The following is a 114153-nucleotide window of genomic DNA, read 5'->3' as shown; positions in this document are numbered from 1 at the left end:
CCGGGTGATGATCCTGCAGCAGTCGGGGGGCCTCACCGAGGACCCCACGAGCGAAACGACCGCTGAGCCGAACGGCGGCATCGACTTCAACCGCACGTTCTTCGCGACGGTGCTGCGGGCCCTCATTGCGTCAGACATCATCAACACCATGGCACAACGCATCCGGCCCTACGAAATCACGCCGGGCGCCACCGACGAGGTGCTCTCCAACGCGCGCGAGATGCTCGCCGACAGCTTCTCGCGCGGGAACTCCGTCTGGCTGACGCTCCGGCGCATCCGGAAGCCTTTCGAGAGCATCGAAGTCGATTACACCCGCTTGAAGCCGAAGGTGCGCATCACGGGAGAGTTCTGGGCGCAGACGACCGAGGGCGACGGGTCCTACAAGCTGCAGAGCTGGCTCGAGTCCGAAGGCGCGGAAGTCCTTACTGAACCGATCGGGACATGGATCGACTACATCCTGTACGGCGCAATTTCCCGTCAGAAGGAGCGCCTGGGGATTGTCAGCGGCGCACGCAAGCGGCTCGTGACACTCTGGCTGGGGTTGCGCCTCTACAAGAGCTTCTACACCTTCTACCGGTCGGCCTTCGGCTTCCGCACGGCCCCGCTGGTATCGCAGAAGGCGCTGGCCGAGGCCGCCGGTGACTACTACGACACCCGCATCGGGGGCGGCGAAGGGCACATGGAAGTGGGGAAGCACATCCTCACCTTCAAGAAGCGCGAGGCCCACATGGTGACCTCGATCAAGCCGTTCGGTTGCATGCCCAGCACCCAATCCGACGGCGTCCAGTCCAAGGTCATTTCCGACCTCAAGGAAAGCATCTTCCTGCCGATCGAGACCTCCGGCGACGGAGAGGTCAACGTCAAGAGTCGCGTCCAGATGAAGCTCTACGAGGCGAAGGTGCGCGCGCGCGAAGAACTCGGCGAGGCGCTGGAGCGGCATGGGGTCACCGTTGAGGAGGTTCGCTCCTTCGCGGCTGAACACCCGAAGCTCCTCCGCCCGACCCAGCGACTGCCCGACCGGTATGTCAGCAACGCGGCGAACTTCGTGGAGAAAGTGGCGCGCCAAATGCCGCGCCACCGCGTCCGAAAGGATGCGGCCGAACGGTCTGTCTCGTGACGGATCGCAGGCCGCCGACGGCAGTCATCCTCAGCGCCTGACCAACACGCGCCAACCGGTCCGCCGTTCACCGTTTTCCGCCCCCAGGCGGCAGGACGGTGAACGGTTGGCAAACAACCTGTAAAACGGCCGGATCCGAGCCCTTTCACGCGACCAATTTCGAGACGCACGAGCGATGTGAGTGTCGAATGCTAAACGCGTGAAGGAGCAGGAATGAACCGCATTTCCTCACTCATCTCCGCCGGGCTGGTCACGGGACTCACGGCTGCCGCTGGCGGCCTGACGGTCTCGCAGGGCCTGTTCTTCGGCACGGGCTCATCGGAGCCCGCCGCATGGTCCGACACAGCGGCCTCCCTCGCGAACGAGACCGCCCCGGTTACGAGCGATCCGCAGACGACCCCGGCGCCGCCAGCCGAGCCAGAAGTCGAGTACGTCTACCGCAACGGAGAACCGATCGTGGTGACGCGGCAAGTGCCCTACGCCGCCGGCGGGTCGTCCGGCGCCGGGGCGGCGGCCTCTTCGCCCGCGCCGGCGACCCAGCAAGCAACCCCGCCGCCACCGGCGAGCAGCACGCCTGCCGCCCCGGTGGCCAAAGCAACCACTCCGCCGCAACCGCCGGTCCAACCCCCCGCCATACCCACGCAGGCGTCGCCAACCTCGGCGCCGGCCATACCGTCAGCTGCCGCCGCCACCCCTTCCCAGGTGCCCACCGCGGCGGCGAGTGGCCCAGCACCGTCTCCGGCTTCGCCAGGCCAGCACGAAGACGACGAAGACGACGAAGACCACGAGGAGGAACACGAAGACGAAGACCACGAGGAGGAAGACGAGCACGAAGACGATCGTGACGAGGACGAGGAGGACGACGACTAATGGCCGCGAAAGGAAAAGCTGGACGAGTCAGATTCCTCGGCACGCGGGTGGCGGTCGGCGCCGGGGCGATTGCGATGTTCCTCGGCTTTTGGGGAGCCGTCGCGGCGACCGAGGATGAGGGAAAAGGCGCTGCGGCGGAACCGGAAAAGTGGGTCGAAGCGCCGGCAGTAGAGGAGGAGATCATCCAGGACGGCTGGCGCTGGGATAAAGCGACCGGCCAGTGGGTAGCAATCGAGCCCGCGGCGGCACAGGCGACAGCGGAAGCCGTGCCCGCCCGCCAGGTGGTGGTCATCGAGCAGCGGCCCGTCTACTACGTAACCCAGTACTTCCCGGTCCCAGCGAATTCAGGCGGCACAGGCGCTACCCCGGTGAGCGGGCAGACCCCGCGGAGCGACCCAACTGCCGTCCCGGGAAGCGCCACACCTGGTACTGCCGGGCAACCGGCCCCCGGGGCGCCTCTTCCGGGAGACACCATCGGGCCGTACACACCGCCGGACCCGGCTCCCAGCTCACCTCAGCCGGCCCCATCTGCGCCCCCGGCATCTGCGCCGCCCGCGGCGGTACCGGCTGCCGCACCGGTAGTACCCGCACCGGCGCCCGCAGCACCACCACCGCCGCCCGCCCCGGCGCCACCGCCTCCACCGCCCCCGCCAGCGGCGACGACCGCACCGAAGACTTCGAAGGGGTCATGATGAAACCGGCAATTCTGCTCACCGTGGTTGGCGCTGTGGCCGGCGCTTCGGCGATGAGGTACTGGTCGGACCTCGCGGCGCTGCTGGATTCGTGGATGGGTCCGCATGGGGCGTGGTACGCCTCGCGCGCGGCCGGTGTCGCGGCTTACCTCTTCCTCTGGGCGGGGCTCGCGGGGGGGCTGCTCATGTCCTCCGCCTGGTTCGACGGAATCATCGGCCGGGCGCGACTCCTGGCGATCCACCAGTCAGCTTCAATCACTGGGATTATCCTGGGGTTGGGTCACGCGCTGGTATTGATCCCCGACGGGTGGACTCATTTTGGCCTTGTCGACGTCCTTCTCCCGTTCGGGTCGTATTACGAAAGGACAGCGGTGGGCATCGGAAGCCTGAGTCTGTACCTCGGGGCGGCCGTCTCATTCTCATTCTGGTTCCGGGGCGTGATCGGCACGAGAGCCTGGCGCTGGTTGCATCGAGCGTCGTTCGTCAGTTTCGCCGGCGCTCTCTGGCACGGGCTGAAGGTCGGCACGGACAGTTCGGAGCCCTGGCTCATGGCGATCTACGTCGTCACCAGTCTCAGCGTCGTGTTCTGGCTCGTGGTCCGGTTGACGTACATCCGTCCGCAGCGCCGGCGCGCCGCCGTGGAGGTGGCGGTTGGCTGATAGCCGCCACGCCGCTGAGCTCCTGAACGAGCTGATCGAGGGGCGCATGGCCGCTTCCCCCTACGCGGGGGATGCAGCGGCGCTCGCTGTACTGGCGCGTCGGTGCCGCCAGGTTCAGCTGCCCGGCCCTTCACCGGCCCAGCATTCGCGGATGCGCTCCCGCTTCTGGTCTTCGGTTGAACGGGGCGACGCCTGGTTCGGGCTGCTCCGGGGATTCGGGCAGCGCCTGAATCCCCGGCTTGCGGCGGGCGTCCTGGCAGTCTCCCTGTTCGGCGGAGGAGCCAGTTACGCAACCGGATACACCCCGGCATCGGCTTTTGAAGACACCGCCACCGTCGTGCGGACTCTCGCGCGCAACCTGGCACCCCACCGGCCCGGCGGACCGCCATTCCTGCAGGTGTCCCCGGAAGTTGCACTCGAGGCCGCGCAACCTGGCGAGCCTCCGGAAGACGCAGAGGGAGCCCGCCGCAGCGATCCTTCGGAGCCCGGCGGATCGCCGGCGCCTTCCGAGCCTTCGTCCCCCGCGGGCGCCGCTGCGGCCCCAACCGGAACCTCTGAATCGTCGGCCACTCCGACGCCCAGTGCCACGACGAGCACTCCGACACCCAGCTCTACCGCCACCAAGAATCCGGAGCCGCCGCTGCCCGCCGGCGGGTCGGCCGCGACGCCAACGCCGAGCCCGACTCAGTCCGCGGGATCTGGCGGACAGCCTCCAGTGCCTGGAACACCCCCACCCGGCTCCCCGACGCCAACGCCAACGGCAACGACAACGCCAACGCCCTCCCCTGCGCCGTCTCCCTCGCCTGCTCCTTCAGCGGGCGACGACGAGCACGAGCACGAGGACGACGAGGAAGGCGAAGAAGACGACGAGGAGGACGAGGGCAAGAAGGAAGACGACGGCGAGCACGGCGACGAAGAGGAGATGCAGGCCACTCCCTTAGGAGGTGGCGAATGAGCGCGGCCGTACTCCGATGGCACAACCCGGGTTGGGCGGCCGCCATGCCGTCGCGACAACCCGGCCACCGCATCTGGCCGACCGCGGTTCGCGGCACGGAGTACAACGCCCTCCGGGACAGAGATCACGAGAGCTGGAATGTCCTTTTCGACCAGGAAGCGCCAGCCATCTACCGGTACGCGCTCTCCCGCCTCGGCGATGCCGGGCTTGCAGAGGAAGCGACGAGTGACGTCTTCGAGGCGGCGTGGAAGGGCGCCGAGTCATACACCGACCGCGGCCTGCCAGCTCGGGCGTGGCTATTCGGCATCGCCCGGCACGTGGTCGCCAGCCAGCAGCGCAGGTGGAGGAGACGAGCGCCGCAGATCAGCATCGACGCCTACGTCGAGAGCGGCCAGTCGGAGTCGCACGACGACCGGCTGGACCTTGTCCGCGCAATCGCAGCGCTCACGGCGGCACACGCCGAGGTCATCAATCTCCGGTTCCTGCAAGGGTTGTCTCTTGCCGAGACGGCGCAGGTCCTGAATGTCACCACCGACGCGGTCAAGGGCCGCCAGCTACGCGCGCTGGAGGCACTTCGGCGTGAATTGGGCGAACCGTAGGGTCACAGGGCCGGGGCGAGTCCCCGATCCACCGCCGCTTCTACCCCTCCGCCGGGATCGGAGATGCGAAGCGGATGCCAAAACCGTCCGGGTCGGTGACGATGAAGTCGCGGAGGCCGTAGTCGCGGTCACCGATGGGGACGAAGACCGGTGCGCGAAGTTCACCCGCAAGACGCCAGCACGCATCGACATCGGGGACCATGACCCGGATGTTCGCCGCGGGGTGAAGCGGCGGGTCGACGAGACGGCGGCTCAGCTGGAGGAACAGCCCGCAACCTTCCCAGCGAAGGACCGCGAAGTCGTCCTCCTCGCGTTCGACTTCGAAGCCGAGCCGCGTGTAGAACGCAAGCGAAGCGGCGAAGTCGCGCACGAAGAGTTCGAGGACAAGCTGTTCCTGTGGTGGGACGAATGCCATGCGGGCGCAGTCTACGCGCCGGGGCCAGGGCCGGATGAACCGGAATCGCTCTACCTGCGCAGGCGCACGATCGGTCCTTCGCTGAAGACGCCGGGAATGGATACGCCGAGGCGCTCATGGACGCTCCGCGGGATCCCGATGTCGGCGAGGAAGAGTTCGCCGGTATGCTGCCGGGCTCCAGGTTCCAGGACGCCGCGTTTCGGCAGGTCCAGCATGAGCGTCGTGCAAGCCCGGATGGCCGGCGTGCTGACCTCGCCGGTCGTTGCGTTGACGCCGGTGGGGACATCGAGTGCGAGGGTGGGCCTGGCTGCCTGGAGCGAGAGCTGGGTAACCGCGCTGGCGATTCCCTGGGGCGCCCCTTCGAGGCCATAGCCGATAAGCGCGTCGATGACGAGGTCGGCATCGGCAAGCTGGTCCTCGACCGTGATTTCGCTGGATTCGAGGTCGGCCGGTTCGAGGATGCCGGCGTAGCGCAGCGTCTGGAGCTGGCGCCGGACCATGAAAGCCGCTTCTTCTTCGACCCCGCAGATGATGGGGTCGATCCGGAAGCCCCAGTTCGAGAGGTGCCGCGCGGCGGTCAGGCCGGCGGCTCCCTTGTTGCCGCCGCCGCAGAGGATGACGATCCGCTGCCCCCGCCCACGGCCACCGAGCATCGCCAGGGCAAGCAGGCTCGCCGCGCGCCCGGCGTTTTCGGTGATCTGGAGGATGTCGACGCCGAACTCTTCCTGGGCGACACGCTGCACGTCGCGCATCTGCACGGCGCTGACGCCCCGCACTTCCGTGACCTTGCGCTGGGGGAACCCGCTCGGGTCCGGTTTCACCGACATTCGACACCTCGTGGACGAGCCACGATCGAGTTTACGCCTGCTTCGTGAAAGGCGTAACGATCAGGCTTCCTCGCCCGGATAGGTGGCGGTGATGCGGGCGGAGATGCCGCCGCGCGTGTTGAACTCACCCGTGACGGCAAGGAAGCGCGGCGAGATCGCGGCGACGATGTCGTCGAGGATGGTGTTGACGACGTTCTCGTAGAAGATGCCGCGGTTTCGGAACGACTGGAGATAGAACTTGAAGCTGCGAAGCTCGATGCAGCGGCGGTCGGGAGTGTAGCTGATGACAATGGTGCCGAAATCGGGCTGGCCGGTCATGGGACAGACGCTGGTGAATTCGGCCGCGGTGAACTCGATATCGTAGTCGCGTTCCGGGAACTGGTTCTCGAACGAGTCGATCGTTCCGTCGGTGCGGAATGTGTTTTCGGACATGGATCGAGGGTGCGGCGCGGCCGGCTGGGGTGCAAGCCCGTCAGGAGACCGGGTGATCGACGGCGTCAGTCTCGCGGCAAACCCAGGCCGCGGGTGGCGACGATGTTGCGGTTCACTTCGCTGGTGCCGCCGGCGATGGTGTAGCTCGGCGCCGCCATCGCCCAGCGCTCGACCTGGCCTCGCAGCGGGGCGTACTTCGAGCCAGGCTCCAGGGTGCCCGGGAGGCCGATGACGCGCAGGCCGGTGATGCCCATCTGGCGCTGCAGCTCGGTGCCGAAGATTTTCGAGACCGAGGCCTCCGAGTTCGGGACCTTGCCCTCGCTCTGCATCTGGGCGACGCGGTAGCAGAGCCAACGGCCAATTTCAAACTCGAGGTAGCGTTCGGCGAGTTCGTGACGGAGCTCCGCACGGGCTTTCAGGGCAGGGACACCCTTCACGTAGTCGATGAGGGCGCCGAGGGTGCTGCGGGTCATGACCACGCGGTTGATGGAGCTGCGCTCCTGGTCGAGCGTGGTGGTCGCGATATACCAACCGCGGTTCTCCTCGCCGATAAGGCAATCGCGCGGGATGCGCACATCCTCCAGGAAGACTTCCGTGAAGTGGTGGCTGCCCATCATGTTCACGAGTGGACGAACGGTGACGCCGGGGGTCTTCAAGTCGAGCATGAAGTAGCTGATCCCGCGGTGCTTTGGCGCATCTGGTTCGGTGCGAGCGAGAAGGATGCCCCAGTCGGCATCCAGCGCCCCGCTGGTCCAGATCTTCTGGCCGTTGAGCACGTATTCATCACCGTCGCGGACGGCCCGGGTCTGGAGAGAGGCAAGGTCGGAACCGGCGCCGGGTTCGGAGAAGAGCTGGCACCAGTGGACGTCGGCAGTCCGCATCGAGGGTAGCCAGCGATCCCGCTGTTCGGGCGTGCCGTGCATCATGAGGGCGGGCCCGGCGAGCCAGACACCCTGGTCGTAGGCGCCGGGGGCCCCGGCCGAACTCATCTCTTCCATGTAGACGGTCTGGGTCATGTAACTGGCGCCGGCTCCGCCGAAGTCCCTGGGCCAGCCCATGGTGAGCCAGCCGCGAGCGGCCAGCTTCTTGCGGAACTCTTCGGTGAAACGCGCGTGTTCCGGGCTGACATGATCCCGGTCGTTACGCATATCCCAATCCCCGGCGGGAAGCTCGGCAGCCAGGAACTCACGAAGCTCGGTGCGAAACGCGGCGTGTTCGGGCGAGTCGAGAAACAGCATTGGTCCACCAGCGCGAAGGTAGGCCGGAGTATACCCGGCGACCCCGCCCACAAGGTGGAGCCGGACCGGAAGAAATCTTCACAGAAGGCCCCGAACGGCCCCGAACGGAATCTGGAGCTCGCCGTAATCGTTGGAGATAAACGCAAGGGGGAAGGGAAACATCACAGCAGGGGTTGTGTGCCGCGAGGCGTCGTTGGCTATCATCCCGGTCTGCCCGACGGGCGAAGGTGTTGTTGGTAGCCCCCGCCGCCAGCCGTTTCGTGCCGCCGAAGCAGCGATGGCCCTTCCAAAGGAAGGGTGCTGTCCCCTGGAATAGGCGGGTGATTGCTTGAAGCAGCGTGCCGGGCTGCGAGCAAAGGGTGACGCTTGGCGTCTTCGCGCAACGCTGGCGGTCGTCGCAGTAGTGGTTGCTGCCTTCGCGGCGGGCCACCAGGCGGAAGACGCCCGGGCCGTCGGCGAGGGCATCTTCCAGCTGGATAAGACCGCCTATGCGACCCCAGAGGGGACGGCAGTCCTCGTAACGATCCAGCGCACCGATGGCGGTGTCCTCACGAACGACGTGAAGGTCATCCTCCAGGTCGACGGGGTCACGGAATTCGACATCCCAACGGCGGAAGCGACAAAGCTCGTGACGTTCCCAAAGGGGACGAACCTCGCGTCGCAATCGACCTTCATCCAGACCCTCAATAAAGAACAGTTCAAGGACCGCACCATCCAGGTCACCATCCTGAGCATCGATCAGGGGGGCCTGATCGGCCCGCGTTCGACGGCGCCGATAACGTTGCTCGGTTCGGGGACGCCGCGAGTCTTCGATGTCTCGCCCGACAGCGGCGGCAGCTACGCCGGCGAGGGGACCATCCTGACGGTCACCGGCGAGAACTTCATCGTCGCTGGAGCGACGGTGAATTCCTCGGTGGAATCGGTGCAGTTCTGGCAGCCGTTCGCACCGGCCGCCGAACAGACAGTTACGATGGTCTCGAACAACATCGAAGTGCTTTCGCCAACCGTCCTCAGAGTGCGGGTGCCCGCGCTGCTCGCCGACTTCGGCGCGCCCCCGTACAACCAGAGCACCTCGACTTACGACGTGCGCATCGAAGTGACGCCCGTCCCCGCTCAGATCCCACCCACCTACCTCAGCCCGATAACACCGGGCGACAAGTACGTCTACACCACGGGGCCGACCGTCACGAGCCTTTCCGTCCGACAGGGGCCGCCGACCGGCGGGACCCAGGTCACGGTGAACGGGACGAACTTCCCCCCGGCCGGGGCGCCGGGAACGCCGTGTGCGTTCGCTCCGCTGACCTCGGTAACGTTCGGTGGGGCGAACGTCACCAGCTGCAAGTACGGCGCGCCAAACCAGTTGATCGTCACGACACCGGCGCACATCTCGGGGCCGGTGTTCGCCGTGGTCACCGATGCGGGAGTGCGTTCGCCGGAAGTCCCGGATGCCGCCTACAACTACCAGGGGCTGCCGGTCATTACCGGGATGAACCCGAATTTCGGGCCGCAAACGGGCGGTAGCCCAACAACCATCGCCGGCTCCAACTTCTTCGTCGGGGGACAGCCACCGACATCGGTGCTGTTCGGAGGGAACCCGGCGCAATTCACCCTCATCAACGACAACCAGATCATCGCGACGGTGCCGCCCGGTTCCGGCGTCCAGCAGGTGAAGATCATCCACCCGGTCTCGGGGACGAGCGAGTACCGGACCGAGGCGAACTACACCTACAGCACCGGCCCGCTGATAAACCAGATCTCACCCGCGAACGGGCCGTCCGTCGGCGGCACGATCGTCACGATCGCCGGCAGTGGCTTCCTCGCCGGGGCGGTCGTGAAGTTCGGCGATGTGCAGGCGTTCTCGGTCGTGGATAGCAGCACGAAGATCACGGCGACGGCCCCACCGGGTGTCTCGACCGTCCAGGTGAGCGTCAACGTGAACGGGACGCTCAGCGTGCCCGGCCCACAGGCGGCCTATTCGTACGACGGGCCAACGGTGACCGGCATTAGCCCGATAGCCGGGCCCCCGGCGGGCGGGACGACGATCGCGATCAAGGGGACGAATTTCACAACTGCCTCAGTCGTCCACATCGGCCAGGCCATCGCACCTTCGGTGTTCGTCGACCCGACGACCCTTACGGCCGTCACGCCACCGGTCCCCACGGGTGCTGCCGCGCACGTCCGCGTGACGACCGGTTCCGGGCAGAGTCCGGAGGGACCGGAGGACGTGTTCACCTACACGAGCGGGCCGATTGTCGACGCGGTGAACCCTGACAACGGGCCCACAACCGGGGCATCGATCGTGGTCATCACGGGGAAGAACTTCACGGCACCGCTCTCGCTAACGTTCGGGGGCATCGCGGCGACCTCGTTCAACATCAACAGCGCTACCCAGATCACCGTGCTTTCTCCACCGAACAGCACTCCCGGGGCAGTCGACGTCCGGGTGACGAAAGGCGCCGATGTAAGCCCGGCCGGGCCGAAGACCAAGTTCACCTATGTGTCCGCCGTCCCGAAGATCGTCGCCATCACGCCGAACTCGGGTTCGACCTTCGGCGGGACCGAGATCACGCTCACGGGGACGGGGTTCACCGGTGCGGTTTGCCCGGGGGCGGTGAAATTCGGCGCGTTCAACGCACCCTCGTGCACGGTGATCAACGACACGACGATCTCGACGGTCGCGCCTCCGAACGTGGCGGGGCCGATCGTTGTCGTCATCCAAACGGCCAACGGGACGAGCGATATCGTGCCGAACTACACCTACATTAGCCCGAGCGGCCCCGGCGGGGGCACCGCTCCCCCTGCGCCATCGGCAGGCGGGGTGAACACCTACACCCTTACCTCGCGTTGGACGCTACTAACGTGGACGGGCATGCCGGCCACCGCGGTCTCGGAAGCGATCAGGGGGACGGGTGTAACCGGAGCTTCGGACCTGACGACGCGCATTTCCGCAATCTATCTGTGGGACCCGGCGACGAGCAGCTACAAGGCGTATTTCACCGGTTCGGAAGGTATCCCGGGAGCGAACGACTTCACCACGTTCACGCAGGGCGCGGTGTACTGGGTGGCAATCCTGGGTACGGGCCAGGTCCCGTGGCTAGTGAAGTCGCCCTAGGTGCCGATCTTCACCCTGAGGCCCCGGGTTAACCCCGCCGCCGCGCACCGCCAGGGAATGGCCGGGCGGAGGACGCCCGGCTATCCTGTGATTCAGTGGCGGATCAGCCGCAAGCCAGAAGGGACCGCCCGTTGAAGTTCGGGACCCTCCAGGTGTATCCGCGCCAGGGCCTGCTCGTTGAGCACGGTCTGGACCTTCCGTCTGCCCTGATTGGGCGGGGCGAAGGCTCCAACATCCACATCGACGACTTCTCGATTTCGCGGCGCCATGCCCGCCTGACGGTCGATTCCGGGCGGCTCCTGGTCGAGGACCTGGGAAGCGTCGGGGGGACCTTCGTCAACGGTGAACGTCTCGAGCCGGGCGTACGCCACCTCGTCGAAGACAGCGCTGTCCTGCGGTTCGGCGAAATCGAAGCGCGCTACCTGCCTCCCGAGACGGTCGATGCGACGCTGGTCGCGCTCGATGCGAACACCGAGGTCGTCTCGGCCGGCGGCCTGAGCATCGCCCTGGTCTCGCCGGAGACGCCGGTCGAAGCCGGCCGCACCACGACCGCCACGTTGGTGGTTACAAACCGCGGCCGCATCGTCGACAACGTGCGGGTCGAGGTCCCCGACTTGCCGGCCGACTGGTACTCGGTCGATACGCCGGCCTTCCCAATCCTTCCCGGCGGCCGCGCCGATGTGAAGGTCAGCATCCACCCACCGCGCAGGCACGATTCGCTTGCCGGCGGCTACACGTTCACGGTCGCGGTCCGCTCGCAAGAGTACGATGAGCACCCGGAGACGCAGGGGAACTTCCACGTCCTGCCGTTCGAGTCGGCGACGATCTCGCTCGAGGCAATCCGCAGTAAGCGCGACTTCCGCCTGTTGGCCGAGAACCGCGGCAACGACGTCGCCCGCTACGAGCTTTTCGGCAGCGACGACGAGCAGGCATTCCAGTACGGCTTCGAGTCGCCGGCAATCGAGCTCCAGCCGGGCGAAAAGCGCATCATCAACCTGTCGGTGCGCCGGCCGCGGCAACTTTTCGGGGCTGCCCAGCAACCGCCGTTCACGATTGTCGGCAAGTCGGCTTCGGGCGCCGAGATCTCGGCAAACGGGCAGCTCGCGGTGCGGCCGCCGCTGCAGAAGTTCCGGATGCCGGTGCTCTTTTCGCTCGCGGCACTCGTCCTGGCCGTGACCGCTATGGCGGTCCTGATCGTCACCGACGGCGACGGCACGAACACGGCGAACGCCGAAGACCCCTACGCCGGCGTTCACCTTTGCACCGACGACAAGGCCAAGGACGACCAGGCGAAGAAGAACGCCGCGGCCGCCAACGACAAACCACTGACCGGCGCGACCGTCGTCGGTCCCTACGACGGCGGTCGGCCAGTCTTCGGCGAAGTGGACAAGAACGGCGCGCCCTTCTTCGCCCAGAGCGACGCCCGCTGGGCCACGCAGGAGTACGCCCGCTCCACCGAGCTGCCGAACGGGAAGGACTGGTGCGGCACCACGATCGAGCAGTGCGGCTGCGCGATGACCTCGGTCTCGGTGATGCTCGCCCTCTACGACATCCTGCAGATGCCCGGAGGCGAGCCGCTCAGTCCGAAGGCTTTGAACGACTGGTTCAACGGCGCGGCACGGCAGACCGACCGCGGATGGGTCAGCCGCGGATACATCTACGGCGACGTGATCTGGTCGGCGGCGAATGAGCTCTCAGCCGAGATCGCCCGGGTGAAGCCCGGGTCTCGCACCGTCCGCTTCGTTCGCACAGGCAGCGGTTCCGAAGATGACATCCGGGCGGAACTGAACGCGGGCAGGCCGGTCATCCTCGAAGTACCGGGCCACTGGATCGCCGCAGTCGGGCTCGACAACGATGGGGCGATCCTCATCAACGACCCGTTCTATCGCGACCGGAAGACGCTCGATGTCTACAAGGGGAAGGTCCGCAGTTCGGTCCACTACGAACCGAGCAGCGACCTGAGTTCGGTGGTGATTACTGCGCCCGCGGATGTGAAGTTCAAGATCACCGACAAGCAGGGGCGGGTGGTGAACACCGGCACGGGCACGCTCGACGCGCCGGCCGAGAGCCTGAACCAGATCCCCGGCGCCTCCGTGGCGGCACGGCATGCATGGCGGGACCCCACCTGCATCGAGAGCGCACCACCGACTGACGCGGGCACGAACCAGGTGGTCCTGCCGGGCTCGCGTGACGACTACACCATCGAAATCATCAGCGCGGGCGACCAGGGTGGGGCGCTGGCCATCCACACGTACGGGCGGGACGGCGCCTCGTCGATCGCCACGATCGAAGGCGGCGAGGGCACGAAAGCCGAGATCGCCTTCGACCCGAACGCCGACAAGCCCGTCATCAACGTTTCGACCAACGGGACGCCCCAGGCCACTTCCACCCCGCAGCCGGGCGACGGCGGCGCAGGCGGCGACACCGAGACGCCGACGCCCCGGCCCGCGCCATCGGCCTCGCCGGCGCCGACGAGCACACCGTTCGTGGAACAGCGGACGGCGATGACACTCTCAGCCGAGCCGGGGCAGACCCGCGTCGAGGTGGCGACGAACTCGGGGTTCGAACTGGGCGACCCGATACGGTTCGCACCCGGCTTACCGAACGAAGAAGACAACATCATCGTCGGGTTCGGCTCGTTCATCCTGGCGACGCCGTTGAAGTTCGCACACGGCCCGGGCGAGCCGATCGCCCGGTTGCAACGCCCGCCGGGCCAGGGCCCGGGGCTTCCACCGGGTATCACGCCGCCCCCGAGCACGGGCCCGCTCGAGCCTCCCAAAGAGGTGACGATGGCGTGCAGCACGCTCTACCAACCCTCGCCAAAGCAGGCGACGCTGATCTGCGACCTGACCGTGAACGGCACCTTCACCACAACGCGCTGGACGCTCAACGGAAAGGTGGTGTCCGAGTTTTCGGGGTCGCCGTCCCTGATCATGACCTTCCCCGGCGACACCCCGGCGAGCGTCTCGGCGACGGTCTGCAATGTGACGCTCTGCCGTTCGACATCGCGGAACGAGCAGGTTCTATTCCCCGCGACCGGAACGGGCGGCAGCGGCACCGGCGGGACAGGGACCGGGGGAACAGGCACAGCCGTCGTGCCCACACCGCCCGCCGGCACGGTAACGGTCACCTGCGGCACTGCGTTCGACCAGGCGAAGACCCCGGCGGTTGCGAACATCACCTGCCAGGCGAACTTCTCCGGGGAGTTCACGAGCATCTCCTGGTCCGCACCGGGAGGGAAGCCCGCGAACGCGAGCGGGGCGAAGAAGACGTTTGAAACGCAGTTGGTAAACGACCTGGGGGCCCCGACGACCGTCAAGATCACGGCGACGGTCTGCAATTTCGGGACCTGCCGCACATCTCAGCCACTGACGGTCGGGATCGGCCAGACAAAGACGATCGTCGATGCGGATCCGGCGGGCGGCGTGCCGCAGCGGCACAGCGTGACGCTCTTCGCGATCGTCACCGGCCTCAACGGGATCGTGCCGCAGGGCGGTAGCGTCCAGTTCATCGCCGACGACATCCCGATTAACCCGAGTGCCGCGCTGATCACCGTGGGCAGCCTCTCGGTCGCCCAGGTCTCGGTCCAGACCGGCGGCACCTCCGGCCTGTCGACCGTCGGCACACACACCGTCAAGGCGGTCTACAGCGGCGGGCTGAACGCGTTCGGAAGCGAGAGCCTCGTGCGGGACTTCGAGGTGTTGCCGCCGATCCCCGATGGCTGCGATTCGGTAGATGAAGACGCGAATGGCGACACGGATGAGACATGTAGCTTCGCGCTACCGAAGAACCTCGGCGGCGGGACCGTGGTGAACTCGGTAAGCATCAGCGGCGGCCTGACCGATGGTGCACCGAACGCCGTCGTCGCGTCGCCCGGCCAGCCGCTGACCATCACAGGCACGGTCGGGCGGACCGACTACTGTCCGGGGTGCCTCCGCCAGCTCTACATCGGGATTGGCCCAAACACGACCACGGGCACGCCGGGCGTCGGCCCCCAGTGCAACTACAGCGGCGGCATGCTCCAGATCCCTGCTGCCCTGGCGTTCGCACCAACTTCGTTTACGGCGCCAACCGTGCCAGGCGTCTATTACCTCCGAGCGACCACCACACTGGACTACTTCTGCGTCGGACCCGGTGTGGGGCCGCCTGACAAATCGATCGGCCGGATCGTTGTCAGGGACTCGATCAAACCGGTCGTGGACGCCTTCGCCAACACCGCCGACGCACTGCCGACCAGCCCGTGGGACAACGTGCTCTCAGCGCCGACCACGAAGGCCGCTGCGGGTGAGCAGCTGCTTATCCGCGCGAGAGTCCCCGCCGGGGCGACAGGTGCTATCGACATCCGCGGGTTCAAGAACGCGGCCGGTAACGATGTCGCCGTGGTAGCGCTGGTATGCCCGCCGGGGGGCGTCGTCCCATCGGGGACGTTCAGGGGTTCGGCGTGCACTCCGGGCGAGGCGCGCGTGCTCTCGCCTGCCCTCCTGGACGACTACCCGGTCCTGAGTATCACGGCGGAGTACCGAAACGATGCTCCGTTGCGCCTGCTCGATCCCGCATTTGGGTTTACGGCGCCGACGACCGTGGTCAACTACCCCGTCTACCTGGCCAGTTCACCTTCGGACCCCTACGGCCTGAGTGTGCTGGTGGCGGCAACGGTCTCGATTTCGGCGGCGCCGAATCCCGTGCGGATGGGCGACCAGTTCACGTTGACGGCGACGGTTACCTCGGCGAACGCTTCGCTAAACCTGTTCGGGACAGGCGGTTCGGTGCAGTTCATGGCCGGGACGAACCTGATCGGGGCCGCCCAAACCGTCACGAATACGGACGGGACTGTCTCGATCAACTGGACACCGCGGAACTGCGATAACTACGACACCAACCCGGCGAACAATTGCTCGACGGCGAACGAAGGGTTCCCCTTCGATACGCGCGACGACAACGACCGTGGGTATTACGACAACGTGCATGCCGTGTTCACGACTGGCACCTCGGACCTGAAGGGCGCCACCTCGGTCGACATCAATGTCGATATCAACCCGGCCACTTCGACTACGACGATGACCGTCTCGCCGACGACCGTCGCGGTCGGCGGGACGGTCAGTCTCGAGGCAGTGGTGAGCGCTTCCGGTGGGTTCACACCTTCGGGCGGGAGCGTGCAGTTCAAATTCCGAAAGGCAAGCGAGTCGGCTTCATCGGCAGCGAACCTGGGGCCGCTTGTGCCGCTAGCGTTGGACAGTGGGACCTGGAAGGCCTCCATCCCCAGCCTCTCCACGGGCGCGGACGGCGACGCGATCCACGAGGCGGCGAATTACATCATCACTGCGGAGTTCCAGGGGACCAGCCAGGTGGGCATAAGCGCCTCCGGCGACACGCCACTCACCGTGACAAAGGCCGCGCCGGCACTGACGGTGACATTGCCCGGGAGTGGCACCGTGACCGTTGGCGACACCGGGAACATCCGCGCGGTCGTCTCGGGGAGCCCGTCGAACCGGCTCGATGACAGCCCCGCCCGGCTGAAGTTCTTCGACGGCGCGACCGAACTGGCCAGCCTCACGGTTTCGAACCTGGGGAGCGGCGTGCTGGGAGCCGACTTCAGCGTCTCGTCGTTGAACGCCGGGGCGTACAGCATCACGGTGGAATACGTCGCGAACGCGTACTTCACGGGGACGACATCCAGCGCACAGACGCTGACGGTGAACAAGTACTCACCGTCGATCGCGGTGAACACCATCACCGCCGTCCAGGTCGGTAGCGACCTGACCATCTCTTCCACGCTGCAATGCGGCGGAGGAGCCTGCTCCGGAGTGCGCGACCATGCCGGCGGGTCCGTCTCGTTCTACAAGGACAGCGTGTCCGCAACGAACCTCCTCGCGACGGACACGTCGATTTCGGTGGGCGGGACAGCGAGTATCACCGTTTCGACGGGAGACGCACTGCTGCTCCCGGCGGCCGGTACGGCGTACTCCATAGTCGCGGCATTCAACGGAGACGCCACAAACGGGAACTTGAACGCGGTGACGAGCGCAGCAGCGACCGTGACGCTGACGAAACGGACGCCCGCTGTGACCGTACCCGAACCAGAGCCAGCCGATCGGCACCACGATCACACTCACCGCAACCGTCACCTCAGGTTCGGCGAGCGTGAGCCCTGACTGCTCGGCCTGCGTCCAGTTCAAGGTGGGGGCTCTCCAAAGCAGTGCCGTGGCCATCGGCACGCCGCAAAACGTCGCGAGCGGGACAGCGAACCTCACGGGAGTCACGACCGGCGGCGGCACAGGGACGTTCGGCTCCAGTGGCGGTTACGTGATCTGGGCCGAGTACACGGCGAACACGAATCTCAACGCCGCCTCCGACAGCGGGAACCTGACCCTCGCGCAGCCGGTAGACCTGACGGTCTCGGCGCCTGCCATCGTCCAGGTGAACACGGCGGCAACGCTGAGCGCGACGGTCTCTCCGGCTTCGGCCCCGGGTACGGTGCAGTTCAAGGTCAATGGCACGAACCACGGTTCGCCCCAGACGCTCTCAAGCGGAGCCGCCTCGATCTCATGGACGCCGACGGCTTCGGGGAGTTACAGCATCACGGCCACCTACAACTCGTCGAGTACGACCTACCTGGACGACGACACCTCGAACACGGCGACGGTGGCGGTGCCGGCCGCAGTGACCATCACCATCTCGGCCGCGGCTGCAGTGACTGTCGGGGCCATCACTCAACGGGTTGGCGCCGGCAGCCCTGGCACCGTCAGGTTCTTCGGGTGTAAGTCTCGGGTAGTGGCGGTGTCGGCAGACACACGGCGAGTCGACTTTCTCTGGACGCCATCATCCTCGGGCGGCCGGCAACGCTCAGGCCACCCCACGTCCTCCGCGAACTACCGGGCCGAACTCCGCCGAGCGTGGCCACAGCCCGCACTCGCCGGGCACCACCCATGGGTAACGGGGCCGGCTCCGAACACTACCTGCTCGGCCTGCCTGCCCGGAATCCGGGACCGCCCACGGTGCGAGTCGCTCGACCATTGGGTCGTCCGACGGAACCGCCCGCTCGAGTTCGCGAGCGGGCTCGGCCGGCCACATCCAAACGCAGACGAGTGACCATCTCACAAGAGCCGGTCTCGCCGTCACCACATCCGGGACTGCGCCGGGAACCATCGCCGTGTACGGGGTGCGTGAGCCGTCACCGTGACGGGCGACGGTACGGTTACCGGAGGGCTCCCGACGCCAGTGTTAGGACACATCCGGTTCGAGGTCAACGGTTCCAACATTCGGGCGCGCCCCCCCGGCACCCCCCCGGGGGGGGTCCCCCCCCCCCTTCTCCGCCCCTGAGGCCGGGGGGGTGGTGGGGGGTTCCCGGTGTTGGTGTGTGGTGGGGCGTTGTTTTAGTCGGCGATGGGTTCGAGGCTTCGGCGCTGGGCATTGGACAGGGCGGCCCCCGGAAGCCCCCCCCCCGGGGGGCCGCGGGGGGGGGGCCCCCGGCTTTGCCGGGTTTGCGGACGGCTGGCGTACGGGATCGGCGCGGTACACCCTGCGCCCGTACCGCGAGACCATGCGCTAAGAAACCAGCGGGGACGGATGAGCGAAACGGTGGACATCACCGTCACGTGGAAATCGGGCCGCGGTGGCCCCGGACGCTCGGTCGCCACTCTTTGACCGGTAACTCCGCCTCCACCTTCCGCGCCCAAGACGCTCACGCTAGAGGACGAGTTCACCTGTCTCGTAGCGAATGCCGGCGGTGACCGAACCGACATCGCCTGGGACGGACCGACGTTGCCAGGATCCCGATCCGCGGTGCCGGTCGCCGTGAGACGGACCTGGTGCCGAGCACCGTCGGCTACTGCGGTCCGGCCGCGCACACCCCTCGCGATACCGCTTGCACCCTTGGCCCGGTACAGCTCCCGAGCCTAGCTACCGGCGCCTGCCCGCTTTCCAGCCCGGGTGAGACTGCGAACCTCCAGCTCCGTGCAGCACCTTGGGAGCCACCTTAACCCTTCTCGCGCCGGACTGCCGCCACCGCTATCCTCCGCACTACCGATTGCCGCGCGGGAGTTTCTCCGGGTGAAGTTTGGCTCGCTCCAGGTCCGTACGCCCGATGGGGAGGCTCGCGAGTTCCCGATCGATTTGCCGTCACTCGTCGTTGGACGGGCTGATGGCAACGGTATCGTCATCGACGATCTCTCGATTTCGCGGCGCCACGCGCGGATTGTCATCGAGTCCGGGCGGCTGCTGGTAGAAGACCTGGGGTCCGCCGCCGGGACGTTCGTTGGGGGCCACCGCATAGACCCCGGCGTCAGCAACCTCGTCGAAAACGACCAGGACATCCGCTTCGGCGACGTGCAGGCGCAGTTCCTCCCGCCACCCCCGACGACGGCCTCCGAGGCCGAGGCGGGCATCGCCGCGCTGGCCGAAGGGGCCGGTTATGAGGCAGTCGAAGAGGCGCCATCGCGTGCCATCAACGTCACCCTCACCTCGCCTGCCACCCCGGTCGAACCCGGAGGGGCCGTCTTCGCGACGGCGGTGATCCAGAACCGGGGCCGCGTCGTGGACCTTGTCACGCTCGGCGTGACGGGCATCCCAACGGCATGGGTGACGTTTAGCCAGGCCACGTTGGCGCTGGTGCCGGGGACGCGCGAGACCGTCACCCTCGTCATCCAGCCGCCCGTGTCTTCGGAATCGCTGGCGGGTGAGTACGACTTCGGCGTGGTGGTGACCTCCGGCGAACACGAACGGGAGGGCGTGGCTTTCGGAAAGCTCGTGGTCACCGCGTTCGAGGCTTCCGAACTCAGCCTGACGCCCATGCGCAGCAAGCGCGATTTCGCCGTCGTGGCGAAGAACAACGGCAACGCGCTCGTGACCTACGCGCTCTCGGGCATCGATGACGAGGGCCAGTTCATCTTCGACTTCGACGCGCCGAGCATCGAGCTGCAACCGGGGCACGAGCGGAAATTACCGCTCCGTGTGCGGAAGAAGAAGCGCCACCTCTTCGGGCGGATGTCTTACGTCCCGATCCGCATTGTGGCGACGCCGACTTCAGGCGCGGGAATCGCCGTCGAAGCGCCCGGCCAGCTGGTGGTGAAGCCGCCGCTGGAACGCTGGAAGACGCCGTCGCTGATGGCGGTACTGCTGGGCGTACTGGCACTGGCGGCGTGGCTTTCGTGGGTGAACCGGCAGGACATCCCCTCCTGGATCCCGTGGTCGACGAAGGGCGAGGCAACGACCGGACTCGGGACCAACCCGGAGGCGGCATACGCGGGCGTCCATATGTGCGAGAAGACGCCGGAGGAGCGGGAAAAGGCTCTCGCGAAGGTGAGCCAACCAGCGGCGGGGAGCAGCGGGGCGCCGCTCTTCGCGCAGACGAACCCGGCCTGGGGAAAAGACGAATACGCCAAAGCGGGCGACCCGGAATTTGGGCCCGACTGGTGCGGTGAGACGATCGAGCAGTGCGGCTGCGCGATGACCTCGGTCGCGACCATCATGGCGTTGTTCAACGTCCTGACGATGCCTGACGGCTCGGACCTGACGCCGCAGGCAGTGAACGAGTGGTTCAATGGCGAAGCGCGCAAGACGACGCGCGGCTGGGTCAGCCGTGGCTACATCTACGGCGACGTTATCTGGACGGCCGCCAACGAACTTTCGGGTCAGATCGCGAAACAACGCCCCGGGACTCCGACCCTCAGGTTCGCGGGCTTCGGCACGGGGAGCGAAGAGGAGATCAAGGCCGAGCTCCAGGCGGGGCGGCCCCTGGTCCTGGAAGTACCGGGCCACTTCATCGCCGCCGTCGGCGTGAGCACCGAGGGCAAGATCCTGATCAATGACCCCTACTACCGGGACCGGCTGACGCTCGATGCCTACAAGGGAAAGGTGAAGGGCTCGGTAAAGTTCGAACCCTCCAACGATCTCAGCGGCGTGGTGATCACGGTGCCGAAGGACTTGCGCATGCGAGTCCTGGACAAGCAGGGAAAGATCGTCGGCTCGCTGAATGCGCCCGAGGAAGGGAAGCCGGCGCCCGTGGGGATCACCGGGGCGTACCTGGCGAGCCGTTCGGCCTGGCGTGATCCGACGTGCGTCGAGAGCGCTCCCCCGGCCGACGCGGGCACGACGTCGATCTTCCTCCCCGGCAACCGCGAGGACTACCGCATCGAGGTGCAGAACCCAAGCAACGGCGGGACAAGCGTGGCGATCCATAGCTACGACCAGGACGGGAACGCTTCGGTGCAGACGCAGGATTCCACCGGGCCACTCGTTATCGGCATGACGTTCGACCCGACCCAGGCGACGCCCTCGCTGCAGGTCATCCAGGGCACGGCGCCGGGTTCGACCACCGGGACGCAGGCTGCGGGCACGCCGACGCTCCCTTCGGGAGGCGGCGGAAGCACCGGCGGCAGCGGCGTCATCACCATCCCGACGACAGCGCCGGCGACAACGCCAGGAGTCAGCCCCACGGCAACACGAACGCCGGTACCGACACCGACGCCGGTGCCGCCGAGCGCAGTATCGGTAACCTGCGACGTGGTCTACACGCCGGCGCCCGCGGCCGCGGGGGTGACCTGTACCGGGACGGTGACCGGGACGTACACGACGACGCGCTGGAGCGTGAACGGCCTGCCCGCGCCGGTGGCGCCGGGATCGACAGCGTTCTCGACCACGTTTAGCCAGGACGCGACCGTCTCCGTCGAGATGACGGCGTGCAACATCACCGTGTGCCGCACCGGCACCAAGTCCGTTGTTGTGAAGTTCACGACACCATCGCCGACCGCCGCGGCGACACCCGTCCCGGGGACGCCCACGCCGACGCCAACGACCCCGCCGGTGGGGCCGCCGCCTGTGGTGACGGTGCACTGTGACTGGTACGCGATCTCCGGCGGCACACAGATCGACTGTCTCACGGAGTTCAACGAGGCCTTCAACGCCGTCACGTGGACAACCACGGGCAGTGCCTCGCCGGCGTCACAGAGTTCGGGTGCCAAGCACTTCTCGACCGTCGGCCCCACGGCGGGAATCGTCACGGTGCAGGCTGTGGTCTGCTACAACGCCGTATGCACGACGTCGAACGTCGCGTCAGTCGTCATCGGCCAGGCCGTGACGATCATCAGCACGGACCTCTGCGGTGCGATGATCTCCTCCGCAGGCCACGTCGCAACGGCGAACGTAGACAACTGGACGAGCGACAGGCCGCTGCCGACAGGCGCGTTCAGCTGGATCGTGAATGGAAACATCGTTGGGGTGTCTGTCGTCGGCTTCGGGGGCACCTCGGCGTCGCTCAGCTTCGTGTTGGGGTACACGGGCTTCAGCATCCCTCTCGTGCTCGAGTACAGCGGCGACGCGAACTGGACCGCCTCGAGCATCAGTTGCAGCATCCTCGAGGCCGTCTGATGCGCACGGGTGAACGCGAAGGGCCAAACGGCCTCGCGGCCGCTGTGCAGGCCGCGGCGAACCTCCTCCGGGCAGAGGTCGAACGGATGCGGGCGCGGGGTGTGCCCGTGGGCGAAGACGACCTTCGCGGGCTGTATATCTCCGACCAGGAAGCCAGCCGCATCCTCGATGTCGCCGGGACAGGAAGCGAACCGGCGGCGTCCCAACCGCACCCGGCGGAGGAGCTCGTGGAAGCGCTCGGCGGACGGATGGCCCGTCTCGCCCAGGTCTGCCGGCTTTCTGAGGCGGAATGCGCGACGGTCGCGCTCTGCCTGGTGACCGAGACCGACCCAGAACTCGAACGCCTGGTGGCCTACGTCCAGGACGATGTCTCGAAGAAGCGGCCGCGGGTGGAACTGGTGCTGCGCCTGCTGTGGGAAGACGCGGTCGTTGGCCAACGCTCGTTCGATGCAGACGCGAGGCTGCGGGCGCTGCACCTCGTCCGGCTCCACGACGAGGCGGGACAGGCGGCGACTCCGCTCCTCGCCCGCCCAATGACGCTCGACCCGCGCATCGCCCGGTTCGCGCTCGGTGGAGACGCGATCGACGAAGTAATCGGTCCGTTCGCCACACTGAGCCCCGCGAATCCGGGCAACGAGGCAGCGCCGATCGACCCCGGCCACCTCTCGCCCCGCGTCCTTGGATTGCGTGGGACCGACCTCGCGAAGACCCGGCGCATCGCGGGCGCCCTCGCAAGGTCGCTGGGACTCGATGCCATCGTTGAACTCAACCTCACGCAGGTCCGTGAAATAACCCACCGGGAGGCATTCGAGCGAGCCGGGCGCGAGGCAGCGCTTTCGAACGCGGCGCTGCTGGTCCGCGGGTTCGACGAACTCGATGAACCAGTCCGCGAGGGGATCGCCACGGGGCTCGACGGCATCGCCCCACTGGTACTGATTCACAGCGTGGGCGAGCCAACCTGGCATGGGCCCTCGGTTGTGGTCGCCCGGCCGACCGTGGAAGAGCGCGTCATCGAATGGCAGTCAGCACTTCGCTCACTGGCCCAAGACCCCGGCGTGGACGCTGCGCTGCCTGCGCTGGCCGCCAAGTTCGAGCTGGATACGGGGGCAATCGCCGAGGCGGCGGCGACGGCGCTCGGCCTGGCCACCGCGCGCGAACCAGCGACGGCGTGTCTCACCGTCGAGGACCTGTACGCGGCGGCCCGTGCCCGGTCGGCGCCGATCCTGAGTTCGCTGGCAAGCAAAGTCGGGCACCACAAGTCCTGGGACGACCTGATCCTCGAACCCGACCCCCAGGCCCAGTTGCGCGAGCTTTGCTCGATGGTCGAGCACCGGCACAAGGTCTACGACGAGTGGGGGTTCGGAGAGAAGCTCTCCAGCGGCAAGGGCGTGGTTTCGCTCTTCGCCGGCCAATCCGGCACCGGCAAGACCATGGCGGCAGGCGTCATAGCCGGGGAGCTGGGGCTGGACCTCTACAAGATTGACCTTTCCGGCGTGGTCAGCAAGTACATCGGCGAAACAGAAAAGAACCTTGGCGCTATCTTCCGGGACGCTTCGCTTTCCAACGCCATCCTCTTCTTCGACGAGGCAGACGCCCTGTTCGGGAAGCGTTCGGAGGTGCGGGACGCCCACGACCGTTACGCGAACATCGAGACCGCCTACCTGCTCCAACAGATCGAGGACTACGCCGGCCCCGTGATCCTCTCGACGAACCTGAAGATGAACCTGGACGAGGCTTTTCTGCGCCGGATGCACTTCGTGATCGATTTCCCCATGCCGGAAGAGCCCTACCGCTACCGGATCTGGACGACGACGTTGCCGGCGGCGGTGCCGCTCGCGGACGACGTCGACTTCCACTTCCTCGCGCGCCAGTTCCGGATCAGCGGCGGAAATATTCGCAACATCGTCCTGGCAGCGGCGTTCCTGGCAGCGAAGGATGGCGGGAGCCTGGGCATGCGCCACCTGATACAGGGGACGCGCCGGGAATTCCAGAAGCTCGGGCGGATGGTGACTGAGGCAGACTTCGGCGAACACATGGCTCACCTCGAATAGCCCTGCCCAAATTCTTGCGCACAGGCCCGGCTAATGCCCGCTATGATGTGCGGCGGAGGAGTCCCCCATGGCCGAGTACCAGCCCGCCCAGCTCGAACAGGCTCGCAAGCCCGCCTCTCAACGCGAAACAACCGCCCGCGAATCCGCTCCGGCGGCGCCGCATCCCCTCGTGAGCCTCCAGGCCCGTGCCGGCAACCAGGCCATCGCCCGGCTGGTGCAGCGCACCGGCGAAGAGGAGGAACTCCAGATGAAGCGCGACCCGATTCAACGGGTCGAAGAGGAAGAGGAACTCCAGGCGAAGCACGACCCACTCCAACGGGTCGAAGAGGAAGAGGAGCTCCAGGCGAAGCACGACCCGCTCCAACGTGAAGGCGAAGAAGACGAACTCCAGATGAAACATGATGGCGCGCCGCAGGTTGGTCTCGAAGGTGGCCCGGTGGGCGCTGCGATCGAAGGCCAGGTCAACTCGATGCGCGGCCGCGGATCGGGCGTGCCCGACGGCATCCGAACGCAGATGGAAGCTGCGACCGGGACGGACCTGAGCGGCGTACGCGTGCATGAGGGAGACGACGCGGACCGGCTCAACCGCCAGTTGACGGCCAAGGCGTTCACCACCGGTTCCGATATTTTCTTGCGCTCGGATGTGAACACGGGGAACAGCGAGCTGATGGCACACGAACTCGCGCATGTCGTCCAGCAGAGCTCGGGCCGGACGGCATCGAGCGGCGGCGGCATGACTGCCGGGGCGGCGAACGACCCGCTGGAGGCGGAAGCGGACTCGCTCGCCCACGCGGTGCTTTCGGGAGCGGCTCCGCGCCACGCCGAAGAATCCCGGGCCTGAGCGTAACGGCCGCAAGTGTTCAACGATGCCGATGAGACCCTGAAGCAGTACCTCACTGCCGCGATCCCCATCGCCAACGGAGAGGTGGATATCTCGTTCGAGCGACCTTCACGCGAGTGGAGCGGGCGTTTATCGCGGCCGACGCTGAACTGTTTTCTCTACGATATTCGGGAACGATCCGGCTTTCGCGATGACACCGCGACCCGGATCGCAGATGGCAAGGGCGGCTTCCGTGCGCAACGTCCTCCACGGCGCATCGACCTGAGCTACATGGTCACGGCCTGGGCGCGCGAGGCGGAAGACGAGCATCGCATCCTGGCGCGGACCCTCGCTGCGATGTATCGGGCCGGCGAAATCGACAGGCGGTTCTTCCAGGGTCATCTCCTCGAATCGGAGTACCCGGTGCTGGCACGCATCGTTCCGCCGGACCACGTCGCCAAGCCAGCCGACCTGTGGGGCGTGCTGGACAACGAATTGCGGACATCGCTCGTGTGGGTGCTCACCGTGCCGCTGGATGCGTTCACCCCGGTGGAAGGCCCACTGGTAACCACACGCGAACTGCACGTCGGGGCCATCGGCGAGGATTGGCGCGAAACCTTCATCCAGGTGGCAGGCACCGCGCACAGGAAAGGCGCGCCCGGCGACACCGTGCCCGGGGTGCGCGTTTCCGTCGCCGGGACGGCCCTCAGGATGGTTACCGGCCCCGATGGACGGTTCAATTTTCCGGGGGTACCACCCGGAGACCACACCATCCGTTTCGAGACCGAAGACGGAGTTTCGGGCGAGCGTGCCATCTCCGTTCCGGGTTCGAGTTACGACATCGAACTGTAACCCGATCGTTATGGCACCCACCCTGCAATGAACCCGGATGGGGCGCTGCAAACGGTTGCGCGACCGCTCCGGCGCGATGCTAAGATACCGCCGCTCCGGTCTCCGTGCCGCACAAATCATAGGGAGCCCAAATGCCTACATACCTGACGCCAGGCGTGTATATCGAAGAAGTCGACAGAGGTACCAAGCCCATCGAGGGCGTGGGTACCGCCGTTGCCGCCTTCCTCGGTGTCGCCGAGAAAGGGCCTGTTGGAAAGGCCACAATGATCGCGAACTGGACACAGTTCACGAACGTATTCGGGGGTTTCATCCCCGGCGCGTACCTCGCCCACGCCGTCTACGGCTACTTTAACAACGGCGGGACTCTCGCCTACGTCGTCCGCATCGGCGGAGAATCCAGCGACGGCCCGTCGCAACCGGTCGCCGAAATCACGGCGAAAGGCGGGGCAGCGACGATCAAGGCGCTTCCCAAGCCCGGCGTTTCAGCTGAAGGCCTCAGCGTCCAGGTCGCCGCAGGTGATGATGACAGCTTCACCATCACCGTGAAGGGCGGCGGGGCCGAGGAGAAGTTCGAAGGACTGACCCTCGGGCGGGGCGCGAAGAACGCCTTCGATGTCGTCAACAAGCAGTCGACGCTCGTCCAACTGGAAGAGCTTAAGGTTGCCGGGCTCAGTGCCGCCGAGCGCGCTCCGGCGCCTGGCACCTATCCCCTCGCCCTTCCCTCGGCCACGACCACCGCACTGGTCCCGGTGACGCCATCCGATTATGAAGGCGACGTCACCGAGCGCGCCGGACTCGGCGGCCTCGAAGCCGTTGACGAGATCACGATGGTCCTCGCCCCCGATGCGATGGCGGCCTACAAGGCCGGCGTCCTCGATATGGACGGACTGAAGGCGGTCCAGCTGGCCATCATCGCCCACTGCGAACGCATGGGTGACCGGGTCGCCATCCTGGACACGCCCCCGGACCTGAACGCCCAGCAGGCCCAGGACTGGCGCATGAACGTCGCGGGCTACGATTCCAAGTACGCCTCGCTCTACTACCCGTGGATCAACGTGGCAGACCCGACGCCGAACGCCCCGGCGACGACTATCAGCATCCCGCCCGCCGGCCACATCGCCGGGGTTTGGGCGCGCAGCGACAACGAGCGCGGCGTCCACAAGGCGCCGGCCAACGAGGTCATCCGCGGGGTGATCTCCCTGCCGATCAACCTGACGAACTCCGAGCAGAGCGTCCTCAACCCGAACGGCGTGAACTGCCTGCGGGTGTTCGCCGGGCGCGGCATCCGCATCTGGGGTGCACGCACACTCAGCAGCGACCCGTCGTGGCGTTACCTCAACGTCCGCCGCCTGTTCAACTACGTCGAGAAGTCGATTGAGCGCGGGACCCAGTGGGCCGTGTTCGAACCGAACGACATGGACCTCTGGGCGAAGATGCGGCGCGACATCGGCGCCTTCTTGAAGACCGTCTGGCGGCAGGGGGCGCTCTTCGGAGCATCACCGGACCAGGCCTACTTCGTGAAGTGCGACGCCGAGAACAACCCGCAGGAGACCCGGGACCTCGGGCAGCTGATCATCGATATCGGCATCGCACCGGTGAAGCCCGCTGAGTTCGTCATCTTCCGCATCGGCCAATACGCGCCGGAGCAGTAGTCGGCCACGACGGCACCAGAACGCCAACGAAGGAGTAACGCATGGCAGCAATGGACGCGCTCACCGGCGACCCGCTGGTCGGCTTTAATTTTGAACTCGATGTCGCAGGCAAGGCGAAGGGGTACTTCACCGAGGTCTCCGGCATCAGTTCCGAAAACGAAGTGACGGAGCACAAGATCGTCGGCAAGGGCGACAAGGAAGCCGTCCGCAAGATCCCCGGCCGCTTGAAGTGGGGCGACATCACGTTCAAGCGCGGGATCACCGCGAACATGGATTTCTGGAAGTGGCGCAAGGAAGTCGAGACCGGCAAAGTGTCCGGCGCCCGCTCCAACTGCACCATCACGATGTACGACCAGGCCGGTTCCCCGGTGGCCAAGTGGAACCTGGAAGCGGCCTGGCCATCGAAGATCACGGGGCCCTCGCTTTCGACCGAGAGCAGCGCCGTCGGCGTCGAAGAGCTCACGGTCGTTTGCGAAGGCTTCGAACGGGAGATGTAACCCGCAGAGGGCACGAAGGACCAAACTGGCCGGGGCAGGGATACACCCTGCCCCGTTGCCGTGAATGAACTATGGCACTTCAGACCGAATTCGATTTCGTATTGCCGCAAGGTTATGTGGACCGCGAGGGCAACCTCCACCGCGAGGGGACGATGCGGCTCGCCACCGCCATGGATGAGATCGCGCCGTTGCGAGACCCCAGGGTCAGGGAGAACCAGGCGTACCTGGTGATCATCCTGCTCTCCAGGGTGATCACGCGGCTGGGCTCGCTCCAACAGGTCTCGACTTACGAAGTGGAGAACATGTTCAGCGGCGACCTCGCCTACCTGCAGCGCCTGTACCGCCAGGTGAACGAGCAGGGGACGACGCTGGTACCCGTGACCTGTCCGGAGTGCTCGACGCCGATCGACGTGGACATCTCCCGCCTGGGGGGGTCGTAGGCTACCCCCTCGAACGGATTCGGGAGGAGGTAGCCTACCTCGCGTATTACCTGCACTGGCAACACGAGGAGCTACTGAACATGGAACACGCTGACCGGCGAATGTGGGTCGGCCAGGTTGCCGATATTCATAGCAGGACCGCATCCGCGGCCGGAGCTTGACGATGCCCGACCCCAACGTCGCCTACCGGTTCGCCGTGGAAATCTCCGGCATCCAGGAGGCGCTCTTCACAGAGTGCAGCGGCTTCGAATCGAAGATCGATGTCGAGGAGTACAAAGAGGGCGGCGTCAATGATTATGTACACAAACTCCCCGGCCGGCAGAGCTTCGGCAACATCACGCTCAAGCGGGGGATGACCAACTCCCTCGAGCTTTGGGACTGGCTCAACCGCCTCACGAACACGACGACCAAGCGGGACGAGAAGAAGAACATCTCTGTGGTGCTTTACGACGGGAAGGGTGGCGAAGTGCTCCGCTGGAACCTCATTGGCGCGTACCCGGTGAAGTGGAATTCGCCGACGATGCAGACCGACCAGTCGGCGATCATGGTCGAATCGCTGGAACTGACCTTCCAGGAGTTCACGCTGCAGAAGCGGTAGCGCCATGGCCGAAGAAGTGACGCAACCCGAAGAAACCGAAGGCCCCGATTTCGGGACCTTCCTCGGACGCCGCCTGCGAGGCTACCAGGCGGGCGTGCTCGGGATTGGCTCGCTCAACGAGGTGCCGCTTTCGGCGGATGGCCCCGGCAGGGCGATCATCGGCCGCTCGGCCGAGTTCTCGAGCTCGCTTCAGAGTCTGCTTTCCTACCGGACCGTGCAGGCCGAACCACCCGCCGCACCGGCGTCTGCGCTTCCTCCGGCGCCCGTCTTATCGCGAGAATCAGAATCCAGCGCCGAACCATCCGCACCGGCTCCGCAAGCCGCTCAACCTGCAGGCCCGCCGGCGTTCGGTTCGCCTGAATGGTTCAGAGCAATGGAAGCGCGGCGGCAAACGATCGCCCGGCGGCAAGAGTCCGAAGCGATCACAACAGGCCCAACAGCTGCGCAGATCGAAGCCGCCCTGGGAATCGATCGGACAGCGCCGGCCGCGACACCGGGCGCGGGCAGCGCGGTGCGCAGGCGTTCAGTCGTACAGGAAATGTCCGGGAACGTGGAGATTTCGCCCGAGACGATCACGGCCTCCCGCAGGGCCGAGCAGCGCCAGCCAGGAGTCCCGCCGGAACCCCCGGCGGCCGCCACGGAGGCCGTCGCCCCCGGCCAACCGCCTGCAGCGACACCGCCGCGTGAACCGGCACCGGCAGCTTCCACAGTACCGCCCGCTTCAAATCCGGCGATTGCACAATCCCGCCCCCCAACGCCGAACGACGAACCCGCTCCGACAGCGAGCGAACCGGCCAGGGTCGCGGCGCCCATCGTTCAGCGCCGAACTCGGCAGGCGCCAGAGCCGCCACTCGGAACACCCGCTCCGGCAGTCTCGGCGGCGCGGCCCGCGGGACCATCCGCCACGGGTTCCGTTGCCGGCACACCGAGTCCGGCACCGAGCCCCCTCGGCGAACCTGATGTCGCCCGTGCCCAGGCGGCGGCGCCGCCAGCCGTGAACTCGCCAGCGCCGATACGGCGGGTTGTGGCGGCCCCGGAACAGCATGAACCTGCCGCATCCCAGGCGACGCGCCCCGAGGCCCGCCGGGTGATCGCCACCGACGCCGCCCCCCGCGCGGCCGGTACACCTTCGACAACGGACCCGACCGAACCTGGTGCATCGCCCCCGGACCATCCAACGCCCCCGGACGACGAACCTCCTGGTGGCAGCGGGCAGGGCGCGATGCGGCCGCCGCCAGCATCCCCACCGCCCGGAGTGTTCGAGGCAGCCCGTTCCACGAACACTCCGGGAGCTTCGGGCGACGCGCCGGTCTCGCGAGTCGGCGAGGCTGCCCCGCCATCGTCCCCGGAACCGGGACCCGCAACCAGCCCCGCCGCTATCGCGGACCCGTCGCGTTCGAGAAGCGCCAGCTCTCCCGGCCCACGACCGCCGGTCGACGAGGGACGCGGAGTTGAACCCCTCGCCCAGAGGCTTTCCGCTGAGCCCCCGCCCACGACGACCGGCATGCCGGTTGACCTGCCGCTGGCGGACACAGGCAGCGCCCAACCCGCAGACAGCGACGCCGCGGCCCCCCTCGAACCGAGCGCCGGAGCGGTGCGGCCCGTCGCCGGAGAGCCCCTGAATGCGGCACAGGCGCGCCGCCCCGAGGCGCTGGCTTCGGCAGCCTCGACGGCAGGAGAGCTACAGCGACTCGCCGGCGAGGAAACGCGGGAGGTTCAAGACATGACGGCCGCCACGCCGGCGATGCCGGACGCGTCCGTTACCCCTGAGCAACCCGTACGACGCCTCGCCGTGGCCGCCGAGCCCGCGCCGGGCGCCGCACCGGAAGCAGTGCTCCTGCCACCCGCGGAGGCACCGCTGGCGCGCGAAACCGTTTCCGGAGTGGTCGCAGCACCCGCTCAGGCTCCGCCGCCTGCTACGACCGCGGAGGGTCTCGCCCCGGGCAGTCCCGGCGAGGCTCGGCAGTCGGCGGGCCCTGCACCCGTCGCTACTCCGGCGGGCGCCGCCGAACCTGCGGCCGGGCGAGCGACAGGGTCTCTTGTGCAGCGGCGCGCGGCGGAGTCACCGCCACCGGTAGCGGCGGCGCAGGCGGCCATGTCCGTCCCGGGAGAGACCCCGGGGGCGCCGCCGCCACCCGCAGAAGCGTTCACCTGGCAGGCCGGTGAGCCAACTCGAGCGGGCGCAGTGGCTGGACAGCCGAGGGAGTCGGTGACAGTGCCGTCCGCGCCGGGGACTGAGGCGACAGCGCCGACCCCGGTTTCCGGCGACGCCTCGCTCCCACCGGTTGATGCGCCGCTCCATCGCCGCGTCGCGCTCCCGGAGAACCCCCCGGCGCCCGCGGGTCCCGAACCGCTGACCCCGCAGGTGGACGTGCTCGGGAGGGGGCCGGAACCGGCAGGGTCGCCCGCCGATCCGGCACGAGCGACCACCTCCAGCATGCCCGCGAGCAACCCTGTGAACGCGGCGTCCAACCAGTCCTCCGGGACGCCGGCAGCGCCTTCACCGGGACACGCCGGAGCGGTCACGGGACCTGCTGCGAGCGAGGCTCCGGCGCCGGACGTGCTCCAGGTTGTCCCACCGCAGCAAGCATCGACCGGCGCACCAGCCGCACCAGCACCAGGATCGACCCCAGCGACGCCGGCGACCGGGATGGCCGAATTGCCTGCAAAAGGCGGCGGCGAGGCTCCCTCTACCGCGTCCACAGAAGCCATTGGTGCGCCGATGACACCGGCTGGGCCAGCTCCACTGCTTGTCTCGCGGCGAGTCGAGGCCGTCCCGCCGCCAGCTCCCGCCGAAAACGAAGACGTCGTGCCAGCCGCGCTTCCAGCGGATGATCCCACCGGAGCACCCGAGGCCGACCGAGCAACGGGAGCCGTTGGCCCTCGCCCGGATCGCCCGGCCGCTCTCTCCGGAGAAGGACCGGCCGTGACTCAACTTGCACCAGCAGCTGAACACCATGTTGCTTCGATCGCGGGCAACGTCGGGCCTTCCGCCTCGGCGCAGCGCGTCATCGCCGAGGCATCCGCACCAGCTCCCGTCACCGCGGTGACAACTGCCGCTGCGATCGTCACGAGCAGCCCAGAGCCGGTGCCAGAAGGCCTCCCGCCGGCCGCCAGGACTTCGGAGACAAGGCACGAACTCCGGCAAGCGGACGTGGCGGTGCCAGCGGCCGCTGGCCTTCCCGAAACCGCCGGGCCAGCCCTTGCGGGCGCCACACCGGTTCCACCGCCTGCCATGCGGATGGAGACCGCCGCGGGAAGCGGTACTTCGGGCGCGGCGCCTTCATCTCGGACCGATACCGGGCCTGCAGCCATCGTTCGCCGCTCGGCCGTCGCGGAGCCACCGGAGACCGGCCTGGCCGGGTTCGAAATGCCGGCTCCGCCCGCCACGCCTCCCGCGCGGGGGACCTCGGGAACACCCGAGCCGGTCGCGCGCGAACTGTCGCCGCTCCGCGCAGGCCGGGCGGCCCCCATACGCCGAACCGACCACCCGTCCGCAGCCGGCGCGACAGAGCCTCCATCGCCACCGCCGGTGGCGGCCTCTTCGCCGATCCAGCGGGTAGTCACCGCGGTCCCTCCACCAGTTGCGCTGGCCGCCCCGGCCCCGCTCGCTCCTCCTCCGATCCATCGGGAAGTGTCGACGGGCTCGGCGGAGGCGACCGGTGTCATCACCGGACTCGAACCGGCGACCGAGGCGGAAAAACCGCTGGACTTCGGCGAGGTGGCGGAGAAGGTGTGGCCGCATCTTCGACGGCGGCTCCGCCTTGAGCGCGAACGGGAGCGCGGGCTGCCCGGGTAACCCGGGCGACTGATTCTGGTATAAGGTGTGACACCCCATGGCACTCGTGAAAGCGACCATCCGCAACCTCGACACGCAGAAGCGCGTCACCTGCATGTTCAACCCGACCGACTACACCTTCTCGAAGTCGGTCTCCTGGTCGCAGTCCTCGGACCGTGGGGCGAATGTGCCGCAGCTGGAATTCACCGGCGGTGAGCCAGCCGCCCTCACGCTCAAGTTGTTCTTCGATACGACTGATAGCGGTGACGATGTCCGGACCAAGTACACGAACGACCTTTGGGACCTGGCGATGGTGAACACGGCCAAGATCGACCCGAAGACGAACAAGGGCCGTCCACCGACCTGCACGTTCGAGTGGGGCAACGCATGGTCGTTCGAGGCGGTCGTGACCTCCATAGACACGGCGTTCACGATGTTCCTCGGCGATGGCACTCCCGTCCGCGCAACGGTGAACCTGAGCCTGAAACAGGCGAAGGACCCCGGGCGTTTTCCGGCCCAGAACCCCACGTCCGGTGGCGCGGCGGGCCACAAGCGGCACGTGGTGTTGCAGAGGGAAACGCTCGATTCGATCGCGGCAAGGGAGTATGGGGAGGCCCGCCACTGGCGCCACATCGCCGAAGCCAACGGTATCGAAGATCCTATGCGCCTCCGCCCGGGCACCGTGCTCGCGCTGCCACCGCTGGCCGGGGGCTGAGGCGGATGCCGAATCTCTACGATTCCCAGTTCTACATCAAGCTGAACGGGTCCGACCTCGCCCTCGCCAAGATGAACTATCTCCACGAAGTTGAGGTGGACTGCGGTTTCTTCATGCCCGCGACGGCGACCCTGAAGTTCTACGACGAAAAGCTCGACTTCATCGACGACACGAGTTTCGCGCTGGGGACCGAAGTCGAGGTACTGGCTGGTGGCGGCGCCAACCCCGGCGGAGAAAACAGCACCACCAGCATCTTCAAGGGCATCATCACAAACATCGAGCCGGAGTTCACGGAGGAAGGTCCGTACTCCATGTTCGTCATCCGCGCCTACGACAAGTCGTTCAAGATGCACCGCGGCACAACTTCGAAGGCCTACGTGCAGGTGAAAGACTCGGACGTGGTGGGCCAGGTCGCGAGGGCCGCCGGGCTCCAGGCCGATGTGGACGACACGGCGGTCGTGCACAAGCACATCTTCCGCCACGACCAGTCCGACTTCGAGTTCGTGGCGGCGCTGGCGCGGCGAAACGGCTACATCTTCTACTTCGACGGTGCAAAGCTGCAGTTCAAGAAGCCCGCAAGTTTCACCGGAAACGAAGTGACGTGTGTCTTCGGAAAAGACCTGCTGGAGTTCCGCCCCCGCTTTGCCATCGGCGGGCAGGTGAACGAAGTTAAGGTGCACGGCTGGGACCCGAAGACGAAGCAAGCGGTCGTGGGCTTGGCAACCAACCCCGTTTTCGCGCCGAGTTCGACCACGTTGAGCCGGGGACCCGCGGCCGCCCAAACGGGTTTCTCCGGTGCAGCGAAGCTCCACATCACCAGCACGCCGGCCACCCAATCGGTAGCGGACAACGTGGCGAAATCGGTGATGGACCGGATCGCCGGGAGTGACATGACCGCCGAAGGCCGCGCGCTCGGAAACGTGAAGCTCAAGCCGGGCGGGCGGCTCGTGGTCGCCAACGTCGGCAAGTTCTCTGGAAAGTACTTCATCACCCGGGTGCGGCACATCCTCAGCCAGGCGACCTCGTTCACCACCGAAGTCTGGACGGGCGGGATGAACACGGGCACCTTCGCGAGCCTGCTCCAGGACGACCCTCGCTCGCCCAACCCTCCAGCGCGGCCGGCCTCGGGGTTGCTCACCGCGATCGTCACGAACAACACCGACGACGAGAAGATGGGTCGCGTGCGGATCAAGTTCCCGACGATCGCGGACGACCAGGAGGCCTTCTGGGCGCCGGTCGTCTCGGTGGGGGCCGGAGCCACGCGGGGGCTGATGGTGATCCCGGAGGTCAATGACGAAGTGCTCGTTGGATTCGTCAACGGCGATTTCGACCGGCCCTACGTCCTCGGTGGCCTCTGGAATGGAAGCGATGCGCCCCCGAATGCAACAGCCGTGGCCGATGGCAAGGTGGAGATCCGGGAGTGGACATCGCGAGTCGGCCACACCGTCCGGCTCACGGACAAGTCCGGCGAGGAGAAGATCGAAGTCATCGACAAGAGCGGGAAGAACCTGCTCAAGATCGACACCGCCAAGAACACGGTATCGATCCTCGCTGACCAGGACATCAAGCTCGAAGCAAAGGGGAACATCGAACTCAAAGCCGCCAACATCAAGCTCGAAGCGACGGCGAAGGTGAGCGTCGATGGATCGCAGGTTCAGGCAGAGGCGAAGTCGCAGATTGCGCTCAAGGGCGCGATGGCGGAACTTTCCGCCTCGGGCATCACGAAGATTTCGGGCAGCATGGTGAATATCAACTGACCATGAGTGACGACATACTGATCGGCCGCGGCTGGGGGTTCCCGGTGGGTGTAGACGCCACCGGCGGCATTCGCATGGCTGGCGGGCATGTCGAGATCGAGGAAGCGATCTCGATCATCATCGGGACGAGCCCCGGCGAGCGGATGATGCGGCCGGCTTTTGGTTGCCGGATCCACGAACTGGTGTTCGCACCGAACAATTCTGAGACGCTCGGGATCGCGCGCCGCCATGTCGAAGAAGCGCTGGGCATGTGGGAGCCCCGAATCGAAGTCGAATCCGTCCACGTGACTGCCGATACGCTTGAAGCCGACCGGGGCCGCTTGAACATCGAGGTCACCTACACGGTGCGCGGCACCAAAGACGCACGGTCGCTGGTCTACCCGTTCTATCTCATCGAACACGAGTAGCGCGCACGGATCGTCGTAGCGAGCGGGGTGCCTGAACTGGGCGCCTTGCCTCTACAATGGCGCACTCAGGAGCTCTGACCCATGCCGCTGCCAGATCCCCAACTCGATGACCGGCGTTTCCAGGACATCGTGAACGAAGCCAAAGGCCTCATTCCCCGCTACTGCCCGGAATGGACCGACCACAATGTCTCGGACCCCGGCGTCACGCTCATCGAGCTGTTCGCCTGGATGACGGACATGATCCTGTACCGGATGAACCGGGTGCCGGAGAAGAACTATCTCCGCTTCATGGACCTCATTGGGATGAGGTTGAAGGACGCCGTGCCGGCGCGCACACCTGTCACCCTGAAGCTTTCTGCGCCCCAGCCAGGCCCCGTCGTCATCCCGCGCGGCACCGAAGTCGCCACGGTTCGGACGGCCGAGGAGCAGGCGATTTCCTTCACGACGGACCACGAGTTGACGATCGTGCCGCCGACGCTGCGGCAATGCCTCTTCTCATCGGACGACGTGAACTACGCCGACTACACCAGCAAGTTGACGCTGGACGGGGAGTTCTTCGATGCCTTCCAGCGTGTCCCGCTCCCCGGCGACACGCTCCACTTTGGCTTTGTGGAGAACTTGAGCAACCACGTGATGAACCTCGAGATCGATGCATCGGTCGAGGGTATCGGCGTTGACCCCCGGGACCCGCCTCTGGCATGGGAGGCATGGTGCGGAGAAACGCGCGGTTGGGTGCGCTGCAGCGTGGAACGGGATGAGACGGGCGGCCTGAACACGGATGGCGCGGTCATCATCGACCTCCCCGGCGGCATGGAAGCGCGCATCCTTTCGCGCCTCCAACTGCACTGGCTGCGTTTGCGCGTTATCCAGCCGCGGCCGCGCCAGCCGACGTACTCCGCCTCGCCGCGAGTGAACACGATCGTGCCAAGCTCCATTGGCGGGACCGTGCCCGCAACACACTCCAGCCTCGTCATCAACGAGTTGCTCGGCCGGACCTCCGGGGTCCCCGGGGAATCGATCGCCTTCATCAACGCGCCGCTCCTCGCCCGCGACGACGACGAGTACCTCGAGGTATTCGAACCTGACGGAGCATGGGAGCGCTGGCAGGAGGTGCCGGATTTCCGCGACTCGCGCGAAGACGACGAGCACTATGTGATCGACGGCGTAAGCGGGCACCTCACCTTCGGGCCTGCCGTCAGGGAGCCGGACGGACTCGAGCACGTGTACGGGCGAACGCCGATCCGTGGCTCCGCCCTGCGGTTCGTCCGGTACCGCTTCGGCGGCGGGGTTATCGGCAACGTTGGGGCGAACACGCTCACCGTCCTGAAATCGAGCATCCCTTATGTAGCGACGGTGACGAACCGCCGGCCGGCAGCCGGCGGCCTGAACCCCGAGACGCTCGATGCGGCGCGCCTCCGTGCGCCGATGATGATCAAGACCCGGGACAGGGCGATCACGGCCGCCGACTTCGAGTTCCTCGCGAAAGAGGCTTCGCGGCGAGTAGCTCGCGCGCGTTGCATCCAGGTCCGCGCCGATGGCGCCGGCAGCTCGGTGCCGCCGGGCACCATCGAACTCCTGATCGTGCCGCTGGTGCCCCCGGACCATGCGCGGACAATCGAATCGTTGCAGCCGCCCCCGGAGCTGCTTGAGGAAGTGCACCAGTACCTGGATGAGCGGCGGCTGCTGGGCACCCAGCTCGTGGTAGACGGGCCGGCATACGTCGGCGTGAGCGTCGAAGCGAGCATCCTTGTGCAACGCCATCGCAACAGCGACCACGTCCGGGCCGAGGTTGCCACCCGGGTCCGGGAGTACCTGGACCCCCTGCTCGGCGGTCCGGACGGCCTGGGCTGGCCCTTCGGCCGGGACCTCTACCTCTCGGAGATGCAATCGGTGGTGCAGTCGGTGCCCGGCGTGGAGTACGCGCAGGACGTGACGCTCTACCAGGTCGACATCCAGACTGGCCAATCGCGCGCCGCGGGACAGAAGATCACGGTGGCCGACGATGTCCTCCTGTTGTCCTACGAGCATGTGGTCACGGTTTCGAACCGATGACCACGCCGACGGCCCCTGCGGTTATCCCTGGCCCTGGTGATGGCGAGGTACCACCCCGGGGGTCAACCTGGACTGTCAGCGGCTACGATGCTGCCCCCATGGGGGTCCCGGAAGGAGCAAGCTCTTACCTGGATTTCCTGCCTGGCATCTACCAGGACAGCGAGTTCCTAGGCCGCTTCCTCCTGATCTTCGAACACATTCTCTCGCCCCTGGACCGGACTGCTGGAAGCATCGCCGATTACTTCGATGCCTCGCTCACGCCGGAGGACTTCTTGCCGTGGCTTGGCTCCTGGCTGGGCATGGTGGTTGACGCGCGGATACCGCAAGAGAACAAGCGCGAGATGATCCGCTCGGCGCCGGACCTGTACCGATGGCGCGGGACGAAACGGGGCATGCGCGAGTTCCTGAGACTCGCCACAGGCATCGAACCGGAGGTCATTGAACCGACCCTGAGCGAGATCGCGGGGAACCGCAACCTGGCCTACCGGTTCACCGTGCGGTTCCGCCTGCCTGCCGGTGCCAGCCTCGCACGTTCGTACGTGGAGGCGCTGGTCGAAGCGGAGAAGCCGGCTTTCGCCGGCTGCACCATCGAGATAAACGGGGCCTGACGGTAGCTACTGAGGGACGATGAAGGGCAGGGAGCCGTCCGCGCTCTTTTCGGCCGCCCAGCCGAGGAGACCGCCGGCGCTCTGGATCTGCCACCAGGTGAAGCCGCCTTCCTGGGTTGGTCCGGCCTTCACCGTTACCTTCTCACCCGTGCAGAGGCGGCCAAGGATTTCGCCCCCTTCCCGCGATGCCGCGGAACGCACAGCCAGGCAGTTGGTGTTGTTCGGCACCGGGTCCGAATTCGCGATGACCGCCGCGCGGCCGACGAAGAGCCCGGCTGGGGTCGCAGTCGGCTGCGCCGCCTGGGTGGCGACGGTCGCTGGCGCTGTTGGGCTTTCGCTGGATGCCGGTTTCTCATCGTCGCCGCCGCCGAGAAGGGTCATCGCCGCAAGCGCCAGGCCGCCGAGCACGAGCAGTAGCAGGACGGCGATCATCGGCAGCTTATACGGCTGGAGCGGCGGGGCGATGATCAGCTGGCCCTCCGCCGTGGTGGGGGACTCCTTCGCGCCCTGGCGTGCTTCGACCCGGAACGGGCGGTTCAGCGTGGGCCCGAAAAGCTTGCCGCCCTTTGGCTTCACGGCGAGGGCGACTCGCTTTTGCTCGCCCGGCGCGAGCTCCACCTGTGCGGATTCGAAGGTGTAGCCGAATTCGCGTGCTTCATCGCTGGCCGAAAGGGCGACCTGGATGGTGACGTTGCCGCTGTTCGAGACAGAAACGTGGAAGTCGCGCTTCGCCCGGGTGGGGTCAAGGGTGACACGGAAGCCTTCGAAGGCCCGGACCGAGATCTTACCCAGCGCGCGGACCTCACGACCGTGCACTTTCGACGTAACCGCCACGGAGAACGGGTATTCGCCGGCGGCGGCGGTGGAATCCTTGGGCGGCTGGATGACCACCGTGATCTCGTCCCGCGCACCGGGCACGAGCGAGAGTGTCGGGCGGCTGACTTTGGCCCACCCCTCCGGCAGGTCGACGATGGCGATCGAGAGTTCGTCGACCACTGTGCCGCGGTTCTGGACGTTTACCGTCGCCGTCGTGGGCGAACCGGCCGCAACGGGCTGGCTGGGCGAGGTGAGGGTGACGCCGACTGTCTGCTCGGTCTCGTTGGCGCCCGCCGAGGGAGCCCCCGCGTCATGCGGCGCCAGGGCTTCGGCGAAGATGAAGCGCGCTTCGACATCGCCGAAACGCATCGACTGTCCGCTCTCCACGAGCGACGGCGCGTTGCCGGTCACTCGCTGGCTGCCGACAAACGTGCCGGTGCCGGAGCCGAGGTCCTCGATGGTGACGCGGCCCGACTCGATGACGAGTTGGGCGTGCCTCCGCGAGACGGAGACGTGGTCAATGACGACCTGGTTGCCATCAGCGCGCCCGATGACGACCGAAGGCGCCGTGATCGGGTATTCGCGAATCTGACCGTCGGGTGTCGCCACCCGCAGTGTGCCGTAATCCATGCGTAACTCTTCCGGAAGGCGGCGTCCCGGGCCGCACTGGGACGCAGCATACAAACGCGAGGTTCCAGCGACTAGGCGAGATGTCCCGGGAGGAGCGCCTCCAGGCCCCTGAGGGCTTCAGCGGGTGCGTACGCGGGGTTGGCGCGATAGAAGCGCTCCTCGCCGTAGAAGGTCTCCCGGAGGTCCTCGGGGATGCGTGCCATCATCCCGTTCTCGCCGAACTGACTGCGGTGCATCCCGGCTGCCCGGCGCTTGTGTTCGATGAAGTCGCGGACATCCACGATGTTGGAAAGCGGCGGATCCGGTTCGGCCATCGCCTTCTCGAACCGCTCCTGGCGGGCGGGATCCATGCCTTCGGGGAGGAGGCCGCGGCGCTGGAGTTCGAGGAAGATGCCGGCGAAGCGCTTCATCGTGGAGGCGCCCCAGAAGAGGTGCGCGGGACTCCAGGCGGGACCGGCCTCCGGATGCCGTCGCTCGTCGCCGGCGGCTTCGAACGCAGCGACGGTGTGCTTGTGGACGGCGATATGGTCCGGGTGACCGTAGCCTCCGGTTGGGTCCCACGTGAACACGGCGTGGGGGCGCGTATCGCGGATGACCTGGACCAGGTGCCCGGTAACCACTTCCGCAGGCTGCTGGTGGAGGCTGCGGGGGTCGTCGTTTTCGGGGGTCCCGGCCATCCCGCTATCGCGGAAGGGGAGCAGGCGGACGTCTCTCAGACCGATCTGGGCCATGGCTGCGCGGAGTTCGAGTTCGCGCACGTAGCCCAGCGTTTCCGGCGTGCCGAGGGCGGGATCGCTGATCTCACCGACCTCGCCGCGGGTGGCGCATACAAGGGTCACCTGGGCCCCCTGCGCGATGAAAGACGCGAGGGTGCCCGTGGCCTGCCCCTCGTCGTCCGGGTGGCCGTAAACGGCAAGAATGCGGACGTTGTTCATGGGGAATCATCGTACGCGAACCGGAGGTGCAGGGTGTTCTCCGAACGGCTAGTGTTGGCGGCCACGGAGGGTTCCCATGCACTACAACGACATCAGCTACTCCCTCGACCACGGGATCGCGCGGATCACGTTGAACAAACCCGAGAAGATGAACGCCCTCTCCTGGGGTTCGTGGGCAGAACTCGAAAACGCCATCGCCGCGGCCGATGCCGACGATAGCGTGAAGGTCGTGCTCCTCACCGGCGCCGGACGCGGGTTTTGCGCGGGGACGGACCTGACAACCGGGACGAGGGAGTCGGACTGGCCGGATCGGCCCCTCGGCGGGCGACCGGGCATGATGCGCTCCCGCTACCTCGGCACCGCCAACCTGTATCACTGCCGCAAGCCCACGATCGCGGCCGTGAACGGCGCGAGTGTCGGCGCGGGCTTCTCGCTGGCGATGGCCTGCGACATCCGCATCGCCTCGGAAGCGGCCCGCTTCAGCGCGATCTTCGTGAAGCGCGCCATTGTCGCGGACACGGGATGCACCTGGTTCCTCCCCCGGCTCGTCGGCGTGGAGAACGCCCTGAAGCTGATGTACACGGGCAGGATCATCGATGCGGCCGAGGCGCTAAGGATCGGCCTCGTGAGTGAAGTCGTCCCGGCCGAGGAACTGGCGAGTCGCGCCACTGCGCTCGCCCGCGAAATCGCGGACGGCCCTTCGCTCGCCATCGAGCTGATGAAACGGCTGACGCACGAAGGGCTCACTCGCGGGCTGGATGAACAGATCGAGATGGAACAGTTTCTGCAGGGCATCACGCAGAGTTCGGAGGATGCCAGGGAGGGGCGCCTTTCGTTCCTCGAAAAGCGGGAGCCGGTGTTCAAGGGCCGCTAGTCGCCGGCGAGCCTGCGGCGCGGGCGGCGGAAGGAACCGTTATGGACCACGAGGGCGAGGGCACATTCTTCGATACGCCGGCAGCGTTCCGGGTGTGGCTACTGGAGGAGCACGCCTCGGCCACCGAGATCTGGCTTGGATTCGCCAGGAAGGGCTCCGGGAAGACCGGGATGACCACTGCGGAGGCACTCGACCAGGCGCTCTGCTTCGGCTGGATCGATGGGATCCGCAAGTCGAACGGCGCCGCGAGCTACAAGACCCGCTACACGCCCCGGCGGCCACGGAGCATTTGGAGCCTGATCAACATCCGGAGGCTGGAGGAGCTGCGGGCGCTGGGACTGGTCGAACCGGCAGGGCTCGCGGCCTTCGCGGCGAGGACCGCGGAACGGTCCGGCATCTACTCTTCCGAACAGGCGGAAGTGACGTTCGAGCCCGCCGACGGGGCGGCCCTCGAAGCCAACGCGGCCGCCTGGGCCTACTGGCGGTCCGCTCCGGCGGGCTACCGCAAGACCGCGACCTGGTGGGTGGTCAGCGCGAAGCGGCCCGAGACTCGCGCGAAGCGTCTTGGGGACCTGATCGACTGCTGCAGCCGGGGCGTCCGGGTCCCGCCGTTGCGCCGGGCCGGGGACGCTTCCTGAGCACGGTTATACGGGTGAGCCGGGGTTGGCCAGGGGTCGCCGCTAGTGCCCCGCCGCTGGCTTCTCGGCCCCGCCGGTACTCTCGCCACCTTCTTCGAGGTGAAGATAGGCATCGGCAAAGGCTTCGTTCACGTGAAGTACCCCGTCGTTGAGCGTCGCGAAGGGGTAGGAGTCGGTGATTTCGGGGAGCGCGTCGGCCTGGGCCTGGGTGGTGATCACGCTTCCCGCGGGGATGTAGCGTTTTTCGGGCACGTTGACGCCAATGACCTTCGCCCCTGGCTCGATGACGACGTTCTTGCCGATGGTTGCCTTGAAGACGAGCGCCTGCATACCGACGAAGGTGTGGTCCCCGACCGCTGCGGGCCCGTGGACCTGCGACTGGTGGGCGAGGGAGACCTCCTTGCCGATGTAGACGGCGTACTTCTTGCCGCCGACCGTGACCTGGTTCTTCTCGACCGTTTTGCCGTCGGCCAGGGTCTCCAGGGCATGGAGGACGACCCCGTCCTGCACGTTGGAGCCATCGCCGATGACGATAGGCTGACCTTCGTCGCCGCGGATGCTGGCGAACGGTGCGACGAACACCTGCTTGCCGATGGTGACATTGCCGATGACCGAGGCGAGCTTGTCGATGTACGCGCCGGCGCCGACGACTGGCGACTCGATGTCCGGGTTGAAACTGGTGGAGACGTTAGGCCGCAGGTTCGCGGCAGCGTGCTCTTCCGAGGCTGGGACCGCGACTTCGGCGGCGGCGAACTTCTCCTGGTAAACGATCCAGGCGACAAGCGCGACGACGGCCACGATGAGGCCGCCGTTGATGAGCTGCTGATGAGACCAGCTCCCGACCTGCGCGAAACTCGGAAGTTTGGGGATATCGAACGAGAACTGGAGCGACAGGCCACCTTCCGCCTTGCGATTGAGCGAGAGCGCGGACTCCGCGGCCGAGCCGGCGGCGGTATCGAGGGTGTCGAGTGGTTCTGCGGCTTCAGCGGCTTCGGACATGGCTGGACGCCCCGAAAAGGAGTTACCGGGGATATCGTCCACCGGGACGGCGGGCCGTATCGGGGAAGGCACCTAAGGGCGGGTACAGGGCAGTGGGGTGCCGGTTGACACCCCCCGAGGCCAATCTATGATCCCTCACACGAGGCCCTTCGATGGAAGGGTGCACCGCTAGAGGCGGTGTCCCGGGATGGGGCGAGCGCCAGGCGGCAGGCGTCGAGCCCATTCCCTCGGCTCTCTGGCGTCCTGCGCCGGAAAACTAGAGGAGTGGGTTCTGTGACAACTCTCGAACGGCCGCGCACGGTCGGCGAACTGAAAGCTTCGGGCTATCAGATCCTGCCGGTCCGCGAAGAAATGCGAAAAAACCTGATCGCCAAGCTCCGCAGCGGCGACGAGATCTTCCCCGGCATCTACGGGTACGAAGAGACCGTGATCCCTCACATCGTCAACGCCATCCTCGCGGGCCAGGACATCATCTTCCTGGGCGAACGGGGCCAGGCCAAGTCGCGCATCATCCGCTCGCTTACGTCGCTGCTGGACGATGAAACGCCGGTGCTCGCGCACTGCGAGCTTGCCGAGAACCCCTTCGACCCGATCACGCGGCTGGGCAAGGACATCCTCGCAGAGAAAGGCGACGCCGCGGAGATCGCCTGGATCGGTCGCGATCAGCGCTACGGTGAAAAACTGGCGACGCCCGACATCACCATCGCCGACCTCATCGGCGAGGTGGACCCCATCAAGGTCGCCGAAGGCCGCTACCTGAGCGATGAACTGACGATTCACTACGGCCTGATCCCTCGCACCCACCGCGGGATCTTCTGCATCAACGAACTCCCGGACCTGGCGGAACGCATCCAGGTCGGCCTCCTGAACATCATGGAGGAGCGGGACGTCCAGATTCGGGGCTACCGCATCCGGCTACCCGTCGATGTCTTCGTCGTCGCGAGCGCGAACCCCGAGGACTACACGAACCGCGGGCGCATCATCACGCCGTTGAAGGACCGCTACGGCGCCCAGGTGCGGACGCACTATCCCCAGAAGATCGAACATGAGATCGGGATCATGGACGCCGAGCACCACCCCGTGCCGGCGGACTTCAAAGTCTCCGTCCCTGCCTTCATGAAAGAGATCATCGCCGAGATCAGCCGGCTCGCCCGCCGCAGCCCGGATGTGAATCAGCGCTCCGGCGTGAGCGTGCGCGCCAGCATCGCGAACTACGAGTCGATGCTCGCCAACGCACTCCGGCGCTCGATTGTGACCGGCGAAGACGAGGTGGTGCCGCGCGTCAGCGACCTGCCGTTCGTTATCCCGGCGCTCTCCGGAAAGGTCGAGTTCGAGACGGTAGAGGAAGGTCGCGAGGACCAGATCATCGACAAGCTGATCCAGGGCGCCGTCGTCGCCGTCTTCAATCGCTACTACAACCTCGGAGAACTGGAGCAGGTGGTGAACCGGTTCAAGGCGGGCGTCGCAGTCGAAGTCGGCGACATGACCCCGAGCGCGGAGTACGTGGCGCTCGTCGGCCAGGTGGAAGGCATGCCGGCGGCGGTGGAGAAGGCTGGAGCAGGGCGTTCTCCAGCGGAAGTAGCCGCAGCAGCGGAGTTCCTCCTCGAGGGTCTGCACTTGAACAAGCGGCTGAACAAGGACAAGGTCGGCGGCAGAGTGCAGTACCGCGGATAGCGGACGCATGGACTGGTCGATACTGAGCATTCCTGCGCATGGCCCCCTGTTCGAGGGGGCCATCGCCGTGTACGGCGAGGCATTCAGCCGGCCGCCCTACAGCGACCCGGATCGGGGCCGCGAGATCCGCCAGCGCATGCGCGAGACGCACGCGCTGCGCCCAGGTTTCCAGCTGCTGGTGGCTTGCACCGGCCCGGAGCGGGTGGTTGGGATGGCCTATGGCTACCGCGGCACCGCTGGCCAGTGGTGGCACGACACGGTAACGCGGGCGTTGAAGCCCCTCGAAGCCGCCGAGTGGCTGGGCGACTCGTACGAGCTTGTCGAGATCGCTGTGCATCCCGCTGTGCAGGGCCACGGCATCGGCGCCGGACTGATCCGCGAGTTGCTTGCCGACCGGCCCGCCGCAACCTGCGTCTTAAGTACCCGGACGGATAGCGACGCGCACAACCTCTACCGGCGGCTTGGCTTCGAGACCATCATCGAGATGCCATTCACGAACGGGGGTTACCCGTTCTACGTGATGGGAAAGAAGTTGTTGCAGATGCCGGGTAGGGCGTCTGAGGGCACAATGATGCGAGATGGCTGACGATTCGTTTCGCTGTGTGAAGTGCAAGCAGCACGTAGACACGCTCTCATTTGGGACCACCCAGCGAAACCATTGCCCGCAGTGCCTCTGGAGCCGTCACGTCGACAACTTCCCAGGGGATCGGAAGGCAGCGTGCGGCGGCCCGATGGAGCCGCTGGCTGTGTTCGTGGCGCAGGGCGGAGAGTGGATGCTGATCCATCGCTGCAAGAGCTGCGGGGTGCTGCACGAGAACCGGATCGCCGGAGACGACAGCGTGATGTTGCTGCTGGCGGTCGCGGCGAAGCCCCTCGCGAACCCGCCCGTACCGATGGAGTTCCTGAGCTAACTCCAACGGGGGCTCTTCCCACAGAGCGGAAGTCAGGAGCCGCCGAGAAGCTGGAGAGCCTTGCCGGCGGTGGATGGCGTTGTACCGAAAACTAGAAGGACCTCGTTTGCCGCCGGCGAGGTCACTGCCAGGCCGCGACCGTCGCGAAGCGAGTACAGGGGCTGGCCCGCGGCGCCCCGAACACCCCCGGCGGCATCGAGCCATTGGTCGATGGCAGCAACGAACTCCGCCGATTCGCCGGCGGACGAGAAGGCGACGCGGATGGCGGCGACCGACTCACTCCCCGACCGGTAGACATCGTAACGATCGCCCGCCCAGCCGGCGCAGGCGGTGACGGAGACGAGGCCCGGCAGGTGGAGTTGCAGGAGATTGCGCAGGTTGAACTCGCCGAACGAGCCTCCGGATTCGTGCTTCCACCCGGAACCGAGGCCGTGCGCCAGGTCTGGCAGGGCCACGTCCGCCCGCTTCCAGCCGGAGGCGAACAGCTCGGGGTGAAGGATCTCGGCCGTGGTGATCCGGCGTCCGCGCAGGACCGTGTCCACCGCTTGCTGGCCGCCGCTGGCGCGGACGACGCTGACCCACTCGGTCCCGGCTTCGTACGGGAAGCGCCATTCGCGCTCGACGGAGGGGGGAACCGCGGCCCGGGGCGCCTGGGCGCCAAGCCACGCCCGTCCAGCTCCCACCTGCTGCGCGTGGCCACGCGTCCAGAGGCCCTCATGCAAGACAGCGTCTCCCTCGATGACGGCAGTGAGCGCCAGCGTCCAATCCAGTTCGTCTCCCGCCGCTTCGAACAGCTTCGGGACGTCGAAGGCTGAATCCTGGAGCGCGTGGACGAATTCGTGGGCGACAATCGACCGCTGGAGCGCGCTGAGCGCGGCGAAGTCGATGCTCTCTCCATCGTCCACGACAAGGAACTCATCCGTTAGGGGCAGATACAGGCCAACGAGAGCGTCGGCGACGAAGTCAAGGTAGAGGTCCTCGTAGTCCTCGCCGGGGCCGAGGTGGCCCAGGAGCCGGTAGAGGGAAGTGAGGTGCGCAAACGCCTGGCGGTCCGAGTCGCTCAGGGCATCGCCGACGACGCTCCTGACATCGTCGCGGCGGACCAGGCCCGCTCGGATGTTGGTCGCGGCCGGGAGCCCACGCTGTTCGGAGAGACCGGCCATGACCGCCTGCAACTCCGGAGAGAGGGGGTAGGTAGCCGGTCCGGAATCACCCTCCCGGCAGGCCGGCAAGAGGATGACCAGGCACATCGCCACGATGAAGCTCGCCAGGCGGGTTCGCTCTTGCCCGGTTGGAGGGGGCGCGGCTATCCTGAACGGCACGGCGCATTCGTCTAGTGGCCCAGGACATCGCCCTCTCAAGGCGGAGATCAGGGGTTCGAATCCCCTATGCGCTACCAGCACAGCCGACTCGAGCAGGGCAGATGCCCTGCTCGTTTGCTTCGTCCGGGGTAGTCTGATCCCTAACATCTCCGGGGTTTCGCGACTCCTCCCGGGAGGGTGTCATGGCATTCGTCGATGAGGCAACCGCCGCGCTTTACCGCGAGGCATGGGAAGCCTGGTCGAAGCAGATCGAACACGTCCACCGCGTCTTCCTTGGAGATGAACGACCCAGGCCGGACCAGTTGAAAGGCCTCCTGAACCGGGAAGCACGAGCCAAGGACAATTACGATGCGGCCCGCCTCCGCCTGTTGGGTCTCGAAGAAGCGACTCCCTCCCTTGCGGACCCCGATGCGAACCCGTTCAGGTAAACGAACCTCACGTTCGTAAGCCGCTGACGGGGGTATGATCCGGCTCGGATGGCAACGCAACGCGTGTTCGGACGGTCGATCGGGTCCCGGTCGACCTTGTACGTCCTCTTCGCCGCACTCGTGCTCATCCCGGTGGTTGCCTTCGCGATCGGGCCGCTCGGCGGTTCGAGCCTGAGCCTGGAAGGTCCGGGCGGGCCGTTCCTCGCGTTCTCCGCAGGCGTGCTTTCGTTCGTATCGCCCTGCGTGCTCCCCATGGTGCCGATCTTCATCGCACAGGTCTCCGGTTCGAGCATTCAGAACGGGAACTTCACGGCCGACCGGCGCGTGACGTTCACGCACGCGGTCGCATTCGTAAGTGGGCTCTCACTCGTCTTTATCGCCCTCGGGGCGGCGGCCGGGCTCGTGGGCTCGTACTTCCTCGTCGACAACCAGCGGGAGCTCGGCGACTTCGCCGGGGCGGTGCTCGTGTTCATGGGCGTACTCGTTATCCCGCCCCGCGGCCGGGCCGACCCGCTGAAATCGGCGTTCCTGCTGGTAGGGCTCACCGGCGTCTACTTCTTCCTCGCCGAAGTCGCCGAATTGAAGGACGACCGGACGCGCCTGGTCCTCCTCGGCGCCGTCCTGCTGGCGGTCTGGCTGCGGTTCGCCGGCTACCTGCAACTCACGCTCTTCTCGCGCACGTTCGAAGTGCGCATCGCCACCAATCAGCCGATTGGCTACTTGCGCTCGGCGTTCGTCGGCGGTGCGTTCGGGCTCGGCTGGACGCCGTGTGTGGGTCCTATCCTCGGGAGCATCCTGACCCTGGCAGCCGATTCGGGCGGCGCGCTGCGGGGAACCCATCTGCTCGCCTGGTACGCGCTGGGGTTGAGCATCCCGTTCCTGATCACGGGGCTCGCGATATCGGACGTGAACCGTTTCCTTCGCCGGATCCAGCCGTATGGGCCGGTGATCGAGGTAGTCTCGGGGCTGATGTTGATCGGCGTCGGAGTGCTCTTGATCTCAGGCAGGCTGACGGGCCTCAACGAACTCTTCTCGTTCGCGGACTTCAACCAGGGGCTCTGAGGGTTCCGGCGTCCAGGTTAGCGACCGTGGATTGCAGGATCCTGCTCATTGCGTAGCCGGTGAAGGCCGCGACGATGGCCGCCATGGCCATACCGGAGATCGCCCAGGTGACGGCGATCTGAAGGCTCGATGCATCGGACGGGAGGATTGCCGGACCGATGAACGTCGGGGGGAGCGCGAGGAGCCAGCCAGCCGTGCTCCAAATAACCCACTTCCATGCCTTCGGCACGTAGCGCCGGAGGACCAGCCACTGGGCGCCGGGGAGGGACAGGAGGAGGACAGGCGCAAGCGAAACACCGAGGGCGATGCTCAGCCAGGTGGGAGACCCGAGGTCGTGGGCGGTCGAAGGAGTCATGCCGCAGGCCCAGGCGACGGATGCGCCGGCAGCGGAGGCGAGGATCCAGGTCCTTGAGAAGCCGGCATGCCACTCTCGCAGCGTGAGCCACTGGGCGATGCCGAGTGCCGCACCTTCCGCGGCGCCGGATAGGGCAACGATGGCGGCTGCCCCCGGAGGAGGGAGCACGGCCTTCCACACGGCAAACCAAGCGAGGCCGGGGACCACAAAACCGGCCGTTTCGCCAAGCAGGACGCGGAAGAACCACGAACGGCGGCGGAAGCCAACCATCCGTGTGGTGCCGGGCTGGAAGGGTTTCGCAGCCACCACCGTTGCCACGGGTTGAGCATCGTCCATTTCCGAATCGCCTTCGACGTCCGGAAGGGCCGAAAACCGGGCCCCAATGGAACTCGCTCGCATCGCGTTGGCGGGAAGCGAGGAGCGGGTGATACTCTGTGGCGCGCGGCGCGTTCGTCTAGAGGCCCAGGACGCCGCCCTTTCAAGGCGGAGATCAGGGGTTCGAATCCCCTACGCGCTACCACTCAGATCGGGCATGGAACGGCCGGTTTCGTCCCGGACCTGTTCCTGCGAAACCTGACGAATTGCCAGGCTCTGGATCGTGCCCGTTCGCGGCGGTCTTCACGGTCCATGCCATAGTGGATCCGCATTGGCCAGAAAAGGTCTCGATGGTGGGTCTCCACCTGCGGCCGGCCCGGCCGTTACGGCGATGTCCGTCCGCTACGGCCGAATCCGGCAGGTCACGTTATGGGCGCGGGCTGTTGATACGGGACTGTTGATATTGGATCCGGATTGTGCATACTGCACCCGCCGGAGGTCCTCCGAGAGTGCGACAGCCGTTCATGGCGCTCGGCCTTGTGTCGCTCGTGGCGGCGCTCGCGGTTGTGGCCGCGGGCCAGCCGTCTGCGCGGGGCGTGCCCAACGAACTCTCCTACCGCCTGATGGTGCCAGGCCTCGCGAAGGACCCCCCGGAAGTCGCGCCGACACAGAGTCCCACACCGTCGCCGACGCCGGACCCGGGCACGCCGGCGCCGACGCCCGACGCGCCCAATTCGTACGACCTGATCGACGAGGCGCTGGCGAAGTTGCAGATCACCGCCGAGGAGGCGGTGATCTACCGGGTGTACGCGAGCTACGCGGACCCGCGGCTCCCGGCTGCGTACCGGGCAGACGGAGAACTGCCGGACTCGGTCGACCTGTTTGCGGATTTCGACACGTTGTCGGCGTCAGCGAAAGCGCTTCTGGCACCGTTCCGGCTCCGTCCCGACCATCCCGACAGCTGGTGGTACGCGACCGACGCGGGGGCGCTAACCGCCTCCGCCGGTGAGGTTAGCGCCGCCGCGCGGCCTGCCGGGCCGTGGCTGAACGTGACGGGAGCGAAGGTGCGAGTCCACTATCCCGCCGGCTCGCCCGCCCTTGCGGGCACGGCTGCTTCGATCGTCAGCGAGGCCGAGAACGTCATCTGGCCCAAGCTGACCGGCTTGATGGGACGAGAGCCGCTGCCGGATTGCCTGCTCATCTGCGGGGACTTTGGCGGTAGCTCTCGTTACGACATCTACCTCGTGACGGTGGTCGGCGCCCGCGTCCGGGCCGAGTCGCCGAACGACTGCAGGGGTCCGTGGACCACCTTCATGGAACTCAACCCCGCCAAATCATTCGCCACCCTGGCGCACGAACTCATGCATTCGTTCGTTCGGGCATTTCCGCGAGCAGGGGGATGTGACGAGTACCGTTGGCTGAACGAGGCCACAGCCCAGTGGGCAGAAGACTACATCTACAAGAAGACCTACAACAGCACCGACGAGCACTTCGTCTTGGCAGATTTCCTCGATCACCCGCGGCAACCACTGGAATCCGTGCTGGAAAACCACGAGTATGGGGCCTACATCTTCCTGTTCTACCTTACGCGAGTTGCAGGCGTAGCGGAGTCCGTCGTCAAGGATATCTGGTCGGCCGCGACGAATAGTGACAGTCTTAAGGCAATAGATGGCGCACTTCCGGGCGGCTTCGCGAAGCACTGGCCTGAGTTCGTCAAGTACAACTGGAACCCGGACCCGGGTTGGGCGCCATTGGACCAGTACCGCACGCTCGACGACGTCACCTTCCGTGCCGCACGGCAGTCTGGGTTCTCCCCGAAAGCCGTGTCTGCCAGTCCTGACCAGCAGGTGCCGCTTACGAATCCCGAGCTGGTGCACCTGTCTTCGGCCTACTACGAATTCACGTTCGACGGCAGCGTCAGCACGCTCGCCTTCCTCAACGGCTTCACCTATGAACTGAAGATCGAGAACATCGACGGGGCGCAGGTGTTCACGTCTACGGAACTCGATGGCACCGAGCCGGTGAAGAAGTACGGGAAGGTGCATGCACTGATCAAGCGCCAGGGCAAGGACTGGGAGGTGGCGGACTGGAGCAAAACTCCATCGAGCATCATGTGCCTGGACGACCCGAACGACCGTGTCGAACGCCTCGTGATCATCCTCAGCAACAGCGACCATGACCGCGCCAACCTGCCGATCAAGCCCGTTGGTAGCCTGGGACCGCGGCTCTGGGCCTCGAACATTGGCTGCTGGAAGTGGCAGGGCACGGCCACGTGGGTCAACCCGACCAGCACGCAGAGCACGACCGCGAACGTCACATGGGAGCGCGTACCGAATGGTGGCGGCCCTGGTGTGATCGCTGCCGCCGTAGGGGACCGCTATGGCGTCGTCGCCATCAGCTACCGGCCGATTGGGGGCACAATCACGTTCCGGGCCTCGGGCAACGATGGCGGGTGCACGTACTCAGGCGGCGCTACGTTTGACTTCGCCAACCTGCCGCCGACTACGAACTTCTTGGTCACCAACAATTTCGTCCCGGCCGGCGATTTCCATCGTGTCTACGTCGGCGGAGGCCTGACTCCCCCTGTGACGATGACGCAGGCGTGCCCGGCCGTGTCGTTGTCTACGGCCCCGCGGATCTGGCTACTCGCCGTTGATGACAGGCAGGTGCCGCTGAAGTTCTCGGCCGACGGAAGACACATGACGGGCACCGCCGACGCCGAAGGCGACGTCTTCACCTGGGACTTCACGGCGATCCGGGGGCCGTAGGACCCGGAATCCGGTTCGCCAGTCTCTCCAGGGACACGGGGAGGCTGGCGCGCGCCCCACCGGCCTCGTTGGCCAGAACGCCGCCCTTTCGCGGCGAACTGCGCTGGCGCTCCGGTCGCGCACGCGACCGGGTAGAATCTCCAGGACTTCCTTGCAGGCCGGGAGACTGCCCGGGCTGGGAGAGGTGGGACCGGGATGCGCCTTCAGAACATCGAGATCCCAGTGGCGGACCTCACCCGGGCCGCGCGTTTCTACGCGGACGTCCTCGATCTACCGCCGGTCGTCCGCATGGGAGACCAGGCCGCCAGCTTCTTCCTCGGTGATGCCCACGGCGGCATGATCACGCTCGTCCGTTCGACGCGTCCCCCGGAAGGGGGCGGCCCGGTGGTGGTCTTCCAGGCCGAAGGTGGCATCGAGGAAGCGCGCGCCCGCCTCGAACGGCTCGCAGTGCGCTTCACGGGCGCCACCGAACATAGCCCCCTCGGCCTCACCGCTTACTTCCTCGACTCCGAGGGCAACCGGCTCGCGATCTTTGATGGTTCGCTTTCGGCTCGCTTTCGCGAACAGGCGCGGGCGCCACTTTCCGACCTTGAAGCGAAGCTCAGCGAAGTCGAAGCGCGCACGATGGCCGTCTTCGAAGGCCTCAGCGAGGTCCAGGCGCGGCACATCCCGGCCCCAGGGGAATGGCCGATCGTCGACCATATCGGCCACATCGTTGACTCGCTAGATTCGTGTGGCCAAATCTCGCGCGACCTCTCCTCCGGCCGCCAACCTCCGCGCGATCGTCTCTGGCAGAAGGAGTACCCGGAGTCTCTCGTTCGCCCATGCGTTGGAGGAGCTGCGCCGTGGCTTCACCGACGCGCACGCCTGGCTGGCGAACGTCCCGGCGGCCAACGGAAACGATGCCGTCCTGCCTCACGGGGTCTTCGGTCCCCTCAACCATCGCGAATGGGTCGCCTTCATGTTCTTTCACCTGGGGATGCACGCGGACCAGGTGAAGGGGATTCGTTCCGGGGTGGGCTTCCCCGCGACGTAGCGGTCCAGTGGTGCTCGAACCGGACCGTCCCGCGGCGTTCGAAAAGCGGTTAGAGTGGCGCTCTCACTTCACGCCGCCCATGCCTGCCGAATACCTTTCCGAAGAAGCCGAACAGTTCTGGCGATACATCAAGTCATCGCTCTCGGACTTGCTCGACCTCGTCGCCGGGCAAGACGATGAAGTCATTCGCTGGCGGCCACCTGCGCGCGATGCGAACTCCATCATCATCCTCGCCCGCCACGCCTCGCGAACGCCGGCGTCAACATCCTCCACACCCTGGGCGGGCTCGAGTACAACTACGACCGGGAGGCGAACTTCGGGGAGCACATCTCCCGCGATGAGGTGCTCGCCACCTGGACACCGCTTTGCGAACGGCTCGAAGCCGTGATGCGCACGCTGCCACAGGAGCGCATCGATGGGCCGGTGCCACATCACTGGCGGGGCGAAATCCCGGGACGCGAAGTCCTGATCATCGTCGCGCGACACACCGCAGAACACCTCGCCCACGCCCGGCTGACGGCGGATCTGGCAGCGGTGGCGCTGGGGCGGTAGGGTCCCGGACGAAACTCCCGCCTACTGGAATCCCGATGTTGGGACTGGGTGGTCGCGCCCGGCATCGCCTGCCGATGCGAGCGCCAGGTCCTCGTAGATCTTGTCCGTGATCTCACTCAACCGCGTGTAGTGCACTGCGGGACCGGGAAGGCCGTTCATCACGAGGGCGACGGCGAGCTGGTGCTCCGGGGTCGGCGAACGCGACGGAAGACTGCCCACCGCCATGACCGAAGGTGCGCGGCGAGCAGTGCCGCCCATAGTTCACCGAGTCGATGATGAATCCCAGGCCCCAGTCGATGACGATGCCGAAGGTCTGGTCGTGCATGCCGACGCGATGGCGGGCCACCATAGCCTCCGCAGCCGGCGGGTCGAGCAGGCGTACCCCATCCCGTGCGCCTTTTCCGAGCATCGCCTCATACAGCCGGCCGAGTTCGCGCATAGGGCCGCGCCCGGCGCCACCGGGCACGCACGCCGCGCAGCCCTCTTCCGTATCGACCCGCGGGAACGGGAACGGTTGTCGCCCGGGCCGGGTGAGATGGAGGACGCCGATGCGGTCACCGTAGGAGGCGAACGCTTCGCCCGGCATGCCCAGCCAGCAGTCCTGCATGCCGAGCGGCTCGAAGATCTCTTCGCGCACATACCGCGAGAACGGCCGGCCATCGAGGCGCTGCACGATCTCGGCCAGGAGGAACATTCCGGAGAACGGGTGGTACCCGGCCCGGCGTCCCGGCACCCATCCCGGCTCGATCTCCGCCTGCACAATCCTTGCGAGACGCTCGTCCCACGGCGAAACGAACGGGCTGTAGCCCGTCCCGCCGGGGACCACCCCCGCCGGGCTGCGCGCGTCGACATCGGCGGAACGGATTCCGGCGGTGTGGGTAAAGAGGTGCCGGATGGTGATCGCGTCCTTGCCCTTCGTCCCAAACTCGGGGATGTAGGCAGCCACCGGATCGTCAAGGTCGAAGCGGCCCCGCTGCCATTGCTGTGCCGCCGCGACCGATGTAACCGCCTTCGTCGCGGAAAACCAGACCATCAAGGTGTCACTGGTCATCGGCACGCCCGGGCGGGATTCGCCACCCGCTGCATCGGCAACAACTCGCCCACCGAGAGAGACGTAGAGCTGCCAACCGATGTGGAGACCTTCCATCATCCCGCGGTCGAGAGCCGCGACAGCTGTTGGGAGTTCGTTCATTTGGTGTCTCACCTGCGATTGGGAGGTCGAGAGCGGACTATACGCCCGCATCCAGCTCCCGGCGGCGGACGAGGGCCAGCGCCATGGCGATGACGCCCCCGCCAACCATGACAATCACCTGCGAAGCGAGGTTCGTGTCGTAGTCCTGCCGGGCGGTCAGCACCAGGGAGAAAACGGCGACCGAGACCAGCAGCACGAACGGCTGTGCGAATGCGATCCGTCCGCGCAAGTCGGCGGCGCCTTCGAGCGCGAGGACCACGAGGCACGGCGCCACGAGGACCAGTAGACGTTGAGTGTCGGTCGCGAAAAGCAACTGAGCGTAGGTGAGAAGGAAGAACGGCAGCATCCCAAGTGCGACCCTCCGCAACCGCCGGGTGCCCAACGCCGCAAGAAGCGGCAGCGCCCACCCGAACGGGCTGGTCGTGTAGCTCCACAGGGCGCGGAGGCTCCAATCGTCCAGCCGCTGCTCGCGCCCGATGTCTTCGAACAGCGTCCAGTAGTTGTACGGGCCGTACAGTTCCGGGAAGCGACGAATGTCCTCGGGCATCGTCGCGAAGTAGGCCTCGTCCCCATTCCCCTGCGCGATCCCGAGGCGAACCGCGACGAGGACGAACGCAGCCGGCGCGAGGGCAACAAGACAGCGGCCGGCGAACCGCCAGTCGAAGGGGCGCCGGACGTTCAGGCAGAAGTAGAGCGGTGCGGCGAGAAGCACCGACTCCTTGGTGATGGCCCCAAGCACCATGACGGCCGAGAACAGGTACAGCCTTCGTTCGAGCGCGGTCCAGAGTGCGAACGTGACGAGCAGGAAGGCGACACCATCGGGGATCCAGAAGTCGGCGAGGATGAATTTCGCGCCCCAACCGAGCGAGAAGAACAGCAGCACTCCCGCTGCCGCCAGCGAAAGCGAGTGGCCCGTGCGGCGGGCCAGGAGAAAGAGCGACACTCCCGTCGCCCAGAGCGCCGCAAGAGTGATCGTGAAGAAGCTCGCCTGGAGACTGAAGGGAGACCAGCCCGCTATGGCCGGGACGAAAACGCGCCAGCAGTAGGGTGCGAGCCGGAACTCGAAGATGCCCTGCTCGGCCATGAGTCGGTAGAGGTGGCGGTCCCAGCCGGGATCCCGGTAGAGGGCCGTATCCTCCGTCTTGAGGTCGGTGAACGCGAGGATGAGGCCCAGCGCGAACCCGCTGAGGATGATGCCGGCCGCGAAGTCCCTCGCTTGAGTCCGGGCGGGCCGTGCTGTGACTTCCGGCAGTGCACGCGAATCGATGGATGGCATTCGTTCCGGGCGCCGAAGCTAGAAGATCGGGCCGGTGCTCGCCGATTCCTCGGGAGCCTCGCCCAGGAGGGTTTCCTGTGTGAGCAGCCCGGCCCCCTGGATGAGACGCCTTCGGAAGGCGAGCATCTGCGCCTCGTCTACTCCCGCGAGGGTGCGCTTCACGAGTTCGAAGAGCGTGCGGGTGGAGACGAGGCTGTAGCGGTAGTTTTCACAGGCGACGCGAAGCGGTGTGCTGAACTCCTCTTCGCGCTGTTCCGGGTCCTTCTCCCGGTAGCCGTTGGCGACAACGATGCCCTTGAGCGACTCGGACTTCTGGAGGAGGTGCTCCTCCAGCCGCCGCTGAAGGCGGACGTACGGCCACTCCACGACCTGTTCGCGCGCACTCTCCAGCTCCACGAACGCGCGGACGCCTTCGTGCTCCAACGAGAGCGGCTCGCCTGGCGTGTGCTCTACCGCGAACCCGAGCAGGCGGAGTGCCTCGGCGACGGCCCCGGAAAAGACCTGCCCATCCTCCCAGAGGAGCCGGCGGTGGCGTGCGAGGGTATCGTGGCGCTCCCGGATGGCAGTCTCGCGGGAAGCGGCGTCAGCCGCCGCCGACTGGGCTTCTTCGAGCTCCGCTTCGACCTGTTCGAGCCCCGGGAGAGCCTGGGCGCGCACCCAGTAGGGCTCCTGGGCGCCGAAATCGCTCCCGGCGTGGCGCACGCAAGCGTCGACGAGCGACTGGGCGAGCTCCGTGCGGTTCGCGTACGGGTTATCGGCGATGACAGGGAGGAAGAGGACCCGTCCACCGAGCACAGGAAACTCGATGGAGATGGGGATGCCGGCGCCGCCGGTGGCGAGCACGTGCCCCGCCCGCCGCACCTCCGCCTGGCGGTCGTCGAAGACAGCCCGGTAGCCCGCCGCCTGCCGGTGTTCACGCAGGACAGCGACGAAAGGGTGCTCTTCCGCGCCGGCGATCCGGACTGTCGTGCCCTCGGCTGGCTTGAGGTAGGGCGGGCCCCATGACAGGCCGCCGGGGGCGGGGAGCCAGTGGTAGCGGTCGAGGCCCTCGAAGCCGAGGATGCCTCCCTGGACAGCGTCCGGGCGAGCAAGCACGACGACGAGGCCACCGGATTCAAGCAGCCGGCGCGTCTCATCGGTTCGGCGCCGGAACTGGTCGTTGGCGCTCACTGCAGAGGCAGTCGTCGGCGCGTTGATCACCGGACGGCCATCGAACGCTTCGAACTCGGTGCCCTCCTCGGCGAGGTCCTTGCCCGCCCTGGTGATGCTGGCCGGGTCGATGATCAGTGCGTCGTAATCGCAATAGCTCGGCGCCGTCAGCGGGTTGTAGTTGTCGATCGCCATGTTGGGGAGGGGATAGCCGATCGAGAGGATGCGCATCAGCGTTCACCTTCGGTGAGGAGTGGGAGGAGGCGTGCCCGGAGTTGGCCGGCGAGTTCGGGCCGGCGCATTGCAGCCGCTACCGAAGCCGTCAGATAGCCGAGCGGCCGCCCAGTATCGTATCTCACTCCAGAGAACTGGAACGAAGAGACCGGCTCGCCCGCGGCGATCTGGCTCGCCAGGGCGTCGGTGATCTGCAGTTCGCCGTTCGCCCCCGGAGGGATGCGGTCGATGTGCTGGAAAATGGTCTCGCTGAGGATGTAACGGCCGACGATGCCGAGTCGCGACGGGGCATCCTCGAGCTTCGGCTTTTCCACCACTCGCCGGAGCCGGGCCGGGTTGGCGCCATCCACAGGGTCGACAATGCCGTACTGGGGCACATCCGCATCGGCGACGGGTTCAACCGCGATGAGGCTGCCGCCAGTCCTCGCATGGGCTGCCGCGAGTTCGGCGACGCAGGACACCCCCAGCACCAGGTCGTCCGGGAACATGAGGGCGAAGGGCCGCCCTTCGAGGTGTTCGCGCGCGCAATTCACGGCGTGGGCGATGCCGAGCTGCCGGTCCTGGTTCGCGTAGTGGAAGGTCGCGCGGCCACCGATGGCAAGCAGGGCTTCGGCCGCGGTTTCGTGGCCTGCCTCCCGCAGCGCGCGTTCAACGCGGGCGCCGCCTTCGAAGTGCTCGCGGATGGCGCCCTTGCCTTCGGCGATGACGAAGACGATGTTGGTGATCCCGGCTTCCAGGGCTTCATCGACGCAGTACTGGACGAGCGGCCTATCGACGATTGGCAGCATCTCCTTCGGGATGGACTTCGTTGCGGGGAGCATTCGCGTGCCCAGCCCGGCGGCGAGAATGACTGCGGTGGAGACAGGTTGCATACGGGAGCATGGTACGACGGTCTCCGGCGCTGGATATACAGGAAGGGGACTCGCTGCTACTATTCGAAGCTGTCTATCTTTCCCCGGGGAGCAGTTTGAGGAAGCGATCGAAGGTTCCACCAAAGCCGGCACCACCAGAGCCGAGAATCAACGAACGGATCCGCGTGCCGGAAGTTCGTGTCATCGACGAAGAAGGCCGCCAGATCGGCGTCATCCGGACGTCGGAAGCCCTTCAGATGGCACGTGAGCGGGAAGTCGACCTGGTGGAAGTGGCCGCCCAGGCGAGCCCTCCCGTGGCACGGCTGATGGACTTCGGCCGCTTCAAGTACGAGCAGTCGAAGAAGGAACGGGAGGCCAAGAAGCATCAGCAGAACGTGCAGCTCCGCGAAGTGCGGATGAAACCGAAGATTGATGACCACGATGTGGACTTCAAGACCCGGACCGCTGCGAAACTGCTGAAGCAGGGCGACAAGGTGAAGGTCACCGTCATGTTCCGCGGGCGCGAAATCACGCACCCGCAGATCGGCAAGGCCCTCCTGGACCGGGTCCAGGCCAGCCTGGATGACATCGCAAGCCTCGAAAAGGATGCGATGCTCGAAGGCCGGCACATGACCATCATCCTGTCTCTCGACAAGAAGAAGATGGCTGCCAAGGCCCGGGCCGCCGCTGCCGCCGCCGCTGCTGGCGAGGCCGTGGTGGAAGAGGAAGAAGAGGACGAAGCCATCCTGGCGGCTGCGGAAGCGGCTCCGGTGGTGAGCGAAGACGAACACGATGAAGGTCTCGACGCCGAAGATGACGACGACGACGACCCGACAGGAGACTGACAGTGCCGAAGCTGAAGACCCACAAGGGCGCAGCCAGCCGCTTCCGCGTAACCGGCGGCGGCAAGATCATGCGTATGCAGGGAAGCCGCAATAACTTCCGCCGCAAGAAGCGCCAACCCGTTACCGTGAAGTTCGGGCGGACCGTCGAGGTCGCCGGCACTCATGCCGATATCGTAAAGAGGCTGCTGGCGGGCCAGTAGGCCCAGCGGCACCCCAGGGAGAACCAGACCATGAGCCGAGTTAAGCGTGGCGTCACGTCGCATCGCCGCCACAAGAAGATCCTCTCGCTGACAAAGGGCCACGCCGGCCAGCGTCACCGCCTCATCAAGCGCGCGAACGAAAGCATGCTCCATTCGCTTCGCTACAACTGGGTCGACCGCCGCGACAAGAAGGGCGACTTCCGCGAGTTGTGGATCATGCGCATCAACGCGGCCGCCCGGCTGCACGGCCTGACCTACAGCCGCCTCATCCACGGCCTGAAGGTTGCCGGCGTCGAGTTGGACCGCAAGGCGCTTGCCGACCTGGCCGTCACCCGGCCGGATGCGTTCGAACAGCTCGCTGGACAGGCGAAGGCCGCGCTCGCGTAGCGTCCCGGCACCGCCCAGGACAGATCAGGCGTCCCGTTCGGGGCGCCTTTCTTGTTGCCCCCGCGCGTGGTCAGGCGCCGGAGTATGTGAGCTTGGGTGTCCGCGCAAGGCCGACCAGGTAGGTGCCGGCTGCCAGCACGGCGAGCACGGCGAAGTCGACCCCAAGCCCGATGAACGTGGCGTCGCCGGAGGCGTAGACGGCGAGTTCCAGGGCATCGACGGCGTAGGTCAGGGGGTTCACAAACGCCAGCACACGCAGCCAGGCCGGCAACCCGTCGATCGGGAAGAACGCTCCGGAGAAGAACAGGAGCGGGAAGAGTGCGAGGTTCATCAACAGGTGGAAGCCCTGCATCGTCTGGATGCGCGACGCCAGCGCCTGGGCAAGCCCCGTGAGCATCAGGTTCACAAGCACAACCGCGGCGAGCGAGACGAAGAGTCCTGCAACCAGTCCGTATTGCCACTCGAAGTCGACGAACGGCGCCGCGAGGAGAAGCACGGCCATCGCCTGGACAACACCGATGGCGAGCGCGGCTAGCGACTTTCCCAGCAAGAGGACCCGGGGGTGGACAGGGGCCGACAGCAGAAGCCTGAGGACGCCGCTGTCGCGGTCGCGGTAGTAGGAGGCACTGGAGAAGGTCGACGAGAACACCGAAGTCATCACGACGGCGCCCGCCACCAGGTACGCGGTGAAGTTACCGTCCGGGAGGTTCGCCGGCTCCAGGCCGTGAGAGACGCCGTTCCCAAGGAAGACGAGAAAGAGGATCGGCGTCAGCATCGAGCTGTAGAGCTGGCTGCGGGAACGGACGACGGCAAGCAGGTCGCGTCGGGCGATGACCAGGGCGGCGCTCATCTTGCAGCCTCCCCTGTGCGCCTCTGGACGTGCTGAAAGTATGCGTCCTCGAGGGAAGCCGTTGCGATCGTCACGGACCGGACCGCGTCCGGCGCGAGTGCGAACAACCGCGGGACGAAAGTCGAGGCTTCATCGGTGGTCACCACGACGATGTCGCCGTCCCTGGCCACCTCGCCCGTGCCCGGCCAACCGGCCACCTCCGCGAGTTCACCTTCCGAGGCCGTGGGCCAGGCGATGCGGACCGATTCGCGGCGCAGGCCAGCCTTCAGTTCCGCCGGCGAGCCGCTGGCGACAACTCGCCCGCCCTGGATGAACGCGACCGAGTCACAGACCGCGTCGGCTTCGGAAAGATCGTTCGTGGCCAGGAGGATCGTCACAGCGTCCGCGGAAGAGCGCAGCGTTTCCCAGAGGATCGCCCGCTCTTCGGCATCGATCCCGGTAGTGGGTTCATCCAGTAGGAGCAGTTCGGGCCGGTGAAGGAGCGCCCGCGCGACCTCCAGCCTCCGGCGCATACCGCCCGAAAGGCTCGAAACGGGGTCTGCTGCGCGGTCGCCCAGCCCGAATCGTTCGAGCAGTTCGGGAATCCGCGTACTGAGTTCCGAAGACGCCACCCCGAACACCCGCCCGGCGAAACGAAGGTACTCGCCGGCCCTCATGAGGGGGTCTGCGGTGTTCTCCTGGAAGACCGTCGCGATGCGGCGCCGAAGCGCCCGCGAAGGCGGGCCCCCGAGGATCTCGAGAGAGCCGGTTTCCGGCGGCTCGGTGGCGGCGAGCATGGCGATGAAGGTGCTCTTTCCGCTCCCGTTCGGGCCAAGGAGGCCGAACACACCTGCCGCCGGGACATCGAGCGAGAAGCCGTCCAGGGCCTTTCGTCCGCCGTAGCCGCGGGTGATGTTGGACGCGCGCACGGCGTATGGGGGCACGGAGCCAGTGTCCCACAGCGACCCACGATGGACTATGTTGGGACGCGTCAGGCCGGAGCGACGAGACCGGCAACCAGGTATTGCATCACGATGAGCAGCATCATCGCGATCATGGGGCTCATGTCGAACATACCCGTGTTCGGCATCACCCTGCGAATCGGGTCGATGATCGGCTCGGTGACCTTGAAGAGCATCTGGTAGAGCGGGCTCGACTGGTCGACCGGGAACCAACTCAGCAAGGAGCGGGCGATCACTGCCCACATCAGGATGCTCAGAAACGTTATGGTCAGTTGGGCGACGTAGGGGTTTATCTTCGCTACTCCGAAACGGGCACCCGAATGTGCTTCACATGATACCAGATCGACGGTCGCCGCTCGCACTGAAGCTTTCCAAAATGGTTACTGTGCGGCCGCCCGTTCAACCACCTGGATCATCACGAGCAAGACGATGATCACGATCATCGGCGAAAGGTCGAACATGCCCGCGTTGGGGACGACGCGGCGGACCGGCTGGATGAGCGGCTCCGTCACCAGGTCGAGAAATCGGACGAAAGGCCCGTTGCGGTCCAGGTTGGGGAACCAGCTGAACAGAGACCGCACCAGGATCGCGACGATCAACAGGTAAAGGAATGTGGTAAAGAGGAACGCAATCTGCTCGTTCATGCGTTGCCGAGTTCCACCGCACGCTCGTGCGCGGCCTTCACGCATTCGATGACGGCGGCCCGGAAGGCGCCTTTCTCGAGCTCGAGGAGCCCGGCTGCCGTCGTCCCGGCCGGCGAGGTGACCGCCGCCCGGAGGTCAGCCGCGCTCCGGCCGCTCTCCTGCGCGTACAGCGCCGAGCCATAGAGCGTCTGGAGCACCAACTCCTCGGCCGCTGCTCGCGGCAGTCCGACCGTCACGGCGCCTTCGACCATCGCTTCGATGAAGAGGAACACGTACGCCGGGCCGCTGCCGCTTACTGCCGTGACCATGTCGATCTTCTTTTCGTCATCGACGTAGAGTTCGCGGCCAATGGCCGAAAGCAAGGTCCGCGTGAACTCGCGCTGGTCGGCGGAGACAGCCTCCGTGGCCGTCCAGGCGCTCATCCCGGCTTTGACGGCGGCCGGCGTGTTAGGCATCGCGCGGACGATGCGGTCGTGCCCGAACTCCGCCTTCAGCGACGTGATGGTGACGCCCGCCATGATGGAGAGCAGCACAGCGTCTTCCCGCAGGGTACCGGCGACGGAACGCATCTCCTGCGGTTTCACCGAAATGATGACCAACGAGGAATCGCTCATGGCTTCGAACGTGCTGGAGACCTGGACGCCGTAGCGGGCGTAGAGCTGGTCTCGCCGGGCTTCGAGCTTCTCGATCACGGTTACTTCGGGTGCCGAGAAAACGGCCCGGTCCAGGGCCGCGCCGAGGATCGCCTCCCCCATGACGCCCCCGCCGACAATTGCGACTTTCATGGGCGTTCTCCGAAAAGCGCCCGGCCGACTCGCACGTGGGTCGCGCCCTCCTCGATGGCGACTTCGAAGTCGTTCGTCATGCCCATGGAAAGCCCGCTGAGGCCCTGGCGCTGGGCGAGTGTCTTCAGGGCGCGAAACACGGGGCGCGTCCCCTCCCTGTCGGCAACGTGTGGGGCGACGGTCATCAAGCCACACACCTCGATGTTCGGCAATTCGCGCGCGATCGCGACGAGCGCCGGGACCTCGGCGGCGGTAACACCGTACTTCTGCGGTTCGGCGGCGATGTTCACTTCGATGAAGACCTGGATCGGAGAGGTTGCCGCGCCGGAGACCGCCCGCAGGAGCCGTTCCGAATCGACGGAGTGAAGTATAGCAAAGGTACCGAGGGCGGCCCGGACCTTGTTCGTCTGGAGGTGGCCGATGAGATGCCAGCGCGGACCACCGGCCACGAGAGCCTGCGTCCCCAGTGACTGGGAGACTTCTTCGGCCTTGGCGGTGGCCTCCTGGACCCGGTTCTCACCGAAGTCCGTGAGCCCGGCGGTGAACGCTTCGAGGACGGTCTCCGCGGGATGTGTTTTCGTGACGGCAATGAGCGTCACCGACTCAGGAAGGCGGCCCGATCGCGATGCCGCCCGGGCTATGCGTCCCCGGACTTCAGCAACGCGCTCCTCGAGGGTTGAAGCGGCGGCGCTCACCCCACCTCCGGCGGGTGCTTCGCTTCCCAGACCCCGTACCCGGCGAGTGCCAGCACTACCGCCGCGATCAGGCCGAGCCCCAGCCAGCCGCTGACGGTGAAGGCAAGGATGACGAGAACGAGCCCGATGACGGCGCCGAAGAGGATCCCGAGCGGGACTGCAAGGGCCTTGAAGACGGCGAAGATGATGGCGATGGTTTCGCGCCACGAGCCCGGTGGGGGATCCTCCTTCGGAGGTCCCGAGGAGCCATAGTAGAAGCCCATGACGGAAGTGTAGCGCGGACGCAGCCTGTAGCCGTCAGCCCCGCAACCCGGCCTCCAGCCAGCCGATGTGTTCGTTGTAGTGTTCCCAGGTGTTCCCGTGGATCCACCCGGCGACGGGTGCGGGGTTCAGCGGCGGGTTGTCGGGCTGGTAGTGCGAGTAAGGACGATCGAGGTCTTCCTGGGTCATCGAGCCGAGCAGGGCGAGCAGTTCGGCATGCGTCGACGCGCTCTGGGCGAGCACCTCGGCCAGGGGCTGAACCTGGGCGGCTGCGGCGAGCGCGGCGTTCACGGCGTCCCCGGTCGCGGGCCAACTGGACTCGTCACCTGAGTCATGGGCGTCCCAGGTTTCGCGGGGGAGACCCATCGCCTCGCCGCGGTGCTGCCCGCGCAGCAACGCAACCAGCGACCTCTCCCAGGCGGTGACATGCCCCGCATGGACCTTCGGGCTCCAACCGTCCCCGAGGGGGCGCTCCATCTCCTCGTCGTTCAGTGCGCCGACCAGCTGCCAGAGCGCGGCCCAGCGTTCGTTGATCAGGGCGAGCAGTTCGGGTTTGGTGGCTGGTGGGCCGGTCAAGGCGGTCCTCCGATTGTTTGGTTGCGAGGATAACGGCCGTCCGCTGCCGCCGTCACAAACCGGACGGGGGCTTCTTGCGAAGCCCCCCGCGCTCGTTCCTGCGAGACGGTGAAGGGCTATGCCCTCGGCAGGCCCAGGCCGCGCGTGGCGATGATGTTCCGCTGGATTTCGCTCGTGCCGCCCTCGATCGTGTTCGCCGTCGAACGGAGGTACTGGTACTTGTAGCGGCCGAAACGGGAGGCATCGACGCCTTCGGACTTCGCATCGAGCTGACCGTACAGCCCAAGGACCTTCATCGCGGTGCGGGCGATGCGCTGGTTCAGCTCCGTGCCGTACAGCTTCGCCACGCTGGCCTCATGGCCGGGTGCGACGCCCTCCTTCGCCTGGATCGAAATGATCTTGAGGCTCATCTGGGTGGCGACACCGGCCTCGATCATGCGGTCCACGAGTTCGTGCTTCACACCGGGGTTGGACTTCAGCGTGCTGACATCGCTGGTCTTCGCCAGCGTCACGAGATCCTCAACACCCTGGCGGGCGCCGACCGCGCCACCAATGTTGGAGCGCTCGAAGCTCAGCGTGGTCTGGGCGAGGTACCATCCGCGGTTTTCCTCGCCAATGATGTTCTGCTTCGGGATGCGGACGTCTTCGAAGAAGACCTCGTTGAACTCGTGGGTCATCGCCGCGTTGATGAGCGGCCGGACGGTGACGCCAGGCGCCTTCATATCGGCGATGAAGTAGGTGATGCCGCGGTGCTTGGGGGCCTCTGGGTCCGTGCGGGCGAGGAGGATCATCCACTTCGCCATGTGCCCGCCCGATGTCCAGATCTTCTGGCCGTTGACCACGTAGTCATCGCCATCGCGGATGGCCCGAGTCTGCAGGGAGGCGAGGTCGCTCCCGGCGCCCGGCTCGCTGTAGCCCTGGCACCAAACGGTCTCGCCATCCAGGATCTCCGGAAGGTACTTCTGCTTCTGTTCGTCGGTACCGTGGACGATCAGGGTCGGGCCGGCGAACCCGGTCGCGATGCCGCCCGGGCGCGGCGCGCGAGCTTCGGCCATCTCCCAGTTGAAGATGAACTGCTCCATGACCGACATGCCGGCGCCGCCATACTCCTTCGGCCAGGCCGGAGCGACCCAACCCCGGTCGGCGAGCTTCTTCACCCACGCCTTCCAGGCGTCGCCCTGGCCGCCATAGCCGCCTTCGCCGCGCATGACGTTGCGGGGCGATTCCTTCTGGATGAAGTCGTGCACTTCCTGTCGGAAGATTGCCTCTTCGGGAGTGTCTCGGTAATCCATGTGAACCTCGGATGTGTTGTGGGACGAGTGTATCGCTACGGGCGAGAATCTGCAGTTGGCGTGGGCACAATGTCCAGGCGGCGCGTGCAGCGCCGCCCGTTCGCGAGGTGGCAGAGCGTCCGTGGCACGGGCTCCGCCAGCGGTAGCCCGAGCCCTTCATGCCAGCCCTCGATCCTGTCGAAAATGCCGCACTCATAGCTTTCGGCCAGGCCAGCCCGCGCGATGTTCTCGGCAGCGAAACACTTCGTCACCTCTACCTCGTACGAAAGCTCGCCGGTCTTTCGCACTGCCAGATCGACGATGGATCCGACAAAGAGATCTCGACCGGTATCGGTGAACGCGAAGAATGCATCGAGCGACCGCACCGGCGGAAGGTCAAGATGTTTGGACAGGCGGCGCGCCTCAACAATGCCCGCCTGCCGGATGGCCTGGCGGTTCGCGCGGTTGGCGACCTCCATCCCGCAATCGGCAGCCACGGTGCTAAACCAGCGTGCATCGTGGGAGTACCAGGCGGAGCGGATCAGATCTTCGCGTTCAGCGGGTGCGAGACTGGGCGGGGCATTCACTCGGTAACTCCTCTTCCTGTTGTGGTGGTGTCCGCGCGGGGGCGCAAGGAATCGATGAAACGGTCGCCCATCTCTTCCACGGTTTCGCGTGAGAGGTCGTCGCCAAACCCGAGCACGTGGGCAAGGTCCATCGAGAAACCGATCCCCATGAACTCCCATGCGGCGGTCCGGGTGTCCATGTCGTCGCGAAAGACGCCGGCTCGCTGGCCGTCTTCGATGACCGCCTGGACGAGGCCGACCGCCTTACCGAGCGTCTCGGCGACCAGGGCGCGCACCTCCGGGTCCGCGGCTTCGCCCACGGCCTGGAACCAGAGACGCATGACCGGCGAACGGGACCTGGCATGGCCGTAGTAAGCCATGCCGATGTCCTTGATCGCGCTGGCGGGGTCCGGCGCCGCCGAAAGGGCGCGCTGCCAGAGTTCGAGCAGCTTCGGGCCCGCATCTGCGAGCGTCGCGAGGTAAAGGTGGCGCTTGGTGGGGAAGTAGCGATACAACGCCGGCGGTGTGACGCCGGCTGCAGCCGCGAGATCTCCGGTGTCTGCCTGGGCGAAACTCGCACCCGCGAAGACGCTACTGGCCCCCGCGAGGATCGTCCTGCGCCGGTCTTCGGCTCTCTGCTTTGGCGCCCGGCCCGAAGATAGTGAATTCATTTTCACTATCTTCCCTACTGCTGCGGTCCCCTGTCAAGCCTGCCAGGAGATGTCGCGGGTCCCGCGTAGACTTGGCAACAGGGCGGGCAATGGCCTGTTGGCGAGGTGAACTGTGGCTTCCTGGGACGAGTTCGAACTGCAAGCGCCGGCACTGGCAGCCCTTTGCTTCCAACGCTTCAAGTCGACCGACCTCCTGATGCTCGGGACGCTGCGCAAAGACGGGTTCCCGCGGATCTCGCCGATCGAGTGGGTGATCTACGAGGGAGAACTCGCCCTGGGCGGCATCTGGCAGGCGAAAAAGGCGCTCGACCTCCTGCGCGACCCTCGCTGCACCATCCACAGCACGACCTCGAACAAGGACGGAAAACAGGGCGACGCGAAGCTCTGGGGGCGCGCGACGCCACTGGCGGAACACCGCATCGAAGGCTACTGGCAGTGGGTTTTCGAACAGACCGGCTGGCGCGCCAACGGGCCGGCCCACATTTTCACGATCGATATCGAGTCAGCCGCGTACGTGGCCTTCACGAGCGACGGCACGATGAAGCGCCTTCAGTGGCCGGGCGACGGCCAGTGGATCGTCACCAGGCACGGTTAGCGCTGAGGTTGGTGGCTACCGATCCTGCCAGTAGCCGGGGCGCTGCCTCGCATCGGCGAGGGCAATTACCTGGATTCCTTCGCGTTCAATGCGGGTCCCGCCACATGAGCCAGATCGCCGGGCCGCCGTTCGGCACCTGGAATTTCTCGGTCACCCGGAATCCGTTCCGTTCGTAGAGCGGCAGGTTCTTCTCCTTCGAGCTTTCGAGGTAGGCCGGGACCCGTTCGCGGTCGCAGCGTTCGAGGATCGGGGCCATCAGCTGCGTGCCGAGGCTCCGGCCCTGCAGGTCCGGCTCCACGCCCAGCGCGAGGAGATAGTAATGCGGCTCGTGCGGGTGCTTCTGTTCGATGGCGTTCATTCCCCGGGCTACCGCCGGCAGCCTCCGCCAGGAGGCCGTCCGGACCATCGCCGGCAGCAGTCTCGCCTGTTGGAGGACGCCCATCTTCCACTTCCCAGGCGGCGACCAGTACGCCCCGCCCTCCAGGTCGTCCGTCGTGTAAACCTCTCCGTGCGCCCTGGTGATCTGGAATGCCGCATCCATGAAATCGTAGACGCGCCTTGCGCGCCGCCTGTCCTGTGCGGCGAACCAGTTGGCGATCGGGTCGTCGTCGAACGCCCTCGCCATCGTCGCTGTGAGCCGTTGGCGGTCGGCCGGCGTTGCCTTGCGGATGTTCGCGGCGAGCGGCTCGCGAGTTCGTTGTGCGGTATCTGCCTGGGTCATGGGTGTGGTCTCCTCCCGCGGGTACAGTACGCCGAGGACGCAAGCCCTCTTCGGTCGCCGGTTATGTGATGGCCGCATAGGATATCGGGCATGTCTTTCAGCCCCTCGTTCAACCCCCCGACCCGCATCCTCATGGGCCCCGGCCCCAGCGGCGCCCATCCGCGCGTGTTGAAGGCGATGACCGCACCCATCCTCGGCCACCTCGACCCCGAATTCCTGAAGATCATGGATGAGTGCAACGACATGCTGCGCGTGGTCATGGGCACATCGAACCGGATCACCCTCGCGACGCCCGGCACCGGGACGAGTGGCATGGAAGCCGCGGTGATGAACCTGGTCCAGCCGGGCGAGAAAGTCGTCGTCGGCATCTGCGGCTATTTCGGCGAACGCATCGCCGTGATGGCAGAACGCGCAGGCGGCGTGGTCACGCGCGTCCAGGCGCCTTGGGGCTCTCCCACCGACCTGGCCGGCGTCGAAGCCGCCGTGAAGGCAGCCGGAAACGTGAAGCTCATCGGAATCGTCCACGCGGAGACATCGACGGGTGTGCAAACGCCGGTCGAACCGTTCGTGAAACTCGCGAAGGAATCGGGTGCCCTCCTCCTCGTCGACTGCGTAACCTCGCTCGGTGGCGTACCGGTGACCGTCGACGCCTGGGGCGCGGACGCGGTCTATTCGGGCACCCAGAAGTGCCTGAGCGCGCCTCCGGGCATGGCGCCGCTGACGATGTCGCCGGCGGCATGGGACGCCATCAAGGCGCGTGAAGTCCCGTGCAACAGCTGGTACCTCGACCTTTCGCTCCTGGAGGCGTACTGGGACGAACGGCGCGCCTACCATCACACGGCGCCAATCTCGATGGTGTACGCGCTCCACGAGGCACTCGCGCTCGTCCTGGATGAAGGACTCGAAGCTCGCTGGGCTCGCCACGAGAAGAATGGCCGCGCGCTGCAGGCGGGGCTCGAAGCGATGGGCCTGGTCCTGCACGCCGACGCCGGCTACCGGCTACCCGTGCTGACGACGGTACGCATCCCCGAAGGCGTCAACGACGCGGAAGTGCGCGGCGCGCTCTTGCACCGGCACGGGATAGAGTTCGGCGGCGGGCTCGGAGACCTGCGGGCGAAGGTCTGGCGTATCGGGCTGATGGGCGAATCGAGTAACCCGGGAAACGTCCTGCTCGCCCTTCGCAGCCTCGGTAACATCCTCCGCGAACAGGGCTTCAAGGCTGACGTGAGGGCGGCCGTGGACACTGCGGCAACTGGGCTGGCCTAACCCGCGAGCTTCACATCGAAGCGATAGCCCGAACCGCGCACGGTCCGAACGGAGCGGGCCGCGGCAGTGCGTTGCAGCTTGCGCCGGATGTTCGAGACGTGGCGGCGGAGGATCTGCAGGTAGCGCGCATCGGCCTCGGTGCCCCAGCCGCGTTCGATAATCTCGGTCGAGGAGACGGTGCGGTTGGGCTGGGCGAGGAGGATCGCCAGGATCTCTGCTTCGCGCTCCGTCAGTGTCACCTCGAGGTCGGCGAGGCGGAGCTTGCCGCGGAGGGGGTCGAGTTCGAAGGGGCCAGCGACGACGAGCTCTGCGCTGCCGATGCCGTCGCGCGCCAGTTCGACGATGCGTTTCTGCACCTGGGGAGTTTCGAGACGGCCCCGGGCGATGCCGTCTATTTCCGGGCGGAACGTCCCCGGGATGGCGAGACCAGGCGAGTCATCGTTGGCAACGTAGAGGACCGGTACCAGCCGCCATCGGCGGTTGGCGTGAAACCCGTTCACGATCGCCTGCTGGTCATCGACGGACATGCCGCAGAGGACGAGCAGATCGAAGACATCCTCGCCGGCGCGGGCAATCCAGGGGCCTGCCTCAGCCGCGATCTCCGCGGTGAGATGGTCGCCCATGAGTGACCGCCCCTCGAGAGCCCGCGGAGCACCGGAGACGATTGCTAGCACGGTTGGCAATTGACTACTCCGCTGAGCTTGCTGTGCCGGGAGCGACAGGATGACCCCACCAACCCAACAACCTCTTCCACTCCCACCGTAGGCCCGTCGCGGCGGCGCGTGTATTGGGGCAATCCCGAGTGCTGGGTCAAAGGTTCGCGGACGGGAAAGCCCCAATCCAATGCGCGGTTCAGAACCCGCGTTCGACGAGTTTTCGCGCGATTTCGCGAGGGTCGGGATTGTAAGTGCCGTTCGCGATCTGGGCCTTCAGGGCGAGCATCCGCTCCGTGCGAGCCTCTTCCGCCTCCTGGACGATGCGAAGTGCCGAGGCAAGTTCGCGCGCTCCATCCGTAATCCCGGATGAGTCCGTCCGCCCGGCGTTATCGACCGTTGCCGACGCCCCCGCACGGGACTTCGCCAGGTCGTACACCACCCCTCGGGCAGCGCTGGGGCCGGAAGTCTTTCTTACTCCTGCCATGAGGACCATCCTCCCAATCCGTATTCATGGTATCCGCCTGTGCAACACCGTTTCAATGCGCTTATGCGGTAAGCGTCCCGATAACGACCAGCCTGTTCTTCAGGTCCTTCGTGCAGGTGATGAGCGTCACCGTCGAGGTGGAATCCGAGCGGAGCAGTTTGACCGCGCCCGGCGGGACCACCAGGACCCTGTCGACCTGGTAGGTGTATCGCTGATCCCCGGAGAACACCTCGACGACATCGCCGGCGGCGACGCCTTCGAGGTCGCGGAAGACGGCCAGGTTCGACCGGTCTGCGACCGAAACGTGGCCGGTGATGACCATGTTGCCGGGCTGGCCCGGCATCGCCGAATCCAGGTGGTGGCCGGCGGCGCGCCAGGCCGTTTCCCATGCCGCCTTGCCGGACTGGACGGTGACACCGACCTCCGCGATCGAGGCATCGACGCCGGCGGCCGGCACGACGATTCGGGTAGGCAAGCCCCCGGTCGAGACGCCGGCTACGGCAGCGACCGGCCTCGCCGGGCGTTCATTGCCCGCCGAGGTGACGATTGGCTGTTCGGCGGGAGAAGATGCCGAGCCCGAAAGGCCGAACCATGCGATCACTGCCGCGGCGAACACGAATCCGCCCGCCACGAGCGTGGAAGGCGAAAGCTTTCGGGCAGTCCTGGTCTGGGTCAATTCGGCTCCTCCCGGGCGCCGGGGCGTCCCCTCCGGTCTTGGTGAGTGTCGGCAGCTTCGGGGTCGATCTTGACCGCCGGGAGGGGCTCCGTCAGGCGCTTCCAGATAGCCAAACGGTGACAAAACGAGGAACGGCGACGGGAGTTACGCGCTCGGATCGGCGGGCTTACGCGCCGTTTACAGTGAGCCGTTGGTGGTGAAGGTAGGCGCGGTTCGCGCGCTCGCTGTGACGGAGTGTCCCGAGCCTGGCTGAAGCCTCATCCATGAGTTGCTGGAGGACCGCGCCGGACTGTGTCTCCAGCGCGATCAGCTCATCCAGCGAGGGGACGTCGCCCGCGGTGAAGACCTCGGCGTTGCCGGAAATGAGCACGTCGCAGGCGGCGGTGAGCGCTTCTTCCCTGCCGGCATACGCGTCAATATCGCCCCGCGTGATCGCCTCGTGGCGTTCGCGAGCGATGACCAGGGCCCTCTCTATTGCCTCGCGGGCCATCTCAGGCCGCGGCTTCAGCGCCGAGGCGGCTAACGGCACGGCTCGCCCGCAGCTCGGCCGTGGCGGCTTTCCATGCCGCACCGATTGTCGAGATGTGCTTCTCGACCTCCCGCAGTCGTTCGGCATCGCCGAGAGACGATTCGACGATGAGCCGCATGCAGTATCCGTACACCCCGGCAAGGTTCTCGGCGATGTCTCCCTGGCTCATGTCGAGCGTCGAACGCAGCTCGCCGATGATGAGGTAGGCGCGATTTGACTCGTCGTTGAATCCCGTGCGGTTGCCATTCTCAAGGTGAATGACGGCCTTCTTCAGAGCCTTCACGCAACCGTCGTAAAGCATCGTCGTGAGCGTTATCGGGTCGGCTGTGGTCGCTTCTACGGTCCTGTAGGCGGCGTACGGGTTGCTGGTCATTCGCGGTACCTTCTCCTTCACGCGGAACCTTCTTCTGTCTCTAGCAGCATCGGCGCGGATCGCGATTCGAGTATCGGGGAAATCCCCGGCGGTTAGCTTTCGTCGCTCGATGTGATCTTCGTCGTCAAGGCCTGGAGCTGGCTAATGGCGGATTGGGCGGCCGCCTGGGCTCGCTCCATCGCGGCGAACTTCTTGCGCAGCACTTCCATCTCCTTCTCGATCCGGTCCTGGACGTCCTCGATCCGCTTCGCGATGTCCGTCTGGATGTTCTTGAAAGCATCCTGGCGCTTCTGGAGGACTCCTCCGGCGCCGGATTGCACCTCGGAGAACTGCTTCAGACGCTGAATGACGCTCTGCGAAGACGCCGTGACCGTTACCGTGTGCGTGCCGGCCTGGAACACGCCTCCAACGTTCACGAGCATCCCGGGGACGAGGAGCGATGTCGAACCGTTCAGGCCGACGGTCGCGGTAGTCGTGCTCGCGGGGCCGCCGTTGGCGGGCGTGAAGACGGAGGTGAGGTTGCCGAGGCCGTCATCATCGATGACGTACTTTCCGGACTGCGCCCCCGAATATGTCCCGGTCAGGCCCGTCACCGAACCGGTCCCGCCCGGCTGGAGCGAGGCGGAGAGGGTGAGCGCGCTGAGCAGGGCCTGGGCTCCCGCAGGGTCATCGGCGAGTGCCGTCTTGAACTTCGCCTCGTCGAGTTGGAGGGTGCTGGTGGCGCCAAGCGCCGAACCGACCGGACCAAAGCTGATACCGACTTCGTTGAGCGTCTTGAAGTTGCCGTCGACATTCACCGCCATGCTCGTGACGATGGAGCGAAGGTCCGACTTGAGTTGACGAAGGCTGGCGTCGCCGCTGAGCGGGCCCGACGTGTTGTTTTCTTTCGAGCCATCGGCCTTCGTCGCAGCGCTGATCGCCGTCATGACGCCGTTGAAGTCGGTGACGAATGCCTTGACGGCAGCCAGGGCCGAGGTGGTGTCCTGGGTCACGGTCACGGTGTTCGGCGTCCCGCCGGTCAGGGCGTTCAGGGTCACGCCAACGCCGTTGTGGGTGATGGTATTCGACGCCGACGACTGGGCTGGCCCGCCATCGATGGAGTACGCGGCGTTTTCCCCCTCGGTGAACGTAGCGCCGATGAGGCCAAGCTTTGCTGCAAGGTCGCCACCCGAACCATCGTCCGCGACGGTAAGCGAGAGCGTGCCGGTCTTCGCGTTCTGGAGCCGGAAAGTGTCGGTAATCGAGTCATACCGCGCCGTCACCCCGGCCGAACTCGCGTTGATGCGGTTCACTACGTCGGTCATCGAGTCCGTCGATGCGTCGTAGGCGATGTCCACGCCATTGATCACGAGGTTGTGCGGCCCCGCTGCGACCGGTCCCGCATTGAAGCCGACATCCTCGAGCTTCGCGGACTGACTCGCGCGCGAAAGGGGGCTGGCGCTTGACCGCGTCGCGCCCGTGGCAGACGTGATGAGTGCGGTCGCGGAAAGGAAGTTCGAAGTGTCGGCGCCATTCCCGAAGCTGATGTTCCCCTGGGTTGAAGTCACCGTGAGGATGTTCGCCCGCCCATTCGCGTCGTTCGTGATGCTCGCGGTGACCCCAATCGCGCTGCCGTTCAAGTCGGCGATGACTTCGTTGAGCGTCATCATCTTCGTGAACGCTGCGCTGCTCGTCCGGGTGGTTGTGCCAGTGGAAGCGAGCAGGTTCGTCGCGGAGAGGAAGTTCGAGGTGTCGGCGCCGTTGCCGAACGTGATCGCTCCCTGGGTGGAGACAACGGAGATCTGGTTCGCGTGACCATACTGGTCATCCGTGACGGTGGCCGTGACACCGATGCCCGATCCGTTGATCGCGGCCACGACATCGGCGAGGGACTGCGTCGCTGCGTCGATCGTGAGTGTCGACGAACCGCCGGTGGCGGTGGCGATGGTGAACGTCCCGCTCGTGACTGCCATCTGCGTGTTGGCCGCCGAGAGGAGGGCCGCGGACTGGACATCTCCTCCACCGATGCCGAACGTCTGGGCGCCGCCGGTGGCCGTTGCAATCGTGTAACTGCCAGTTGTGGGGACGGTCCCAAAGTTCGACTCGTTCATCGGCTTCGTGGCATCGATGGCGGCCGAGACGACGCCGCCCTGGACCTTCGATACAGTCGCCAGCTTCGTCACATCAACCGTGAACGAGCCAATCAGCGAAGACGGCGTACTCGAAACGCTGACCGCGGCGCCGCTGCTGTTGGCTACCTTGCCGCTCACCGAGTTCGCGGCCGAAAGCGCGTTCAGTTTCGCAAGGAGCGCGCCGACCGAAGTCTGCACCGTCGCAATCGCGGACTGTTTCGCCGCCGCTTTGGCATTCTTGATCTCGAGCAAGGTGACGGCGTTCATCCGCACCTGGGTCAGCTGCGAGATTACCGACTCGGTATCGAACGTGGAGAAGAATCCGCTGATGCGGACCGGGTCTGACATGCGCTAACCCCTTCGCTCGAGGAGCAATCCGCCGGCAGCTTCTTCCGTCCCCAGCTGCCACAGATCCTCGGCGTTGATTCGGGCGATGACCTCCCCGGTCGAAAGGTCGCGGACGAGGACGGCAACCATCATCCCCTGGGCATCCACGACGTAGTCCACTTCACAAGTCTCCGGAAGGCGGCCTGGCGCGAGGGCGGCGATGAGCCGTTCACGCGCCGACCGCTGGCGCTTCGGGCGCGGGTAGGCGCCGTTTCGTCCGCGTCCGTCGGGCGGGACCGCCTGCGACGCAAACGAAACGTGGTCTATGGCAGCCAGTCTAAGGTCGGCCATGGCCGTTTCCTTTCGGGGACTTACCTGATCTTCGGGCGAATAGCCGGGGATCTTGAGGGAGCCAGCCGGTGGAGACCTCGCCGCGCCGGCCAGGCGGACAACGAAAATGGGGCCCGGCAGAACTGCCGGGCCCCACTTGGCTGGTGGACGTTACGGCGGTTAGCCGCGGAGGAGGGTCAGGACGCTCTGGGAAGCCTGGTTCGCCTGGGCGAGGACGGCGGTGCCGGCCTGCTGCAGGATCTGGTTGCTCGCCATCTGGCTGCTGAGTTCGGCGACGTCGGCATCGCGGATTCGGCTCTCGCTCGCGGTCAGGTTCTCGACGCTGACTCCGAGGCTGTTCACCGTGTGCTCGAGGCGGTTCTGCGCAGCACCAAGGTCCGACCGGCGGGTGTTCAACGTGGTGATCGCCGTGTCGATCTGGTTGATGAACGCCTGCGAAGCCGTGTTCGAAGCCACGACCGTCGCCGACGAGGTCCAGTCCACGCCGCCGCCCGTGACCAGGTTCAGGCCGGTCGCCGAGGTCGCGCGGCTGTCGTTGAACGAGATATTCATGGTGTCGTAGGCGGTCGTGTTCGCGCCGACCTGGAGGGCCGCGGCGCCCGTACCGGACACCACGATCGTGTCGTTCGCAGCCAGGGCGAGGGCCGCACCAATGTTGTCGGCCGTGTCGCCCGCCGCGCTGTTCAGCGTCACCTTGATGCCGTGCTGCGAGAAGTTCAGCACCTGCGTGCCGTTGGCCGCGATTGCACCGAGCGTCACGTTCTGGGCGATGCCCGCGGAGTTCGTCAGCGTGAGCGTGTCGGTCGCTGCCGCGTAGGTGAAGGTGTAGGTGTCGGCCTTGGAACCGGCAACTTCGATGCTCGAGGCGATGGCCGCCGCGACCGCGTCGTTCACGACCAGGTCGTTCGCCGTCACGCCGCCGAGCGTACCGGTGAGGGTGCCGGTCAGGAGGTTCTGGCCGTTGAAGTTCGTCGCGTTCGAGATCCGGTCGATCTCAGTCCGGAGCTGCACGAGTTCGGTGCCGATTGAGGTCCGGGCGGCGGTGTCATAGGTGTCGTTCGCAGCCTGGACGCCCAGCTCGCGCATACGCTGGAGGATCGAGTGGACCTCGTCCATCGCGCCTTCAGCGGTCTGGATCATCGAGATGCCATCCTGGGCGTTGCGGATCGCCTGGGTGTTGCCCCGGATCTGCGCGCGCATCTTTTCGGAAATCCCGAGGCCGGCCGCGTCATCGGCGGCGCGGTTGATGCGGTAACCGCTGGAGAGCTTCTCCAGCACCTTGCCCATCTTCATGTTGGTGTTGTTGAGGTTCCGGTTCCCGTTGAGGGCGGCGACGTTCGTGACGATCGAGGACATTTCGCTGGTTCTCCTGTTTTCCGGGCCCCGGGTTCCCCGGCAGCCCCGCCACTCGCTGGTGGCGTTAGTGTCACGGTGGTTATCGCGTTGCAGGACGGGGCGAAAGGGTGCCCCAGGGGAGCGATTTGGGGACGGAATAGTGAACACGGTGGCCAGCAGGGAACGAGAGAGTGGACAGCGGGTGAACATGGTCCCCGGATCGGTGCGCAGGGCCCGTCGCGACCTGCAACCGCGCCTTCTGAACGACCTCCCAATGTGGCGGGCGGGTGGACAGCCGGTTACGGGAGAACCCTTAGAGAGAATGGAGAGTGGACACTGAGCGGGCGCTCAGGGCCCGGAGTCCGGCACAAGACCTTCCTGGCCTGCGCCGGGGTGGCGGACGGCGCTCAGTCCCCGCCGAATATGCGGCGCGGGTTGAGGACGGTCATCTGCTCGATAGCGCCCTCGCTCACTCCACGCTCGCGCAGCATCGGGATGACATCGAGCGGGATGTGGGTCAACCGCCAGGTCGGGGCGTACTCATCGAGCATGCCTTCCGGCGCCCAGTGGAAATTGCAGCAGGAATCGTGCGAAAGCGTGATGCGTGCCGCGTAACCCTTCTCCACCAGTGCGGCCACCATGTCGGCGCGCTGCTCGCTGGTGCGCGGCCGCTGGATACCGATGCGGTCCATCCCGCAGTAGCTCCCGTTCTGGATGATCTGCTCCAGGTAGCTGATGTCGTCCGAGTCGTCTGAGTGGCCGATGACCGTACGGGAGAGGTCCACCCCTTCCTCCTTGAACACCCGCTGCTGGTCCAGGCCGGTGCGGTTGGCGGGGTAGGTGTGGGTGCAGATAGGGACACCGGTCTCCTTCGCAGCCCGGGCGGCGTTGCGGAGCACGCGCTCGTTCATTGGATGCATCTCCGGTTCCGTCGCGCACTTGATCACGCCGGCCCGGATTCCGGTCGTAGAAATGCCGAGAGTTATGTCCCGGACGAAGAGCTCCTGCATCTCGCGGTCTTCACGCATCTGGAAGTGGAACGGGTGGGCGGTGTAGTAGATGCCCGTGGCGGCGATGATTTGCATCCCCGAGCGGTTTGCTGCCTCCGCGATCAGCGTGACGTCGCGCCCGAGGTCGATCGGCGTGAGGTCGACGACCGTCTTCACGCCGGCCGCACGCGCATCCTTCAGGCGAGAGACTGCGCGGTCAAGTTCGTGCTCACGGTCGAACATCTCCGGGTACTGCTGGTACATCGCCCCCCAGCCCACGCGGACATGCTCGTGCATGAGCGTGAACCCCAGTTCGCTGGAATCGATGGGGCCTGTAGCGGATTGGATCGTGGCCATGCGGATGCTCCCGGGAGTGGTGCGGGAACGATACAGCGCCGCTCGCGCGGTGCCGAATGGCGGGTGCGAGGTCCGCCGGGCCCAGGAAAACAGGAGCGCCGGGTTGAAGGCTCAACCCGGCGCCCTTGAAGTGTGAAGACGTGTGGGCTACTGGCCCCCGCCGAGCGCCCCGACCGCTTCTGCTTCGGCCTGCGCGGACGCCGCCGAAGGCACGGGGACGTGCAGCCTGCGGCTGCCCTTTTCCGCCACGCGGTACACCAGGCCCTTGCCGCTTGCGAGCTTCCACTGTGCATGGAGGGCGGGCATCGAGGCGAAGAAGAAGGTGATCACCGCCATCGCGGGCCAGATCAGGAAGCTGGCCACGGCCTTCGGCAGCGAGACGTTGGACGGACGGGGGCCACGCTGCCGGTATTCCACCACCATCATGACGATGAGCGGGACAATGCAGACCCCGACGAGCATGCCGGCGGCGTTCACATACATGTGGAACTCGAGCAGGCCCGTGCGGTCGAAGTTGAACCAGTGCGAAGGCTGGAAAACGTACTCAGGGTGCCACCCGGTGCCCGGGATTTCGTAGCGCTGCACCCACCACTCCGGGAGCGGGGCGCCCCAGGTGCCGGCCATCTTCGAAGGGAGCAGCACGCCGAGGGTGACCATGTACCACTGGGCCATCCACAGCGCGTGCACCTTCGTGACGGACGTCGCGAGGAGCACCTTCCGGCCCCAGCTCGCAGGAGAGCCGGGGTTGCGCGCGGCGCGCCAGGCGTAGGGGATGTCGCTCGCGCCCCAGGCGTGGCGGACGCTCTGGGCGTAATGAGCGCGGAGGGTCTTGAAATACCCATCGGTCAGCACGCAGTCATTGCCGAGGGGGAGGAAGATCGGCTGGACGTTCACGCGGTCGCCGAACGTGTACGAGCACTTCAGGTAGAGGTGCCAGTCCTCGGGGATGACTTCCTCGTCCCAGTAGTCGACCTCGTTCAGCATCTGCCAGCTGAGCGAATAGCAAGAAGTTGGGAACTTCACGCTTCCGGGGAGGAGGAGGTTCGACATGCGGTTGATGCCAGAGAGGCCATCCGGGATCCGGAGCGGAGCGGGGATCTCCCAGATGTTGTTGCTGTTGAAGATGGTCGGCTGCCAGAACGTCCGGTAGCGGTCCGGCGCCGTGAGGAAGAGGAAGTTCAGCGCCTCGAAGTGGCGCGGATGGAACACTGCGTCGGCATCGCAGCTGGTAACTGAGTACCGGCGGATGTCGTCCCCACCGTCTTCGATGAGGTGGATGAACGCCTCGCGGGCGCCCCACGCCTCGTTCGAACCTTTGCCCGGCGTTTCGTTCGGGAGACCGACGGGGTGGAAAGTCGCGAACATCCCGGCGAAGTGCCGGCGGTACCGGGTGACCAGCCGCTCGGCCTTGACGTGAGCGTCCGCCTCGCGGGCTTCCATCGCCATCACAACAACAACCTGGCCGGCGTTCGCCTGGTTCGCGAGGGAATCGAGCGTGCGGGCGAGGCCCTCTTCGCTCTCCTTGTAGTTGGGGATGATGACCAGGTGGCGCGGCCATTCCCACTTCTCAGCATCCGGGTGGTCCGGAAGCCATTCGCAGTACTTCGCAAGCCAGTTGGCCTGCTGCCACTGCTTCAGTTTTCGGAGCCCCACGAGACAGGAGACCGCCACCGAGTACGAGCGGACCAGCCAGTAAGTGAAGAAGCCCATGCTCAGGATGGCGAACGGCCAAGGGGCGTAGAAGGGCCCCCAGAAGACGAAGCTCGCGAGCAGGAGCGACACGGATAGGGGGAGCATGTTCCAGAGCCGCTCGCGCAGATGCGACGACGCATAGACTGGAAGTGCGACTGTGGAGGATGAGGGAGCAGTTGCCGCCGACGGGGATCGGCGAGCCAGGATTGCCATTGCGAAGACGCCTCTTAAGGGACGGTCTTCCTACGCCTCCGAGGTTAGCTGCCGGGCTGCGGCCGGAGATGGCCGCTCCGCCGTCGCGTTCCTTTCCGTGAAGGACGCCCTTGCGGACTCGCCCCGAAAACTGGTTCCCCCGTTCCGCCCGTGGCGGACTAGGCGTGCGTTCGGTCGGTGCCATCGTTTTCTCAGGGGCGCTAAGGGTCAAGAGTGCGACATGGTGGACGTGCGACTGTAGATTGGACGGCGATGGTTGACGCACTACAAACGCACGAAATGCCGATGGGGAATCTGCGCGAAGTCCAGTTCTGGTTCCACCAGGGCGCCGAACACGTCCCGGGACTCCTCTACCTCCCCATCGAACACGAAGACCCGATGCCGTTCGTCCTCATCCAGCACCCCGGGATGGGGAGCAAAGAGGACTACTTCGTGGCGGAAGTCGCGCGGGCGTGGGCCCGTCGTGGATGGATCTGCGGCGGCCTCGATGCCCCGCTCCACGGCGAGCGCGCTTCGGCAGACCCTATGTCGCTCTTCCGCAACCCCGATCGCTACCCCGAGATCCGGGCACAGTTCGCCGCCGAAGTCACCACGATGCTCGACCTCCTCTCTGAGCGGTTCCCTATCGACATGTCTCGAGTCGGGTTCGTGGGCTACTCAATGGGGAGCATGCTCGGGATCCCCGCTGTGGCGCGGGACGGCCGCTTCAAGGCGGCCGCGTTCTGCCTGGTCGGTGAGGGCGGGCTCGCCGGCGCGGTCGATGGACCGGACGCCGATATACCGCTGCTCCAGGGAGTGGCGACTCGCGTCGTCGGCAAGCTGCAGGACCAGCTCATCCCGCGTGAACGGACCGAAGCGCTGTACAACGCACTGCCCGGCAAGAAGGACATCCGCTGGCTTCCCGGTGGACACTTCGAGATCGGCCCGGATGTGATCAAGCTGGCGGAAGAATGGCTGCTGGCCGAGCTGTAGGTCAGGGCTCCCGGGGTTCCAACACACCCATGATCCCCGCAAGCACCTGGCCGAGCCTCACGGAGCTGACGGCGCCGATCAACTCGTCGAATAGCGTCCGCTCCACGGGGCTGAGCCCCACAACCTGGACCACGCTCTCGTTGGGCAGACCACCTTCGCGGCGCCGGAGTACGACATTGCCCGGCGCTTGCGCCCGCCGCATGTTCGAGGTGAGCGGGCACGCGAGCACGGTATTCAGCAAAGTGGCGTTTGTCAGATTGTTCTGAACCACCAGCCAGGGGCGTCGATAACCGGGCTCTGAGCCATAAGGCTCTTCGCCAAGCACCCAGTAGACTTCGCCTTGCCTCATCGTTCCCAGTCCTCGGTTTCACCCTGGCGAAGGATCTCATTGATTCGCCGAAGAGCGCTCGCACGCGCGCGAGCGAGCGCCGCCTCCTCGCGCAGCTCTTCCTCGGTCATCGGTGGACCGTACGCAGCGTTCATCCGCTCGATGAAATCTGCGGCAGTTACCCGATCGAAGTGACTTTGAAGCGCTTGGACAACAATGGCACTGCGCGTTGTGCCTTCCGCTCGCGCCGATTCTTCCAGTTGGACGAACAACTCGTCCGGGACCGAAACCGCCACTTTGGTATGACCCACGGTAGTACCACCTTTCCTACCATGAATCATACCGAACACGACGCCCTCCTGCCACGTTACACTCCGCCCACACCATGGAGGCCTCCACCCATGCCCGAGTTCATCGATTACACCGTCGAAGACCACGTCGGAGTCATCACGCTCAATCGCCCGGAGACGATGAACGCGCTGAACCGGCAGATGTACGTCGAACTGGAACAGGCCTTCCGCGATGCCCACCGCGACCCTGACGTCCGTTGCGTCGTACTCACGGGCAACGGACGCGCGTTCTGCTCCGGCGACGATGTGCGCCAGATCATGCTCGGGGAACAGCGCGACGAAACCGTCGCACGCCTGCGCGATGCGAAACCGAAGCCAACGCCAGCCGCGACCGCCGTCCTGGATTGCGATAAACCGGTCATCTGTGCCGTGAACGGCGCCGCCGTCGGCTGGGGGATGGACCTGGCGCTCTTCGCGGACATCCGCATCGCCTCCGAGTCTGCCAAGTTCGGCGAGCTCTTCATCAAGCGTGGCCTCGTGGCCGACCTGGGCGGGCTGTGGCGGCTGCCCCGGGTAGTCGGCCCGTCGAAGGCCGCGGAGTTACTGTTCACCGGCGACATCATCCCGGCACAGGAAGCCGAGCGGATCGGCCTCGTCTCGAGAGTTGTGCCCCCGGCCGAACTCATGCCGGCGGCGATGGAGATGGCCCGCAAGATCGCGCAGAACCCGCCGATCGCACTCCGCTACATGAAGGAGGGCCTCCGCCGATCCGTCCACGGCACCATGGCCGAAATGGGCGAGTACGTCGGCAACTCGCTCGCCTACCTGTTCACGACCGAAGACCACAAGGAAGGCGCCCTGAGCTTCGTGGAGCGCCGGGAACCGGTCTTCAAGGGGCGGTAGCCACCGGGCCGGGAACCTTTCTCCCGTCCAGGACGTTCTAACGGATAGGACCGGAGGGCGACTGATGGCGCGGTTTCTTTCCGCGTGCGGGTTACTGGTAGTCGCCCTCGTGGCGGCTGCGTCGCAACACTTGGCCGCAAGTTCCGTCCACGCATGTTCTCTCGGTCCCTTCAACGTGGCGTTCCTGGGCGAGAGCCAGGGAGTGGAAGTCGCGGCGATCGGGACGCTAGGCGAACAACATGGCGCGGCAATCGATCTGATCGTAGAGGAGTACTACAGGGCCCCCGCCTCGAAGGCCTCCGTGCTCGTCATCCGCAACCTCCTCCAAACGACCACTCCTTCGTGTGAACCCGTCCCAACTCGAATCCGCGCGATGGAGCCGGGGACGCGCGTGATCGCCTTGCTGGCGCGGGACACCGACGGTCTCGGCGCGAACTGGCGCCCGCTCCTTGTGCGCGGCCTCATCCCGATCCAGGAGGACAGCATTGAGTCCCACGAGATCGGGGCCGAACGATCAGCACCTGTACGAGTCCCGATGAGCGACGCGCGAGCCCAACTCGCGAAGCTCGGGCCGCTCAGCATTCCTAACGCGTCGGCGCGAGAAGCTGTCCCCGAGCCGACGCGCACCATCCAATGCCTGTCAGGACCGCAGACCGTGGCCTATCTCGCCCGGACAGCGCCCATCATCGCGCTCGGCACGGTGGAACGGGCCAACGCGTTCACCGCCGAGGTTCGCGTCCGAAGTGGATTCCTTGGAGCCAACGACGGCCAGACACTGAAGATCGACAACCGCCTCTACCAGGACAGCTGGAGTCTCGGTGAGTGCGACGAAACAGCGGGCCGCGGGCCGCGCTTTGAGGTCGGCCAGGAACTCCTGATGTTCCTCCAGAGCCAGGTGCCGAACGACCTGGCGGGCTATCGAGGCGTCGGCGTGGGCGCTGCGGGAATCTTCTATCCGACGATGCCTGAGCCGGACCGCTGGCAACTCCCCGACGGAACGCGCGGCGGCATGTCCCTGGAGGAAGCCATCGTTGTCATTGAAGGTGCCGTGGCCGGTCGGCCTGCTCTCGTCGTGCCATCGCCCGAGCCCACGCAACCACCGGTTACTTCCGGGGGCGAATTGGCCGGCGAAGACAACTCCACCAGCGTGTGGTGGTTGCTCGTCGCCGCGACTGTTGCCGGAGCGGCCGGGGGCGCCGTGGCCGCCATCGGATTGGGGCAGGTCAGACGGTCACCTCGTTGACCAATGGCTCGCCCTTCGCCATGCGGGCGAGATTCGGGAGGAAGTACTCGGTGGCGACGCGATGGTCGTTCCCCAGGGCGGCAGCGGAGTTGTGCGGCGAGACGATCACATTCGGCATGTCCCAGAACGGCGAGGCGGGGTCGAGCGGCTCCTTGGAAAAGACATCGAGGTAAGCGCCCCCGAGGTGCCCGGACTGCAGCGCCTCGATGAGCGCGGGCTCATCGACGACCTCGCCACGGGCGATGTTCAGGACGTGCGCGCCCTTCGGGAGGGCCGCCAGGACTTCGCTGCTGACAAGGCCGCGCGTCTCGTCGGTCAACGGGCAGGCAAGGACAAGCCAGTCGGTGCGGGGGGCGACGGAGAGGAGCGCGCTGGGTGGGACGAGTTCGCGGACAGGGTCGCCTTCGCGCCACGGACTGCGTCGCACCCCGATGACGTCGAGGCCGATGGCAGCGGAGATGCGCGCTATCTCCGCGCCGATAGCGCCGAGGCCGACGACGGTCATGGTCTGACCAATGAGGTCCGCGGGCGTCGCCGCGCCGCGGATCGGCTCCCAGGCGTGCCTGCGCTGCGAATCTCCCCAGGCGAGGAATCCGCGCGAAAGCATGAGCATCCCACCGATCACCGACTGGGCGATGGGCTTCGCGGTGGAGCCAGAGGACGTCGTCATGCGGATGCCCTTCTTCAGGAGTTCCTGGAACACCCAGTTGTCGACGCCCGCACTCATCACATGGATCCACTTCAGGTTGGGGGCCGCGCGCACCGTGGTGAAGAACGACCGCGACGAAGCGGGGTAGATGTCGGTCGAAAAGAATGCGTAGTCGATGCGGGCGCGAGTCTCGTCGTCGAGCGGCTGGTCCGAGTCTCCCGGGAGGATGAGGGTCTCTATACCCGGGAAAGCTTCAGCAATAGGCGCGCCGTAGCGCTCGGCAACGGAGTGGGAGACGAGAAGTGTCGGCATTCGCGAATTGTGACGCGTTCAGGCCGGCGCGAACAGGCGGCGGCAGATGAAGACGGTGCGCTGGCTCCCGATCGTGGTGAACAACAGCGTCACCGGGTCGCCCTCGAGGCGCCCGAGGAGCTTCCGCATCTCGTCCGGCTCGACCGGGAAGGCGCGCCGCCGGATTTCGTCTGCCCGCCAGCGTCCCTGGCGCATCCGCTCCTTTAGTCGCGACACCGAAAACGGCAACGCGTCGAGCACCTGGAAAGTAGCGGCCAGCGGAGAGAATGCCGCGGCATCAGCCGAGAGGTAGGCGATGTGTGGATCGAGCATCCAGGCGCCAAGACGGTGGGCAAGTTGGCGCACAAGGGTCGACCGCGTCACGCAGGACTCAGGGTCGAACAGGAAGGTCGCGGGTGCGCGCGGCTCCGGGGGGGCCCCCGGCTCGTTGGATTCGAGCGTTTCGCCCGCGGGAAGCAGGACCGCTCGCCGGATTCCAGGTTCCGCGCCCTGGCCGAACCAGATGGTCAGCTCCCGCATCGACGTCCCCAGCTGCACCGCCTCGAGTTCGATGCCCGGTGGGATGTAGCTCGCGTCGATGCCCGGCTGAGCCTTGATGACACCCGCCGCGGCCGAGGTGGCGATGGCCACCGCGGCATCCCATCGCGGAGAGTACGCCGCCGGATCGAAGGTCCGGGACGTGCCCGCACGGCGGGACGGGTCGAGCACGACCGCGAGCCGCGCGACATCGAAAGGTGGATGCGCAGCGTCCCCCCGCACGACCGGGACGCCTGTGTTCGCCGCCGCAAGAAGCGCGGTTGCAGGCTCCCGCTCGAGCCCGGCGCAGGGGACATCGCGTGCGGCGACGGCATGGAGGTCTCCGCCAAGTCCAGCCGTGAGGTCCACCACGTCGCGCTCGTAGACCGCCAGGCGGTCTGCCCTCCGTGCCGCGACAAGCGGATGGGTCATCATCTCCAGGCCCTCGGCCGTGTAGAGGAACTCCCGCGAAATGCCGTGATTGCGCGAAGCACGGGCACGAAGCGTGAGTTGTTCCGCCAGCGCCGATGCTTCGGCTGCCGGGAACGTGCGCCGCAGCGCGGTCGCGAGCCGCCCAGGGCTCTCCACCGGCAGGCCGGCCGGGAGGCTGGCGAGCGCGGACTTCCCGGCCGGGCTAACCAGATAGCGGGCGCGGGCAAGGTCCATGGGAAGGAACCTACCAGCTTTCGCACGTCCGCGGGCAGCCGCTGTGCGAGACTTGGGGCATGGCCAGAGTCCTCTGCCTCGACTTCGATGACACGATCGTGATGGAGAACACCGCCAGGCTCGTGTTCGAACGCTTCGCCGCGCCCGCATGGCGCGACCGCGAAGCGGACTATCGGGCCGGAAGGCTCACCGTCGAGCAGTTCAACGCCGCGGCACTCCTCACCGTCAGCGCGACGCGAGACGAGCTGCGGGCGTTCTGCGCGGATGCCGTGACGCTGAGGCCGGGATTCCTGGAGGCGCTCGACTGGGCGCTGTGGAACGGCTGGACGCCGGTGGTTGTCAGCAACGGGTTCGACTTCTATGTCGATGCCGTGCTCGACAAGGCGGGTGTGGACCGGGTGGCCCGGCATGCCGGGCGGGCGCGGTTCGACTACCGGTGGCAGGTGACCTACCTGAGCCCCCGGGGCATTGAATTGGAAGCGGGTTACAAGTTGAGCTACGCCGCGGCGTTCAAAGGAGTCGGCGACTTCGTGGCGTACGTGGGCGATGGCGCGAGCGACATCGAAGCGGCGAAGCTCGCCCGGGTCGTCTTCGCGCGCGACGCGCTGCTTCGGGCGCTCGAAGGCGTCCACCCGCGCGTCTACGCCTTCGAGACGTTCCACGACGTGATCGCCGTACTCGACCGCGAGGCTCCCGCCTGGGCGGAGGACGCCGCTAGTTCGTGATCGACTGCTCCTGGAAGCTGGCGATCTGCTCAGCGGTGAAGCCAACCTCGGCGAGGATGTCGGCGGTATGTTCGCCGAGGGCCGGCGCCGCGCGCTGGATCCGCGTCGGTGTCCCGGTCATCCGGATGATCGGAGCAGGCCCGCGCAACGGCCCGAGGAGCGTGTGGTCGTACTCTTCCAGGAACTCATTGGCCACGACCTGGGGGTCGTTCCACATCTCTTCGATGAAACGCACCGGGCCGGCAGCAATGTCCCGCGAATCGAGGAACGGAATCCAGTAGTCGTTCGGGTGTTCCAGGAACTTCGCTTCACAGGTCGCGACCAGACCCGCCGCCACTTCCTTCAGGCGGGCAGGGTCGAAGTCCGAGTCGTAGCGCGGGTCGTGGAACTGAAGGGCCTCGCGGAACCGGGCGCGCGGCCCGGGCCCGAGACAGCCAACGGCGATGTACGAATCCTTCGTCTGGTACGGCCGGTAGTAGACGTTCCCCGCGAGTTCTGGCATGAGCGCGCGTCGCTCAGCGTAAACGGTCTCGATGTTGGCTCCGCGCGCCCGCGCGGCCTCCACTGCGCTCCGCCGCCGCTCACGAGGCTCCTCGTCCATCGCGAGGATCTCCTTTGAACCCGCCTGGAGCGTCAACGCCGTGAGCAACAGCGATGTGTTCAACGCCTGGCCCTCGCCCGTCTTCTCACGATGATAGAGAGCCGCGGTGATGCCCCAGGCGAGCGCGATGCCACTCATCACGTCCGCGGGCGCGAAGCCGACCTGCATCGGCAAGCCGTTCTGCAGGTTTGGGTTCGAAGTCGTTAAGCCGCTCATGGCCTGCGCCACGATGTCGTAGCCGCGCCGGTTGGCATCCGGCCCAAGCTTCCCGAACGCGGTGTTCTCGGCATAGATGATGTCCGGACGGATCTTCCGTGCGGACTCGTAGTCGATACCCAGGGATTCGGGCACGCCGGGGCGGTAGTTCGTCAGAAGCACGTCGGCCCAACGGATCAGCGCGTCGCGCACCGGGGCGGCGCCGGCCGCTTTGAAATCGAGGGCGAGTCCGCGTTTGCCGCGGTTCTGGGAGAGGTAGGCCTTGCTCTCCTTGGGGATGATCTCGGCCTGCAGCCGCCACGGCTCGCCTTCGAGCGGCTCGACCTTCACGACGTCGGCGCCCATCTCCGAAAGAAGCGACCCCGCGAGCGGACCCGCGATGATCTGTGTGCAATCAAGGACGCGAACGCCTTCAAGGGCGCCTGGCATAGACGTACTCCGGGGGTGAGATGTATGTGGGCGCGACTATACGGTGTGGCGACAATGTGGGAATGCGCAGGCGGGACCACTGGCGGCAAGCGGCTCGCCGTTCCAGACGTATCCCGGGTGCCCATGGTGCTCTGCGAGGGGATCCGAAAGACGGGCGGCGACTGGACAACACGATGAGATTCGCCCGATGTCAAGGAAAAGACTGGTGTTTCTGTAAAGTGTTGTGGTACTGTACGCGTCCGGCTGAAAGTGGGGTAGCTACCGGCGGGGTACCCGACGCGAGATGAAAACGGGGCTTGATGCCATCTCCCATTGCATCAAGCCCCATGCTTCCCGAATGCTTCGGGTGAGCGTCCTTCCGGACTAGTAGCGCGCTCGGTTAGGTAGCTACCTCCTTTCAGCCAACCTCGCCACACTCCCGTCTCCCAACGGCCTGCTCGAATTCAACGAGCGAATGTTCCGCCGCAGGAACGCGGGCAGTTCAGCGTCATCCATGTTCGAAACGCCCGGCAGCCCGTAGTCACGGATGCTGCGCGTGATTTCGAGGCCGTCGTCGATCATCGCCGCCTTTGGCGAGAACCCGGTCGCGATCACGGTCATGTGGATCTCTTCCCCAACACGCGGGTCCACCACGGTGCCGAAGATGATGTTGGCCGAAGGGTCGACCATCTCCGCGATGACGCGCGCCGCGATATCGAGTTCGCGGAGCTGGATGTTGCCCCCGTGGGTGACGTTGAAGAGCACGTTCTGCGCGCCGTCGATCGACTGATCGAGCAACGGGCTGGTGGTGGCGGCGCGGGCCGCTTCGGCGGCTCGATTCTCACCAGAAGCGCGGCCGACCGCAAGCAGCGCGGGGCCGGCTTCGCTCATCGTCGTTCGCACATCGTTGAAGTCCAGGTTGATGGAACCGTTCTGGCTGATGATGTTGGAGATGGATTGGATTGCCTGGCGGAGCACGTCATCCGCGGTCTCGAAGGCCATCTCGATGGTTGCGTCGGGCGGGCAAATCTCGATGAGCCGGGAGTTCGGGATCGCGATCAGCGTGTCAACCTTGTCGCGCAGCCGGGCGAGGCCTTCCTCCGCCTGCTTCATGCGGCGGGCGCCTTCCCAGGCGAACGGCTTTGTCACGACGCCGATGGTGAGCGCGCCGCAGTCCTTCGCGATTTCGGCCACCACTGGCGCGGCGCCGGTGCCGGTGCCGCCGCCCATACCCGCGGTCACGAACACCATCTCGGTGCCGCGGAGGATGTCGTAGAGCTCGTCTCGGCTCTCATCGGCGGCGCGTTCGCCGCGGGTCGGGTCGCCGCCGACCCCGAGGCCCTTGGTCAGCTTTTCGCCGATCCGGAGACGCGTCGTTGCCTCGGAGGACATCAGTGCCTGCGCATCGGTGTTGCAGGACACGAAGGACACTCCGGGAATCTTGGCGCGGACCATGCGGTTCACGGCATTGCAGCCGCCTCCGCCGACGCCGACGACTTTGATATCGGGCAGGAGTTCTGTGTCGTAACGAATACTCATGGGACCGGTTCCTTTCGCGAATGAGTCGAGACTGCGGGGATCGTCGTTGGGGCTCATTCCCTCTCCTTCGAGGTTTACTGGGGCATCAGCGCCCTCCCGAAAGATGCAAGCCGGCGGAACAACCCGCCGACGGGCACTTCGAATGAGGCTCCTCCTGCGCTTTCGAGTACGCGCTCACGGCCGCTGAGCGCATACTCAACGAGGCCGATAGAGGTGGAAAAAGCCGGCGTCCCGATGAGGTCGGAAAGGCCGGAGTAGCGGGCCGGCTGTCCGAGCCGGGCAGGGATGCCGAGACGAGCCTCGGCCACATCCGGGAATCCGCGCAGCTGGCTCGTGCCGCCCGTGAGGACGAGACCGGCGGCGAGCCGGTCGTAATAGCCGACGCGTTTCAGCTCGACCGCGACCATCTCGAGGATCTCCTCGCTCCGAGCCTGCAGGATCTCGCAGACGTGGCGGACATCCACGGATTTCTTCGCCTGCGTGCCGAACGCCTGGATCTCGACCGTCTCGTGCATCGAAGAGTCCGCGTACGCGGCGCCAACAGTGCACTTGAGGTGCTCGGCCGCTTCCCACGGACAGCGGAGGACCCGGGCGAGGTCGTTGGTCAGTTGGGAGCCGGCGATCGGCAGACAGGCGGTGTGAGCGATGCTGCCTTCATCGTAGACAGCAACGGATGTCGTGCTCCCGCCGATATCGACGAGGGCCACCCCCTGCTGGCGCTCCTGGTCCTCGAGCACGCTGGTCGCACTGGCAATGCACTCAAGGACGATGTCATCCACCTGCACGCCGGCGCCCTCCACACACTTCGTAAGGTTCTGGATGGCCGAAACCGCGCCCGAGACGATGTGCACCTCGCAGTCCAGGCGCCCGCCCCACATGCCAACCGGGTCCGAAACGGGTTCGGTGCCCTCAATCCAGTAGCCCCGCGGGACAACATGGATCACCTGGCGGTTGGTCGGGATTGCGACCTGGCCCGCGCTATCGAGCACGCGTGAACGGTCGTCTTCCGTGATAGCCCGGGAACGGTCCGGGATGGCGATGATGCCCCGGTTGTTCTGCGATGAGATGTGGCCGCCGGAGATGCCGACGACTGCGCTGAGGATGCGCATGCCACAGGCCTGTTCGGCCTTCTCCACCGCCACCCGGATCGCCTCGCGAGCGCTCTGGATGTTGTCGATGACGCCACGCGAAAGGCCGGCAGCGGGAGTGACGCCGACCCCGAGGATGCGCGTTTCCCCCTGGTCCCCGATGTCGCCGACGATGACGGCCACCTTGGTGGACCCCACATCGATTGCGGCAACCGTACTCCGACGTCTCATGTGCATGCTCCTTACTGCAGTACCGGCCGGTTGCCGTAGCGCAGGTCGATTGTGGTGTAGTTGATCCGCTGGGCCTGTGCTTCGGATTGAAGCGCGGCCCAGACGGAAAGCTTGTAGGGGATCGAAGACGAATCGCCGAAGAGTGCCGTCTGGTTGTTGGTGGTCGTCACCTGGACGCCCTTGCCGGTGATGAAGGCGACCTCGGCGACCGTGGTCCCAAGCTGCCGCGGGAGTTTCTCGTAGATCTCCGCCGTCGCATCGACTGCCTGGTAGTCCACATGGTCACCGGTGATCCGGTTGCCCGGCTCGGAGCTCTTGATGACGGGAGAACCCTCCGGAGCGGCGCCAACGCCGAGGACGACGCCCTCGCGGTCGATGGTGTAGCGCACGCCCGATTGCTCCCACGTGCCCCAGGCCTTGCGTTCCTCGACCACGATCCGGATGGAGTGCGGCCAGTCCCGTTCGATCTTCACCGAGTTCACCAGCGGCTGGGCGTAAAGGGCCTCCTGGGCTGCCGCCAGGTCCGCATCGAACATGCTCTCGCCGAGCAGGTCGACGGCTTCGACGACCGTGGTGTTCGAGATACGCTGGTTCCCAACCACCTGGATATCCGAGACCTTGAAGAACGGCGAAGTCCAGACCCAATAGCCTCCGTACACCGCGGCGGCCAGTGTCGCGACGGTGGCAGCCGTCCAGAGGAGCGCCTTCGAAGGGCGCCACGAGGAGCCCGGCCGGTGGAATCGCGGTCCGCGCGGCCCGCGCGGACGCTCGGGCGGGCCGCCGACAACCACGCCGCGGTGGCGTTTCACGATCGTCTTGCCGATGACTTCGCCGACTGCGGGGCGGTTGCGCTTGATGATTCGGCGGCCAGGCGAAGCCTTCGGCGGGCGATTCCGCTTGATGATCATCTCGACCTCCGCTGGTGGCGAGCCAGGGCGAGCTCGAGGATCCGCGTCAGCAAATCCGGGTAGGGTAGCCCGGAGGCTTCCCAGAGCTTGGGATACATGCTGATGCTGGTGAACCCGGGGATGGTGTTCACCTCGTTCGCGATGAGTTTGTCGGCCGGCGTCAGGAAGAAGTCGACGCGGGCATAACCTTCACAGCCCATCACCTGGAACATCCGGACGGCGAGACGGCGGATATCGCGTGCCACCCCCTCCGGGATCGGCGCCGGGATATAGAGCTGAGTCGTCGACTGCTGCGAGTACTTGCTGTCGTAGTCATAGAAGTCCCGGTCCGGGACCACTTCGCCGACGATGCTCGCCTCGGGATGCTCGTTCCCAAGGACGGAGCACTCGACCTCGCGGCCAATCACGGCCTGTTCTACGACGGCCTTGTCGTCATAGGCGAAGGCGGCCTGGAACGCATCGGGCAAATCTTCACGCGAGCGGGCGCGGCTGACGCCGACGGAGGAGCCTCCATTGGCTGGCTTTACAAAACAGGGGAAGCCGATCGCCTGGTCTATGAGAGCCATCGAATCATTCTGGGCAAGTGTATACTCCCATGATCTGATTACGGAATAGCGTGCGACAGGAATTCCGGCCTCGCGGAACAAAGCTTTCATCAACGCCTTGTCCATGCCGATGGCACTGGCGGCAACGCCGCCCCCCGCGTAGGGGACCCCGGCGATTTCGAGGAAGCCCTGGAGTGTGCCGTCTTCACCGTATGTGCCGTGGACCAGGGGGAACGCAACATCGCAGGAAGCGAGCGCAGCCAGCGCTTCCGAGGCGGCGAGCACCGGTGCGCCCTCCTCCGTGAAGGCGCGCTGGCCCGCATCGAGTGCGGCAACGGTCTCCCCAGGCGTCAGCCAGTTCCCGGACCGGGAGATCCCGATCGGCACGACATCCCAGCGCTCCCGATCCAGGGCCGCGATCACAGAGCGGGCGCTCGTCACGCTCACTTCGTGTTCCCCGGAACGGCCGCCAAGGATGACCGCCACCCGTTGCTTCGCCATCACCACGCCCCCACAAATTCGACTTCGGGTTCGAGCGCGACGCCGAACTGTTCACTGACACGGCGCTGGGCCTCGGCGATAAGCCACGCGACATCGGCTGCGGAGGCGTTGCCTTCGTTCACGAAGAAGTTGCAGTGCTTGTCGGAAATCGCCGCTTCGCCTCGTCGCATGCCCCGCATCCCGACGGCGTCGATGAGCTTCCACGCAGGCGAATCCGGGGGGTTCTTGAAGGTTGACCCGGCGTTGCGACCGCGCGGTTGCGCGCCCAGCCGCTTCTCATCGAACGCGGCCGCCCGGGCAAGGAGCGTCGGGGCATCGCCGGCCGAAAGCTCTACTTCTGCTTCAAGGACGGCTTTCCCACCAACCTGCCCACGCGTGAAGGCACTCCCGCGGTAGACCATCCCGAGGTCAGCCGCATCGACCCACTGGTCGCCATCACCGGGGAGCTGGAGGCGCACACGGCGCAGGACATCGGCGAGGCAGCCGCCATAGGCGCCGGCGTTGTAGACAACAGCGCCGCCGATGGTGCCCGGGATGCCGACTGCCCAGGTGAGACCTTCGAGGCCGGTCCGGCACATCTTGCGGGCGAATGCTGCGAAACTGGCGCCGCTTTCGATGCGGACGACGAGGTCATCGTGCGCTTCGCCGCGGGCACGGTTGTCGAGCACCAACCCCCGGATGCCCGCATCGGCAACGAGAATGTTGCTGCCGCTGCCGAGGACGAAGACGGGCACGCCGGCGCTGTGGGCGGCATTCGTCGCGCGAGCGAGCGCGTCGGCGCTGCGGACCGTAAGGAAGAGGTCGGCCGGCCCACCGATCCCGAACGTCGTGTGCCTCGCCAGGTTCTCCGAGCGGCGCAGTTCGCCAAATGGCGAAAGAGTCGTTGCCAGCGTTTCGATGGCGCTCACCGCAAGAGCTCCAGCAGTTTCGGCCCAACTTCAACGACATCGCCCGCGCCGATCGTGAAGACCACGTCACCGCGACGGGCGAGCGCGCGAGCCTTCGCCGCCGCATCGTCGAAGTCGCTGGCATAGACGGTCTCGACACCCCGGATCGCCGCAGCCAGGTCCGCCGCGGAATACCCGGGTAGCGGCTTCTCGCGGGCAGCATAGGTCTCGAGCACCACGAGCGCGCTCAGCCCGTCCCAGCAGGTCAGCCAGTCGTCCCACAGGTAGGAGATGCGGCTGTAGGTGTGCGGCTGGTGGATGCCGATGATGCGACGTTCAGGGAACGCGCGCAGGGCGGCGGCGATCGTCGCCTTCACCTCGCTTGGGTGGTGGGCGTAGTCGTCCATCACCAGCACGCCCCCGGCCTCTCCGATGCGTTCGAAGCGCCGCCGCGCGCCACGGAAAGTCGCGACTGCAGCGGCTATGGTGTCGAACGGGACATCGAGGTGGAGGCATGCTGCCGTCGCGGCGAGTGCGTTGCGGACGAAGTGCTCGCCGGGGACTTTCGCGTGCATGCGGCCGATCGGTGTGCCGCCGCGCGTCACCTCGAAGTCCGCGCCGCCGTCCGACATGCGGACTTCCCCGGCCATCCAGTAGCGGACGCCCTCGATGCCGTACGTCTCCTGGCGGATCGGGTCGTCGCCGAGGATGTCCGAGACTTCGCGCGCTCCGGGGTCATCGGCACAGGCGAGGATGATGCCGCCTTCCTTCACCTTCTTTCCAAACTCGACGAACGCCTGCCGGTAGGCGGCCGCGGTGCCGTAGTAGTCGAGGTGGTCCGGCTCGACATTCAGGATGATGGCGATGTCGGGCGTGTACTCGTGGAAGGCTCGCTTGTACTCGTCCGCCTCGACGACGCATATGTCGCCCTTGCCCCAGGAGGCATGGCCGCCGAGGTCGAGACTTTCGCCGCCGAGGAGGTACATCGGTTCGCGGCCGGCACTGACCAGGATGTGCGCGATCAGGCTGGAAGTCGTCGTCTTTCCGTGCGCGCCGGAGACGGCGACCACCCGCTTCCCCTCCATCAACCGGGCGACCATTTCAGCGCGCAGGAGGACGGGGATGCCCCGCCGCCTGGCTTCGCCCAGTTCCGGGTTGTCATCGGCGGCGGCGGCGGTGGTGACAACCAACGCCGTACCCACCGGCACGTTCGCCGCCGCATGCCCATAGGCGACCGTTGCGCCCATCGCGGCGAGCTTCTCGGTCAGCGACGAAGGCCGGAGGTCGCTCCCGGAAACGGCGACACCCTGCTCGCGCAGCAATTGCCCGATCGCCGACATATGGATGCCGCCGATACCGATGAGGTGCACGGGGCCACGAGTCTCGGTCATTTCCGGGCGACCTCCAGGACAACGCCGGCGATGGCTCCGGCCGCATCTGGCCGGGCGAGCGCCCGAGCGGACTCACGCATCGTTTCGAGGCGCTCCGGAGACAACAGCAGTTCGCTGACGCGGGAGGCGAGGCCCGCCAGTTCGGTTTCTTCCAGCACGATTGCGGCACCCGCATCGGCGAGCCAGCGGGCGTTGTTCCGCTGGTGGCCGCCCGCGTAGGTCGCGGGGATGAGGATCGAAGGCAGAGCGGCGGCCGGGACTTCGCCGAGCACCGAAGCGCCGGCGCGGAAAACACCGAGGTCGGCGGCGACCATGAGTTCGGGAAGATCATCGCGGAACGCGGCGACTCGGTAGCGGGGGCGAAGGGCGCCCGGGAGTGCCGCACACGCGGCTTGAGCAGCGGCCAACCCGGCGGCCCCTGTGACGTGGTGGACCACCGCCAGCGAGAGCAGTGATTCGAGCCCGGCGAGGACGGCGTTATTGATCGCGGTCGCGCCCTGTGTGGCCCCCGCGACGACGACCAGCCTCTCGGAGGGATCGGCTCCGAACTTCAGGCGGGCCGCGGCGCGGTCCGTCGCGAAGAAGCTGGCGCGCACCGGGTAGCCGGTGACGACCGTCTTCTTGCGCGGCAGGAACTCGAGGGCGGCCTCGGTGGTCGTGGTCATCCGGGTCGCGAGCAGGCGTTCGGCCTTCACCGCCCATCCGGGATGTACGTCTGGCAGGTAGACAACGAGCGGCCTGCGCAGGAGCCGGGCCGCGAGGCTGCCCGGGAAGCTCCCGTAGCCACCGGTGCTGAAGACCGCATCCGGCTTGAACGCCCGCAACGCGCGGGTGGCCGCGAACGCGCCCTGGAGAAGCCGCCATGCGGACCGCGCCAGTCCGAGCGGCCCGCGACCGCGCACAGCAGCCGAAGGGACCGTGACAAAACGGACGTGCGCGGCCTCGACACGGGCCCGTTCGCCGCGGTCATCCGGGCCGAAAAAGCAGACCTCGGCCGTGCCGCCCAGGCGGGCCTGCACGGCCTCCATCACGGCCAGCGCCGGGATGATGTGGCCTCCTGTGCCGCCGCCGGTGAGTGCGAGCCTCAAGCGTCCGGCCTCCTGCGCACGACCCGGCGCGTATCAACCGGGTGCTTCTCGAAGTAGCCACCGCGGTCGGTGCCGAAGCGAGAGATGCTCAACAGGACGCCGATCGCCAGCAATACGGACGCGAGGGCATTGGAACCGAAACTCAAGAACGGCAGCGGCACGCCGGTAAGCGGGATGGTGCGAGTGATGCCGCCGATGTTGAGGAGGGCCTGCACGGTGATCCACGTCGTGATCCCGGTAGCGATCAATTGCCCGAAATCATCACGGGCGCGCCGGGCGACCTGGAAACCCCGGATCATGAGGAGCATGTAGAGGCCGAGGAACGCCAGCGTCGCGATGAGGCCCAGTTCTTCGCCCACGATCGCGAAGACGCCGTCTGTGTGGCTCTCCGGGATATAGAAGAACTTCGCCCGGCTCGCACCGAGGCCGAGCCCATGAATCCCTCCGTTTCCCATCGCGATCAGAGACTGGAGTGTCTGGAAGCCGTTGCCCTGTGGGTCGGATTCGGCGCTAAAGAACGCCGACAAACGGTCCGCGCGGTATCCGGCCGCCGTCGCCAGGAATGCGAGCGAAGCGAAACCGGTGACGGCCAGGGCCGTCATCTGGGCGATGGATGCCCCCGCGACGTAGAACATCGTCACCGTGATGACGAGGATGATGAGCGTCGTCCCCAGGTTCGGCTGGAGCATGATCAGGACGCTCACCGAACCAATGATGGCCACGAACGGCAGGAGGCCATGCTCAAAGGAGCGGACCGAGTCACCCTTCGAAGCGAGCCAGGCGGCCAGGTAGATGATGACGGAAAGCTTGGCGAACTCGGCCGGCTGAATCGTCAACTCCCCGACGCCAATCCAGCGACGGGCGCCCCCGCCGGAAATACCGATCACCAGCACCGCCACGAGCAGCGCGATCGTCACGGTCATGATCGGCACAGCGAGCGGCCGTAGCCGGCGGTAATCGGTGCGGGCCATGCCAAACATCAAGACCGCTCCGCCCGCCGCCCACACCATCTGGCGTACGACGTAGTAGTAGGGGTCACCGAACTCGACAAGGCCCGTCACGAAGCTCGCTGAGTAGACGACGACGAATCCGGCGATCGTCAGCGCCGTCGTAAGGGCGAGGATTGCGTAGTCGGGGCGCCCGGCAGTCCATTTACCGGTCTGAGATTGCTGGATGGCGGCTATGGCGACACCTCCTCGGTAAACCCCGGCAGTGCCCGGACCACGGCCCGGAACGCTTCACCCCGGACCTCGAAGTTTGGATAGGCGTCGAAGCTCGTACCTGCCGGGGAAAGCAGGACAACGTCTCCCGGCGCGGTGCGAGTAGCGGCGAGAGCGACGGCTTCATCGAGCGTGTTCACCCGCGTGCAGTCGGCCACCGCGCCCCGCATCGCCGCGCAGAAGAGGTCGCCGGACTCGCCAAAGCAGACGACGGTCCGGCAGCGCGAACGGGCGAGTTCGCGCAGCCCGTCAAGGTCGAGGTTCTTGTCGCGGCCGCCGAGGAGGAGGACGACTGGCTCGCTAAACGCACGCAGGCCGGCAATCGTCCGCTCGGGACTCGTCGCGATGCTATCGTTCACCCAGGCTGCACCGTTCACTGAACCAACCACCTCGAGGCGGTGGGGGACGCCCGTGAACGCGCGAATCGCGCGCGCCATCGCGTCAAGAGGAATTCCGGCTTCGGAGGCAATGGCGCAGGCCATGGTGACATTCGCCAGGTTGTGTTGGCCGCGGAGACGGATTGCTTCGACCGGAAGGACCGGCTGTGGGCGGCCATCGCCCCGGACGACGATTTCGCCACGTTCGACCCAGGCGCCGGGGCCGGGCTGTTCCTCGAGGATCGAAGCACGGACGAGCCGGCCTTTGACCGACGCCATGAGGGCTCGGCTCGTCTTGTCATCGGCATTGAGGACGGCGGAATCGCCCCGTCGCTGATGGGTGAGGATGTTGCGCTTCAGGCCGACGTATTCGTCCCAGCTGAACTGGTCCAGGTGATTCGGGGTGATGTTCGTGATCGCCGCGATGGCCGGCGAGCGATCGGTGTACTGGAGCTGCGTGTGGCTTATCTCGAGGATGACCGTCGTATCGGGAGAGATCTCCGAGAGGTGGCCGAGAAGCGCTTCGCCGATGTTCCCCCCGACGATGCTGTCGATCCCCGCTTCGCGAGCCATCCCCCCGACGAGCGCGGTAGTCGTCGACTTGCCGCTTGAACCCGTAATGCCGACGGTCTTGCCGGGACAGAGCTGCATGAAGAGCCGCATCTGGGACGTCACCGGGATCCCGAGTTCGCGCGCCCGCTGGAGCGCCGGGTTGTAGCGGAGCACCGATTGCGAAACGGCAACGAGGTCGTAGCCGGACGGGTCCAGCAGTGGCTCGCCGGAGACCAGGCGGAGGACGCCCCTGGGCGCGTGCGCCCCGGCGGCCGCCAGGGCTTCATCGGAGCGAGTATCGGAGATGACAACCGTCGCGCCGTTCGCAAGAAGCCAGCCCGCGAGGTCACGGCCCTCGATGCCCAGCGAGTAGACGAGGACGCGCTTTCCGCGGACTTCCGGGGGCGCCGAGAGTAGCGAGCCGTTCGGTGCGGTCATTAGTCCGGCACCTCCAGGGCGAGGGCGACACCGGCCATCGCGGCGACGATGGAGACGAGCCAGAAGCGCGTGACCACCTGGGTCTCTGCCCAGCCGATGAGGTTGAGGTGGTGGTGGAACGGGGCGCGCTTGAAGACGCGCTTCCCGCCGCTCAGCTTGAAGTACCCGATCTGGATGAGGTTGCTGCCCATTTCGGCCACGAACACGATCCCGATGACCGGCAGCAACAACCACTGGCCGGTCATCAGCGCGATGACCGCGAGCGACGAACCGAGGGCGAGCGCGCCGGTATCTCCCATGATCACGCGCGCGGGGTGGGCGTTGTACCAGAGGAAGCCGAGGGTGGAGCCGGCGATGATGAACGCGAACGTGGCGACGAACTCCTGGCCCTGGATGAAGCCGACGATTCCGTAGGCGATGAACGCGATGAGCGTCGTGCCGCCGGCGAGACCGTCCATGCCGTCGCTTACGGCGACGGCGCTGGTGGTGGCGACGATGATCCCGGCTGCCAGCGGGATGTAGAACAGGCCGAGCGAGTAACTCCCGACGTACGGGATGTTGATGGACTCGACTTCGATGTACTCATAGAGGACGACTGCGGCGGCGACCGCGAAGAGCGCCGTGAACGTGATTTTGAAGCGCCAAGAGAGGCCCTTCTGTGCGCGGTGCTGGAGTGTCCCGAGGTCGTCCACGAAGCCGGCGGCCATCGTGATGCCGATCATGCCGAGCGGAAGCAGGATGGACTGGTGCTTCCACCAATCCACCGCGACGGCAGTGACGACGAACGTTGGCAGCCAGATGATGAAGCCGCCGAACGTCGGTGTGCCCGCCTTGTGCTGGTGTTCGGGCAGGTACTCGCTGATCTCTTTGCCGATCTTCTGGCGGCGCAGGTAGTTCACGATCGGAGAGCCGACCGCGACGGCGATGAAGAACGTGATTACCCCGGAGAAGAGGGCGTGGATCATCGGGCGTCCTCCAGGACGTGGAGGATGGTTTCGAACGCCTCACCGCGCGAGGCCTTTACGAGCACGTAATCGCCCGGCTCGATGATCGCAGCGACCGCGGCAGCGGCCTCCTCTTTCGTCTCGAACCAGCGGACATCGCCGTGGCCAGTTGCGCGAGCCGCCTCCGCGAGCGCCCGGCACGTCTCGCCCGAGCAGACAAGCAGGTCGCAGGAACGTGCCGCAACCGCGCCAGCTTTTCGGTGCTCGGCCTCTTCGAACTCGCCCAGTTCGGCCATCCGGCCGAGCAGCGCGATTCGCCGGCCCGGGAGGCCGGCGAGCATCTCCAGGGCCCCCGCAAGAGACGCCGGGCTCGAGTTGTAACGGTCATCGATGATGGTGGCGCCGGCCTCGGTGTGGCTTACGCGGGCTCTTCCGGTCGCGCGAGACTGGGAGACCGCCGATGCGGCGCCCCGCAAGTTCACGCCGAGCGCGATCGCCGCCCCGATGGCGGTTAGCACCGCCGAGACGGTGTGGGCCCCCGGCAACGGAGAGTTCACACGTTCCGTGGTCTCCCCGAAGGTCACGTCGAACGACGTGCCATCGAGTCCCCGGTCGGTGACCTGGCCTCGGCGGAGGGCGGCTTCTTCGGCGCAGCCGAACGTGATGACCGAGCAGCCGAGCTCCGCCGCCACGGGCGCGATCCGGGGATCGTCGGCGTTGAGCAGCGCGGTACCTGTCCGCGGCAGGCCACGGACCAGGCTCAGCTTTTCGGCTGCGATCGCGTCGATGCTGCCGAGCTTCGAAACGTGCGTGAACCCGATGTTCAGGACCGCGCCAATTTCCGGCTCCGCGATGGCGGCCAGTTCGGCGATCTCGCCCGTGCTATCCATCGCCAGTTCGAGCACCGACACCTGGTGGTCGCGCCGCAGGCTCATCAGCGCAAGAGGTAGGCCCTCCCGGCTATTCAGGTTCCCCGGGCTGCTGTGGACGTTGAAACGATTCGCCAGGACGGCCGCGGTGAAGTCCTTTGCCGTCGTTTTGCCGACCGTGCCGGTGATCCCGACGACCCGGGGACCGCACTCGCGACGCCACGTATGGGCGAGTTCGCCAACTGCCCGCGTCACGTCTGGCGTTACGGCGATCGTTGCGCCGGGCCACTCTCCGTCGGGCTGGCGGGAACAGATAACCGCGACGGCACCGGCCTTGAGTGCGTCGGCGACGAAGAGGTTCCCATCCGCGTTCTCCCCCGGGAAAGCAGCGAAGAGATCCCCGTGCGAAACGTTGCGGGAATCGGCTGCGCCGCCCGTGATATCTCGCTCCGGACCTTCAAAAACGGAGTAGCCGCGACTGCGCATCGCGGCTGCAACGAACGCCGTCGTCAGGTTGGCGGTCATCGGGACACCGCCGAAGGTCCTTTTTCCGGCCGCACGCTCAGGTAACGGAGGGCGTCATCGGTGAACTTTGCGAAGATCGGCCCGCCCGCCACGGTACCAGTCTTCCCGTCGCCGTTTTCGTCGAGTTTCACCAGGACCAGGATCTTCGGGCTCTCCAGCGGGGCAAACCCGATGAACGAGACGATCTGTGTCTCGTCGTAGGTTCCCCACACCGGTACGTTGGCCGTCCCCGACTTCCCGCCCGCAGTGTAGCGCGAGGGATTGCGTCCCCAGCCGTCCGGGTCCTGGCTGACGACAGCTCCGAGCATCTGGCGGATGGTGTCGCTCGTCTGGGGCGAAATGGCCCGGCCGACCACCTGCGGTGGGACGTCGACGCGAGTCCCGTCCGGCTTGATCCGCGCCTTGACGACGTGCGGCGCGATCAGGTTGCCGCCGTTTATCGCCGCGGCGACTGCCTGCATCATTTGCATCGGTGTCACGCTGATGGACTGGCCGAACGACTGCGTCGCGACGTCGACGGGGGAATAACCGTCATCCTCGGGCCGGCGGAAGATACCGGATGCCTCGCCCTGGAGGTCGACGCCGGTGGGCTTTCCGAAGCCAAAAGCATCGAGGTACTGCTGGAATCGCTTCGTCCCGAGCGCCTGCTGCATGAACACCGCGCCGGAGTTGATGCTGTTCTGGAGGACGCCCGTCATCGTCTGCTTGCCGTAAGAGCCGTCGTCCCAGTTCTTGAGCGGGACGTTCTCGATATAAACGATGCCCGTGTCGACGTACTCGGTGTTCGGGCCTACCACGCCGGCATCGATGGCTGCTGCCGCGGTGATGATCTTCATCACGCTTCCGGGCTCATAGAGGTCGGTCACGGCGCGGTTTCGGAGGAGCGACAGGGCGTCGTCACCACCTCCGGAGAGGTCCTCCTCCAGCGAGCTGAACTTCAGGCCGGGGGACGTGGCGAGGGCCAGGATTTCTCCCGTCATCGGGTCCATCACGATGATCGAGCCACCCTTCGCCCGGTGTTCTTTCATGCCATCGGCGAGGTACTGCTCGGCCATCTCCTGGAGGACCCTGTCGATCGTGAGGACAAGGTCCTCGCCGGGCTTCGGCTGCGTCACCGTGTGCTGGCCGTAGGGGATCGGGTCGCCGGTCGTGTCGCGCTCGTAGATCGCGCGGCCCGGCTGGCCCTGGAGGACTTCGTTGTAGGCCGCCTCGATCCCGGCGAGACCGGTGTTCTCCGTGCCGATGAAGCCCAGGACGGAGGATGCGACATCCCCCTCGGGATTGATGCGTGCGGTATTCGAAAGGGCGATCACACCCGGGACCTTCCGCTTGATCAGTTCGATGCCCGCTTCGTAGGAGAGGTCGTGATAGACGCGCGCGTCGAGCGATTCCGCCGAGGAGACCAGCGACCGGAGGGCCGTGGGGGTGGTCTTGAGGAATGGGGCGAGTTCCGTCGCTGCCTTGTTCGCGGCCGCGTCGTCCTTCCAGACGCGCACGTTCACGTAGATGTCCCACGTCGTCACGCTGGTGGCCAGGACACCGCCGTTTCGGTCGAGGATGGTGCCGCGCTGCGCGTAGATCGTGTCGTTGCCGAGGAGTTCTTCCCTCGCCTTCGCCGCGTAGTAGTCGTGTTCGAGGACCTGGAGCTGGACGAGGCGCACGCCGATAGCCGCGGCGAAGAGGCCGAACGCGGCAGCCGGGAGCCAGACACGGCGGGTGCCATGCGGGCGCTGTTGCGCCATCGAACGCGCCTCCAGTCCTCCCGAAGGAGGACAGCTAGGGCTGCCCTAGGGCAGCCAGTTCACGAGCGGCTTCCACCACGGAGATGACGACACCGGCTTGGCGTCGTTCTTGGGGAGATACTCCGAAGGCAGCTTCGCCGGCGCGGGGCCGGGCTCGTTCACCGTAACGTAGATCGGGTCGGTCACGGGGAGCAGGCCGATTTCCTGCGCCCGCCGTTCAATCCGCGATATGGAAGTCAACGACGCGACTTCGCCTTCGAGCAGGCTGAGCTGCCCGGTGAGTTCCGCTTCCTGGCGCTCCGCCGCCTGGATGTCGAATCCACGGCTGGTGGCGAGGCTGTTCTGGAGCACGGGCAGCAGAGCGGAAACGCCTGCGGCAACAATTCCGAACGCCAGCCAGAGGTTGAGGCGACCGCCCGGCACAGGCATTGGCAATCCACGCCGGGGATGCCCCAGGGGGTGATTGATCGCGGCCATGGCTAACCGATCCGTTCTACAGCACGGAGGACCGCACTGCGGGACCGCGGGTTCGCCGCCACTTCCGCCTCGGAGGGGCGGATGGCCTTCCGCGTGAGTTCGCGCAGCGTTGCGGTGTGGCCGCAACGGCAGACGGGAAGCCCGGGCGGGCAGATGCAATCCGTCGCCTCGCGGCGGAAGAACTGCTTCACGATCCGGTCTTCGAGAGAGTGGAAACTGATGACGGCCAGGCGGCCCCCATGCGAGTTTCCAGAGCCGAGCAGGCTGCAGGCGAGCGGCAGAGCCGTGATGAGGGTGTCGAGTTCCCCATTCACACGGAGCCGGAGCGCCAGGAAGACTTTGGTGGCGGGGTGAATATGGGTTTGTCCCCTGGAACCCCCCACAGCCTGCTCGACAGATCTGGCTAATTCCCACGTCGTCCGCAGCGGCCGGTTCCGCACGATCGCGCGAGCGATCCGGCGGGACTGGCGTTCTTCTCCGAGTTCGAAGAAGAGGTCCGCAAGCGACGTTTCATCCCAGGTGTTGACGATCTCCTCGGCGGTGATGCCGCCGGACCCAGGGTCCATCCGCATATCGAGGGGGCCTTCGAGCGCAAACGCGAATCCGCGCCGGGGCTCCCCGATCTGGAAGGATGAAATGCCGAGGTCCATGAGGATGCCGTCCGCAGCCTGGAAACCCTCCCGCTTCGCCACATCGGCGAGTTCGCGGAAGTTCGCGTGGACGAAACTGACCCGTCTCCCAAACGGAGCCAACTTCGCACGCGCGAACTCCAGCGCCTCGCGGTCCTGGTCGAGGCAGAGGAGCCGGCCGGTCTCGCCCATTCGCCCGGCAATCGCCGAGCTATGGCCACCGAGGCCGGTGGTGCAATCGATATAGACGCCGCCTTCCCGCACATCGAGGAGTTGAAGGCTCTCGTTGAGCAGGACGGGGACATGCACGGGAGTTGGCGCTGTCATAACAACCACGTTACGCCTCCCCCTGGTGGGCCTGTTGGCGGGCCGTAGCCCTGCGGCGGTTCACGAGCGCGTCCGGCTGGCGAGCCAGGTACGCGCCACGATCCCAGATCTCCAGCTTGTCCCCGACACCCACAACGACCACGTCCTTGCTGAGTCCGGCGTAGGAGAGGAATTCCGGCCCGAGGGTGATCCGCCCTTGCGCGTCTTTCTGGACGGCGCCGGCAGAGCCAAAGAAGGCGCGGCGGGCATCGTCGCCCTCCTCCGTCTCTGCGGGGATGGCTTCGATGATCGCCGCGGTAGCGGCGAAGGACTCGGGCGTATGCAACTGAATGCACGGGTCGATGCCCATGCTCAGGTATCCGCCGGCATCGAACGCGCCCCGGTAGATCGGCGGGATGGGGACCCGTTTCCGATCATCGAGCTGATATTCGACTTTGCCGACGAAGTACATCGCCTGTTGGCCCTCGGGGCGTGGGCGCGAGGCCCTGGTGTATGGGACGGTATGGGCTGATGCCCCCACTGACCCCCTGACACCCCATCGGCACTGTAAAAGTAGGGATCAGCCGTGTCAAGCAATTGTTTGAACATTTACACGGAGCTGGTAGGAGATGCCCCGTGGCGCCCGGCGAGCGAGGGCACCGTGGGCGGATGGGCCGGCGGTCGCGGTACCATGGCCGGCATGGCTCGTGTTTGTGTCCTCACCTGTTCTGATAGCGGCGCCGATGGAGTCCGTGCCGATGAGAGTGGCGAGACGATCGTCCGCATGCTCTTCGAAGCCGGGCACACCGTGATGCGGCACGACATCGTCCGCGATGAGCGCGCGCTCATCGCCGAGCACCTTCGGGTTTGGGCTGACTCCGAACTGTGCGATGTGATCCTGACTACCGGCGGCACCGGGTTGACCGAACGCGATGTCACACCCGAGGCGACCCGCGACGTTGCCGAGCGCGATGTCCCGGGCATCGCCTACGCGCTGGTCGCGAATGGCCTGCAACACACGCCCTACGCGGCACTGACGCGCGGCATCGCGGTCACGCGCGGAGCCGTCCTCATCGTCAACCTCCCGGGAAGCCCGAAGGCCGTCGCCCAGGGGATGGACGTTGTCCTCCCGCTTCTCGGCCATGTCGCCGAGCTCCTCCAGGGCCCGGTCGAACACGCGCAGGAAAATCGATGAGGGTCGATGTCCTCACGCTCTTCCCGGAGGCGTTCGAGGGGGGACCGCTCGCGGTTTCGATCATCAAGCGAGCACGCGAAGACGGCCTGCTCGACCTCCAGGTCCACAACATCCGCGACCACGCCACCGACAGGCACCGCTCAGTCGATGACACTCCGTTCGGCGGCGGCCAGGGGATGGTGATGCGCGTGGACGTGCTCGACCGCGCGTTGCAGCACGTCCAGGGACAGGATGGATCGCCGGGTCTGGTCGTCTATCTTTCGCCCCAGGGCCAGGTCCTGGATGACTCGCTCGTGCGGGAGCTGGCGACGAACGAGCGGCTCATCCTCGTGTGTGGCCGGTACGAAGGCGTCGATGAGCGGTTCGTCGAGCACTGCGTCGACCGCGAAGTGTCGATCGGCGACTTCGTCGTCACCGGCGGCGAACTGCCGGCGATGGTGCTGATCGACGCCGTGGCGCGGCACATCCCGGGTGCACTCGGAGATGAGGTGAGCCCGGAGGAAGAGTCGTTCGCGGACGGGCTGCTTGAGCACCCGCAGTACACAAGGCCGGCAGAGTACAACGGCTGGGCGGTGCCGGAGATCCTGTTGAGCGGGCACCACGCGAAGATCGAGAAGTGGAAGCAGGAACAGCGCCTCGAGCGGACACGCGAGCGGCGGCCCGACCTCCTCGGCGACTCTCCGTAGCTTCGCGGCCAGCCAAGGGGATTCAGGTGCGGCGGAGCATCTGGCAGAAGTAATCGTTGGCGAGCGCGCCAGGACGGGCGCGGCGGATGCGGTCGATGGTCTCAGCGGCTTCGAGGCCAAGCCCGCGAAGGATCAGGCCGCTCACCAGCCCGCTCCGGTTCATCCCGTGCTGGCACATTACGTAGATGCGCTCGGGGGCGGCGCCGTTGCCTTCGAGAATGGCCGCCAGGGATTCAGAAACGACCTCGCTGATACGCGCCGGGGACGTCAGTGGTCCATCCAGGTCCGGGAAGACACATGCCAGCCAGCGAGAGGTCAGCTCGCGGTAGGAACGGTCGATGTCGCCTGCGCAGTCAATCAACCATGACGCGCCCAGCGTTGTAGCGGTGAGGTCATCTCCGTGCGAGGTGTGGGCGCCGCCCATCCAGACTTCCGTCCGGACGCCCGCGACTTCGCCGGCGGCGAGGACGCGGCTCGCCCGCGGAGGATGCGCCACGCGGTGATGGACGGACGGGTCTTCCAACATTGCTCTCCAGAGACTGTAGCTGGCCGGGGCGGAACGATCTTTGCGGCTGCCCGGCAAAGGGAACAAGGCGATATCTTTGTGACGCGGGGCACGGGCGCCGCGGGAGTGACCGCCGTGATTGGACTACTCGAAATCCGCCGCAGAAAGCTGCAGTTCATTCTCATCGCCCTCATCGTCACGCTCATCAGCTACCTCGTGCTGATGATCAACGGGCTCGGCGTGGGGCTGAACGAACAGGCAGGCAGCGCCCTGAAGAACTTCGATGCCGATGCCGTCGCGTATTCGGAGCGAGCTGGCCTGAGCGTTATCCGCTCCGAACTCAGCGCGGAACTGGTGTCGGAGATACGCCAACGGTTCGGAGCCGAATCGAGCGCACCGCTCGGATACCTGGCGGCTAACTACCAGGCGGCGGATGGAGAGATCGATTCGGCGGCATTCCTCGGGTTCGAACCCGGGAGTATCGGCGAACCGAAGGTCACGAAAGGGCGCATGCTCACGGCGGATGATCGGGACGGACTGCTCGTGGACCGGAGCTTCCTCCGCTACTCCGGCCTCGATGTCGGCGACGCTGTCCGCGTCTCCATCCGGCTGGTGGAGCGGGATTACGTCATCGTCGGCGAGACCAACGAGGGCAACTTCTTCTTCCAGCCTTCGGTCTACCTGCTCCGCAGTTCCTGGCAGGAGCTGAAGTACGGTAAGTCCGGAAGTGACGTGCCCGCGGCATCGATCATGCTCCTGAAGGGAAAAGGCACAGCAGGTTCGCGCGGCAACGGGTGGATTGCCGTGGACAAATCGACTGCTTTCGCGAACATCGAGGGCGTTTCGGGCCAGCAATCAACGGTCCAGGCGCTCCGGGTTTTCGGCTATCTGATCGGCGGGCTGGTCATCGGCGTCTTCTTCTACGTGCTCACGCTCCAGAAGATCGGCCAGATCGGCGTCCTCAAGGCTGTGGGAGCGAGCTCGTTCTTCGTGTTCCGCCAGGTCTTGCTCCAGGTCCTGGCCATCAGCATCGCCGGAGTCGCCATCGCGATCCCGCTCGCCTGGCTGACCAACCGCGCGCTCCAGCAGGTACCCAACCCGGTGCCCATCGCCTTCACCACCGGCACATTCCTGGTTACGTCGGCGCTGCTCGTGCTCATGGCGGCGATCGGCGCCGCCTTTTCCGGACGACAGGTCGCGAAAGTCGACCCCATCATCGCCCTCGGGCAACAGCAATAGGAACGGGGACGATGACGGTAACCCTCGAAGTCTCTGGGCTCTCAAAGACCTACGGCTCGGGCGAGCAGGCGGTCCAGGCGGTGCGTGATGCCTCGTTTTCCACTCAACCAGGCGCGTTCGTCGCCGTGGTCGGCCCGAGCGGTTCGGGCAAGACGACGCTCCTCGCTATGATCGGCGGACTGCTGACGCCGACGGCGGGGACGATCGTCGTCAACGGACGCGACATCGCAGGCTTGAGCCGATCGCAACAGGCGGCCTACCGGCGGGAGTCCGTCGGCTACGTGTTCCAGGCCAACAACCTCCTGCCGTTCCTGACGGCACGGGAAAACCTCCTCGTCATGGCGCAGATCAGCGGCACGGCCCGCAAGGCAGCCAGGGCGCGCGCCGACCGGCTTCTCGCGGAACTTGGCATCGAGGGGCGCGCGGGGGCGCTGGCAACCGAGCTGAGCGGCGGCGAGCGGCAGCGTGTCGCCATCGCTCGCGCGTTGATGAACGACCCGGGCCTGGTGCTCGTCGATGAGCCAACCGCGAGCCTCGATTCGGCTCGCGGGCGCCAGGTCGTGGAGTCGCTCATCCGGGAAGTGAAGCAGCGCGGCAAGCTCGGCCTGATGGTTACTCACGACATGGACATGGCGAAGCTGGCGGACCGCATCCTCGCGATGCACGACGGCCTCATGACGGAAGTGGAGAAGTCCTGAGGGCCGCTGGCCGTTCCGGTTCCGCTGCCGTTAGCATGCGCCATCGCCGCATGGCGAAGTCCGGGCCGGAGTTGTAGGTGGACATTGAGCTCCAGACGGCTGCCGTGGCGCTCTGCGTGGCGCTTCCCCTCACCTTCGCCCTCCGGCTGCCAACGAAGACGGGCCGCAGGGGCGAACAGATGCCCCGGATCGGCGGACTCAGCATCCTCGGCGGTTTCGTCGCCTCGATCCTGATCATGGCCCTCTTCAGCGACCATGCGAGACGGCTCGTTGGTGACGACCGGCGGGAGTTCCTCGTGCTGGTGGCCTGCGGCGCGGTCGTTTGCGCGGTTGGGGCCCGCGACGACTTCAAGGACCTTGACTGGCGTTACAAGATGTCCACGCACTTTCTCGCGGCGCTGGGCATCTACCTGGCGGGGTTCCGTATCGGCGAGACGACGCTGCCCGGCGGGGGGACCCTGGCGCTCGGTTGGATGGACCCCGTGGTAAGCATTTTCTGGGTGATGCTGATCACGAACTCGATCAACCTCATCGACGGCCGCGACGGTGTCGCCGCCGGTGTCGCCGCCCTCGTCTCGAGCACGATGTCGTACATCGCCTGGGACCTCGGGCACGACCTCATCGCGATGCTGTTTGCCGCGCTTGCCGGCGCGTCACTCGGGTTCGTGCCGCTGAACCTGCCGCAGGCGAAGCGCTTCCTCGGCGATTCAGGAGCCTACTTCCTCGGCTTCATGATCGCCGGCCTCAGCATCGCAGGCTTCGTCGATACGACGGGGCGGGTGCCGCTCTACATCCCACTGGTGGCGCTTGGATTGCCGGTCCTCGATACGGGAGTCGCGTTCGTGCGCCGCTATCTCGATGGCCGGCACCCCTTCAAGCACGACGCCGACCACTTCCACGACCGGATGGAGCGGGCGGGTTACTCCCCGCGAAAGCTCACGCTCGTGAGCTACGCCATCACGCTCCTGTTCTGCGCAGGGGCGCTGCTCGCCCACACGTGGTACAAGAGCGCGGGGTCCGCGATCGTCGGGCTGGCCGTGCTGGCGTTCGCAGTCGCGTTGATCGTGCTCTTCGGATATGGCACGTCTTTCTGGAACTCGGCGAGGGTGTCTGGATGGCGGGGCACCGCGGCCGGGCAAGACCTGTAGCTAAGGATTCGGGCGCCCAAGGCACCGGTTCTTCAAGGTGCGCAGGGCGTATGAGGTGGCATGGAGCCCGAACCTGGCCCAGATCGCCACGAACGTCGCGGCATCGAGCAAGAACGTTCCCCGAAGGTGCTTCCGGTAGTAGTGCCACATCCCGCGATGGTGGGCGGCCATGGCGCGGTAGACCGCCTTCCGCGAGCTTCCCCCCACGCGGTGGCGGATCGTCGCCCCGGGGAAGTAGACCACCTCGAGTCCGGCGTCCCTCACCCTGCGGCAGTAGTCGACGTCCTCGATGCTGAAGAAATAGGCGGCGTCGAGCAGGCCAACCGCTTCTCTCGCCCGGCGGTGGATGAACATGAACGCCCCGGAGACCCAGTCCACGGGGCGAACGTCGTCGTGGGACCAGGCGGTCATCAGGTAGCTGCTTGAGAAGCGGTTGCGGGGGAACAGCCTGGTCGTGAGCGAGTGCCGGTTGAAGAAGGCGTTCCTGTGGCCGGGGAATGCACGGGCGCTGGGCTGGATCGAACCATCGGAGTTCAGGATTCGGGCTCCTGCGACGCCAGCGTCCGGGTGCCCGGAGAGGTACGCGGCGGCGGCGAGGGCACCGGCATCCAGCAGTACCGCGTCGGGATTGAGGAGGCAGACAACGTCGCACGTTTCGAGCACCCGCATGCCGGCATTCGCGGCGGCAGCGAAACCGACGTTGCGTTCCTCCTCGATGACCTGGACCACTGGCCAGCGCCGCCGGACCGCCTCGGGAGCCCCATCGCCAGAGGCGTTGTCCACCACCACCGTCGTCTCGAGGAGCGCGGGGAGGTGGCATTCGATGGATTCGAGGCAGGCGAGCAGCAGTTCACGGCACTTGTAACTCACGACCACGATCCCCAGCCTCACGAGACGACCTCCCGGTAGACGTCGACCGTCTCGGCGGCTGCGCGTTCCCAGGAGAAGCGGGCTGCGAACTCGAGTGCCTGCGCCGAAAGTTCCGCTCGCAGCCCTGGGGTGGTCAACAGGCGGACAGCCTCGACGGCGATCACCGATGGGTCCCGGGCAGGGACGAAGACTGCAGCGCCCGCCAGCACTTCAGAGACCGCGGGCGCATCGGCCGCAACGACCGGCGTGCCGCAGGCCATCGCCTCCAGAGGTGGCAGCCCGAAGCCTTCGAACAGCGAAGGAAACAACAGTGCCGTCGCGCCGGTGAGCAACGGAGCAAGGGCATCATCCGGGACGTAACCGAGAAAGCGGACCGACCTGGACACGCCGAGCCGCCCGGCTTCGCGTTCGAGCCCCGTACTCAGCCGGCCGGGATTCCCGGCGAGCGCGAGGGTGGTCCCGGGTGCCTGCGCGAGTATCGCGGGCATCGCGCGAATGGCGTCCACTGCGCGCTTCCCGGGCTCGGCGGTGCCCAGGCAGAGCAGGTAAGGCGATTCGAGCGACAACTCTCGGCGAGCGGCCGCGACTTCTTCCGCCGAGGCCGGCGCCAGGCCCGCTCGCGGCGCTTCTGCTATGACACGGACGTGTTCCGGCGGGTAGCCAAGGTAGCGCACGACATCGGCGGCAACGGTCGCCGATGGCACGATGACGCGGGCCGCGCGCTTCGCGCACCGGGCGAGGTACCGGTAGTAGCGGCGATGCCACGAGGTGTAGCGCGCCGGCATGGGGTAGAACGTCAGGTCGTGGACCGTGGCGACGGCCGGGACCACGGTCTTCGGGACGTAGAAGTGGGGCCCGTGATAGACATCCACCTCGGACCGGGCAAGGACGCCGCTGAGCGCGATCGCCTCCCACGCCTGGCGGCCGCGGCCAGTTGGCCGCGGGCGGATCGTGTCGACGCCAAATGCGAACGGTTCGGGGGCCGCTACGACCAACTCGACGCCCGGCACGGCCGCCAGCGCTCGCCCGAGTTCGACCGTGTAGACGCCCGCCCCGGCTGGCCGGGCCGGCAGTGCGCTTGCGTTGTAGAAGACCCGGAGGGGCCGCCCGTTCATCCGGCGATCCTAACGGAAGGGCGAAACTATAATCGCGGCCATGAAGGGCGTCGTGTTGGCCGGAGGCAAGGGCAGCCGCTTGCGGCCCTTCACCTACTCGGGTGCCAAGCAGTTGGTCCCCGTCGCGAACATCCCGGTCCTCCATTTCCCCGTCCGCCAACTGGTGGATGCCGGGATAGCCGAGATCGCCCTCGTAGTCGGCGATACGGAGCCGCAGATCAGGTCGGCTATGGGTGACGGCAGCGCGTTCGGGGCAAAGTTCACCTACATCCGCCAGGAAACCCCGCTCGGCATCGCCCATGGGCTCGGACTATGCCGTGACTTCGCCGGCGCGGAGCCGGTCGTCCTCTACCTGGGCGACAACGTGCTCCTCGGCGGGATCAGCACCTTCGTCGAGCGCTTCGCCGGGTCGACGGCACAGGGCGCGGTTGTGCTGAAGGAGGTCGAAGACCCGCGCGCGTTCGGGGTTGCCGTCGTCGAACACGAACGCCTCAAGCGAGTGGTCGAGAAGCCCACGCAACCGCCGTCGAACCTCGCCGTGATCGGCGTCTACGCCTTCCGGCCGGAGGTCTTCGAGGTCATCGCCGCGCTGAGACCCAGCGCGCGCGGCGAACTCGAAATCGCTGACGCAATCAACGGGCTGATTAATGCCGGCCTGGGCGTCGAGGCGACCGTGACCAGCGCCTACTGGATCGACACGGGGAAGATGGAGGACATGCTCAGCGCGAACCGGGCCATCCTCGACACCTGCGCCGATGCCACCGACCCTGCCGCACATATCATCGGCGGCTCGAAGCGCGGGGTGGCGGCCATCGCCTCCGGGGCGCGGCTGGAAGCGTGCGAGCTCATCGGTCCGGTAGCCATCGGCGCCGGCGCCGAACTTCGGGGCTGCCGGATCGGGCCTTACGTGGCCGTCGGCAGCGGCTCTCACATTGAGGGCAGTGCCATTCGCAATTCGATCGTCATGGAAGAGAGTTCCATCACGGCTTGCCCCGGGCTGGAGGACTCGATGATCGGCCGGTTCACGGTGGTCGAACGTGCCCCGGCCGGGGCCCGCCTCACTCTCGGCGACCACTCCCGCTTCGAAGGCCCGGCGTGAAGGCGCTCATCACCGGCGGTTGCGGGTTCATCGGCAGCCACGTCGCGCGGGCGTTCGTCACCGACGGCTGGGAGGTGACGAACCTCGACAAACTCACCTACGCAGCGAACCCCGCCAACGTCGCCGGCCTCGCCGGGCAGCCAAACTACCGGTTCATTGAAGGCGACCTTTGCGACGCCACCCTCGTCCGCGACCTGGTGGCGGGGATGGACCTTGTCCTCAACTTCGCCGCCGAGACCCACGTCGACCGCTCGCTCCTCGACCCGGCAGTTTTCGCGCGGACGGATGTCGAAGGCGTCGTGTGCCTGCTGGAGGCGATTCGCGCCGATGGCCGGGCCGCCCTCCTGCACATGTCCACCGACGAGGTCTTCGGCTCCCTCCCCGAGCCGGAAGAGGCCGCGGAAGACGCCCCGTTTGCGCCCACTTCGCCGTACTCCGCGAGCAAGGCAGCCGCCGAGCTGATGGTCCGGGCCTACCGCGAAACCTACGGCCTGCCCGTGACCGTGCTTCGCTGCTGCAACGTGTTCGGGCCGCTTCAGCACGTCGAGAAGTTCATCCCGCTCTTCACCATCCGGGCGCTCGCGGGCGAGCCGATGCCGCTCTACGGCGATGGCCTGCAGCAGCGCGAGTGGTTGTACGTGGACGACCTGGTGGAGGCCATCCGGTTCGTCGCCCGTGGGTCTTCCTCCGATGTCCGTGAGATCAACGTCGGTTCCGGGCACCGGGTGACCAATATCGAGATAGCCCGGCGTATTTGCGAGTTGACCGAGCGGCCGGGCTCCCTGATCCATCCCGTGCTCGACCGGCCCGGGCATGACCGTCGCTACGCGATCGACTGGTCGAAGCTGCGGGCCACGGGCTGGTCGCCGAAGGTCGACTTCGAGGACGGACTTGCGCGGACCGTCGCGTGGTATACCGCGCACGGCCGGGAGCGGGCTGAGGGAGACGACCGCTTCGCCGGGTACTTCCGCGAGCAGTACGGCCAACGCCTCAAGTAGCGAGTCAGGGAAGGATGGCGGGTTCCGCGATGAGCGGCCGGTGGTCGCTGCCTTCGCCGCGCCCTTCCCGGATGGAGAGACAAACCACCCCGGCGCTGTGGAAGACGTGGTCGATGCGGATCGGACGGAGCTTGCGGCCCTGCGGCCAGGTCGTTTCGTTGCCACGGCCGCGCTCCTCGTGGCAGCTGTCGAGTCCCAGGCCCTTCAGCTTCCGATACCAGGTGTGGTGCTGGTTCATGTTGAAGTCACCCGCCACCACAACCGGGCCATTCTCAGTCCGAAGCTCACCCAGGATCGTCTTCCAGCCCGCATTCCACTCGGCGGCGAGCCACGCCCCGAGGCCTGGCGACGTCGGGTGCAAGCCGTAAAGGACGACGGGCGCGCCGTCGATGCGGATCGTCGCGCGGATGAACGGACGTCCGCCGGCAAACAGCACAGCGCTGTCTTCAAGCGGCAACTTTGAGTAGAGCACCGTGCCGAAGTACGGGTTTTCCAGACCCAGGACCCGGTGCGGGTACCGATCGAGGAGACCGGCGTCGTTCAGCGCGGCCTCCATGCCCGGTCCGTACTCCTGGAGGAACAGCACATCCGGGTCGGCCGAGGAGACTTCAGCGGCGATGCCG

110 protein-coding genes, 2 tRNA genes and 1 riboswitch (2 of these 113 cut by a window edge) are annotated in these 114153 nt (G+C 66.3%); of the genes, 52 read left to right on the top strand and 60 right to left on the bottom strand.

Translation table 11 applies throughout. The annotated features are described in order from the left end of the window. The 5 genes from IPG14_RS09320 to IPG14_RS09300 all read left to right on the top strand — a co-directional run. Window positions 1–1117, top strand: part of the annotated coding region (locus tag IPG14_RS09320) for a 2-hydroxyglutaryl-CoA dehydratase (RefSeq protein WP_343391613.1) (this coding region is incomplete at its 5' end). Its footprint begins 487 nt before the window's first position; 1117 of its 1604 annotated nt are in view. A gap of 213 nt (window positions 1118–1330) precedes the next feature. Continuing rightward, complete coding sequence (locus IPG14_RS09315) at window positions 1331–1987, top strand: hypothetical protein (protein ID WP_343391612.1); 657 nt, start codon at window positions 1331–1333, stop codon at window positions 1985–1987. Further along, complete coding sequence (locus tag IPG14_RS09310) at window positions 1987–2679, top strand: hypothetical protein (RefSeq protein WP_343391611.1); 693 nt, start codon at window positions 1987–1989, stop codon at window positions 2677–2679. The genes IPG14_RS09315 and IPG14_RS09310 overlap by 1 nt, the downstream gene beginning before the upstream one ends. After that, window positions 2679–3338 (top strand): hypothetical protein, encoded by a 660-nt coding sequence (locus IPG14_RS09305; RefSeq protein ID WP_343391610.1) that lies wholly within the window; start codon window positions 2679–2681, stop codon window positions 3336–3338. The genes IPG14_RS09310 and IPG14_RS09305 overlap by 1 nt, the downstream gene beginning before the upstream one ends. A gap of 951 nt (window positions 3339–4289) precedes the next feature. Continuing rightward, window positions 4290–4892 carry a sigma-70 family RNA polymerase sigma factor gene (locus IPG14_RS09300; RefSeq protein ID WP_343383869.1) on the top strand — a complete coding sequence of 201 codons (603 nt, stop codon included), beginning with the start codon at window positions 4290–4292 and terminating at the stop codon, window positions 4890–4892. 40 nt (window positions 4893–4932) lie between these two features. On the opposite strand, the gene IPG14_RS09295 is transcribed toward IPG14_RS09300, so the two are convergent. The 4 genes from IPG14_RS09295 to IPG14_RS09280 form a co-directional block, all read right to left on the bottom strand. Next, window positions 4933–5307 carry a VOC family protein gene (locus IPG14_RS09295; RefSeq protein ID WP_343391609.1) on the bottom strand — a complete coding sequence of 125 codons (375 nt, stop codon included), beginning with the start codon at window positions 5305–5307 and terminating at the stop codon, window positions 4933–4935. 50 nt (window positions 5308–5357) lie between these two features. Further along, entirely contained in the window at window positions 5358–6134 is a 777-nt protein-coding gene (locus IPG14_RS09290) for an NAD(P)H-hydrate epimerase (protein ID WP_343391608.1), read from the bottom strand. A 60-nt stretch (window positions 6135–6194) separates the two neighbouring features. Further along, window positions 6195–6566 carry a preQ(1) synthase gene (gene queF / locus IPG14_RS09285; RefSeq protein ID WP_343383866.1) on the bottom strand — a complete coding sequence of 124 codons (372 nt, stop codon included), beginning with the start codon at window positions 6564–6566 and terminating at the stop codon, window positions 6195–6197. A gap of 65 nt (window positions 6567–6631) precedes the next feature. Continuing rightward, on the bottom strand, window positions 6632–7804 hold the full coding sequence (locus tag IPG14_RS09280; protein WP_343383865.1) for an acyl-CoA dehydrogenase family protein: 1173 nt from the start codon (window positions 7802–7804) through the stop codon (window positions 6632–6634). Window positions 7805–8132: 328 nt separating this feature from the next. Here IPG14_RS09280 and IPG14_RS09275 point away from each other — a divergent pair, with 328 nt between their 5' ends. From IPG14_RS09275 to IPG14_RS09190, 18 genes are all read left to right on the top strand, one after another. Continuing rightward, a complete protein-coding gene (locus tag IPG14_RS09275; RefSeq protein ID WP_343391607.1) occupies window positions 8133–10916 on the top strand; it encodes an IPT/TIG domain-containing protein in 2784 nt (927 codons plus the stop codon). 131 nt (window positions 10917–11047) lie between these two features. Beyond that, window positions 11048–17068: an FHA domain-containing protein gene (locus IPG14_RS09270; RefSeq protein WP_343391606.1), complete on the top strand. Its 6021-nt coding sequence runs from the start codon at window positions 11048–11050 to the stop codon at window positions 17066–17068. Continuing rightward, window positions 17058–18005, top strand: coding sequence for an Ig-like domain-containing protein (locus tag IPG14_RS09265; RefSeq protein WP_343391605.1), 948 nt, complete (start codon window positions 17058–17060; stop codon window positions 18003–18005). The genes IPG14_RS09270 and IPG14_RS09265 overlap by 11 nt, the downstream gene beginning before the upstream one ends. 960 nt (window positions 18006–18965) lie before the next feature. Beyond that, a complete protein-coding gene (locus IPG14_RS09260; protein WP_343391604.1) occupies window positions 18966–22280 on the top strand; it encodes an FHA domain-containing protein in 3315 nt (1104 codons plus the stop codon). Then, entirely contained in the window at window positions 22280–24331 is a 2052-nt protein-coding gene (locus tag IPG14_RS09255) for an AAA family ATPase (RefSeq protein WP_343391603.1), read from the top strand. The genes IPG14_RS09260 and IPG14_RS09255 overlap by 1 nt, the downstream gene beginning before the upstream one ends. 67 nt (window positions 24332–24398) lie before the next feature. Then, window positions 24399–25172, top strand: coding sequence for a DUF4157 domain-containing protein (locus IPG14_RS09250; RefSeq protein WP_343391602.1), 774 nt, complete (start codon window positions 24399–24401; stop codon window positions 25170–25172). Window positions 25173–25187: 15 nt separating this feature from the next. Next, window positions 25188–26003, top strand: a complete 816-nt coding sequence (locus IPG14_RS09245; RefSeq protein ID WP_343391601.1) for a Pvc16 family protein — start codon at window positions 25188–25190, stop codon at window positions 26001–26003. A gap of 131 nt (window positions 26004–26134) precedes the next feature. Continuing rightward, a complete protein-coding gene (locus IPG14_RS09240) occupies window positions 26135–27655 on the top strand; it encodes a phage tail sheath subtilisin-like domain-containing protein (protein ID WP_343383858.1) in 1521 nt (506 codons plus the stop codon). A 41-nt stretch (window positions 27656–27696) separates the two neighbouring features. After that, the gene (locus IPG14_RS09235; RefSeq protein ID WP_343383857.1) at window positions 27697–28152 is read left to right on the top strand and encodes a phage tail protein; all 456 of its coding nucleotides are present in this window, start codon (window positions 27697–27699) and stop codon (window positions 28150–28152) included. Window positions 28153–28223: 71 nt separating this feature from the next. After that, window positions 28224–28592, top strand: a complete 369-nt coding sequence (locus IPG14_RS09230) for a phage tail assembly protein (protein WP_343383856.1) — start codon at window positions 28224–28226, stop codon at window positions 28590–28592. Next, window positions 28544–28753 carry a DUF6760 family protein gene (locus tag IPG14_RS09225; RefSeq protein WP_343383855.1) on the top strand — a complete coding sequence of 70 codons (210 nt, stop codon included), beginning with the start codon at window positions 28544–28546 and terminating at the stop codon, window positions 28751–28753. The genes IPG14_RS09230 and IPG14_RS09225 overlap by 49 nt, the downstream gene beginning before the upstream one ends. A 2-nt stretch (window positions 28754–28755) precedes the next feature. Then, window positions 28756–29190, top strand: coding sequence for a phage tail protein (locus IPG14_RS09220; RefSeq protein ID WP_343383854.1), 435 nt, complete (start codon window positions 28756–28758; stop codon window positions 29188–29190). Window positions 29191–29194: 4 nt separating this feature from the next. Further along, on the top strand, window positions 29195–32989 hold the full coding sequence (locus IPG14_RS09215; protein ID WP_343391600.1) for a hypothetical protein: 3795 nt from the start codon (window positions 29195–29197) through the stop codon (window positions 32987–32989). 37 nt (window positions 32990–33026) lie between these two features. Next, the gene (locus IPG14_RS09210) at window positions 33027–33683 is read left to right on the top strand and encodes a peptidoglycan-binding protein (protein WP_343388797.1); all 657 of its coding nucleotides are present in this window, start codon (window positions 33027–33029) and stop codon (window positions 33681–33683) included. Window positions 33684–33688: 5 nt separating this feature from the next. Then, window positions 33689–35440: a VgrG-related protein gene (locus IPG14_RS09205; RefSeq protein WP_343391599.1), complete on the top strand. Its 1752-nt coding sequence runs from the start codon at window positions 33689–33691 to the stop codon at window positions 35438–35440. A 2-nt stretch (window positions 35441–35442) separates the two neighbouring features. After that, a complete protein-coding gene (locus IPG14_RS09200) occupies window positions 35443–35847 on the top strand; it encodes a GPW/gp25 family protein (RefSeq protein ID WP_343383850.1) in 405 nt (134 codons plus the stop codon). An 81-nt stretch (window positions 35848–35928) separates the two neighbouring features. Then, complete coding sequence (locus IPG14_RS09195) at window positions 35929–37899, top strand: putative baseplate assembly protein (protein WP_343391598.1); 1971 nt, start codon at window positions 35929–35931, stop codon at window positions 37897–37899. A 98-nt stretch (window positions 37900–37997) separates the two neighbouring features. After that, window positions 37998–38507: a phage tail protein gene (locus IPG14_RS09190; protein ID WP_343388800.1), complete on the top strand. Its 510-nt coding sequence runs from the start codon at window positions 37998–38000 to the stop codon at window positions 38505–38507. A gap of 6 nt (window positions 38508–38513) precedes the next feature. Here the strand turns inward: IPG14_RS09190 and IPG14_RS09185 are convergent, their stop codons facing one another. Together IPG14_RS09185 and IPG14_RS09180 are read right to left on the bottom strand one after the other, a co-directional pair. Beyond that, window positions 38514–39953, bottom strand: a complete 1440-nt coding sequence (locus tag IPG14_RS09185) for an FHA domain-containing protein (protein WP_343391597.1) — start codon at window positions 39951–39953, stop codon at window positions 38514–38516. A gap of 71 nt (window positions 39954–40024) precedes the next feature. Continuing rightward, window positions 40025–40888, bottom strand: a complete 864-nt coding sequence (locus tag IPG14_RS09180; RefSeq protein WP_343391596.1) for a PIG-L family deacetylase — start codon at window positions 40886–40888, stop codon at window positions 40025–40027. A 76-nt stretch (window positions 40889–40964) separates the two neighbouring features. Here IPG14_RS09180 and IPG14_RS09175 point away from each other — a divergent pair, with 76 nt between their 5' ends. Beyond that, window positions 40965–41762 (top strand): enoyl-CoA hydratase-related protein, encoded by a 798-nt coding sequence (locus IPG14_RS09175; RefSeq protein ID WP_343391595.1) that lies wholly within the window; start codon window positions 40965–40967, stop codon window positions 41760–41762. Window positions 41763–41803: 41 nt separating this feature from the next. Beyond that, window positions 41804–42400: a YdeI/OmpD-associated family protein gene (locus tag IPG14_RS09170; protein ID WP_343391594.1), complete on the top strand. Its 597-nt coding sequence runs from the start codon at window positions 41804–41806 to the stop codon at window positions 42398–42400. Window positions 42401–42442: 42 nt separating this feature from the next. On the opposite strand, the gene IPG14_RS09165 is transcribed toward IPG14_RS09170, so the two are convergent. Then, complete coding sequence (locus tag IPG14_RS09165; protein WP_343391593.1) at window positions 42443–43399, bottom strand: carbonic anhydrase; 957 nt, start codon at window positions 43397–43399, stop codon at window positions 42443–42445. Window positions 43400–43672: 273 nt separating this feature from the next. On the opposite strand from IPG14_RS09165, the gene IPG14_RS09160 reads away from it, so the two are divergent. The 3 genes from IPG14_RS09160 to IPG14_RS09150 are packed head-to-tail and all read left to right on the top strand — an operon-like array spanning window position 43673 to window position 45984. After that, window positions 43673–45073 carry a sigma 54-interacting transcriptional regulator gene (locus IPG14_RS09160; protein ID WP_343388806.1) on the top strand — a complete coding sequence of 467 codons (1401 nt, stop codon included), beginning with the start codon at window positions 43673–43675 and terminating at the stop codon, window positions 45071–45073. A gap of 7 nt (window positions 45074–45080) precedes the next feature. Then, window positions 45081–45659 carry a GNAT family N-acetyltransferase gene (locus IPG14_RS09155; RefSeq protein WP_343388807.1) on the top strand — a complete coding sequence of 193 codons (579 nt, stop codon included), beginning with the start codon at window positions 45081–45083 and terminating at the stop codon, window positions 45657–45659. Beyond that, window positions 45652–45984 carry an RNHCP domain-containing protein gene (locus tag IPG14_RS09150; protein WP_343388808.1) on the top strand — a complete coding sequence of 111 codons (333 nt, stop codon included), beginning with the start codon at window positions 45652–45654 and terminating at the stop codon, window positions 45982–45984. The genes IPG14_RS09155 and IPG14_RS09150 overlap by 8 nt, the downstream gene beginning before the upstream one ends. Window positions 45985–46016: 32 nt before the next feature. Here IPG14_RS09150 and IPG14_RS09145 read toward each other — a convergent pair whose 3' ends face one another. Next, window positions 46017–47306, bottom strand: coding sequence for a hypothetical protein (locus IPG14_RS09145; protein ID WP_343391592.1), 1290 nt, complete (start codon window positions 47304–47306; stop codon window positions 46017–46019). On the opposite strand from IPG14_RS09145, the gene IPG14_RS09140 reads away from it, so the two are divergent. From IPG14_RS09140 to IPG14_RS09130, 3 genes are all read left to right on the top strand, one after another. Continuing rightward, window positions 47307–47383: transfer RNA gene (locus IPG14_RS09140), tRNA-Glu, on the top strand. A gap of 105 nt (window positions 47384–47488) precedes the next feature. After that, on the top strand, window positions 47489–47734 hold the full coding sequence (locus IPG14_RS09135) for a hypothetical protein (RefSeq protein WP_343383832.1): 246 nt from the start codon (window positions 47489–47491) through the stop codon (window positions 47732–47734). A gap of 48 nt (window positions 47735–47782) precedes the next feature. Further along, window positions 47783–48796 carry a cytochrome c biogenesis CcdA family protein gene (locus IPG14_RS09130; RefSeq protein WP_343391591.1) on the top strand — a complete coding sequence of 338 codons (1014 nt, stop codon included), beginning with the start codon at window positions 47783–47785 and terminating at the stop codon, window positions 48794–48796. Here IPG14_RS09130 and IPG14_RS09125 read toward each other — a convergent pair. After that, window positions 48780–49469: a hypothetical protein gene (locus IPG14_RS09125; RefSeq protein ID WP_343391590.1), complete on the bottom strand. Its 690-nt coding sequence runs from the start codon at window positions 49467–49469 to the stop codon at window positions 48780–48782. The genes IPG14_RS09130 and IPG14_RS09125 overlap by 17 nt on opposite strands. 125 nt (window positions 49470–49594) lie before the next feature. Here IPG14_RS09125 and IPG14_RS09120 point away from each other — a divergent pair. Next, window positions 49595–49671 (top strand) — tRNA-Glu (locus IPG14_RS09120). A 304-nt stretch (window positions 49672–49975) separates the two neighbouring features. Next, a complete protein-coding gene (locus tag IPG14_RS09115) occupies window positions 49976–52234 on the top strand; it encodes a hypothetical protein (protein ID WP_343391589.1) in 2259 nt (752 codons plus the stop codon). Between the two features lie 270 nt (window positions 52235–52504). Here the strand turns inward: IPG14_RS09115 and IPG14_RS09110 are convergent, their stop codons facing one another. Beyond that, window positions 52505–52945 carry a hypothetical protein gene (locus IPG14_RS09110; protein ID WP_343391588.1) on the bottom strand — a complete coding sequence of 147 codons (441 nt, stop codon included), beginning with the start codon at window positions 52943–52945 and terminating at the stop codon, window positions 52505–52507. Between the two features lie 22 nt (window positions 52946–52967). On the opposite strand from IPG14_RS09110, the gene IPG14_RS09105 reads away from it, so the two are divergent. The 3 genes from IPG14_RS09105 to IPG14_RS09095 all read left to right on the top strand — a co-directional run bounded on the left by IPG14_RS09105 (window position 52968) and on the right by IPG14_RS09095 (window position 53822). After that, on the top strand, window positions 52968–53270 hold the full coding sequence (locus IPG14_RS09105) for a DinB family protein (RefSeq protein ID WP_343391587.1): 303 nt from the start codon (window positions 52968–52970) through the stop codon (window positions 53268–53270). Window positions 53271–53349: 79 nt separating this feature from the next. Then, complete coding sequence (locus IPG14_RS09100) at window positions 53350–53658, top strand: hypothetical protein (RefSeq protein WP_343391621.1); 309 nt, start codon at window positions 53350–53352, stop codon at window positions 53656–53658. Then, entirely contained in the window at window positions 53613–53822 is a 210-nt protein-coding gene (locus IPG14_RS09095) for a hypothetical protein (protein WP_343391586.1), read from the top strand. The genes IPG14_RS09100 and IPG14_RS09095 overlap by 46 nt, the downstream gene beginning before the upstream one ends. Window positions 53823–53934: 112 nt before the next feature. Here the strand turns inward: IPG14_RS09095 and IPG14_RS09090 are convergent, their stop codons facing one another. From IPG14_RS09090 to IPG14_RS09075, 4 genes are read right to left on the bottom strand one after another with little or no spacing between them, the layout of a single operon-like run. Beyond that, complete coding sequence (locus IPG14_RS09090) at window positions 53935–55014, bottom strand: serine hydrolase domain-containing protein (protein WP_343391585.1); 1080 nt, start codon at window positions 55012–55014, stop codon at window positions 53935–53937. A gap of 37 nt (window positions 55015–55051) precedes the next feature. Further along, window positions 55052–56290, bottom strand: coding sequence for a hypothetical protein (locus IPG14_RS09085; RefSeq protein ID WP_343391584.1), 1239 nt, complete (start codon window positions 56288–56290; stop codon window positions 55052–55054). Between the two features lie 18 nt (window positions 56291–56308). Beyond that, window positions 56309–57670, bottom strand: coding sequence for a hypothetical protein (locus IPG14_RS09080; RefSeq protein ID WP_343391583.1), 1362 nt, complete (start codon window positions 57668–57670; stop codon window positions 56309–56311). After that, entirely contained in the window at window positions 57670–58545 is an 876-nt protein-coding gene (locus IPG14_RS09075; RefSeq protein WP_343391582.1) for a UTP--glucose-1-phosphate uridylyltransferase, read from the bottom strand. Before IPG14_RS09075 ends, IPG14_RS09080 begins: the two co-directional genes overlap by 1 nt. An 8-nt stretch (window positions 58546–58553) precedes the next feature. Here IPG14_RS09075 and infC point away from each other — a divergent pair, with 8 nt between their 5' ends. From infC to rplT, 3 genes are read left to right on the top strand one after another with little or no spacing between them, the layout of a single operon-like run. Then, window positions 58554–59369: a translation initiation factor IF-3 gene (gene infC / locus IPG14_RS09070; RefSeq protein WP_343383821.1), complete on the top strand. Its 816-nt coding sequence runs from the start codon at window positions 58554–58556 to the stop codon at window positions 59367–59369. A 2-nt stretch (window positions 59370–59371) separates the two neighbouring features. After that, window positions 59372–59569, top strand: coding sequence for a bL35 family ribosomal protein (locus IPG14_RS09065; RefSeq protein WP_343383820.1), 198 nt, complete (start codon window positions 59372–59374; stop codon window positions 59567–59569). 30 nt (window positions 59570–59599) lie between these two features. Then, window positions 59600–59956: a 50S ribosomal protein L20 gene (gene rplT, locus IPG14_RS09060; RefSeq protein WP_343383819.1), complete on the top strand. Its 357-nt coding sequence runs from the start codon at window positions 59600–59602 to the stop codon at window positions 59954–59956. A gap of 70 nt (window positions 59957–60026) precedes the next feature. Here the strand turns inward: rplT and IPG14_RS09055 are convergent, their stop codons facing one another. The 11 genes from IPG14_RS09055 to IPG14_RS09005 form a co-directional block, all read right to left on the bottom strand. Further along, a complete protein-coding gene (locus IPG14_RS09055) occupies window positions 60027–60806 on the bottom strand; it encodes an ABC transporter permease (RefSeq protein ID WP_343391581.1) in 780 nt (259 codons plus the stop codon). Beyond that, complete coding sequence (locus IPG14_RS09050; protein WP_343391580.1) at window positions 60803–61729, bottom strand: ABC transporter ATP-binding protein; 927 nt, start codon at window positions 61727–61729, stop codon at window positions 60803–60805. Before IPG14_RS09050 ends, IPG14_RS09055 begins: the two co-directional genes overlap by 4 nt. A gap of 47 nt (window positions 61730–61776) precedes the next feature. Further along, window positions 61777–62004, bottom strand: a complete 228-nt coding sequence (locus IPG14_RS09045) for a YggT family protein (protein WP_343391620.1) — start codon at window positions 62002–62004, stop codon at window positions 61777–61779. A gap of 123 nt (window positions 62005–62127) precedes the next feature. Beyond that, window positions 62128–62391, bottom strand: a complete 264-nt coding sequence (locus tag IPG14_RS09040) for a YggT family protein (protein ID WP_343383816.1) — start codon at window positions 62389–62391, stop codon at window positions 62128–62130. Further along, the gene (proC, locus tag IPG14_RS09035; RefSeq protein ID WP_343391579.1) at window positions 62388–63176 is read right to left on the bottom strand and encodes a pyrroline-5-carboxylate reductase; all 789 of its coding nucleotides are present in this window, start codon (window positions 63174–63176) and stop codon (window positions 62388–62390) included. Before proC ends, IPG14_RS09040 begins: the two co-directional genes overlap by 4 nt. Next, entirely contained in the window at window positions 63173–63871 is a 699-nt protein-coding gene (locus IPG14_RS09030) for a YggS family pyridoxal phosphate-dependent enzyme (protein ID WP_343391578.1), read from the bottom strand. Before IPG14_RS09030 ends, proC begins: the two co-directional genes overlap by 4 nt. Beyond that, window positions 63868–64134, bottom strand: coding sequence for a hypothetical protein (locus IPG14_RS09025; protein ID WP_343383813.1), 267 nt, complete (start codon window positions 64132–64134; stop codon window positions 63868–63870). The genes IPG14_RS09030 and IPG14_RS09025 overlap by 4 nt, the downstream gene beginning before the upstream one ends. Before the next feature lie 34 nt (window positions 64135–64168). Continuing rightward, window positions 64169–64708, bottom strand: coding sequence for a ClbS/DfsB family four-helix bundle protein (locus tag IPG14_RS09020; protein ID WP_343383812.1), 540 nt, complete (start codon window positions 64706–64708; stop codon window positions 64169–64171). A gap of 116 nt (window positions 64709–64824) precedes the next feature. Next, complete coding sequence (locus IPG14_RS09015) at window positions 64825–66000, bottom strand: acyl-CoA dehydrogenase family protein (RefSeq protein WP_343383811.1); 1176 nt, start codon at window positions 65998–66000, stop codon at window positions 64825–64827. A 35-nt stretch (window positions 66001–66035) separates the two neighbouring features. Further along, on the bottom strand, window positions 66036–66566 hold the full coding sequence (locus IPG14_RS09010) for a DUF6125 family protein (RefSeq protein WP_343383810.1): 531 nt from the start codon (window positions 66564–66566) through the stop codon (window positions 66036–66038). Next, window positions 66563–67216 (bottom strand): TetR/AcrR family transcriptional regulator, encoded by a 654-nt coding sequence (locus tag IPG14_RS09005; RefSeq protein WP_343391577.1) that lies wholly within the window; start codon window positions 67214–67216, stop codon window positions 66563–66565. Before IPG14_RS09005 ends, IPG14_RS09010 begins: the two co-directional genes overlap by 4 nt. 112 nt (window positions 67217–67328) lie before the next feature. Here IPG14_RS09005 and IPG14_RS09000 point away from each other — a divergent pair, with 112 nt between their 5' ends. Then, window positions 67329–67811 (top strand): pyridoxamine 5'-phosphate oxidase family protein, encoded by a 483-nt coding sequence (locus IPG14_RS09000; RefSeq protein ID WP_343391576.1) that lies wholly within the window; start codon window positions 67329–67331, stop codon window positions 67809–67811. An 85-nt stretch (window positions 67812–67896) separates the two neighbouring features. Here IPG14_RS09000 and IPG14_RS08995 read toward each other — a convergent pair whose 3' ends face one another. Beyond that, window positions 67897–68532, bottom strand: coding sequence for a GNAT family N-acetyltransferase (locus IPG14_RS08995; RefSeq protein WP_343388827.1), 636 nt, complete (start codon window positions 68530–68532; stop codon window positions 67897–67899). Between the two features lie 90 nt (window positions 68533–68622). On the opposite strand from IPG14_RS08995, the gene IPG14_RS08990 reads away from it, so the two are divergent. Beyond that, on the top strand, window positions 68623–69798 hold the full coding sequence (locus tag IPG14_RS08990) for an alanine--glyoxylate aminotransferase family protein (protein WP_343391575.1): 1176 nt from the start codon (window positions 68623–68625) through the stop codon (window positions 69796–69798). Here the strand turns inward: IPG14_RS08990 and IPG14_RS08985 are convergent. The 10 genes from IPG14_RS08985 to IPG14_RS08940 form a co-directional block, all read right to left on the bottom strand. Further along, window positions 69795–70472, bottom strand: a complete 678-nt coding sequence (locus tag IPG14_RS08985; protein WP_343391619.1) for a winged helix-turn-helix domain-containing protein — start codon at window positions 70470–70472, stop codon at window positions 69795–69797. The two genes, IPG14_RS08990 and IPG14_RS08985, sit on opposite strands and share 4 nt — an antisense overlap. Window positions 70473–70650: 178 nt before the next feature. Further along, window positions 70651–70938 (bottom strand): flagellar biosynthesis anti-sigma factor FlgM, encoded by a 288-nt coding sequence (flgM, locus tag IPG14_RS08980; RefSeq protein WP_343383805.1) that lies wholly within the window; start codon window positions 70936–70938, stop codon window positions 70651–70653. Between the two features lie 61 nt (window positions 70939–70999). Further along, window positions 71000–71614 (bottom strand): sortase, encoded by a 615-nt coding sequence (locus tag IPG14_RS08975; RefSeq protein ID WP_343383804.1) that lies wholly within the window; start codon window positions 71612–71614, stop codon window positions 71000–71002. Between the two features lie 166 nt (window positions 71615–71780). Beyond that, complete coding sequence (locus IPG14_RS08970; protein ID WP_343383803.1) at window positions 71781–72104, bottom strand: hypothetical protein; 324 nt, start codon at window positions 72102–72104, stop codon at window positions 71781–71783. A gap of 1 nt (window position 72105) precedes the next feature. Next, window positions 72106–72516, bottom strand: coding sequence for a flagellar export chaperone FliS (gene fliS / locus IPG14_RS08965; RefSeq protein WP_343383802.1), 411 nt, complete (start codon window positions 72514–72516; stop codon window positions 72106–72108). A 92-nt stretch (window positions 72517–72608) separates the two neighbouring features. Continuing rightward, window positions 72609–74975: a flagellar filament capping protein FliD gene (gene fliD / locus IPG14_RS08960; protein ID WP_343388830.1), complete on the bottom strand. Its 2367-nt coding sequence runs from the start codon at window positions 74973–74975 to the stop codon at window positions 72609–72611. Between the two features lie 3 nt (window positions 74976–74978). After that, on the bottom strand, window positions 74979–75305 hold the full coding sequence (locus IPG14_RS08955) for a hypothetical protein (protein WP_343383800.1): 327 nt from the start codon (window positions 75303–75305) through the stop codon (window positions 74979–74981). A 159-nt stretch (window positions 75306–75464) separates the two neighbouring features. Further along, entirely contained in the window at window positions 75465–76661 is a 1197-nt protein-coding gene (locus IPG14_RS08950; RefSeq protein ID WP_343391574.1) for a flagellin, read from the bottom strand. Between the two features lie 386 nt (window positions 76662–77047). Beyond that, window positions 77048–77986 carry a phosphotriesterase-related protein gene (locus IPG14_RS08945; RefSeq protein ID WP_343383798.1) on the bottom strand — a complete coding sequence of 313 codons (939 nt, stop codon included), beginning with the start codon at window positions 77984–77986 and terminating at the stop codon, window positions 77048–77050. A gap of 147 nt (window positions 77987–78133) precedes the next feature. Beyond that, complete coding sequence (locus IPG14_RS08940) at window positions 78134–79768, bottom strand: glycosyltransferase family 2 protein (protein WP_343391573.1); 1635 nt, start codon at window positions 79766–79768, stop codon at window positions 78134–78136. A 144-nt stretch (window positions 79769–79912) separates the two neighbouring features. After that, window positions 79913–80066, bottom strand: a riboswitch (cyclic di-AMP (ydaO/yuaA leader). Window positions 80067–80143: 77 nt separating this feature from the next. On the opposite strand from IPG14_RS08940, the gene IPG14_RS08935 reads away from it, so the two are divergent. After that, window positions 80144–80863: a hypothetical protein gene (locus tag IPG14_RS08935; RefSeq protein WP_343383796.1), complete on the top strand. Its 720-nt coding sequence runs from the start codon at window positions 80144–80146 to the stop codon at window positions 80861–80863. Between the two features lies 1 nt (window position 80864). On the opposite strand, the gene IPG14_RS08930 is transcribed toward IPG14_RS08935, so the two are convergent. Together IPG14_RS08930 and IPG14_RS08925 are read right to left on the bottom strand one after the other, a co-directional pair. Further along, on the bottom strand, window positions 80865–81212 hold the full coding sequence (locus tag IPG14_RS08930; RefSeq protein ID WP_343383795.1) for a type II toxin-antitoxin system PemK/MazF family toxin: 348 nt from the start codon (window positions 81210–81212) through the stop codon (window positions 80865–80867). Next, on the bottom strand, window positions 81209–81502 hold the full coding sequence (locus tag IPG14_RS08925) for a hypothetical protein (protein WP_343383794.1): 294 nt from the start codon (window positions 81500–81502) through the stop codon (window positions 81209–81211). The genes IPG14_RS08930 and IPG14_RS08925 overlap by 4 nt, the downstream gene beginning before the upstream one ends. A 90-nt stretch (window positions 81503–81592) precedes the next feature. Here IPG14_RS08925 and IPG14_RS08920 point away from each other — a divergent pair, with 90 nt between their 5' ends. Together IPG14_RS08920 and IPG14_RS08915 are read left to right on the top strand one after the other, a co-directional pair. After that, complete coding sequence (locus tag IPG14_RS08920) at window positions 81593–82384, top strand: enoyl-CoA hydratase-related protein (protein ID WP_343391572.1); 792 nt, start codon at window positions 81593–81595, stop codon at window positions 82382–82384. A 64-nt stretch (window positions 82385–82448) separates the two neighbouring features. After that, window positions 82449–83627 (top strand): hypothetical protein, encoded by a 1179-nt coding sequence (locus IPG14_RS08915; protein WP_343391571.1) that lies wholly within the window; start codon window positions 82449–82451, stop codon window positions 83625–83627. Here the strand turns inward: IPG14_RS08915 and IPG14_RS08910 are convergent. Continuing rightward, a complete protein-coding gene (locus tag IPG14_RS08910) occupies window positions 83608–84588 on the bottom strand; it encodes a D-2-hydroxyacid dehydrogenase (protein ID WP_343391570.1) in 981 nt (326 codons plus the stop codon). The two genes, IPG14_RS08915 and IPG14_RS08910, sit on opposite strands and share 20 nt — an antisense overlap. A gap of 18 nt (window positions 84589–84606) precedes the next feature. Continuing rightward, window positions 84607–85770 (bottom strand): hypothetical protein, encoded by a 1164-nt coding sequence (locus tag IPG14_RS08905; RefSeq protein ID WP_343391569.1) that lies wholly within the window; start codon window positions 85768–85770, stop codon window positions 84607–84609. A gap of 59 nt (window positions 85771–85829) precedes the next feature. Between IPG14_RS08905 and IPG14_RS08900 the strand changes: the two genes are divergently transcribed. After that, window positions 85830–86495 (top strand): HAD-IB family phosphatase, encoded by a 666-nt coding sequence (locus IPG14_RS08900; RefSeq protein ID WP_343391568.1) that lies wholly within the window; start codon window positions 85830–85832, stop codon window positions 86493–86495. Here the strand turns inward: IPG14_RS08900 and IPG14_RS08895 are convergent. From IPG14_RS08895 to IPG14_RS08820, 16 genes are all read right to left on the bottom strand, one after another. Further along, on the bottom strand, window positions 86485–87741 hold the full coding sequence (locus tag IPG14_RS08895) for a CoA transferase (RefSeq protein ID WP_343391567.1): 1257 nt from the start codon (window positions 87739–87741) through the stop codon (window positions 86485–86487). The genes IPG14_RS08900 and IPG14_RS08895 overlap by 11 nt on opposite strands. 387 nt (window positions 87742–88128) lie before the next feature. Next, entirely contained in the window at window positions 88129–89259 is a 1131-nt protein-coding gene (gene ftsZ, locus IPG14_RS08890; protein WP_343383786.1) for a cell division protein FtsZ, read from the bottom strand. 74 nt (window positions 89260–89333) lie between these two features. After that, window positions 89334–90578, bottom strand: a complete 1245-nt coding sequence (gene ftsA / locus IPG14_RS08885; RefSeq protein ID WP_343383785.1) for a cell division protein FtsA — start codon at window positions 90576–90578, stop codon at window positions 89334–89336. Between the two features lie 11 nt (window positions 90579–90589). Continuing rightward, the gene (locus IPG14_RS08880; protein ID WP_343391566.1) at window positions 90590–91486 is read right to left on the bottom strand and encodes an FtsQ-type POTRA domain-containing protein; all 897 of its coding nucleotides are present in this window, start codon (window positions 91484–91486) and stop codon (window positions 90590–90592) included. Beyond that, complete coding sequence (locus tag IPG14_RS08875) at window positions 91483–92532, bottom strand: D-alanine--D-alanine ligase family protein (protein ID WP_343391565.1); 1050 nt, start codon at window positions 92530–92532, stop codon at window positions 91483–91485. Before IPG14_RS08875 ends, IPG14_RS08880 begins: the two co-directional genes overlap by 4 nt. Beyond that, entirely contained in the window at window positions 92532–93440 is a 909-nt protein-coding gene (gene murB / locus IPG14_RS08870) for a UDP-N-acetylmuramate dehydrogenase (RefSeq protein WP_343383782.1), read from the bottom strand. The genes IPG14_RS08875 and murB overlap by 1 nt, the downstream gene beginning before the upstream one ends. After that, window positions 93437–94810, bottom strand: a complete 1374-nt coding sequence (murC, locus tag IPG14_RS08865) for a UDP-N-acetylmuramate--L-alanine ligase (protein ID WP_343391564.1) — start codon at window positions 94808–94810, stop codon at window positions 93437–93439. Before murC ends, murB begins: the two co-directional genes overlap by 4 nt. Beyond that, a complete protein-coding gene (locus IPG14_RS08860) occupies window positions 94807–95898 on the bottom strand; it encodes a UDP-N-acetylglucosamine--N-acetylmuramyl-(pentapeptide) pyrophosphoryl-undecaprenol N-acetylglucosamine transferase (protein WP_343391563.1) in 1092 nt (363 codons plus the stop codon). Before IPG14_RS08860 ends, murC begins: the two co-directional genes overlap by 4 nt. Beyond that, window positions 95895–97022 carry a putative lipid II flippase FtsW gene (gene ftsW / locus IPG14_RS08855; RefSeq protein WP_343385205.1) on the bottom strand — a complete coding sequence of 376 codons (1128 nt, stop codon included), beginning with the start codon at window positions 97020–97022 and terminating at the stop codon, window positions 95895–95897. Before ftsW ends, IPG14_RS08860 begins: the two co-directional genes overlap by 4 nt. 56 nt (window positions 97023–97078) lie before the next feature. Continuing rightward, on the bottom strand, window positions 97079–98485 hold the full coding sequence (gene murD / locus IPG14_RS08850; protein WP_343391562.1) for a UDP-N-acetylmuramoyl-L-alanine--D-glutamate ligase: 1407 nt from the start codon (window positions 98483–98485) through the stop codon (window positions 97079–97081). After that, on the bottom strand, window positions 98485–99450 hold the full coding sequence (gene mraY / locus IPG14_RS08845; RefSeq protein ID WP_343391561.1) for a phospho-N-acetylmuramoyl-pentapeptide-transferase: 966 nt from the start codon (window positions 99448–99450) through the stop codon (window positions 98485–98487). Before mraY ends, murD begins: the two co-directional genes overlap by 1 nt. Then, window positions 99447–100823, bottom strand: coding sequence for a UDP-N-acetylmuramoyl-tripeptide--D-alanyl-D-alanine ligase (gene murF / locus IPG14_RS08840; protein WP_343391560.1), 1377 nt, complete (start codon window positions 100821–100823; stop codon window positions 99447–99449). The genes mraY and murF overlap by 4 nt, the downstream gene beginning before the upstream one ends. After that, window positions 100820–102565: a penicillin-binding protein 2 gene (locus IPG14_RS08835; protein ID WP_343391559.1), complete on the bottom strand. Its 1746-nt coding sequence runs from the start codon at window positions 102563–102565 to the stop codon at window positions 100820–100822. The genes murF and IPG14_RS08835 overlap by 4 nt, the downstream gene beginning before the upstream one ends. Window positions 102566–102610: 45 nt before the next feature. Continuing rightward, complete coding sequence (locus IPG14_RS08830) at window positions 102611–102994, bottom strand: hypothetical protein (protein ID WP_343383775.1); 384 nt, start codon at window positions 102992–102994, stop codon at window positions 102611–102613. 50 nt (window positions 102995–103044) lie between these two features. Next, the gene (gene rsmH / locus IPG14_RS08825; RefSeq protein ID WP_343383774.1) at window positions 103045–103998 is read right to left on the bottom strand and encodes a 16S rRNA (cytosine(1402)-N(4))-methyltransferase RsmH; all 954 of its coding nucleotides are present in this window, start codon (window positions 103996–103998) and stop codon (window positions 103045–103047) included. A gap of 10 nt (window positions 103999–104008) precedes the next feature. After that, complete coding sequence (locus IPG14_RS08820; RefSeq protein WP_343391558.1) at window positions 104009–104518, bottom strand: hypothetical protein; 510 nt, start codon at window positions 104516–104518, stop codon at window positions 104009–104011. 159 nt (window positions 104519–104677) lie between these two features. Here IPG14_RS08820 and IPG14_RS08815 point away from each other — a divergent pair, with 159 nt between their 5' ends. Together IPG14_RS08815 and trmD are read left to right on the top strand one after the other, a co-directional pair. Next, a complete protein-coding gene (locus tag IPG14_RS08815) occupies window positions 104678–105172 on the top strand; it encodes a MogA/MoaB family molybdenum cofactor biosynthesis protein (protein WP_343391557.1) in 495 nt (164 codons plus the stop codon). Continuing rightward, a complete protein-coding gene (trmD, locus tag IPG14_RS08810; RefSeq protein WP_343391556.1) occupies window positions 105169–105858 on the top strand; it encodes a tRNA (guanosine(37)-N1)-methyltransferase TrmD in 690 nt (229 codons plus the stop codon). Before IPG14_RS08815 ends, trmD begins: the two co-directional genes overlap by 4 nt. 22 nt (window positions 105859–105880) lie before the next feature. Here the strand turns inward: trmD and IPG14_RS08805 are convergent, their stop codons facing one another. Next, a complete protein-coding gene (locus IPG14_RS08805; RefSeq protein WP_343391555.1) occupies window positions 105881–106381 on the bottom strand; it encodes a hypothetical protein in 501 nt (166 codons plus the stop codon). Between the two features lie 117 nt (window positions 106382–106498). Here IPG14_RS08805 and IPG14_RS08800 point away from each other — a divergent pair, with 117 nt between their 5' ends. From IPG14_RS08800 to IPG14_RS08790, 3 genes are all read left to right on the top strand, one after another. After that, the gene (locus IPG14_RS08800; protein WP_343391554.1) at window positions 106499–107602 is read left to right on the top strand and encodes an ABC transporter permease; all 1104 of its coding nucleotides are present in this window, start codon (window positions 106499–106501) and stop codon (window positions 107600–107602) included. Window positions 107603–107613: 11 nt separating this feature from the next. Continuing rightward, entirely contained in the window at window positions 107614–108300 is a 687-nt protein-coding gene (locus IPG14_RS08795; RefSeq protein ID WP_343391553.1) for an ABC transporter ATP-binding protein, read from the top strand. A gap of 77 nt (window positions 108301–108377) precedes the next feature. After that, on the top strand, window positions 108378–109448 hold the full coding sequence (locus tag IPG14_RS08790) for an MraY family glycosyltransferase (RefSeq protein WP_343391552.1): 1071 nt from the start codon (window positions 108378–108380) through the stop codon (window positions 109446–109448). On the opposite strand, the gene IPG14_RS08785 is transcribed toward IPG14_RS08790, so the two are convergent. Together IPG14_RS08785 and IPG14_RS08780 are read right to left on the bottom strand one after the other, a co-directional pair. Further along, on the bottom strand, window positions 109449–110339 hold the full coding sequence (locus tag IPG14_RS08785; protein ID WP_343391551.1) for a glycosyltransferase family 2 protein: 891 nt from the start codon (window positions 110337–110339) through the stop codon (window positions 109449–109451). After that, a complete protein-coding gene (locus IPG14_RS08780) occupies window positions 110336–111433 on the bottom strand; it encodes a glycosyltransferase family 1 protein (RefSeq protein WP_343391550.1) in 1098 nt (365 codons plus the stop codon). The genes IPG14_RS08785 and IPG14_RS08780 overlap by 4 nt, the downstream gene beginning before the upstream one ends. 40 nt (window positions 111434–111473) lie before the next feature. Between IPG14_RS08780 and IPG14_RS08775 the strand changes: the two genes are divergently transcribed. Then, the gene (locus IPG14_RS08775) at window positions 111474–112532 is read left to right on the top strand and encodes a glucose-1-phosphate thymidylyltransferase (protein ID WP_343391549.1); all 1059 of its coding nucleotides are present in this window, start codon (window positions 111474–111476) and stop codon (window positions 112530–112532) included. Beyond that, on the top strand, window positions 112529–113530 hold the full coding sequence (locus IPG14_RS08770; RefSeq protein WP_343391548.1) for a dTDP-glucose 4,6-dehydratase: 1002 nt from the start codon (window positions 112529–112531) through the stop codon (window positions 113528–113530). Before IPG14_RS08775 ends, IPG14_RS08770 begins: the two co-directional genes overlap by 4 nt. Window positions 113531–113534: 4 nt before the next feature. Here the strand turns inward: IPG14_RS08770 and IPG14_RS08765 are convergent, their stop codons facing one another. Continuing rightward, on the bottom strand, window positions 113535–114153 hold the 3' portion of the coding sequence (locus IPG14_RS08765) for an endonuclease/exonuclease/phosphatase family protein (RefSeq protein WP_343391547.1). It continues 299 nt past the right edge of the window; the window shows 619 of its 918 coding nt (coding positions 300–918); the start codon falls outside the window, past its right edge — the gene reads right to left on this strand; it ends in the stop codon at window positions 113535–113537.

Source organism: Candidatus Amarobacter glycogenicus (assembly GCF_016704105.1).
Lineage (GTDB): Bacteria > Chloroflexota > Dehalococcoidia > Tepidiformales > Tepidiformaceae > Amarobacter > Amarobacter glycogenicus.
The sequence above is the reverse complement of the archived record's forward strand: the minus strand, read 5'-3'. Positions and strand labels throughout refer to the sequence as shown.

What these genes read in the sequence shown, in the direction of transcription:
- IPG14_RS09315 (WP_343391612.1), top strand. Translation starts at nt 1,331, where the DNA reads ATGAACCGCATTTCCTCACTCATCTCCGCCGGGCTGGTCACGGGACTC.
- IPG14_RS09310 (WP_343391611.1), top strand. Translation starts at nt 1,987, where the DNA reads ATGGCCGCGAAAGGAAAAGCTGGACGAGTCAGATTCCTCGGCACGCGG.
- IPG14_RS09305 (WP_343391610.1), top strand. Translation starts at nt 2,679, where the DNA reads ATGAAACCGGCAATTCTGCTCACCGTGGTTGGCGCTGTGGCCGGCGCT.
- IPG14_RS09300 (WP_343383869.1), top strand. Translation starts at nt 4,290, where the DNA reads ATGAGCGCGGCCGTACTCCGATGGCACAACCCGGGTTGGGCGGCCGCC.
- IPG14_RS09295 (WP_343391609.1), bottom strand. Translation starts at nt 5,307, where the DNA reads ATGGCATTCGTCCCACCACAGGAACAGCTTGTCCTCGAACTCTTCGTG.
- IPG14_RS09290 (WP_343391608.1), bottom strand. Translation starts at nt 6,134, where the DNA reads ATGTCGGTGAAACCGGACCCGAGCGGGTTCCCCCAGCGCAAGGTCACG.
- queF (WP_343383866.1), bottom strand. Translation starts at nt 6,566, where the DNA reads ATGTCCGAAAACACATTCCGCACCGACGGAACGATCGACTCGTTCGAG.
- IPG14_RS09280 (WP_343383865.1), bottom strand. Translation starts at nt 7,804, where the DNA reads ATGCTGTTTCTCGACTCGCCCGAACACGCCGCGTTTCGCACCGAGCTT.
- IPG14_RS09255 (WP_343391603.1), top strand. Translation starts at nt 22,280, where the DNA reads ATGCGCACGGGTGAACGCGAAGGGCCAAACGGCCTCGCGGCCGCTGTG.
- IPG14_RS09250 (WP_343391602.1), top strand. Translation starts at nt 24,399, where the DNA reads ATGGCCGAGTACCAGCCCGCCCAGCTCGAACAGGCTCGCAAGCCCGCC.
- IPG14_RS09240 (WP_343383858.1), top strand. Translation starts at nt 26,135, where the DNA reads ATGCCTACATACCTGACGCCAGGCGTGTATATCGAAGAAGTCGACAGA.
- IPG14_RS09235 (WP_343383857.1), top strand. Translation starts at nt 27,697, where the DNA reads ATGGCAGCAATGGACGCGCTCACCGGCGACCCGCTGGTCGGCTTTAAT.
- IPG14_RS09230 (WP_343383856.1), top strand. Translation starts at nt 28,224, where the DNA reads ATGGCACTTCAGACCGAATTCGATTTCGTATTGCCGCAAGGTTATGTG.
- IPG14_RS09220 (WP_343383854.1), top strand. Translation starts at nt 28,756, where the DNA reads ATGCCCGACCCCAACGTCGCCTACCGGTTCGCCGTGGAAATCTCCGGC.
- IPG14_RS09215 (WP_343391600.1), top strand. Translation starts at nt 29,195, where the DNA reads ATGGCCGAAGAAGTGACGCAACCCGAAGAAACCGAAGGCCCCGATTTC.
- IPG14_RS09210 (WP_343388797.1), top strand. Translation starts at nt 33,027, where the DNA reads ATGGCACTCGTGAAAGCGACCATCCGCAACCTCGACACGCAGAAGCGC.
- IPG14_RS09205 (WP_343391599.1), top strand. Translation starts at nt 33,689, where the DNA reads ATGCCGAATCTCTACGATTCCCAGTTCTACATCAAGCTGAACGGGTCC.
- IPG14_RS09200 (WP_343383850.1), top strand. Translation starts at nt 35,443, where the DNA reads ATGAGTGACGACATACTGATCGGCCGCGGCTGGGGGTTCCCGGTGGGT.
- IPG14_RS09195 (WP_343391598.1), top strand. Translation starts at nt 35,929, where the DNA reads ATGCCGCTGCCAGATCCCCAACTCGATGACCGGCGTTTCCAGGACATC.
- IPG14_RS09190 (WP_343388800.1), top strand. Translation starts at nt 37,998, where the DNA reads ATGGGGGTCCCGGAAGGAGCAAGCTCTTACCTGGATTTCCTGCCTGGC.
- IPG14_RS09185 (WP_343391597.1), bottom strand. Translation starts at nt 39,953, where the DNA reads ATGGATTACGGCACACTGCGGGTGGCGACACCCGACGGTCAGATTCGC.
- IPG14_RS09180 (WP_343391596.1), bottom strand. Translation starts at nt 40,888, where the DNA reads ATGAACAACGTCCGCATTCTTGCCGTTTACGGCCACCCGGACGACGAG.
- IPG14_RS09175 (WP_343391595.1), top strand. Translation starts at nt 40,965, where the DNA reads ATGCACTACAACGACATCAGCTACTCCCTCGACCACGGGATCGCGCGG.
- IPG14_RS09170 (WP_343391594.1), top strand. Translation starts at nt 41,804, where the DNA reads ATGGACCACGAGGGCGAGGGCACATTCTTCGATACGCCGGCAGCGTTC.
- IPG14_RS09165 (WP_343391593.1), bottom strand. Translation starts at nt 43,399, where the DNA reads ATGTCCGAAGCCGCTGAAGCCGCAGAACCACTCGACACCCTCGATACC.
- IPG14_RS09155 (WP_343388807.1), top strand. Translation starts at nt 45,081, where the DNA reads ATGGACTGGTCGATACTGAGCATTCCTGCGCATGGCCCCCTGTTCGAG.
- IPG14_RS09150 (WP_343388808.1), top strand. Translation starts at nt 45,652, where the DNA reads ATGGCTGACGATTCGTTTCGCTGTGTGAAGTGCAAGCAGCACGTAGAC.
- IPG14_RS09135 (WP_343383832.1), top strand. Translation starts at nt 47,489, where the DNA reads ATGGCATTCGTCGATGAGGCAACCGCCGCGCTTTACCGCGAGGCATGG.
- IPG14_RS09130 (WP_343391591.1), top strand. Translation starts at nt 47,783, where the DNA reads ATGGCAACGCAACGCGTGTTCGGACGGTCGATCGGGTCCCGGTCGACC.
- IPG14_RS09100 (WP_343391621.1), top strand. Translation starts at nt 53,350, where the DNA reads ATGCCTGCCGAATACCTTTCCGAAGAAGCCGAACAGTTCTGGCGATAC.
- IPG14_RS09090 (WP_343391585.1), bottom strand. Translation starts at nt 55,014, where the DNA reads ATGAACGAACTCCCAACAGCTGTCGCGGCTCTCGACCGCGGGATGATG.
- IPG14_RS09085 (WP_343391584.1), bottom strand. Translation starts at nt 56,290, where the DNA reads ATGCCATCCATCGATTCGCGTGCACTGCCGGAAGTCACAGCACGGCCC.
- IPG14_RS09080 (WP_343391583.1), bottom strand. Translation starts at nt 57,670, where the DNA reads ATGCGCATCCTCTCGATCGGCTATCCCCTCCCCAACATGGCGATCGAC.
- IPG14_RS09075 (WP_343391582.1), bottom strand. Translation starts at nt 58,545, where the DNA reads ATGCAACCTGTCTCCACCGCAGTCATTCTCGCCGCCGGGCTGGGCACG.
- infC (WP_343383821.1), top strand. Translation starts at nt 58,554, where the DNA reads ATGGTACGACGGTCTCCGGCGCTGGATATACAGGAAGGGGACTCGCTG.
- rplT (WP_343383819.1), top strand. Translation starts at nt 59,600, where the DNA reads ATGAGCCGAGTTAAGCGTGGCGTCACGTCGCATCGCCGCCACAAGAAG.
- IPG14_RS09055 (WP_343391581.1), bottom strand. Translation starts at nt 60,806, where the DNA reads ATGAGCGCCGCCCTGGTCATCGCCCGACGCGACCTGCTTGCCGTCGTC.
- IPG14_RS09040 (WP_343383816.1), bottom strand. Translation starts at nt 62,391, where the DNA reads ATGAACGAGCAGATTGCGTTCCTCTTTACCACATTCCTTTACCTGTTG.
- proC (WP_343391579.1), bottom strand. Translation starts at nt 63,176, where the DNA reads ATGAAAGTCGCAATTGTCGGCGGGGGCGTCATGGGGGAGGCGATCCTC.
- IPG14_RS09025 (WP_343383813.1), bottom strand. Translation starts at nt 64,134, where the DNA reads ATGGGCTTCTACTATGGCTCCTCGGGACCTCCGAAGGAGGATCCCCCA.
- IPG14_RS09015 (WP_343383811.1), bottom strand. Translation starts at nt 66,000, where the DNA reads ATGGATTACCGAGACACTCCCGAAGAGGCAATCTTCCGACAGGAAGTG.
- IPG14_RS09005 (WP_343391577.1), bottom strand. Translation starts at nt 67,216, where the DNA reads ATGAATTCACTATCTTCGGGCCGGGCGCCAAAGCAGAGAGCCGAAGAC.
- IPG14_RS08995 (WP_343388827.1), bottom strand. Translation starts at nt 68,532, where the DNA reads ATGACCCAGGCAGATACCGCACAACGAACTCGCGAGCCGCTCGCCGCG.
- IPG14_RS08990 (WP_343391575.1), top strand. Translation starts at nt 68,623, where the DNA reads ATGTCTTTCAGCCCCTCGTTCAACCCCCCGACCCGCATCCTCATGGGC.
- flgM (WP_343383805.1), bottom strand. Translation starts at nt 70,938, where the DNA reads ATGGCAGGAGTAAGAAAGACTTCCGGCCCCAGCGCTGCCCGAGGGGTG.
- IPG14_RS08970 (WP_343383803.1), bottom strand. Translation starts at nt 72,104, where the DNA reads ATGGCCCGCGAGGCAATAGAGAGGGCCCTGGTCATCGCTCGCGAACGC.
- fliS (WP_343383802.1), bottom strand. Translation starts at nt 72,516, where the DNA reads ATGACCAGCAACCCGTACGCCGCCTACAGGACCGTAGAAGCGACCACA.
- fliD (WP_343388830.1), bottom strand. Translation starts at nt 74,975, where the DNA reads ATGTCAGACCCGGTCCGCATCAGCGGATTCTTCTCCACGTTCGATACC.
- IPG14_RS08955 (WP_343383800.1), bottom strand. Translation starts at nt 75,305, where the DNA reads ATGGCCGACCTTAGACTGGCTGCCATAGACCACGTTTCGTTTGCGTCG.
- IPG14_RS08950 (WP_343391574.1), bottom strand. Translation starts at nt 76,661, where the DNA reads ATGTCCTCGATCGTCACGAACGTCGCCGCCCTCAACGGGAACCGGAAC.
- IPG14_RS08945 (WP_343383798.1), bottom strand. Translation starts at nt 77,986, where the DNA reads ATGGCCACGATCCAATCCGCTACAGGCCCCATCGATTCCAGCGAACTG.
- IPG14_RS08935 (WP_343383796.1), top strand. Translation starts at nt 80,144, where the DNA reads ATGGTTGACGCACTACAAACGCACGAAATGCCGATGGGGAATCTGCGC.
- IPG14_RS08930 (WP_343383795.1), bottom strand. Translation starts at nt 81,212, where the DNA reads ATGAGGCAAGGCGAAGTCTACTGGGTGCTTGGCGAAGAGCCTTATGGC.
- IPG14_RS08920 (WP_343391572.1), top strand. Translation starts at nt 81,593, where the DNA reads ATGCCCGAGTTCATCGATTACACCGTCGAAGACCACGTCGGAGTCATC.
- IPG14_RS08915 (WP_343391571.1), top strand. Translation starts at nt 82,449, where the DNA reads ATGGCGCGGTTTCTTTCCGCGTGCGGGTTACTGGTAGTCGCCCTCGTG.
- IPG14_RS08910 (WP_343391570.1), bottom strand. Translation starts at nt 84,588, where the DNA reads ATGCCGACACTTCTCGTCTCCCACTCCGTTGCCGAGCGCTACGGCGCG.
- IPG14_RS08905 (WP_343391569.1), bottom strand. Translation starts at nt 85,770, where the DNA reads ATGGACCTTGCCCGCGCCCGCTATCTGGTTAGCCCGGCCGGGAAGTCC.
- IPG14_RS08900 (WP_343391568.1), top strand. Translation starts at nt 85,830, where the DNA reads ATGGCCAGAGTCCTCTGCCTCGACTTCGATGACACGATCGTGATGGAG.
- IPG14_RS08895 (WP_343391567.1), bottom strand. Translation starts at nt 87,741, where the DNA reads ATGCCAGGCGCCCTTGAAGGCGTTCGCGTCCTTGATTGCACACAGATC.
- ftsZ (WP_343383786.1), bottom strand. Translation starts at nt 89,259, where the DNA reads ATGAGTATTCGTTACGACACAGAACTCCTGCCCGATATCAAAGTCGTC.
- ftsA (WP_343383785.1), bottom strand. Translation starts at nt 90,578, where the DNA reads ATGAGACGTCGGAGTACGGTTGCCGCAATCGATGTGGGGTCCACCAAG.
- IPG14_RS08880 (WP_343391566.1), bottom strand. Translation starts at nt 91,486, where the DNA reads ATGATCATCAAGCGGAATCGCCCGCCGAAGGCTTCGCCTGGCCGCCGA.
- IPG14_RS08875 (WP_343391565.1), bottom strand. Translation starts at nt 92,532, where the DNA reads ATGGCGAAGCAACGGGTGGCGGTCATCCTTGGCGGCCGTTCCGGGGAA.
- murC (WP_343391564.1), bottom strand. Translation starts at nt 94,810, where the DNA reads ATGACCGAGACTCGTGGCCCCGTGCACCTCATCGGTATCGGCGGCATC.
- murD (WP_343391562.1), bottom strand. Translation starts at nt 98,485, where the DNA reads ATGACCGCACCGAACGGCTCGCTACTCTCGGCGCCCCCGGAAGTCCGC.
- mraY (WP_343391561.1), bottom strand. Translation starts at nt 99,450, where the DNA reads ATGATCCACGCCCTCTTCTCCGGGGTAATCACGTTCTTCATCGCCGTC.
- murF (WP_343391560.1), bottom strand. Translation starts at nt 100,823, where the DNA reads ATGACCGCCAACCTGACGACGGCGTTCGTTGCAGCCGCGATGCGCAGT.
- IPG14_RS08835 (WP_343391559.1), bottom strand. Translation starts at nt 102,565, where the DNA reads ATGGCGCAACAGCGCCCGCATGGCACCCGCCGTGTCTGGCTCCCGGCT.
- IPG14_RS08830 (WP_343383775.1), bottom strand. Translation starts at nt 102,994, where the DNA reads ATGCCTGTGCCGGGCGGTCGCCTCAACCTCTGGCTGGCGTTCGGAATT.
- rsmH (WP_343383774.1), bottom strand. Translation starts at nt 103,998, where the DNA reads ATGACAGCGCCAACTCCCGTGCATGTCCCCGTCCTGCTCAACGAGAGC.
- IPG14_RS08815 (WP_343391557.1), top strand. Translation starts at nt 104,678, where the DNA reads ATGGCTCGTGTTTGTGTCCTCACCTGTTCTGATAGCGGCGCCGATGGA.
- trmD (WP_343391556.1), top strand. Translation starts at nt 105,169, where the DNA reads ATGAGGGTCGATGTCCTCACGCTCTTCCCGGAGGCGTTCGAGGGGGGA.
- IPG14_RS08795 (WP_343391553.1), top strand. Translation starts at nt 107,614, where the DNA reads ATGACGGTAACCCTCGAAGTCTCTGGGCTCTCAAAGACCTACGGCTCG.
- IPG14_RS08780 (WP_343391550.1), bottom strand. Translation starts at nt 111,433, where the DNA reads ATGAACGGGCGGCCCCTCCGGGTCTTCTACAACGCAAGCGCACTGCCG.
- IPG14_RS08775 (WP_343391549.1), top strand. Translation starts at nt 111,474, where the DNA reads ATGAAGGGCGTCGTGTTGGCCGGAGGCAAGGGCAGCCGCTTGCGGCCC.